Source organism: Mesorhizobium sp. B2-4-17 (genome assembly GCF_006441275.1).
GTDB lineage: Bacteria > Pseudomonadota > Alphaproteobacteria > Rhizobiales > Rhizobiaceae > Mesorhizobium.
Map to the genome: position 1 here is coordinate 1 of NZ_VFUX01000029.1, position 88,886 is coordinate 88,886.

Annotated in this window: 84 protein-coding genes, 1 tRNA gene, 3 pseudogenes and 1 riboswitch; of the genes and pseudogenes, 43 read left to right on the top strand and 45 right to left on the bottom strand. The window is 63.6% G+C overall.

Features of this window, described 5'->3' with window-relative positions; all coding sequences use genetic code 11:
• Nucleotides 1-452 precede the first annotated feature (452 nt).
• The gene (locus FJ548_RS22015; protein WP_181168870.1) at nt 453-2,423 is read left to right on the top strand and encodes a M23 family metallopeptidase; all 1,971 of its coding nucleotides are present in this window, start codon (nt 453-455) and stop codon (nt 2,421-2,423) included.
• Between the two features lie 12 nt (nt 2,424-2,435).
• Here FJ548_RS22015 and FJ548_RS22020 read toward each other — a convergent pair whose 3' ends face one another.
• Nucleotides 2,436-3,995, bottom strand: coding sequence for an MFS transporter (locus tag FJ548_RS22020; RefSeq protein WP_140778963.1), 1,560 nt, complete (start codon nt 3,993-3,995; stop codon nt 2,436-2,438).
• A gap of 151 nt (nt 3,996-4,146) precedes the next feature.
• Here FJ548_RS22020 and FJ548_RS22025 point away from each other — a divergent pair, with 151 nt between their 5' ends.
• Entirely contained in the window at nt 4,147-4,599 is a 453-nt protein-coding gene (locus tag FJ548_RS22025) for a TMEM175 family protein (RefSeq protein ID WP_246678735.1), read from the top strand.
• Nucleotides 4,523-4,768: a hypothetical protein gene (locus tag FJ548_RS30540; RefSeq protein WP_246678736.1), complete on the top strand. Its 246-nt coding sequence runs from the start codon at nt 4,523-4,525 to the stop codon at nt 4,766-4,768. Before FJ548_RS22025 ends, FJ548_RS30540 begins: the two co-directional genes overlap by 77 nt.
• Here FJ548_RS30540 and FJ548_RS22030 read toward each other — a convergent pair.
• The 8 genes from FJ548_RS22030 to FJ548_RS22065 all read right to left on the bottom strand — a co-directional run bounded on the left by FJ548_RS22030 (nt 4,742) and on the right by FJ548_RS22065 (nt 16,689).
• Nucleotides 4,742-6,268 carry a L,D-transpeptidase family protein gene (locus FJ548_RS22030; RefSeq protein WP_140778964.1) on the bottom strand — a complete coding sequence of 509 codons (1,527 nt, stop codon included), beginning with the start codon at nt 6,266-6,268 and terminating at the stop codon, nt 4,742-4,744. The genes FJ548_RS30540 and FJ548_RS22030 overlap by 27 nt on opposite strands.
• 261 nt (nt 6,269-6,529) lie before the next feature.
• On the bottom strand, nt 6,530-6,895 hold the full coding sequence (locus tag FJ548_RS22035; protein WP_140778965.1) for an MmcQ/YjbR family DNA-binding protein: 366 nt from the start codon (nt 6,893-6,895) through the stop codon (nt 6,530-6,532).
• 139 nt (nt 6,896-7,034) lie between these two features.
• Nucleotides 7,035-9,641: an ATP-dependent chaperone ClpB gene (gene clpB / locus FJ548_RS22040; RefSeq protein ID WP_140778966.1), complete on the bottom strand. Its 2,607-nt coding sequence runs from the start codon at nt 9,639-9,641 to the stop codon at nt 7,035-7,037.
• A 221-nt stretch (nt 9,642-9,862) separates the two neighbouring features.
• Entirely contained in the window at nt 9,863-10,822 is a 960-nt protein-coding gene (locus FJ548_RS22045) for a DUF4167 domain-containing protein (protein ID WP_140691831.1), read from the bottom strand.
• 302 nt (nt 10,823-11,124) lie between these two features.
• A complete protein-coding gene (gene prmC / locus FJ548_RS22050; protein WP_140610564.1) occupies nt 11,125-12,003 on the bottom strand; it encodes a peptide chain release factor N(5)-glutamine methyltransferase in 879 nt (292 codons plus the stop codon).
• On the bottom strand, nt 11,996-13,075 hold the full coding sequence (gene prfA, locus FJ548_RS22055; protein WP_140610563.1) for a peptide chain release factor 1: 1,080 nt from the start codon (nt 13,073-13,075) through the stop codon (nt 11,996-11,998). Before prfA ends, prmC begins: the two co-directional genes overlap by 8 nt.
• A gap of 8 nt (nt 13,076-13,083) precedes the next feature.
• Nucleotides 13,084-15,354, bottom strand: coding sequence for a phosphoenolpyruvate--protein phosphotransferase (ptsP, locus tag FJ548_RS22060; protein ID WP_140610562.1), 2,271 nt, complete (start codon nt 15,352-15,354; stop codon nt 13,084-13,086).
• 78 nt (nt 15,355-15,432) lie between these two features.
• Nucleotides 15,433-16,689 carry an aspartate kinase gene (locus FJ548_RS22065; protein ID WP_140610561.1) on the bottom strand — a complete coding sequence of 419 codons (1,257 nt, stop codon included), beginning with the start codon at nt 16,687-16,689 and terminating at the stop codon, nt 15,433-15,435.
• A 262-nt stretch (nt 16,690-16,951) separates the two neighbouring features.
• Here FJ548_RS22065 and FJ548_RS22070 point away from each other — a divergent pair, with 262 nt between their 5' ends.
• Together FJ548_RS22070 and ubiG are read left to right on the top strand one after the other, a co-directional pair.
• Entirely contained in the window at nt 16,952-18,790 is a 1,839-nt protein-coding gene (locus FJ548_RS22070) for a CHASE3 domain-containing protein (protein WP_140778967.1), read from the top strand.
• A gap of 184 nt (nt 18,791-18,974) precedes the next feature.
• A complete protein-coding gene (gene ubiG, locus FJ548_RS22075) occupies nt 18,975-19,724 on the top strand; it encodes a bifunctional 2-polyprenyl-6-hydroxyphenol methylase/3-demethylubiquinol 3-O-methyltransferase UbiG (protein ID WP_140610559.1) in 750 nt (249 codons plus the stop codon).
• A 70-nt stretch (nt 19,725-19,794) separates the two neighbouring features.
• Here ubiG and FJ548_RS22080 read toward each other — a convergent pair whose 3' ends face one another.
• Nucleotides 19,795-20,709: a DMT family transporter gene (locus FJ548_RS22080; protein WP_140778968.1), complete on the bottom strand. Its 915-nt coding sequence runs from the start codon at nt 20,707-20,709 to the stop codon at nt 19,795-19,797.
• Nucleotides 20,710-20,809: 100 nt separating this feature from the next.
• Between FJ548_RS22080 and FJ548_RS22085 the strand changes: the two genes are divergently transcribed.
• Nucleotides 20,810-21,295, top strand: a complete 486-nt coding sequence (locus FJ548_RS22085; RefSeq protein ID WP_140610557.1) for a MarR family transcriptional regulator — start codon at nt 20,810-20,812, stop codon at nt 21,293-21,295.
• A 4-nt stretch (nt 21,296-21,299) separates the two neighbouring features.
• On the opposite strand, the gene FJ548_RS22090 is transcribed toward FJ548_RS22085, so the two are convergent.
• The 4 genes from FJ548_RS22090 to FJ548_RS22105 are packed head-to-tail and all read right to left on the bottom strand — an operon-like array spanning nt 21,300 to nt 23,694.
• On the bottom strand, nt 21,300-21,725 hold the full coding sequence (locus FJ548_RS22090; RefSeq protein WP_140610556.1) for a DUF1178 family protein: 426 nt from the start codon (nt 21,723-21,725) through the stop codon (nt 21,300-21,302).
• Nucleotides 21,722-22,588, bottom strand: a complete 867-nt coding sequence (locus tag FJ548_RS22095; protein WP_140778969.1) for a carbon-nitrogen hydrolase family protein — start codon at nt 22,586-22,588, stop codon at nt 21,722-21,724. Before FJ548_RS22095 ends, FJ548_RS22090 begins: the two co-directional genes overlap by 4 nt.
• Before the next feature lie 10 nt (nt 22,589-22,598).
• A complete protein-coding gene (gene grxC / locus FJ548_RS22100) occupies nt 22,599-22,868 on the bottom strand; it encodes a glutaredoxin 3 (RefSeq protein ID WP_140691806.1) in 270 nt (89 codons plus the stop codon).
• A 25-nt stretch (nt 22,869-22,893) separates the two neighbouring features.
• Nucleotides 22,894-23,694, bottom strand: a complete 801-nt coding sequence (locus tag FJ548_RS22105; protein ID WP_140692074.1) for a ComF family protein — start codon at nt 23,692-23,694, stop codon at nt 22,894-22,896.
• Between the two features lie 89 nt (nt 23,695-23,783).
• On the opposite strand from FJ548_RS22105, the gene FJ548_RS22110 reads away from it, so the two are divergent.
• Nucleotides 23,784-24,656 carry a methyltransferase domain-containing protein gene (locus FJ548_RS22110; protein WP_140778970.1) on the top strand — a complete coding sequence of 291 codons (873 nt, stop codon included), beginning with the start codon at nt 23,784-23,786 and terminating at the stop codon, nt 24,654-24,656.
• Nucleotides 24,657-24,682: 26 nt separating this feature from the next.
• On the opposite strand, the gene FJ548_RS22115 is transcribed toward FJ548_RS22110, so the two are convergent.
• The 5 genes from FJ548_RS22115 to argJ form a co-directional block, all read right to left on the bottom strand.
• Nucleotides 24,683-24,862, bottom strand: coding sequence for a Flp family type IVb pilin (locus FJ548_RS22115; RefSeq protein ID WP_140691801.1), 180 nt, complete (start codon nt 24,860-24,862; stop codon nt 24,683-24,685).
• 110 nt (nt 24,863-24,972) lie between these two features.
• A complete protein-coding gene (locus FJ548_RS22120) occupies nt 24,973-25,287 on the bottom strand; it encodes a hypothetical protein (protein WP_140691799.1) in 315 nt (104 codons plus the stop codon).
• A 127-nt stretch (nt 25,288-25,414) separates the two neighbouring features.
• Entirely contained in the window at nt 25,415-25,837 is a 423-nt protein-coding gene (locus FJ548_RS22125) for a (deoxy)nucleoside triphosphate pyrophosphohydrolase (protein WP_140691797.1), read from the bottom strand.
• A complete protein-coding gene (locus tag FJ548_RS22130; RefSeq protein ID WP_140778971.1) occupies nt 25,830-26,582 on the bottom strand; it encodes a GNAT family N-acetyltransferase in 753 nt (250 codons plus the stop codon). The genes FJ548_RS22125 and FJ548_RS22130 overlap by 8 nt, the downstream gene beginning before the upstream one ends.
• Before the next feature lie 29 nt (nt 26,583-26,611).
• The gene (gene argJ / locus FJ548_RS22135) at nt 26,612-27,853 is read right to left on the bottom strand and encodes a bifunctional glutamate N-acetyltransferase/amino-acid acetyltransferase ArgJ (RefSeq protein ID WP_140778972.1); all 1,242 of its coding nucleotides are present in this window, start codon (nt 27,851-27,853) and stop codon (nt 26,612-26,614) included.
• A 267-nt stretch (nt 27,854-28,120) separates the two neighbouring features.
• On the opposite strand from argJ, the gene FJ548_RS22140 reads away from it, so the two are divergent.
• Nucleotides 28,121-28,717, top strand: coding sequence for a TetR/AcrR family transcriptional regulator (locus FJ548_RS22140; protein ID WP_140778973.1), 597 nt, complete (start codon nt 28,121-28,123; stop codon nt 28,715-28,717).
• 55 nt (nt 28,718-28,772) lie between these two features.
• Here FJ548_RS22140 and FJ548_RS22145 read toward each other — a convergent pair whose 3' ends face one another.
• The gene (locus FJ548_RS22145; RefSeq protein ID WP_140691790.1) at nt 28,773-29,693 is read right to left on the bottom strand and encodes a peptidylprolyl isomerase; all 921 of its coding nucleotides are present in this window, start codon (nt 29,691-29,693) and stop codon (nt 28,773-28,775) included.
• Nucleotides 29,694-29,954: 261 nt separating this feature from the next.
• On the opposite strand from FJ548_RS22145, the gene secA reads away from it, so the two are divergent.
• From secA to FJ548_RS22160, 3 genes are all read left to right on the top strand, one after another.
• Nucleotides 29,955-32,687, top strand: a complete 2,733-nt coding sequence (gene secA, locus FJ548_RS22150; protein WP_140778974.1) for a preprotein translocase subunit SecA — start codon at nt 29,955-29,957, stop codon at nt 32,685-32,687.
• A gap of 333 nt (nt 32,688-33,020) precedes the next feature.
• The gene (locus tag FJ548_RS22155; protein ID WP_140778975.1) at nt 33,021-34,421 is read left to right on the top strand and encodes a lipopolysaccharide biosynthesis protein; all 1,401 of its coding nucleotides are present in this window, start codon (nt 33,021-33,023) and stop codon (nt 34,419-34,421) included.
• Nucleotides 34,421-35,701 (top strand): GNAT family N-acetyltransferase, encoded by a 1,281-nt coding sequence (locus tag FJ548_RS22160; protein WP_140610543.1) that lies wholly within the window; start codon nt 34,421-34,423, stop codon nt 35,699-35,701. The genes FJ548_RS22155 and FJ548_RS22160 overlap by 1 nt, the downstream gene beginning before the upstream one ends.
• A gap of 35 nt (nt 35,702-35,736) precedes the next feature.
• On the opposite strand, the gene FJ548_RS22165 is transcribed toward FJ548_RS22160, so the two are convergent.
• Nucleotides 35,737-35,821 (bottom strand) — tRNA-Leu (locus FJ548_RS22165).
• Nucleotides 35,822-36,001: 180 nt separating this feature from the next.
• Between FJ548_RS22165 and FJ548_RS22170 the strand changes: the two genes are divergently transcribed.
• Both FJ548_RS22170 and FJ548_RS22175 read left to right on the top strand, forming a co-directional pair.
• Nucleotides 36,002-36,595 carry a YqaA family protein gene (locus tag FJ548_RS22170; RefSeq protein WP_140610542.1) on the top strand — a complete coding sequence of 198 codons (594 nt, stop codon included), beginning with the start codon at nt 36,002-36,004 and terminating at the stop codon, nt 36,593-36,595.
• A gap of 83 nt (nt 36,596-36,678) precedes the next feature.
• On the top strand, nt 36,679-37,197 hold the full coding sequence (locus FJ548_RS22175; protein ID WP_140779004.1) for a disulfide bond formation protein B: 519 nt from the start codon (nt 36,679-36,681) through the stop codon (nt 37,195-37,197).
• Nucleotides 37,198-37,361: 164 nt separating this feature from the next.
• Here the strand turns inward: FJ548_RS22175 and FJ548_RS22180 are convergent, their stop codons facing one another.
• Both FJ548_RS22180 and FJ548_RS22185 read right to left on the bottom strand, forming a co-directional pair.
• The gene (locus FJ548_RS22180) at nt 37,362-37,919 is read right to left on the bottom strand and encodes an HNH endonuclease (RefSeq protein ID WP_140691782.1); all 558 of its coding nucleotides are present in this window, start codon (nt 37,917-37,919) and stop codon (nt 37,362-37,364) included.
• A 188-nt stretch (nt 37,920-38,107) separates the two neighbouring features.
• Nucleotides 38,108-38,749 carry a DNA-3-methyladenine glycosylase gene (locus FJ548_RS22185; RefSeq protein WP_140610539.1) on the bottom strand — a complete coding sequence of 214 codons (642 nt, stop codon included), beginning with the start codon at nt 38,747-38,749 and terminating at the stop codon, nt 38,108-38,110.
• 75 nt (nt 38,750-38,824) lie between these two features.
• Here FJ548_RS22185 and gluQRS point away from each other — a divergent pair, with 75 nt between their 5' ends.
• Nucleotides 38,825-39,700: a tRNA glutamyl-Q(34) synthetase GluQRS gene (gluQRS, locus tag FJ548_RS22190; RefSeq protein ID WP_140778976.1), complete on the top strand. Its 876-nt coding sequence runs from the start codon at nt 38,825-38,827 to the stop codon at nt 39,698-39,700.
• 151 nt (nt 39,701-39,851) lie between these two features.
• Nucleotides 39,852-40,748, top strand: coding sequence for a DMT family transporter (locus tag FJ548_RS22195; protein WP_140778977.1), 897 nt, complete (start codon nt 39,852-39,854; stop codon nt 40,746-40,748).
• A 44-nt stretch (nt 40,749-40,792) separates the two neighbouring features.
• Here FJ548_RS22195 and FJ548_RS22200 read toward each other — a convergent pair whose 3' ends face one another.
• Nucleotides 40,793-41,644 (bottom strand): YihY/virulence factor BrkB family protein, encoded by an 852-nt coding sequence (locus FJ548_RS22200; RefSeq protein WP_140610536.1) that lies wholly within the window; start codon nt 41,642-41,644, stop codon nt 40,793-40,795.
• Nucleotides 41,645-41,702: 58 nt separating this feature from the next.
• Between FJ548_RS22200 and FJ548_RS22205 the strand changes: the two genes are divergently transcribed.
• From FJ548_RS22205 to FJ548_RS22235, 7 genes are all read left to right on the top strand, one after another.
• The gene (locus FJ548_RS22205) at nt 41,703-42,569 is read left to right on the top strand and encodes an SDR family oxidoreductase (RefSeq protein WP_140778978.1); all 867 of its coding nucleotides are present in this window, start codon (nt 41,703-41,705) and stop codon (nt 42,567-42,569) included.
• A gap of 26 nt (nt 42,570-42,595) precedes the next feature.
• The gene (locus FJ548_RS22210; protein WP_140610534.1) at nt 42,596-42,787 is read left to right on the top strand and encodes a twin transmembrane helix small protein; all 192 of its coding nucleotides are present in this window, start codon (nt 42,596-42,598) and stop codon (nt 42,785-42,787) included.
• Between the two features lie 19 nt (nt 42,788-42,806).
• Nucleotides 42,807-43,388, top strand: coding sequence for a cob(I)yrinic acid a,c-diamide adenosyltransferase (locus FJ548_RS22215; RefSeq protein WP_140610533.1), 582 nt, complete (start codon nt 42,807-42,809; stop codon nt 43,386-43,388).
• A gap of 33 nt (nt 43,389-43,421) precedes the next feature.
• Nucleotides 43,422-44,222, top strand: a complete 801-nt coding sequence (locus FJ548_RS22220; protein ID WP_140778979.1) for a rhomboid family intramembrane serine protease — start codon at nt 43,422-43,424, stop codon at nt 44,220-44,222.
• A gap of 181 nt (nt 44,223-44,403) precedes the next feature.
• Entirely contained in the window at nt 44,404-45,153 is a 750-nt protein-coding gene (locus tag FJ548_RS22225) for an electron transfer flavoprotein subunit beta/FixA family protein (protein ID WP_140691765.1), read from the top strand.
• A 24-nt stretch (nt 45,154-45,177) separates the two neighbouring features.
• Nucleotides 45,178-46,107 (top strand): electron transfer flavoprotein subunit alpha/FixB family protein, encoded by a 930-nt coding sequence (locus FJ548_RS22230; RefSeq protein WP_140778980.1) that lies wholly within the window; start codon nt 45,178-45,180, stop codon nt 46,105-46,107.
• Nucleotides 46,108-46,314: 207 nt separating this feature from the next.
• Nucleotides 46,315-47,193 carry a 3-hydroxybutyryl-CoA dehydrogenase gene (locus FJ548_RS22235; protein ID WP_140610529.1) on the top strand — a complete coding sequence of 293 codons (879 nt, stop codon included), beginning with the start codon at nt 46,315-46,317 and terminating at the stop codon, nt 47,191-47,193.
• Nucleotides 47,194-47,261: 68 nt separating this feature from the next.
• Here the strand turns inward: FJ548_RS22235 and FJ548_RS22240 are convergent, their stop codons facing one another.
• The 3 genes from FJ548_RS22240 to FJ548_RS22250 form a co-directional block, all read right to left on the bottom strand.
• On the bottom strand, nt 47,262-49,268 hold the full coding sequence (locus FJ548_RS22240) for a PAS domain S-box protein (protein ID WP_246678737.1): 2,007 nt from the start codon (nt 49,266-49,268) through the stop codon (nt 47,262-47,264).
• Nucleotides 49,269-49,407: 139 nt separating this feature from the next.
• Entirely contained in the window at nt 49,408-50,046 is a 639-nt protein-coding gene (locus FJ548_RS22245) for an NrsF family protein (RefSeq protein WP_140691758.1), read from the bottom strand.
• Between the two features lies 1 nt (nt 50,047).
• Complete coding sequence (locus tag FJ548_RS22250) at nt 50,048-50,599, bottom strand: sigma-70 family RNA polymerase sigma factor (RefSeq protein ID WP_140778982.1); 552 nt, start codon at nt 50,597-50,599, stop codon at nt 50,048-50,050.
• Nucleotides 50,600-50,927: 328 nt separating this feature from the next.
• Between FJ548_RS22250 and FJ548_RS22255 the strand changes: the two genes are divergently transcribed.
• From FJ548_RS22255 to FJ548_RS22265, 3 genes are all read left to right on the top strand, one after another.
• The gene (locus FJ548_RS22255) at nt 50,928-51,935 is read left to right on the top strand and encodes an iron ABC transporter substrate-binding protein (protein ID WP_140778983.1); all 1,008 of its coding nucleotides are present in this window, start codon (nt 50,928-50,930) and stop codon (nt 51,933-51,935) included.
• 174 nt (nt 51,936-52,109) lie between these two features.
• Complete coding sequence (locus FJ548_RS22260) at nt 52,110-53,690, top strand: iron ABC transporter permease (RefSeq protein WP_181168871.1); 1,581 nt, start codon at nt 52,110-52,112, stop codon at nt 53,688-53,690.
• A complete protein-coding gene (locus tag FJ548_RS22265; RefSeq protein ID WP_140778985.1) occupies nt 53,687-54,769 on the top strand; it encodes an ABC transporter ATP-binding protein in 1,083 nt (360 codons plus the stop codon). The genes FJ548_RS22260 and FJ548_RS22265 overlap by 4 nt, the downstream gene beginning before the upstream one ends.
• A gap of 67 nt (nt 54,770-54,836) precedes the next feature.
• On the opposite strand, the gene FJ548_RS22270 is transcribed toward FJ548_RS22265, so the two are convergent.
• The 4 genes from FJ548_RS22270 to FJ548_RS22285 all read right to left on the bottom strand — a co-directional run bounded on the left by FJ548_RS22270 (nt 54,837) and on the right by FJ548_RS22285 (nt 59,265).
• Entirely contained in the window at nt 54,837-55,937 is a 1,101-nt protein-coding gene (locus FJ548_RS22270) for a sn-glycerol-3-phosphate import ATP-binding protein UgpC (RefSeq protein WP_140778986.1), read from the bottom strand.
• 13 nt (nt 55,938-55,950) lie between these two features.
• Nucleotides 55,951-56,865 (bottom strand): ABC transporter permease subunit, encoded by a 915-nt coding sequence (locus FJ548_RS22275; protein ID WP_140691749.1) that lies wholly within the window; start codon nt 56,863-56,865, stop codon nt 55,951-55,953.
• A 7-nt stretch (nt 56,866-56,872) separates the two neighbouring features.
• On the bottom strand, nt 56,873-57,757 hold the full coding sequence (locus tag FJ548_RS22280; protein WP_140691747.1) for a sugar ABC transporter permease: 885 nt from the start codon (nt 57,755-57,757) through the stop codon (nt 56,873-56,875).
• A 155-nt stretch (nt 57,758-57,912) separates the two neighbouring features.
• A complete protein-coding gene (locus tag FJ548_RS22285) occupies nt 57,913-59,265 on the bottom strand; it encodes an extracellular solute-binding protein (RefSeq protein WP_140778987.1) in 1,353 nt (450 codons plus the stop codon).
• Between the two features lie 260 nt (nt 59,266-59,525).
• Between FJ548_RS22285 and FJ548_RS22290 the strand changes: the two are divergent.
• A pseudogene (locus FJ548_RS22290) lies at nt 59,526-59,798 on the top strand (bifunctional diguanylate cyclase/phosphodiesterase); the annotation flags it as partial.
• A gap of 8 nt (nt 59,799-59,806) precedes the next feature.
• On the opposite strand, the gene FJ548_RS22295 reads toward FJ548_RS22290, so the two are convergent.
• Nucleotides 59,807-60,487, bottom strand: coding sequence for a TlpA disulfide reductase family protein (locus tag FJ548_RS22295; RefSeq protein ID WP_140613077.1), 681 nt, complete (start codon nt 60,485-60,487; stop codon nt 59,807-59,809).
• 36 nt (nt 60,488-60,523) lie between these two features.
• Between FJ548_RS22295 and argH the strand changes: the two genes are divergently transcribed.
• The 5 genes from argH (at nt 60,524) to FJ548_RS22320 (ending at nt 67,362) form a co-directional block, all read left to right on the top strand.
• The gene (gene argH / locus FJ548_RS22300) at nt 60,524-61,924 is read left to right on the top strand and encodes an argininosuccinate lyase (protein ID WP_140613078.1); all 1,401 of its coding nucleotides are present in this window, start codon (nt 60,524-60,526) and stop codon (nt 61,922-61,924) included.
• A 115-nt stretch (nt 61,925-62,039) separates the two neighbouring features.
• On the top strand, nt 62,040-62,246 hold the full coding sequence (locus FJ548_RS22305; RefSeq protein WP_140613079.1) for a lipoprotein: 207 nt from the start codon (nt 62,040-62,042) through the stop codon (nt 62,244-62,246).
• A 69-nt stretch (nt 62,247-62,315) separates the two neighbouring features.
• On the top strand, nt 62,316-63,584 hold the full coding sequence (gene lysA, locus FJ548_RS22310) for a diaminopimelate decarboxylase (protein WP_140613080.1): 1,269 nt from the start codon (nt 62,316-62,318) through the stop codon (nt 63,582-63,584).
• 34 nt (nt 63,585-63,618) lie between these two features.
• Nucleotides 63,619-64,557, top strand: coding sequence for a threonine/serine dehydratase (locus tag FJ548_RS22315; RefSeq protein WP_140613081.1), 939 nt, complete (start codon nt 63,619-63,621; stop codon nt 64,555-64,557).
• A 210-nt stretch (nt 64,558-64,767) separates the two neighbouring features.
• A complete protein-coding gene (locus FJ548_RS22320) occupies nt 64,768-67,362 on the top strand; it encodes a TIGR02302 family protein (protein ID WP_140778988.1) in 2,595 nt (864 codons plus the stop codon).
• Nucleotides 67,363-67,488: 126 nt separating this feature from the next.
• On the opposite strand, the gene FJ548_RS22325 is transcribed toward FJ548_RS22320, so the two are convergent.
• Entirely contained in the window at nt 67,489-68,118 is a 630-nt protein-coding gene (locus tag FJ548_RS22325) for a glutathione S-transferase family protein (protein ID WP_140613083.1), read from the bottom strand.
• A 107-nt stretch (nt 68,119-68,225) separates the two neighbouring features.
• Nucleotides 68,226-69,086, bottom strand: coding sequence for a LysR substrate-binding domain-containing protein (locus FJ548_RS22330; protein WP_140778989.1), 861 nt, complete (start codon nt 69,084-69,086; stop codon nt 68,226-68,228).
• Nucleotides 69,087-69,310: 224 nt separating this feature from the next.
• Here FJ548_RS22330 and FJ548_RS22335 point away from each other — a divergent pair, with 224 nt between their 5' ends.
• Nucleotides 69,311-70,258 (top strand): DMT family transporter, encoded by a 948-nt coding sequence (locus FJ548_RS22335; protein WP_140778990.1) that lies wholly within the window; start codon nt 69,311-69,313, stop codon nt 70,256-70,258.
• On the opposite strand, the gene FJ548_RS22340 is transcribed toward FJ548_RS22335, so the two are convergent.
• The 3 genes from FJ548_RS22340 to FJ548_RS22350 form a co-directional block, all read right to left on the bottom strand.
• Nucleotides 70,259-70,630, bottom strand: a complete 372-nt coding sequence (locus tag FJ548_RS22340; protein ID WP_181168872.1) for a response regulator — start codon at nt 70,628-70,630, stop codon at nt 70,259-70,261.
• A gap of 142 nt (nt 70,631-70,772) precedes the next feature.
• Complete coding sequence (gene hpt / locus FJ548_RS22345) at nt 70,773-71,315, bottom strand: hypoxanthine phosphoribosyltransferase (protein ID WP_140613087.1); 543 nt, start codon at nt 71,313-71,315, stop codon at nt 70,773-70,775.
• Between the two features lie 22 nt (nt 71,316-71,337).
• A complete protein-coding gene (locus tag FJ548_RS22350; protein WP_140778992.1) occupies nt 71,338-71,982 on the bottom strand; it encodes a hypothetical protein in 645 nt (214 codons plus the stop codon).
• Nucleotides 71,983-72,284: 302 nt separating this feature from the next.
• Between FJ548_RS22350 and ftsE the strand changes: the two genes are divergently transcribed.
• The 3 genes from ftsE to FJ548_RS22365 all read left to right on the top strand — a co-directional run bounded on the left by ftsE (nt 72,285) and on the right by FJ548_RS22365 (nt 74,768).
• Nucleotides 72,285-72,944, top strand: a complete 660-nt coding sequence (gene ftsE / locus FJ548_RS22355) for a cell division ATP-binding protein FtsE (RefSeq protein ID WP_027041732.1) — start codon at nt 72,285-72,287, stop codon at nt 72,942-72,944.
• Complete coding sequence (locus FJ548_RS22360; protein WP_140691726.1) at nt 72,937-73,923, top strand: ABC transporter permease; 987 nt, start codon at nt 72,937-72,939, stop codon at nt 73,921-73,923. The genes ftsE and FJ548_RS22360 overlap by 8 nt, the downstream gene beginning before the upstream one ends.
• Before the next feature lie 122 nt (nt 73,924-74,045).
• The gene (locus FJ548_RS22365; RefSeq protein ID WP_140691723.1) at nt 74,046-74,768 is read left to right on the top strand and encodes a YdcF family protein; all 723 of its coding nucleotides are present in this window, start codon (nt 74,046-74,048) and stop codon (nt 74,766-74,768) included.
• Nucleotides 74,769-74,786: 18 nt separating this feature from the next.
• Here FJ548_RS22365 and FJ548_RS22370 read toward each other — a convergent pair whose 3' ends face one another.
• Nucleotides 74,787-75,416: a pyridoxamine 5'-phosphate oxidase family protein gene (locus FJ548_RS22370; RefSeq protein WP_140778993.1), complete on the bottom strand. Its 630-nt coding sequence runs from the start codon at nt 75,414-75,416 to the stop codon at nt 74,787-74,789.
• Between the two features lie 84 nt (nt 75,417-75,500).
• The gene (locus tag FJ548_RS22375; protein ID WP_140778994.1) at nt 75,501-75,971 is read right to left on the bottom strand and encodes a DUF1348 family protein; all 471 of its coding nucleotides are present in this window, start codon (nt 75,969-75,971) and stop codon (nt 75,501-75,503) included.
• A gap of 119 nt (nt 75,972-76,090) precedes the next feature.
• On the opposite strand from FJ548_RS22375, the gene FJ548_RS22380 reads away from it, so the two are divergent.
• Both FJ548_RS22380 and FJ548_RS22385 read left to right on the top strand, forming a co-directional pair.
• Nucleotides 76,091-76,993, top strand: a complete 903-nt coding sequence (locus FJ548_RS22380; RefSeq protein WP_140778995.1) for a LysR family transcriptional regulator — start codon at nt 76,091-76,093, stop codon at nt 76,991-76,993.
• Nucleotides 76,994-77,116: 123 nt separating this feature from the next.
• On the top strand, nt 77,117-77,905 hold the full coding sequence (locus FJ548_RS22385; RefSeq protein ID WP_140778996.1) for a 1-acyl-sn-glycerol-3-phosphate acyltransferase: 789 nt from the start codon (nt 77,117-77,119) through the stop codon (nt 77,903-77,905).
• A gap of 20 nt (nt 77,906-77,925) precedes the next feature.
• Here FJ548_RS22385 and FJ548_RS22390 read toward each other — a convergent pair whose 3' ends face one another.
• The 3 genes from FJ548_RS22390 to FJ548_RS22400 all read right to left on the bottom strand — a co-directional run bounded on the left by FJ548_RS22390 (nt 77,926) and on the right by FJ548_RS22400 (nt 80,234).
• On the bottom strand, nt 77,926-78,552 hold the full coding sequence (locus FJ548_RS22390) for a LysE family translocator (protein WP_140613095.1): 627 nt from the start codon (nt 78,550-78,552) through the stop codon (nt 77,926-77,928).
• Between the two features lie 89 nt (nt 78,553-78,641).
• The gene (locus FJ548_RS22395; RefSeq protein WP_140778997.1) at nt 78,642-79,589 is read right to left on the bottom strand and encodes an aldo/keto reductase; all 948 of its coding nucleotides are present in this window, start codon (nt 79,587-79,589) and stop codon (nt 78,642-78,644) included.
• 123 nt (nt 79,590-79,712) lie between these two features.
• Nucleotides 79,713-80,234 carry a gamma-glutamylcyclotransferase gene (locus FJ548_RS22400; RefSeq protein ID WP_140778998.1) on the bottom strand — a complete coding sequence of 174 codons (522 nt, stop codon included), beginning with the start codon at nt 80,232-80,234 and terminating at the stop codon, nt 79,713-79,715.
• A gap of 155 nt (nt 80,235-80,389) precedes the next feature.
• On the opposite strand from FJ548_RS22400, the gene FJ548_RS22405 reads away from it, so the two are divergent.
• Nucleotides 80,390-81,388 carry a DUF2125 domain-containing protein gene (locus tag FJ548_RS22405; RefSeq protein ID WP_140778999.1) on the top strand — a complete coding sequence of 333 codons (999 nt, stop codon included), beginning with the start codon at nt 80,390-80,392 and terminating at the stop codon, nt 81,386-81,388.
• A gap of 5 nt (nt 81,389-81,393) precedes the next feature.
• A complete protein-coding gene (locus FJ548_RS22410) occupies nt 81,394-82,323 on the top strand; it encodes a sugar kinase (protein WP_140779000.1) in 930 nt (309 codons plus the stop codon).
• 7 nt (nt 82,324-82,330) lie between these two features.
• Here FJ548_RS22410 and FJ548_RS22415 read toward each other — a convergent pair whose 3' ends face one another.
• Together FJ548_RS22415 and hisC are read right to left on the bottom strand one after the other, a co-directional pair.
• Nucleotides 82,331-83,266, bottom strand: a complete 936-nt coding sequence (locus FJ548_RS22415; RefSeq protein ID WP_181168873.1) for a prephenate/arogenate dehydrogenase family protein — start codon at nt 83,264-83,266, stop codon at nt 82,331-82,333.
• A gap of 6 nt (nt 83,267-83,272) precedes the next feature.
• Nucleotides 83,273-84,382 (bottom strand): histidinol-phosphate transaminase, encoded by a 1,110-nt coding sequence (hisC, locus tag FJ548_RS22420; RefSeq protein ID WP_140779002.1) that lies wholly within the window; start codon nt 84,380-84,382, stop codon nt 83,273-83,275.
• Nucleotides 84,383-84,517: 135 nt separating this feature from the next.
• Nucleotides 84,518-84,595, top strand: a riboswitch (SAM riboswitch).
• Between the two features lie 118 nt (nt 84,596-84,713).
• Between hisC and FJ548_RS22425 the strand changes: the two genes are divergently transcribed.
• The 3 genes from FJ548_RS22425 to FJ548_RS22435 all read left to right on the top strand — a co-directional run bounded on the left by FJ548_RS22425 (nt 84,714) and on the right by FJ548_RS22435 (nt 87,560).
• Nucleotides 84,714-85,883 carry a homoserine O-acetyltransferase gene (locus FJ548_RS22425; RefSeq protein ID WP_140691694.1) on the top strand — a complete coding sequence of 390 codons (1,170 nt, stop codon included), beginning with the start codon at nt 84,714-84,716 and terminating at the stop codon, nt 85,881-85,883.
• The gene (gene metW / locus FJ548_RS22430) at nt 85,880-86,494 is read left to right on the top strand and encodes a methionine biosynthesis protein MetW (RefSeq protein WP_140691692.1); all 615 of its coding nucleotides are present in this window, start codon (nt 85,880-85,882) and stop codon (nt 86,492-86,494) included. Before FJ548_RS22425 ends, metW begins: the two co-directional genes overlap by 4 nt.
• A 76-nt stretch (nt 86,495-86,570) precedes the next feature.
• Nucleotides 86,571-87,560 (top strand): glycosyltransferase, encoded by a 990-nt coding sequence (locus FJ548_RS22435; RefSeq protein ID WP_246678738.1) that lies wholly within the window; start codon nt 86,571-86,573, stop codon nt 87,558-87,560.
• 50 nt (nt 87,561-87,610) lie between these two features.
• On the opposite strand, the pseudogene FJ548_RS30545 reads toward FJ548_RS22435, so the two are convergent.
• A pseudogene (locus tag FJ548_RS30545) lies at nt 87,611-87,709 on the bottom strand (DUF1330 domain-containing protein); the annotation flags it as partial.
• A gap of 73 nt (nt 87,710-87,782) precedes the next feature.
• On the opposite strand from FJ548_RS30545, the pseudogene FJ548_RS22445 reads away from it, so the two are divergent.
• A pseudogene (locus FJ548_RS22445) lies at nt 87,783-88,539 on the top strand (IS5 family transposase).
• Nucleotides 88,540-88,886 lie beyond the last annotated feature (347 nt).

Sequence of the window (88,886 nt, forward strand, 5' to 3'; positions counted from 1 at the left end):
CGGCGCACCGCCCTCGTTCGTGAGGCGTATATAGTCGCCGCCAACCAGAACTGTCAACACCACTCGACCAAGTTTTTGAACTTTTTGCGACAGAAATTTCGGGCTCGCATTGTCGATAGCCGGCTGCCCCAAGGGAACTGGGGATAATGCGGGGAGGCAGCCCCGAAGGAGCCCTATTGCCGCCGCATTGCCGTTCGACACCAAGGTCAACAAAAGAGGGCGTAGCACAGCCGTGCATGGCCTCTTTAAGAGCCTCGCATGGGAGCGCGCGACGCGCCTTATATATAAGAAGGCATGCCGGCCTTTTTGCAGAGGGCTCTGCAAGAGAAGTGCGAGAGGGGAATTCGACAGGGCCTGAGGCTTCGTTGACTTAACCTGCCGTGACAGGCAAATGTCATGGCCACAACAAAAGCGACAAGCCGTTCCGCCCGGGGAAGAAGCAGCCTTTCTGGATGCCAGACACGGAAGATGTCATAGCCGAACTCGGCAACGAGCCACCGCTAATTGCGGACGGCCGCAGCGGCCCGCCCGATCGGCGTGAGGTTTCCGCACGCTGGCTGTCGGGCACGTTCCTTACCGGCGTGACATCGAGCGTGCTGATGGGCGTGGCGCTGTTCGCCGCCCTTGACGGGCGCCAGCAGTTGGCGACCCCACCCGAGATCGCGGAACTGATCGGCCTTGCCAGCAACGGCGATTCAGGTGAGGTGGCCAAGACGACCAGGCTGGTGGCGCCGCGTCAGATTGCCAAGGCCAAGGACCGCCGCCGCATGGAAGTGTCGATGGTCACCAAGGTCGGCGACCGCGACGTCATCCACACCATGCCATTCGTGCAGATCAAGATGGCGCTCGCCGCGGGCCACACCACAAGCCGCCCCTACCCGCCTTTCGACCCGATGCAGGTGTTCGGCGATGACGGCGACGACACTCCGGTGCAGCAGGCGACGGCCTCCGCCGCCTCCGGCCAGATCTACGGCGCCAAGGTCGAAAGCGAGATGAGCCTGAAGACCGTCGATTTCCCCATCGAGACGGCCTCGTTCGACGAAAAGAGCGACCTGTCGGCCGACGAGGTGGAAAAAGTCGTGCGCGAAGCCGGTACTGACCTCAGCGACGGCGCCGTGCAGGTCGCTTCACTCCACTATGTCGACCCGCAACGATTCGGCGAAGCCTTTGCTGAGAGCATGGCCGGTTCCTATGACGTGAAAATCGTGCCGGAAAACGTCTCCGTGGCGCCGCGCGCCAATGTCGACGATCAGGCACCGGCTTTTGCCGAGGAAATCATCCCCTTCACCAAGGATCTCGACATCGCCGAGGCCTTCGCCGATTCCGGCTATACGGGGGAAGATGCCACCGGCATGGCCCAGGCGATCGCCAAGCTCTTGAACGCGCCGGCGCTCAAAGCCGGAACCGTGTTGCGCGTTGGTCTCGAGGTCCATGGCGATGCCGCCAAAGTCGTGCGCACCAGCATCTATGACAAAACCACGCACATCGTCACCATCGCGCTCGACGATCGTGGCCAGTATGTGCCGGCGCAGGAGCCCGAACCCAATCCCGAATTGCTGACCGCCTTTGATGATTCGGAGGGTCCGGTAGTGGTGCGCGGCAATCTGCCCAATGTCTATGACGGCATCTACCGCGCCGCCTATTCCTACGGCATGTCCAAGGCGATGACGCAACGGCTGATCAAGCTCTTGGCATCCGACGTCGACTTCCAGTCCCGCCTCAATCCCTCCGACCGCCTCGAAGTGCTGTTCTCGCAGCCCGACGGCGACGACCAGACCTCTGACGATTCCGAACTTCTCTACGTCTCGGCGACATTTGGCGGCACGACGCGCAACTTCTACCGCTTCCAGATGCAGGACGGCAGCACCGACTATTTCGACGAGGACGGCGCGAGCGCCCAGCAGTTCCTGCTGCGCAATCCCCTGCCTGCCGGAAAATTCCGCTCCGGCTTCGGCGCCCGCAAGCATCCGATCCTCGGCTATGTCCGCATGCACACCGGTGTCGACTGGGCAGCCCCGATCGGCACGCCGATCATCGCCGCCGGCAACGGTGTCGTCGAGAAGGTCGGCTGGGCCGGCGGTTACGGCAAACAGATCATCATCCGTCACGCCAATGGCTACGAGACGTCGTACAACCACCAGAGCGCCTTTGCCAAAGGCATCGAGCCGGGTGTACGCGTGCGCCAGGGCCAGACCATTGGCTATCTCGGCCAGACCGGCCTCGCCACCGGCCCGCATCTTCACTACGAGCTGATCGTCAACGGCACCAAGGTCGATCCGATGCGCGTCCGCCTGCCGGTCGGCAAGGTGCTTAAAGGCGACGACCTTGTCGCCTTCAAGCGCGAGCGCGAGCGCATCGACGATCTCTTGAAGCAGGAAGATGGCAATTCGCTGAAGGTTGCCAGCGCCAAGATCGAAGGCTGAGCCCTTCGCCTTTCAGTCCTGCCTGGTTTCTGCGCGCCGCGACCACGGCAGCGCTTCGCCGGGAATCGTTGTCCATGCGATGGCGGCTGAAAGCAGGCAAAGCAGCGCCGTCACCGAGGAGACAGCCGAAAAGGCTGCGTCACTGGCGGCAAGCCTTGCCGCATCGAGCGCCGGCGCCAAGCCAGCCGGTGCCAGCTCACCGAAGCCAGGCACGCTTGAAATCGCATTCCCATCCAGTGCCTTGGCGTAGACCCAAGCCGCCAGCGACCCCATCGCCGCCACCGCGATCAGGCCGCCAATGCGCGAGACGGCATTGTTGATGCCGGAAGCGGCCCCCGTGTCCTTGTCTTCCACCGCCGTCATGATCGCGGTCGAGAGCGGCGATACAACCAGCGCCATGCCGAGCCCCATCAGCGCCATCAGTGGAAATGTTCCGGTCCAGAAATGGTGGATGCCGGCATGGGTGAGCAAGGCAAGTCCGGCGAAGGCGAAGGCTACGACCAGACTGCCGCAGGCGATCGGGAAACGCGGTCCGATCCGGTCCGACAATTGCCCGACCGGTCCCGACAGAAGCGCGATCGATGCCGACAGCGGCAGGAAGATGAAGCCAACTTCGGCCGTGCTCAGACGCCAGCCGGCGATTATGAGCATCGGCAGGTAGAAAAGATTGGCCGACAGCGCGAAATAGAGGAAGAAGGTCGCCACATTGGCGCCAGCGAAAGCGCCGATGCGAAACAGGCTGAGGTCGATCATCGGCTCGCGTTGCCGCTGCTCGAACAGGATGAAGACGGCAAGCAGCACAGCGCCGGCGGCAATGCTCGGTCCCGCCATGTGGCCCCCGCCGCTGGCGCTCATCGAGGTCAGCCCATAGGCGAGCGCGCCGAAGGCCAGTGTCGCAAGCCCGCCGCCGCCCAGATCAAGGCTGCGTTTCTCAGTCGGCTCATCGGCCGGAATTTTGGCAAGCAGGAGATAGATCGAGATCAGGCCAAGCGGCAGGTTGACGGCGAAAATCGCCCGCCAGATGCCACCGCCGAAAGCCGAGAGCACCAGGCCGCCGAGTACTGGGCCGAGCGCGGTGGTCAGCGCGGAGGCCGCCGCCCAGATGCCGATCGCGCGGCCCCGCTCTTTTTTCGGATAGGCCTTGGCGATGATGGCGAGGCTGCCCGGCACCATGATCGCCGCGCCAATACCCTGGAGGGCGCGAAACGCGATCAGCACGATCGCGTTCGGCGCCAGCGCACAGGCAAGCGAGGCCGCGACGAACAGCGCAATGCCGGCCACGAAGGCGCGGCGCAGCCCGAACCGGTCGCCGGCGGCTCCGCCGGCAAGGATCAGCGCCGAGAGCGTCAACGCATAGGCATTGGAAATCCACTGTGCCGCGGCAAGGCTGGCACCGAGATCGACGCGGATCGCCGGCATGGCGATGGCCAGGATCGAGCCGTCGATGAAGCCGAGCGCCGAAGCCAGGATCGCCGCAACCAGCACGTATCGCCGCAGCGAAGGCGGACAGAAAGTTCCGTTCGTGACCGGACTGGTCAGCGGGATTGCGGCGGCTTTATCTGGTGAATGCATGACACATTGCTTAGACCGTCGGTGTTTCGGCAACAACCGGCCAGCGGCTCGCAGTCACTGAGCCCAGCCAACTGGGCAGGGTCGCGCCGCACCGGATGCAAACGGCGGCAGTCATGCTAAGTTCCGGAGAGCCGCAAGCGAGGAGAAGTCTATGAAGCGTCCACTCGAAGCATCAGCGGAGGGACGCGGCCGCATTGTCGGCATCACCGACGGCGTCTTCGCCATCGCGCTCACCCTGATCGTGCTCGAGATCAGGGTGCCGGCGCATGAGACGATCCATTCCGAGCATGATCTGCTCGCTGCGATCGCGGCATTAGCGCCGCGCTTTCTGACCTATGCCTTGAGTTTCCTGACGCTGACGATCTTCTGGTTCGGCCAGCAGGCCCAGCATGGGCTGATCGCCAAGTCCGACAGGCGGCTTGCCACGCTGAACCTCTGCTTTCTCGCCTTTGTTGCCGTTCTCGACCGACCTTCTGGACTTCCTCGAATTCAGGACCGCGGTGCTGGTCTACTGGCTCAACCTGCTGATGCTCGGCGTCACGCTGTTCGCCAGCTGGCATTACGCGGAGAAGAACGGCTTTGTCGCGGAAGGCGTCGACGCTGAAGCGAAGCGCACGGTCTATCTGCGTATCGCCAAGGCGCAGATCCTGTGGGCAATCGGCGCCGCACTCTGCCTGGTCACCCCATTGCTCAGCGTCGGCTTCATTCTGGTGGTGCAGCTGATCTATGCCGCCGCACTGCGCGGCTCATTGCTGCGCAAAGTCATCGGCTGAAGATCCCCCGACGAATTCCACGGTGACGCCTGGCGACACCAACTTGGCGAGCTCGCGCGCGTCCCAGTTCGTCAGGCGCACACAGCCATGGCTTTCGGTCTTGCCGATCTTCGATGGGTCCGGCGTGCCGTGGATGCCGTAGGTCGGTTTGTCCAAGGCGATCCAGACCGACCCGACAGGTCCGTTGGGGCCTGGCGGAATGGTGAGAATCTTGTCGTTCTGGCCCTGCTTGAAATTGATGTTCGGGTTATAGGTGTAGTTCGGGTCGAGCGCGACACGCGACACCGCGTGTATCCCGGTGGGCGACGGCGTGTCGGCCGAGCCGATGGTCGCGGGATAGGCTGCGACCAGCTTGCCGTCCGCATCGTAGGCGTACACTTCCTTCTTGGCTTTGTCGGCGACGATACGCGCGACCGGCGTTGACACCAGCTTGCCGAAATTGGCGACCTTGATGATCGTCCCGGGGCGATTGAAGTCGAGGCCCTTGTTGATCGACTTCAGATAGGTCTCATCCATGTGGAAGCGCTCGGCGAGCGCCTCGGTGACGGAGGTGTAGCCCATGCGGTCGAGCTTGGCCTTCTGGCTGTAGTCCTCCGGGATCGAGGCTACATAGGGGCCAGCCGCGTCTTCGGGGGTGATCGTGTAGGAAGCGAAAGCGTCGCCGCCGGTCTGGGCAAGGGCCGCCTGGATGCCGACCGCGTCGGTCGATTTCAGATTGCTACCGGTGATCTGGTTGTAGGCGGCCAAGGCCTTGTCGACGTTAGAGCCGAAGCGCCCGTCGATCACCCCCGGCGAAGCGCCGCCGCGGTCGAGCAGCACCTGCAGCGCCGCCACGTCCTGCCGCGCGCCGAGCGACAGCGACGGATCGATGGTGGCCTTGCCGCCAGTGTCCGGCGGCAGGGACGTCTGCGTTTCCGGATTTGCCGGCTGCAGTTCGGGCTGGCCCGGCTGGGCCGGTTCTATCGAGGCCTCATTGAGTGGCTGGCGTTTGATGGTCTGCGGTTTTGCCGGCTGCGGCGCCTCGGGATAAGTGTTGTCGTAGCTGCCGTCATCCTGCTGCGAAGGCGGATAGGCCTCAACCGAATTGTCGCCATAGGGGTCGGCCTCGTCCGCCGGTGGGGGGATGACCCGGCCTTCTTCTTCCAACTGCTTGCGGCGGAACCGCGCCATGTCTTGCGGATCGTCGAGATAGTAGCGGTCATCGTCGGCTGGGGCACGGCCCAACTCGCGCAGTCTTGTATCGCGGCGCAGCGCGCGCCGGTCGAGCCTCGTCTGCGGCGGCTGGATGGCGATCACCTTGCCCGTATCGGCGTCAACGATGACGCGATTACCCCTGGCGTCGTAGTAAATATCGAGATTGCCGTCCTGGGCGACAAGGATGCCACCGCCGCTGGCAGTGCGGCTAACCCTGGGTGCATTGTCCTGCGTCGGCGCTGCGAGCGCGCCGCAAGAAAGCATCCCGGCTGCGAGGGCCGAAAAGACGAAGATCGTGCGGAACATGGTGGCCAAAACTCTCCGGTCCGTAGATTGCCGTCGCCCGGCGTTGTCCCTGTGAGGCGAACCCCTTCGCCAGCAAACCAGCTATCCACAATATGGTTCCAACATGAACCGGGCATGAAGATGGCGGTTTTCCGGCACCCCTGGGAATATCAGCTAATGCATGTCGCCCAAAAATGACCTCGGTTTTGGGAGAACGACATGCATCAAAACAAAGAACCTAGCTAATGCGCGTCGCATGAATCCGTTTTCATGAGAAGCGCTTTAGCCTGCGCCAAGCCCCAACTCCTTGCGCGCCTGCTTCGTCAGCTTGAGCGCAACAAGGCGGTGGCTCTCGCGCAGATAGTCCTGCAACGCGTCATCATCCATGCTCTGGCTTGTCTGACGCTGGATCCATTTCATGCCGCGCGAGGCAAGATACGGCGCGGGCCGCAAGCCCGGCTGTTCCTTCAGCACGTCATAAGCAATGTCGGAGCATTTGAAGGTGACGAAGAGCTGCGCGCCTTCGTTCCAGCCACCAATGGCAAAGACCTTGGTCCCGACCTTCCAGACATGGGCGCCACCCCACTGCACGACATGGTTCGTGGCAGGCAGAGAGCCGCAGAAGTCGTTGTAATCGTCCAGCGTCATCCGCCCCCCATGCTTGCTGTGAAAAACGCCACGCGCCCAACGGGACGCGCGGCACTCTCAAACGCGACGCGCTTCAGATCCTTGTTTTTCATGCATGTCGTTGTCCCAAACCAAGGCCGGTTTAGGCGACACGCATCGGTCAGGCCGCCGCCTCGGTCGCGACGACAGTCGGCTTCGAGCGGAAATTCAGCCGGTCGGAACCGGCGGTCACCTTCACCGTCGAGCCATCGAGGATCTCGCCGAGCAGGATCTTTTCCGCCAGCGGGTCCTGCAGTTCCTTCTGCATCACCCGCTTCAGCGGCCGCGCGCCATAGGCCGGATCGTAGCCCTTGGCCGCAAGCCACTCGACTGCCTCGTGATCCAGCGACAGCGCGATCTTGCGATCGACAAGCAGGTTCTCCAGCCGTTTGAGCTGGATCTCGACGATGCGGTCCATGTCCTGACGGCGCAGCCGATGGAACAGGATCACCTCGTCGACGCGGTTGAGGAATTCCGGCCGGAAATGCGCCCTCACCACGCCCATCACCTCGTCGCGCACGGCGTCGACATCCTGGTCTTCGCCGAGATTGACCAGATATTCGGCGCCGAGGTTCGACGTCATGATGATCAGCGTGTTGCGGAAGTCGACGGTGCGGCCCTGGCCATCGGTCAGCCGGCCGTCGTCGAGCACCTGCAGCAGCACGTTGAACACATCCGGGTGCGCCTTCTCGATCTCGTCGAAGAGCACGACCTGATAGGGCCGGCGCCGCACCGCCTCGGTCAGCGCGCCGCCTTCCTCATAGCCGACATAGCCGGGAGGCGCGCCGATCAGCCGGGCGACCGAGTGCTTTTCCATGAATTCCGACATGTCGATGCGCACCAGGGCGCTCTCATCGTCGAACAGGAAGCTGGCCAATGCTTTGGTCAGTTCGGTCTTGCCGACGCCCGTCGGTCCGAGGAACATGAACGAGCCGATCGGCCGATTCGGATCCTGCAGGCCGGCACGGGCACGCCGCACCGCCTTGGAAACGGCCTGCACCGCCTCGCCCTGGCCGACGACGCGCTTGCCGATCTCGTCTTCCATGCGCAGCAGCTTGTCGCGCTCGCCTTGCAGCATCTTGTCAACGGGAATGCCGGTCCAGCGCGACACGATATGGGCGACGTGGTCGGGGGTGACCACTTCCTCGACCATGCCGGCCTTGCCGTCCTGGGCCTCAGCCTCCTTCAGCTTCTTTTCCAGTTCCGGAATCTTGCCATAGGCAAGCTCGCCTGCGCGCTGGAATTCACCCTTGCGCTGGGCAATGGCCAGTTCGTTGCGCGCCTCGTCGAGCTGCTTCTTCAGGTCGGCGGCAAGCCCGAGCTTCTGCTTCTCGGCCTGCCATTTGGCGGTAATCTCGGTCGATTCCTCCTCGAGACCGGCGAGTTCCTTTTCCAGGCGGGCAAGCCGATCCTTCGAGGCCTCGTCCTTCTCGACCTTCAGCGCCTCGCGCTCGATCTTGAGCTGCATGATGCGGCGGTCGATCTCGTCCAGCGCCTCGGGCTTGGAATCGACCTGCATCCTGAGCCGCGAGGCAGCCTCGTCGACCAGGTCGATCGCCTTGTCCGGCAGGAAACGATCGGCGATGTAGCGGTTGGACAGCGTCGCCGCCGCCACCAGCGCCGAGTCGGAGATGCGCACCTTGTGGTGCTGCTCGTATTTTTCCTTCAGACCGCGCAGGATCGAGACGGTGTCCTCCACCGTCGGCTCGTCGACAAAGACGGGCTGAAAACGGCGGGCCAGCGCCGGGTCCTTCTCGACGTGTTTTCTGTATTCATCGAGCGTGGTCGCGCCGACGCAGTGCAGTTCACCGCGCGCCAGGGCCGGCTTCAGGAGGTTGGACGCATCCATCGCGCCATCCGCCTTGCCGGCACCGACCAGCGTGTGCATCTCGTCGATGAACAGGATGATGCTGCCGTTGGCCGAAGTGACTTCCGAGAGCACGGCCTTCAGCCGCTCCTCGAACTCGCCGCGATATTTGGCGCCAGCGATCAGCGCGCCCATGTCGAGCGCCATCAACTGCTTGTCCTTCAGCGATTCCGGCACGTCGCCATTGACGATGCGCAGCGCCAGGCCTTCGGCGATGGCCGTCTTGCCGACGCCGGGCTCGCCGATCAGCACCGGATTGTTCTTGGTGCGGCGCGACAGCACCTGAATGGTGCGGCGGATTTCGTCATCACGGCCGATGACCGGATCGAGCTTGCCGGCACGGGCATCGGCTGTGAGGTCACGCGCGTATTTCTTCAGCGCATCATAGCCCTGCTCGGCGCTCGCCGAATCGGCGGTGCGGCCCTTGCGGAGATCGTTGATGACCTGGTTCAGCGCCTGCGCGGTGACGCCGGCCTTGGCCAGGATTTCGGCTGATTTGGCCGATTTTTCCATGGCAAGCGCCTGCAGCAGCCGCTCGACGGTGACGAAGCTGTCGCCGGCCTTCTTGGCCAGTTCCTCGGCGGTCGAGAACACCTTGGCCAGAGGCTGCGCCAGATAGAGCTGGCCATTACCGCCTTCCACCTTCGGCATCGCCTCGAGTGCCGCCTCGACACCGAGCTTGACGTCGCGGACATTGCCGCCGGCGCGCTCGATCAGCGATGCGGCTAGGCCCTCATCATCGTCGACGAGTACCTTCAAGATGTGTTCGGGGGTGAATTGCTGGTGATTGCGGGAGAGCGCCATGGTTTGCGCGGACTGGATAAAGCCGCGCACGCGCTCGGAGTATTTCTCAAGATTCATATCTGTCTCCTTCCGTCACCGACCCGCTTTGCGGCACCGGATCAGATTGCGGTGACGGACCCGCCCATTCGAGCCGGATCCTGTTCAGCCGAGATATGGTGCATAGGCCATGCTGTCTCAAGACGCCTTGATGTCGGTCAACGCATAATATTCCACAGGCGCAAAAAACGAAAACGGCGGAGATTTCTCCCCGCCGTTCAACGTCTTCAAGTGCTGCTCGATCAGTTGTCGATGTCTGAGATCACGGGCTCTGCGCTGCCGCCCTCGGCAGGGGCCGCGGCCACCTCGCCGGCATCCGCATTGCGGCCGCCGCCGTCTGCCTGGTCGGCAGTGGCGCGCGGGCGGCGCGGTCGCCGCGGGCGGCGGGCAGCGCCGCTCTCGGCCGCCGCCTCATTGAGCTCGGCCTGGGCGGCCAGACCGGCTGGCGAAAAATTCTCGAACAGCGGAGCCGGTTCGGTCGCCGCGACGGTTTCGGCCGGCGAAGCGGACTCTGCCTGCACCTCAGCCTGTCCCGGGGCCTCGTTGCGCTGCTGCTGGCCGCCTTGCTCGGCGGACGAAGCATAATCGCGCTGGCCGTTCTGGCCATAGCCGCCATTGGGGCGGCGATCGCGATGGCGGCCGCCATGGTTGCGTCCACTATTGTCACGGCCAGCATTGTCACGATTGTCGCGGCCGCTTTCCCGGTTGAGCGCGACCTCGGCCGGCATACCTTCGATCACTGGCTGCGGACCGGCGCCATGGTTGATCACCGGAACTTGCGGATCGGAAATGGTGTTGCCGCCGCTGCTTGCTCCGCTGTTGCCGGCCCCGACGTTGCCCGCATTGTCGAACTCGTCGCGGTCCTCGTCGCCATCATCGTCGAAGTCGTCGCGGTTCTGCTGGACGTTCTGGATCGGCATCTGCGCTTGCGCGGCGGCAATGATTCGATTGTAGTGTTCGGCGTGCTGGAGATAGTTCTCCGCCATGACCCGGTCGCCGGAGCTTTGCGCATCACGGGCAAGGGTGGCATATTTTTCGGCGATCTGCTGAGCCGATCCACGGATCTTCACGTCCGGGCCGTTGCTCTCGTAATTGCGCGTCAGCGGATTCGGGCCTTTGCGGTTGTTGTTATTGTTGTTGCCACCGCCGCCGCCATTGTTGTTGCGACCGCGCATGCGCCTGTTCTGCTGTTGTGGCCTCATTCGACTCTCTTCATCTTGAAATTTTCGAAAACTCGTTACGAACGGAGGCGCTCATGCAGCCAGCCGTTTCGTTTCTTCACCGGCGTTCGCCCGCATCGATTGCGTTGGCGCCACGTGCCATCCCGTTCCGGTTACATCACTTGCCGGACGATTCCCGCACGAAGCTTGGGCGTCGTTTGCGCAAGAAGGCAGCTATTTCCAAGGAAACCGAATCGCTAAGAGCACTGCCTGCTTCGTCTCATCCGGTTGAGGCGACCCTAGCCGCATTCCCCGGCATTGCCAAGCGGTTTTTTCGCACTGCGTCAAGGCTTTCCCCGTTGAAAGACAAGAACCCTGTCGTTTCCGCCGAGATCGCCGAACACCTCACCGGCGGCATAGCCGGCTACGCTAAATATGTCGTTGACCTCGTTGCGTTGCGTGTGGCCGATCTCGACCGCTATCACGCCTTCGGCTTCCAGAAATCTTGCCGCCTCGGCGGCGATGATCCTGTAGGGGGTAAACCCATCCGCACCGCCGTCAAGTGCCAGGCGCGGATCGAAATCGCGAACTTCGTTCTGCAGATTTCCAATATCCTCCGACCGTATATAGGGAGGGTTTGCGGCAATTACATGGTATCGGCCGGAAACTTTTTCGAACCAGTCCGACTGCAGTGCCGTGAACCGGCCGCCGAGCCCCAATTGCCCGGCATTGCGGGTCGCTGTCGCCAGCGCGCCTGCGGAAATGTCGACGCCGATGGCGGTCGCGGCCGGCACCGTGCTCAGCAGCGCCAGGGCGATCGCGCCCGTCCCGGTGCCGAGGTCGAGGATGCGGCATGTGCCCTCCCGTGCGGCCGTTGCCTTGACGAAGGGCAGCACCGCCTCCACCAGCGTCTCGGTGTCCGGCCGCGGCTCCAGCGTTTCCGACGATAGCGATAGGCGCAGACCGTAGAATTCACGATAGCCGAGGATGCGATGCACCGGTTCGCCACCGGTTCGCCGTTTCAGCGCGGCCTCGATTTCGGCGATGGCGCCCCCGTCGACCTTGCGCCCGGGTTCGGCAATGGCCTGTGTACGCGTCGTGCCGGAATAATGTTCGACGATCAGCCGCGCATCGAGCGCCGGATCGTCGATCATGGCCGCCGCAAGCCTGGCCCGCGCCTCCCGCAGCAGCGGCCCCAGTGCCTCGGGCAGAGGGTCAGCCATCGAGGCCTATATCGGCCAGCAGCTTTGACTGGTGATCGGCGATCAGTGCGTCGACGATTTCATCGAGTTCGCCCATCATCACCCGGTCGAGCTTGTAAAGCGTCAGATTGATGCGGTGGTCGGTGACGCGGCCTTGCGGAAAATTGTAGGTGCGGATGCGCTCGGAGCGATCACCGGAGCCGACCTGCGACTTGCGCGATTCGGAACGCTCCTCGTCAGCCTTGCCGCGCTCCAGATCATAGAGCCTGGCCCGCAGGATCTGCATGGCCTTCGCCCGGTTCTGGTGCTGCGACTTCTCCGCCTGCACCACCATGATGCCAGTCGGCAAATGCGTGATGCGGACCGCCGAATCGGTGGTGTTGACGTGCTGCCCGCCGGAACCCGAGGCTCGCATCGTGTCGATACGGATGTCCTCGGCGCGGATCTCGATGTCGACCTCTTCCGCTTCCGGCAGCACGGCAACGGTGGCGGCCGAAGTGTGGATGCGGCCGCCAGCCTCGGTTGCCGGCACGCGCTGCACGCGATGCACACCGGATTCGAACTTCAGATGGGCAAACACGCCCTTGCCGGACACGGTGGCGATGATTTCCTTGAAACCGCCGGCATCGCCGTCGCTGGCCGACACTGTTTCGAACCGCCAGCCGCGTTCGGCGGCATAGCGCTCATACATGCGAAACAGGTCGCCCGCGAAGAGTGCCGCCTCGTCACCGCCGGTGCCGGCGCGAATTTCAAGGATCGCGTTCTTGTCGTCGGCGGCATCCTTGGGCAGGAGCAGGATCTGGATGTCCTTCTGCAGTCCTTCGATACGCTCCTCGACGCCGGGCAGGTCGGCTTCGGCGAGAGCCCGCATCTCGGCGTCGGTGCCTTTGTCGGCGAGCATCGCTTCGAGGTCGGCCTGCTCGTGCTCGGCCGAGCGCAGCGCCCGAACCTTGGCCACCATGTCCTGAAGCTCGGCATATTCCGACGCCATCTTCACATAGGCATCCGGCGCCGGGCCGGCCGACATCTGCGCTTCGAGCATCTCGAAACGCTTGACGACTTGATCCATGCGGTCGCGGGGCAGGTTGATCATGACAAATGCTACAGCGGAATGGAGCGGTCGTCGGCAAAGGCCTGCAGCAACGCCCGCATCGGCAGCCCCTGCGCCGGCGCCATCAGATTGTCATCGAAGAAGGCTTCCAGCTCATCCAGCGGCAGTTCCGTCAACATGGCTTTGACCGGGCCGATCGAGGCCGGCGACATCGAGATCGAACGGAAGCCGAGACCGATCAGCGCCATTGCCGAGATCGGCTTGCCGGCGAGTTCGCCGCACAGCGTCACCGGCGTGCGGTTGCGGGCGCCGGCGTCGGCGATCTGCTTGAGCACACGCAGGAACGGCGCCGACAGCGTATCGAAGCGGTTCGCCAATTGCGTGTTGCCACGGTCGACCGCCATGACGAACTGGAACAGATCGTTCGAACCGACCGAGACGAAGTCGACGGCTTTCATCAATTCGTCGAGCTGGAACAGGAGCGACGGCACTTCCAGCATGGCGCCCAGCTTGAGGCTGGTCGGGAGGTGGTGGGCGAAGCGTGAGAGATGCCGCACCTCGCGATCGATGATCTCGCGCGCCTGGGCGATCTCGCCAAGCTCGGTCACCATCGGCAGCATCAGCTTGAGTTCACGCCCACCGCTGGCCTTGAGCAGGGCGCGGATCTGGGTCCTAAGCAGACCCGGACGGTCGAGCGTCAGCCTAATCGCCCGCCAGCCGAGCGCCGGGTTCTCTTCCTGGATGGTGCCCTTGAAGTAGGGCAGCACCTTGTCGCCGCCGATATCGATGGTGCGGAAAGTTACCGGCTTGCCGCGCGCGGCCTCGAGCACGTCGCGATAGAGTTTCTCCTGCGCTTCGGCGCGCGGAAAGGTCGAGGCGACCATGAACTGCAATTCGGTGCGGAACAGGCCGATGCCGGCCGCGCCCGCCTCGGCCAGCTGCGGCAGATCGACGGCGAGCCCGGCATTCATCAGCAGGTCGACCTGGACGCCGTCCCTGGTCATCGACGGCTTCTTGCGCAGCTCGCGGTAGACTTCCTGCCGGCGTGCCCTGAACCGCACCTTTTCGGCATAGGCTGCCTCGAGATCGGACTGCGGCCGCAGATGGATCGCGCCTTCCTCGCCGTCGACGATGATGGCATCGCCGTTTTCCGCCATTGAAACCGCGCCCTTCATCTGGCCGGCGACCGGAATGCCCATGGCGCGCGCGACGATGACGACGTGGCTGGTGGCCGCGCCATCCTCGAGCACCAGTCCACGCAATTTGTCCCGGGGATAGTCGAGCAGCTCGGCGGCGCCCATGGAGCGGGCGACGATGATGGCATCCTTCGGCAGCGATGCCGCGACATCCTCCGGCCCGCGTCCCATCAGCTGGCGCAGCAGCCGGTTGGCAAGATCGTCGAAATCGCTCATCCGCTCGCGCAGATAGGGATCGGTCATGTGCAGCATGCGGGCGCGCATGTCGCTCTGCACCTTTTCCACCGCCGCTTCCGCCGTCAGGCCGTTGCGGATCGCCTCTTCCAGGCGCCGCACCCAGCCACGGTCGTTGGCGAACATGCGGTAGGCTTCCAGCACCTGACGATGCTCGCCCTCGAAAGCGACGTCGCGGCGCTCCAGCATGTCGTCGATGGATAGCCGCAGCGAGCCGAGCGAGCTTTCCAGCCGCCGGACCTCTTCCTCGCTGTCCTCGTTGAACAGGTTGGTGACGACGATGCGCGGCTCGTGCAGCACGACATGGCCAAGCCCGACGCCGTCGTTGAAGGACAGCCCGGTGAAGCTCACCGGGCGGCGCAGGTCGAGTTCGAGACCTGGCCGGGTCAGCCGCGCCAGATCACCGGTGGCGATCATCTCGGCGATCACCATGGCGGTCGTTTCCAGCGCCTCGACCTCGTCGTCGCGGTAGTGGCGCATGGTCTTGTTCTGGACAACCAGGACGCCCAGCGTGCGCCCTGCCCGCAGCACCGGCACACCAAGGAAGGAGTTGTAGATCTCTTCCCCGGTCTCTGGCAGGTAGGCGAAGGCCGGGTGCTCCTGCGCGTTGGAAAGGTTGAGCGGCCGCGCGCTGGCGGCGATCGTGCCGACCAGGCCCTGCCCCAGCCTCAGTTGCGCCAGGTGGACGGCGTTGGGATTCAGACCTTCGGTGGCATAGAGCTCGAGCACCGAATCGGCGCGCAGCACATAGAGCGAGCACACTTCGGCGACCATGTTGGAGGCGATATCGCGCACGATCCGGTCAAGCCGCTCCTGCGGCTCCAGCGGCTCTTGCATGAGCTCGCGGAGCCGTTTCAGCAGAACGCGCGGGCCAACGGCCGTCTCACGCATCGCGGCTTCTTCTCCAATGAAACACTTGCCGGCGCAGTTTCCGCCGCTGCCGGCACGCGCGCAACAACTGATTCAGTCTTACAACTGCTTATCCAGACCGTAGACGGAATGCAAAGTGCGAACAGCAAGTTCCGTGTACGGACCGTCGATCAGTATCGAAATCTTGATCTCGGAGGTGGTGATGGCGCGAATGTTGATCGCCTTGTCCGCCAGCGCCTTGAAGGCGGTGGCCGCGACGCCGGCGTGGCTCCTCATGCCGATGCCGATGACCGACACCTTCGACATGCCGGCTTCCGACTGCACGACATCGTAGCCGACCTCGGCTTTCATCCGATCGAGCACGGCAAGCGCCTTGTCGACGTCTCCGGACGGCACCGTGAAAGTCATGTCGGTGAACTTGCCGTCCTCGGAAATGTTCTGGACGATCATGTCGACATTGATGTTGGCCTCGGCCAGCGGCCCGAAGATGCCGGCGGCAACGCCGGGGCGGTCGCCGACGCGGCGCAGCGAAATCTGGGCCTCGTCCTTGGCGTAGGCAATTCCGGTGACGACCTGCTGTTCCACGATCTCTTCCTCGTCGCAAATGAGCGTTCCCGGAGGATTGAGCAAATCCCCCATTCCGGGCGCGTCGGGATCGTCGAAGGACGACCGCACGAAGGTACGCACCCTGTGCACCATGGCAAGTTCGACCGAACGCACCTGCAGCACCTTGGCGCCGAGCGAGGCCATTTCGAGCATTTCCTCGAACGATATCTTGCCCAGCCGCCGCGCCTTGGGCTCGATGCGCGGATCGGTGGTGTAGACCCCGTCGACATCGGTGTAGATGTCGCAGCGATCGGCCTTGACCGCCGCGGCTATGGCCACGGCACTGGTATCGGAACCGCCGCGGCCAAGCGTGGCGATGCGGTTGTCCGGCCCGATACCCTGGAAGCCGGCGATGACAGCAACCTGGCCCTCGCCGAAACGCTTGACCAGGAACGCGCCGTCGATGTCGAGGATGCGCGCCGCGCCATGCGCGTTGTCGGTTTTGATCGGGATCTGCCAGCCCTGCCAGGACCGCGCATGGATGCCCATGTTCTGCAGCGTGATCGCCAAAAGCCCGGCGGTGACCTGCTCGCCGGAAGCGACAACGGCATCGTATTCGCGTGCGTCGTGCATCGGCGAGGCCTCGCGCGTCCAGGCGACCAGTTCATTGGTCTTGCCGGCCATTGCCGAAACCACCACCGCCACCTCATGGCCGGCGTCGACCTCGCGTTTGACGTGACGCGCCACATTGCGGATGCGGGCGATGTCGGCGACGGAGGTTCCGCCGAATTTCATCACGATGCGCGCCATGGAAGCGAATTGCCTTTGACTGAAGCCGGACCCCAACCCAGAAAGCGGAATCCCGAAAAGCGGAAAGACACGTCCGGCTGCGCCGGCCGCTGAATGCGCGGCCTCCTTAGCCAAATGCTTTCGGTTTCGCAAGGCTGGACGCGGATTGCCGGCTTCAAGAAGACGGCATATTGCCTTGCAGGCTGCCGCCGCTTACCAAATGCTGCCCGCGGGAATTCCTTTTGGTTCGGCAGAACAGATGATTGCTCGTCTTCGACGTGCCATGCGATGGCAAACGTTTCCAATTGTCACCGGTTTCGCGGTGCTGGCGCTGATCGTCGGCTCCCGCGCCATGCTCGTCGAAAGCCAGAGGGCCAATCGTGCCGCCGCGCGCGCCACAATTGAGTATCAGCAATTGCTCTCCGGCCTGCTTTCGCTGGCGCAGGACGCCGAGAGCGGTCGGCGCGGCTATCTCTTGACCGGCGAGAGAGCCTATCTCGAACCCTACCGGAAGGCGGTCGATGCAATTCCGGGGCAGCTCTCCCGCATCGACGCCATGGCGGCTTCGGACAGCCCTTTCGTCCAGCAGATCAGTCATATCAAGGACGAGCTTTCGCGACAGCAGGCTGAACTGGCCGAAACCATCGCCCTGTACGACAAGGGCGACGCGGCCGGAGCGCTGCAAAGGTTCCGCAGCGGCCAGGGCAAGTCCGCCATGGACGAAATCCGGACCAACATGGATATGATCCGGCGCATCGACGCCGCCGACATCGCTGCGCGCGACGAGCACACGGACCGGGTCGAGGCGTGGCTGCGCATCGGTTCGCTGGCGGCGCTCACCGCGATCTTCCTGCTCGGCGCCTACACCATTCGCGAATCCCGCCGCCGCTTCCGCGAGGTCGCCACCGCTCAGGAAGAGCTCATGCGCAAGAACATCGAACTTGGCAACGAGATCCAGACGCGTGAAAAGGCCGAATCCCAAATACGCCAGATGCAGAAGATGGAGGCCGTGGGGCAGCTGACCGGCGGCATCGCCCATGATTTCAACAACATGCTGGCGGTGATCCTCAGTGCCATGAACCTTGCCCAGCGCAAGCTGAAGCGAGGCGAGAACGACATCGAGAAATTCATCGAGGCCGCGACGGATGCGGCCAGCCGCGCCGCCAACTTGACCTCGCGGCTGCTTGCCTTCTCCCGTCTGCAGCCGCTGGCGCCGCAGGTCGTCGATGCCAACCGGCTGGTGACTGGCATGTCCGACCTCCTGCGCCGGGCTCTGGGCGAGGGCATACGCATCGAAACGGTGCTGGCGGGTGGCCTGTGGAAAACTCACGCCGATCCCAGCCAGATCGAGAACGCGATCCTCAACCTGGCCGTCAACGCCCGCGATGCCATGGATAATGACGGCAAGTTGACCATAGAGACCGCCAACAGCTACCTCGACGAGGCCTATGCCTCGACGCATGCCGAAGTCGCTCCGGGCCAATATGTGATGATCGCGGTGACCGACACCGGTGCCGGCATGTCACCGGAGGTCATTGCCAAGGCCTTCGAACCCTTCTTCACCACCAAGCCAGTCAACAAAGGCACGGGACTGGGGCTGAGCCAGGTGTTCGGCTTCGTCAAACAGTCAGGCGGCCACGTCAATATCTACTCCGAACCGGGCGAAGGCACGACGATCACGATCTACCTGCCACGGTTCTTCGGCCCCGAGGAGCCGGCCGCGCCCGCTGAGCGTGGCAAGAGCGTCTCCAAGGTCACCGAGACAATCCTCGTGGTCGAGGATGACGCCCGCGTGCGAGCCGCCACAACGGACACCATGCGCGAACTCGGCTACACTGTCATCCAGGCCGGAAGCGGCCCGGAGGCTCTTCAGAAGCTGGCCGCGACGCCTGGCATCGCCCTGCTTTTCACGGATATCGTCATGCCGGTGATGAACGGTCGCAAGCTTGCCGAGGAAGCGGTCGCGCAACAGCCCGGGCTGAAAGTCATCTTCACCACCGGCTTCACCAGGAATGCCGTCGTCCACAACGGTGTGCTCGACCATGACGTGCATTTCCTGGCCAAGCCGTTCACCATCGAGCAACTGGCCGCGAAGCTGCGCGACGTGCTGGACACGAAGTAGGCGGGCCCTGACAGCAGGGAGAAAATGTTGCCTTGACATTCGAGGCCTCACGCCCGACTTCCTAGCGCATGACCCCGAAATCGACTTCGGTTTCGGAAAAGGATCATGCGCAGAATCAAAGTGCTACAGCGTCCTTTGCGCATCCGAAGGACGCGCGGCGCTGTAGTGTCGAGGAGACCAACCGATGCCAGAGCCCCGACGATCGACGATCGATGCCGGAGAAGTGGAACGCTTTTCCGCCCTTGCCGCCGAATGGTGGAACCCGAACGGCAAGTTTCGTCCGCTGCACAAATTCAATCCGGTCCGGCTGTCCTATATCCGCGACCAGATCGCGGCGCGCTTCGGCCGTGACCCGCGCGCGGCACGGCCGTTCGAAGGCCTGCGCATCCTCGACATCGGCTGCGGCGGCGGCCTTTTGTGCGAGCCGATGGCGCGGCTTGGCGCCGAAGTGGTGGGAGCGGATGCCTCGGAAACGAACATCGAAGTGGCAAAACTGCATGCCGCCGAAGGCAATGTGAGCGTCGACTATCGCGCCACGACGGCCGAGGACCTCGCCGACGCCGGCGAGACATTCGACGTCATCCTGAACATGGAAGTGGTTGAGCATGTCGCCGACATCGACCTGTTCGTCGCCAAATGCGGGCAGATGGTCCGGCCCGGCGGCATCATGTTCGTGGCCACCATCAACCGTACGCTGAAGGCGCTGGGGCTGGCCATCATCGGCGCTGAGTACGTGCTGCGCTGGCTGCCACGCGGCACCCACCAATTCGGCAAGCTGGTGCGCCCGGAAGAACTGGAAAAGGCGCTTGGCGGCGCCGGCCTGACTGTCATCGACCGCACCGGCGTCACCTACAACCCGCTTGCCGACCGCTGGTCGCGATCGAAGGACATGGACGTCAACTACATGGTGCTGGCGGAAAAGGGATCGGTCTGATCCTGTCTCTCGATTCGGCATCGAGCGGACGGGAGCCGCCTCGCCAGTATGGCGGCAAGGGTGAAGACGTTTAGGCGGCCTGGCCCTGCGCTCTCATGCTGGTCTGGCTCTGCGCCCTGGTGGTGATGAACACGCCGGCGGTGATGATGACGGCGCCGGCCCAGGTCAGCAGCTGGTAGTGCTCGCCAAGGAAGACCGTGCCGGCAAACAGCCCGACCGCGGCCGCCACATAGCCGATCTGGCTGAGATAGACCGGGCCGCCGACGGCCTGTAGCCGGAAGAAGAAGGCGAACATCGCCGATGCGGATGCGACTTGCGCGACGACCACCAGCGGCACACCGCCGAGCGGGGCGAAAGCCCTGAAGCCGAACAGAGCGAGAATGCCGGCGAGCAATAGCGTCGCCGACGCCAGATGGCTGCCGACGGCAAGCTCGATCGGGCCGGTGCCTTCCGGCCAGTCGACGGTGCGGTAGATGTTGCCGGCGGCGAGGCTGATCGGAATGAGCAGCCCGACGGCCACCCAGAAATAGTCGGCCGGCTGGCCGGCCTCGCCGCGCGTAAGAGCCACCATCACCGCACCGATGAAGCCGACGGCAATGCCTGATATGCCGAGCATATTGGGGCGCCGGACACCGAGCAGGATCGAGAACACCAGCGTGACGACGGGCGAAAGCGTGAACATGATGCCCGTATAGCCGGCGCCGAGATGCGGGATGGCTGAAAACATCAGGAGATTGGGAAACGCGTAGGACACCGCCGCAGTGACGAAGAAATAGCGCAGCTTGTGCGCCGTCAGCCGGATCTTTTGCCTGCTGAGCAGCAATGCGCACAAAAGCACGCCGCCGGCGCCGAGCGAAATGATGAAGGCCCAGACCATGGCCGGCACGCCGGCCGCCGTGGCGAGCTTGCCGAAGGGCAATGTCAGGCCAAGCAGGCCGCCGGTGACCACCAGCAGGCCGAGCGCCGAATCCCAGAGAAATTTCATCGGACGGTCCCGTCGTTGATGGCAGCGCTTGGCCGCCGGGATATCTTGCGATAAGATAATGAAAAGATTCTTAGCGTCAAGATATTTGATGGTGAGATATATGGATAGAGCAGCGAAGGCCATCGAACAGTGGCGGCGGGAACGGCCGGATCTCGACGTGTCGCCGATGGGTGTGATCGGCCGGCTGAACGAGGCGTCCTCGCTGATCGCGCGTGACCGCCTTGCGCCGGTTTTTGCCCGCTTCGGACTCCAATCGGGGGAATTTGATGTGCTCGCGACGCTGCGCCGCTCCGGCCAGCCTTATACGCTGACCCCAACCGAACTCTATGAGGCGACGATGGTGACCTCCGGTGCCATGACCGCCAGGCTCGACCGGCTGGAGAAGGCCGGACTGATCCAGCGCGCGCCGCACCCCAGCGACCGGCGCGGGGTTGTTGTTCAATTGACTGAAAAAGGTCTCGCGCTGATCGACGAGGCTGTCACCGCCCATGTGGCCAATGAACACGAGATTCTTTCGGGCCTGACGAAGGCCGAGCAGGAGACGCTTTCGAGCCTGCTCGAGAAGCTGATCGGCAACGTGAGTTGATCATTCAGTTGCGATCGTCCGGAAATACCGGGATCGGCATGAAATCGACGCCGTCCTCGGCCAGGCTCTTGGCCTCTTCCAGCGTCGCTTCACCATAGATGCCGCGCGGGTCGGTCTCGCCAAAGTGGATTTTTCGCGCTTCCTCGGCGAACTTGTCGCCGACATAGTCGGCATTCTCGCGCACCTTCTCGGCCATCGCCTTCAGTTGCGCCACGGCCTGCTTCTGCGCCTCGCCCATGGCCAGCGCAATGGTTTCCTGCTTGCGGGCGGTCGAGACGGCGGGCGCCATCAGGGCCTTCTGCACCTTGTGCGAGCCGCAGCTGGGACAATCGACAAAACCGCGCTTCTTCTGGGTGTCGAAATCGTTATTGCTGCGAAACCAGCCCTCGAACTCGTGCTCGTTTTCGCAGATGAGGGAAAAGCGGATCAAGAGGCGGCACCCCTGAGACGCGGCGCCTCCATTGCGCCGGCGTTGATGGTGAAATCCCGCGCATTTCTGAGGTTCGGGATCTTCTTGCGCGCCGCAAGCGACCGCGCCGGGTCGATCTCGGCGACGATCACATCAGGCTCGTCATGCGCGGCTTCCGCCAGGATGCGCCCCCACGGATCGACGATCAGCGAATGGCCATAAGTCTCGCGGCCGTCCTCGTGCAGGCCGCCTTGCGCGGCGGCGACGACAAAGGCGCCGTTCTCGATGGCGCGGGCCCTCAGCAGCACGTGCCAGTGTGCCTCGCCCGTCTGACGGGTAAAGGCCGCGGGCACGGTCAAAAGGTCGGCGCCCGCCATCGCCTCGGCACGGAACAGCTGCGGAAACCGCAGATCGTAGCAAACCGCAAAACCCAATTTCGCGCCCGCGATCTCGGTCACGACGGCCTCGGTGCCTGGTTCATAGGAGGCGGATTCGCGCCAGCTCTCGCCATTGTCGAGATCGACGTCGAACATGTGGATCTTGTCATAGGTGGCAAGCGTGGTGCCGTCCGGGCCAAACAACAGCGCCCGGTTGGCGAGCTTGCCGTCGGCGCGCAGGATGGCGGTCGAGCCGATATGCAGGTAGACGCCGAGTTCGCGCGCCAGTCCGCGCGCGGTCGCGACGACGATGTCTTTGTCCTCAGAGGTAAAGGAGGCGGCACGCGCTTCCTTGTCGCGGATCAGCGCCCCGGTCATTTCAGGCGTCTGGATGTAGGTGGCATTTTGCGCCGCCGCTTCACGCACCAACCGTTCGAGATCGACCGCATTGCGCTCAGGACTTTCGCCTGAGCGCATCTGGATCGCCGCGGCCTTGAAAACATCCATGATCATACCCTCAAATCGTCGTGCCGTTGGCGAGCAGTTTGTCCAGCCGGCCTTCGGCCTCCAGATCATGGAGGTCGTCGCAGCCGCCGACATGCCTGTCGCCGATGAAAATCTGCGGAAAGGTCGTACGCCCATGAGCGCGCGAAATCATCTCCTGGCGCAGTTCCGGCGAAAACGAGGCGTCATGCTCAGTATAGGCGACGCCCTTGCGCTCCAGCAGCCGCTTGGCTGCCGTGCAGTAGCCGCACATCATGCGGGTGTAGATGGTGACATCGGCCATGGCGTTTCCGTTCTCTGTTGCCGACTTATATAGTCACGGACTCATCCGCCCGGAAGTCCCCCGGCAGCACGCGGGCAAAGGTCAGCACGTCGACGGCGGCCGCACCTCCTCTTTTCAGCGCCTTGGTGGCGGCACGCACGGTGGCACCCGTGGTGTAGACATCATCGATCAGAAGCACCCTGCGGCCGGTAATCTCGATTTCCGCTTCCGCCGGCACACGAAACGCGGTCTGCACATTCTCCTCGCGTTCCTGTCGCTCCAGCCCGACCTGCTGGCGGGTGAGTTTCACGCGCCGCATGGCGGAGGGCGCGAAGGACAGCCCGCTGAGTTCGCAAACCGCGCGCCCCAATTCCGCCGACTGGTTGAAACGCCGCCTGAAAAAGCGCCGCCAGTGTAGCGGCACCGGAACAACCACATCGGCCTCGGCAATGAGATCGGCGCCCGCGCGCACCATCCAGCGCGCCATCCAAGGCGCGAGATCGGTACGGTCCTGGTATTTCAGGCCTTGCACCATCTGACGAGCCACGCCCGAATAGGCGACGGCCGCCCGTGCTCGCTCGAAGGGCGGTGGATCGGCGATCGCCTCGGCCGACAGAAAGCCCTCGCCCATATGGTGGATGAATGGCGTGCCCATCACCGGGCACCAGGGCCGTTCCAGCAGCCTGAGCTTCGGCCAGCAGGCGCCGCACAGTACGCCGGGCTGCGAGACATGCCGGCGGCAGCCGGCGCAGACGGGCGGAAACAGGATGCGCGACGGCCAGCCGAGAGCCGATCGGGCCAGGCTCCTGATGTCGATGGACTTGATCTTGGACATCGGATCGGCCACCTGCATGCCATTATACCAACTAGATCAGTGCATACCAACTAGATCAGTGCCCAACCATATCAGGGCAGGGACAAACAAGGATCCGCCCCTTGCAGCCTATAATGGATACCTCACTATGGCTGGCGCATAAGCGGCGCGCGCTTGCTCATCCTGTCGACGGCGCCGATTTCCTGATGAACCGTGCCGCCGAGGACCTTGCCGACCGGTTGGGTGCGGTCGAACGCCGGTTCGGCAAGGCGGCGGTGCTGTTTTGCCAGACGCCGGCGGCAGCCGACGTTCTAGCCGCGAGCGGCAAGGTTGGGGACATCGTCCGCGTCGAGACAGACGCCGCCTTCCTCATCGGCAGTGTCGGCTTGATCGCGCCCCTGGAGACCGTGCCGTTCGAACCGCAAAGTCTCGATCTGGCCGTGTCGCTTCTGTCCTTGCAGGCGATGAACGACATCCCCGGCATGCTGATCCAGATCCGCCGCGCGCTGCGGCCGGATGGGCTTTTCCTCGGTGCCTTTGCCGGTGCAGGTACGCTCGGCGAGCTGCGCGAAAGCCTGCTTGCGGCCGAGACCGAGCTTTACGGCGGTGCCAGCCCGCGCGTCATCCCGTTCACCGATGTGCGCGACGCCGGTGCGCTGCTGCAGCGCGCCGGTCTCGCCCTGCCGGTCGCCGACGTCGAGACGGTGACGGTGCGCTATGCCAACCTGTTTGCCCTGATGGCCGATCTGCGCGCCATGGGCGAAACCAGCGCACTGGCCGATCGCAGCCGGCGACCGGGCCTTCGCAGGCTGTTTGCCCGCGCCGCGGAAATCTACGCCGAGCGTTTTTCCGACCCCGACGGTCGGATCCGGGCAAGTTTCTCGATGGTCTGGATGTCCGGCTGGGCACCCGATGCGTCACAGCCAAAACCGCTGAAGCCTGGTTCAGCCAAGGTCTCGCTGAAGGCTGTGCTGGAAGGACCTGAAGGGCATTGATCTGTCCGCCGCGCGGACAGCCAGGGTCAAGGCGCGAAGGCGTTCGCAAGCCGGCTGGTGTTGTCGCTGAACAGCCAGGTAATCGAGTTGAAGACCTGGCCGATGCCGCCGATGATGGTCAGGGACAGCACGGTGACGATCAGGGCGTATTCGACGGCGGTGGCGCCGGTGTCGTCCTTCAGAAAACGCAGCAGCACTGTTTTCATGGCCTCGATCCCCGTTGCCAGGACCTTACCGCCGATCTGTTAAGAAAGGTTAATAGCAAAGGCTTAACAGGCGGTGAAACAGCCGCTCCCGTGAAAATGTCTTAACCATCTCAACAGTCGCCGCTGGTCTTGCCGTCCGACCCGATGATGCAGACCGAACCGGGCTCCGGCTGCAGCACGCTGCGGCGCACCGTATAGGTGCTGCGATGGCTGATCGAACCGGTGGCCGTCATGTCGAGACCGGGAAAACCGTCGCGAGCCGACTGCGAGCGCGTCTGACTGTCGAGGAAAGGCGTCGCGATCAGCGCCAGCGCCACCGCGGCCGATCCGAACAGCAACGTGACGCGCAAGATGCCCATCCCGGCATCGGCGGCACGGAAGCCGCGGTCGGGCCGGATCGAATCCCAATCCCTGTCCAGGCTCATGCTATCGCTCCCTGCGATTCGGCGGCGACCGCGACAAATACGGCCATGCATCAATTTTTCATGATGAGATAAATCTTCCATTAACGCCGGCTGACATGGACCGTGGTACCGATCAGTTCACCGATCCTCAGAGGAGATCGATGAGGAACGGAATCAGCGGCGCGTCGGCCGGCGGCATCGGGTAGTCGCGCATCTGCTTTGGCCGCACCCATTTCAGTGCCTGCCCTTCCCTGGGCTGGGCGATGCCGCGGAAGCGGCGGCAGACAAACAGCGGCATCAGGAGATGGAAGTCGTCATAGGAATGGCTGGCGAAGGTGAGCGGCGCCAGACACGGGATCTCGGTCTCGATGCCGATCTCCTCATGCAGTTCGCGGATGATGCATTGTTCCGGCGTCTCGCCGGGCTCGACCTTGCCGCCGGGAAACTCCCACAGGCCGGCAAGCTGCTTGCCTTGCGGCCGCTGCGCCAAAAGCACGCGACCGTCGGTGTCGACCAGAGCACAGGCAGCAACCAGGAGCAGGCGCTTGCCGGGATCGACCAGATCATTCATGGCCGGGCGGCCGGCGGTAGTGATAGCGATAGACTTCCTCGAAGCCGAGCGTGCGGTAGAGCGCCAGCGCCGGCGCATTGCCCGCCTCGACCTGCAGCCACGCTTCCCGCGCGCCGCGCAGCCGTGCCCATTTCAGCGCCGACAGGATCAAGTTGCGGCCGTGCCCCTTGTTGCGCGCCGACTTGTCGGTGGCGACCTCGAACAGTCCGGCGAGATCGCCATCATGCACGCAGATCAGCGTCGCCAGCGGCTCCGCTTCATCCTCGAGGGCGAACAGCCCGGCCTTCGGCTGGATGGCGCCGATGATCTCCGACAGGCCAGGCCGCAGCGAAACGTCGGAGCCGCTGACCTTGAGCGACGCGCCGATGAAGCGGCTGATGTCCTTGAGCGGAATCTGATCCATGGCGGCGTCGAGATGGGCATCAGCCAGCGACAGCCGCATGACCAGCGATTCGTCGAACCGGCTCCAGCCCTCCTTGTCGAGATGGCTGGCCAGATCGGGACCCGACAGTGGCGACATGCGGAACGTCAGCGGCCGGCCATAGGCATCGAAGCGGCGGCTGGCGCGGCCGATGCGGTCTGCGATGTGCTGGGTGTCGCCGGGATCGAGCGGATTGACCGAATTCAGCCGCTTGGCCGGGTGGCCGGCGGTCAGCCGCACCACCCAGGTGCCGTCATAGTGGACGGCGGCCGCCGGCCACGCGCGAAAGCCGGCCGCTTCGTAGCGGCGCACGGTTGCGAGCATGCTTGCCGGATGGCGCGAGACCAAGGCGATCAGCTCCGGTAGTCGCCGTTGATGGCGACATATTCCTTGGTGAGATCGCAGGTCCACACCGTCGCCTTGCCGCGGCCGATGCCGATGTCGGCGCGGATGCGGATATCGTCGCGCTTCATGTAGGCCGAGGTCTTTTCTTCCGAATAGGCCGGGTCGCGCTCGCCCTCATGGGCCAGCCGGTTGTCGCCGAACCAGATCGACAGCCGGTCGCGGTCGGCGGGCTCGCCGGCCTTGCCGACGGCCATGACGACGCGGCCCCAATTGGCATCCTCGCCGGCAACCGCGGTCTTGACCAGCGGCGAATTGGCGATCGACAGCGCGATCCGCTTGGCCGAGCGGGCCGATTTCGCGCCGGTGACGGTAACTTCGACCTGCTTGCGCGCGCCCTCGCCGTCGCGCACCACCTGCAGCGCCAGCGACTTCAGCACCTTGCCGAGCGCCCGACGGAACGCGCCGAGCCGGGCATCCCTAGGGTCGGTGATCTCTGGCGCGCCGCGCTTCGCGGCCTTGCCGGTGGCAAAGAGCAGCAGCGTGTCGCTGGTCGACGTATCGCTGTCGACGGTCACCGCATTGAAGGTCTTGGCCGTGCCGCGCGATAACAGATCCTGCAGCACCGGTGCGGCGATCGGCGCGTCGGTCGCGATGAAGGAAAGCATCGTCGCCATGTCAGGCGCGATCATGCCGGCCCCCTTGGAAATGCCGTTGATGATGACGTCGGTGTCGCCGAGCTTGACCGTCTGCGTCGCCACCTTCAGATAGGTGTCCGTGGTCATGATGGCCTTTGCCGCCTCGGTCCACAGGTCCGGCTTGCCGTCGCTGACCAACCCGGCGAGCAGATGACTGAACTTGGTTGTGTCGAGCGGCTCGCCGATAACACCGGTCGAGGCCAGGAAAACCTCGCCCGCCGTGCAGCCGGCCGCCTTGGCCGCCGCCTCGCCGGTCAGCGCGGTGGATTCGCGGCCCTTCTTGCCTGTGAAGGCGTTGGCATTGCCGGAATTGACGACCAGCACCCGGGCCTTGCCGGCGCCAAGGTTCTGCCGGCAGAAATCGACCGGTGCCGAGGGGCATTTCGACTTCGTGAACACGCCGGCGACCGTGGTGCCCGCGTCGAAGACCATCGCCAGAAGATCGGTGCGGTTCTTGTACTTTATCCCTGCTTCGGCGGTGGCGATGCGCACCCCTTCGACGACAGGCATCTTGGGGTATTTCTTCGGCGCAAGCGGTGAAATCGTGGTGGACATGGCAACCTCGGGCGGGAAAATCGCAAGGGGAAGGCCGGTTTGCCCGATACGGCGCGCCGGCGCAAGGGCGTTTTCGCCACGCCTGCGGGGCGGGAAACCCGCTCCATTCACGACCGATGAGGGATGGCGCATCGTGCCGGAGACATCGCAGGCGATGTGAGGACCGGCGTCCTGATCACGGACGCGCTCTCACGCTAAAAAACGGGTCGTTTCGTTTCATCGCCGGATCACTTATCATCGCCGGGAATTGAACCGAGGACGACAGGAATGGCCGAGGAGGCGGATACGGCGCGCAAATCGATCGGTGCGCGGCGCAATCCTGACAGTGCAGATGCCATTCTGGAGGCCGCCGAGGCAGTGCTTGTCGAGGCCGGCTATGCCGGCTTTTCGATCGAGGCGGTGGCGCGGCGCGCCCGCGCCGGCAAACCGACGATCTATCGCTGGTGGCCAAGCAAGGCCGCGCTGCTGCTCGAAGTCTATCAGCGCCAGAAGCGCGTCGACGTTCCCGATACCGGAAATCTGGAAGAGGATCTCGTCGGCTTCCTGCAGAACCTGTTCTTCCACTGGCGCGAGACATCGTCGGGCAGCGTGTTCAGGTCGCTGATTGCCGAGGCGCAGTCGGATGAAGCCGCGGCCGCGGCCCTTGCCGGCTATGCCGGCGGGCGCCGCGCCCACACCGGTCAGATCATCGAGCGCGCCAAGGCAAGAGGTGAGGTCGCGGGCGACATCGATCCGGCCGTGGTCGCCGACCTGCTGGCTTCCTATGCCTGGCGGCATCTCCTGACCAACCGGCTCGACGAGCCCGAGGCAACGATCCGCACGGTGGTCCGCTATCTCCTGAAAGGCATAGCGGCCGCCCAATAAACAAAGGGCGGGGCAAGCTTCGCTGCCGCGCCCCTTTTGAAAAAGCCTTTAAGGCTTACTTGCCGCTTTCCAGCGTATCGACGGCCTGCTTCAGCTTGGCGTCGGGGATCTCGACCTTGGCGCCCGCGCGCAGCGACTTGACCAGCGCGAAATACTTGTCGCGGATGACGGCCTGCTTTGCCTGGTCCTTGACGTCGTCAAAAGCCGGCGGCTGCTTGGCGCGCTTGTCCTCGAGCTTGATGACATGCCAGCCGAACTGCGACTGCACCGGCTGCTCGGTGTATTTGCCGACCTCGAGCGCAAAGGCCGCCTTGTCGAACTCCGGCACCATCTGGCCGGGTCCGAACCAGCCGAGGTCGCCGCCATTGGACTTGCCTGAAGGATCGCTGGTGTGCTCGTTGGCGAGCTTCTGGAAATCGGCGCCGCCATCGAGCTGCTTGATGATGGCCTCGGCCTCTTCCTTCGTCTTCACGAGGATGTGACGGGCATGCACCTCGTTGACCGGCGGCGTGTTGGCGATCTCCTGGTCGTAGCGGGCGCGAACCTCAGCGTCGGTGACCTTGTCGACAACACCCTTCTCGACCATCTCGCCATGCAGGGCGCGCTGCTGCAGGAAGGCCATGCGGCGCTGGAAGTCTGGATCCTTGTCAAGACCGTCGGTGACGGCCTTGGCGGCCATGACGCGGATCTCGATGGCAGCGGAGAGTGCGGCGGCGCGGCGCTGTTCGGGCGGCAGTTGCGCGAATTGCTGCGACAGCTCGCCTTCGGCAAGCACCAGATCGGCTTCAGTGAGCGATTGGCCATTGACGGTGGCGACGACGGCATTCGGATCGACCGGCTTCGCCGCGGGTGCCGCCGCGTCGGCCGGAGCAGCAGGAGCGGTCTCCTGGGCCATCAGCGGGGAGAGGCAAAGAGCCGACAGGCCGAAGGCCAGGCCAAGGCTGGCAAGCGACGCACGGCGGAACAACAAGGGCATTGGAATGACTCCGGTGAAGGATTGTAAGGAGGATGGGTTCCAGATCAGCCAGATTGTGGCGGAATTTGGCGCGACCGCCAGGGCCAGCGCGGCGTTGACATCAGTTGAGCCCCCTCTTATCTGTCCAACGACTTGGCGTCCAGAACCGTTTTCCGGGCGCTTTTTGTGTTTGCCCGTATTCAGGCGGCGCGTTCACGCGGATTTGATGGGGCCGGCCGGCGCCCATCTCAAGATTGAGAATTCTATCGAAAGGGCCATTGAATGGTCAGTCTCGGCGGTCTCGCCCGTAAGGTTTTCGGTTCCTCCAACGACCGTCGGGTCAAATCGACCCGGCCCCGTGTCGAGGCGATCAACGCCATGGAAAACGAGATGCGGGCGCTCTCCGACGCCGAGCTTGCCGGCCGCACGGAGAAATTCCGCCAGGACATCGCCAACGGCGCCAGCCTTGACGACCTTTTGGTACCGGCCTTCGCCACCGTCCGCGAGGCGGCGCGCCGTGTGCTGGGCATGCGTCCCTTCGACGTCCAGCTGATCGGCGGCATGGTGCTGCACAATGGCGGCATCGCCGAAATGCGGACCGGCGAAGGCAAGACCCTGGTCGCGACGTTGCCGGTCTATCTCAACGCGCTTGCCGGCAATGGCGTCCATGTCGTCACCGTCAACGACTATCTCGCCACGCGCGACTCCGAATGGATGGGCCGCGTCTACAAATTCCTCGGCCTCTCGGTCGGCGTCATCGTCCACGGCCTGTCCGACGAGGAGCGTCGCGTCGCCTACGCATCCGACGTCACCTACGCCACCAACAACGAGCTCGGCTTCGACTACCTGCGCGACAACATGAAATACGAGCGCGCCCAGATGGTGCAGCGCGGCCACAATTACGCGATCGTCGACGAAGTCGATTCCATCCTGGTCGACGAAGCGCGCACGCCGCTGATCATTTCCGGTCCGCTCGAGGATCGTTCGGAAATGTACAACACCATCGACACCTTCATCATCCAGCTGCAGCCGCAGGATTATGAGATCGACGAGAAGCAGAAGACCTCGATCTTCACCGAGGAAGGCACCGAGAAGCTGGAGAACCTGCTGCGCGATGCCGGCCTGCTGAAGGGCGAGTCGCTCTACGATGTCGAGAACGTCGCCATCGTCCACCATGTCAACAATGCGCTGAAGGCGCACCGGCTGTTCCAGCGCGACAAGGACTATATCGTGCGCAACGGCGAGATCGTCATCATCGACGAGTTCACCGGCCGCATGATGCCCGGTCGCCGCTATTCCGAAGGCCTGCACCAGGCGCTCGAAGCCAAGGAGCACGTGGCGATCCAGCCGGAGAACCAGACGCTCGCTTCCGTCACCTTCCAGAACTACTTCCGCCTTTACAAGAAGCTTTCCGGCATGACAGGCACGGCGCTGACCGAGGCCGAGGAATTCGGCAACATCTACGGCCTCGAGGTCACCGAAATCCCGACCAACCTGCCGGTCATCCGCAAGGACGAGGACGACGAGGTCTACCGGACGGTCGAGGAGAAATACAAGGCGATCGTCAAGGAGATCCGCGAAGCCAGCGCCAAGGGCCAGCCGACGCTGGTCGGCACGACATCGATTGAGAAGTCGGAGCAGCTCGCCGAGCGCCTGCGCAAGGAAGGTTTTAAGGATTTCGAGGTGCTGAACGCCCGCCACCACGAGCGTGAAGCGGCGATCGTCGCCCAGGCCGGCAAGCCCGGCGCCATCACCATCGCCACCAACATGGCCGGCCGCGGCACCGACATCAAGCTTGGCGGCAATGCCGAGATGCGCATCGCCGAGGAACTGGGCGACATGCCTGAGGGCCCCGAGCGCGAAGCACGCGAAAGGGAAATCAACGCCGACGTCGAGCGCCTGAAGGAAAAGGCGCTGGCCGCCGGCGGCCTCTACGTTCTCGCCACCGAGCGCCATGAATCGCGCCGTATCGACAACCAATTGCGCGGCCGCTCCGGCCGCCAGGGCGACCCTGGCCGCTCGAAATTCTTCCTGTCGCTGCAGGATGACCTGATGCGCATCTTCGGCTCCGAGCGCATGGACGGCATGCTGCAGAAGCTCGGCCTCAAGGAAGACGAGGCGATCATCCATCCCTGGATCAACAAGGCGCTGGAAAAGGCGCAGAAGAAGGTCGAGGCGCGCAACTTCGACATCCGCAAGAACCTCTTGAAATATGACGACGTCTCGAACGACCAGCGCAAGGTGGTGTTCGAACAGCGCATCGAGCTGATGGACGGCGAAGGCCTGTCGGAAACCATTACCGAGATGCGCGAAGGCGTCATCGAGGAGATCGTCGCCAAGGCCATCCCCGAAAATGCCTATGCCGAGCAGTGGGATGTCGCTGGCCTGAAGGCAGAGGTCGCCGAATTCCTCAATCTCGACTTGCCGGTCGAGGAGTGGGCCAAGGAAGAAGGCATCGCCGAGGACGACATCCGCGAGCGCATTTCCGCTGCCGCCGAAGCCGCCGCCAAGGAGCGCGCCGAGCGTTTCGGGCCCGAGGTGATGACCTATGTCGAACGTTCGGTCGTGTTGCAGACGCTCGACCATTTGTGGCGCGAGCACATCGTCAATCTCGACCATCTGCGCTCGGTTGTCGGCTTCCGCGGCTACGCCCAGCGCGATCCGCTGCAGGAATACAAGAGCGAGGCATTCGAGCTGTTCCAGGCGATGCTCGGCAATCTGCGCCAGGCCGTCACCGCGCAGCTGATGCGCGTCGAACTGGTCCGCCAGGCCGCCGAAGCCCCGCCTCCGGAAGCGCCCGACATGTTCGGCACGCATATCGACGGCAGCACCGGCGAGAATGATTTCGAAGGCGGTGAGACTGCCCTTCTGGTGCGCCAGGAGACCAGCGCCATCGTCGCCCCGGAAGACCGCGACCCGAAGAACCCCGCCACCTGGGGCAAGGTCGGCCGCAACGAGGCCTGCCCCTGCGGTTCCGGCAAGAAATACAAGCACTGCCACGGCGCCTTCGCATAACGGCGCAGCGCTTTCCTTCTCCCCGTCCCTGTACGGGGAGAAGGTGCCCGAAGGGCGGATGAGGGGCGGCGCGAAGTCCCGCGATTATCACATGTCCCCACCCGGGAGATGACATGCCGGACTGCGCCAGCCGCTTCGTCTATAGTTAATCTAATTCTCCTCACCCGGCCCATCAGCGCAATCTCCGTAGGCTTGCGCCGCCCCTCATCCGCCTGCCGGCATCTTCTCCCCGTGGAGTGACGGGGAGAAGGAAGGCTCTCCGCCCACGTTTTCTTAAGGTGTCTCCGCTACACCAAGGTCCGAAAAAGAGGCGGAAAACGGAGAGTAATCGGGGTGCGCTTTTCCGCGGCCACGACTGCCGGGCGGTTCTTGCCGCAGCGTTTGGCGCTGCGCGTGGGGCCGCTGCTTGACCGCATCGATGCCGTCCTGTTCACCGCCGACGAGCGCGGCGAGGCGGGCCGCATGTCGGTCATCGCCTTCTCGATCCGGATCGTCAGCGCCGTCATCGCCTTCGTCAGCCAGGTGCTGATGGCTCGCTGGATGGGCTCGTTCGAGTACGGCATCTTCGTGCTTGTCTGGGTGACGATGGTCATCGTCGGCAATCTCGCCTGCCTCGGCTTCCACACCTCGGTCATCCGCTTCATCCCCGAGTACCGCGAGCGCGGCCGGATGGACGAACTGCGCGGCATCGTCGTGGCCAGTCGCCTCTTCGTGCTGATTGCCTCGACGATGATCGCCGGGCTCGGCGCGCTCGGCGTCTGGCTGGCCGCGCCCTGGATCGAGAACTACTACGTGATACCGTTCATCCTTGGCGTCATCTGCCTGCCGATGATCGCGCTCTCGGATCTGCTGCAAGGCCAGGCAAGGGCGAACAGCTGGGCGCTGTTTGCCCTGTCGCCGACCTACCTGGTGCGGCCGGTGCTGATCCTGCTGTTCATGGCGCTGATGCTCTTCGCCGGCTACGCCCCTGATGCCAGAACCGCGATCTTCGCCTCGATCGCCGCCACCTACGTCACCACGCTCGCTCAGTTGATCGGCGTCACCCAGCGCATGGAAAGGCAGATCCCGGCCGGGCCGATGAAGGTGCATTTCGCGCAATGGTTCATCGTCTCGCTGCCGATCTTCCTGGTCGAAGGGTTCTTCTTCCTGCTCACCAACGCCGACGTGCTGATGGTCGGCGCCTATATGGATCCCAACGACGTTGCCGTCTATTTCGCCACCGTGAAGACGCTGGCGCTGGTGCATTTCGTCTATTTCGCCGTCAAGGCGGGTGTTGCCCAGCGCTATGCGCAGTTCACCCATGGCGAGCCGGAAAAGCTCGCCGCTTTCGCCCGCGAGACGGTGTCGTGGACCTTCTGGCCTTCGCTGCTGATGGCGCTCTTGGTGCTGGCGCTCGGCGAACCCATGCTGGTGCTGTTCGGCCCCGAATTCACGACAGGCTATCCGCTGCTGTTCCTGCTTGTCTTCGGCGTCGTGGCGCGGGCGGCCGTCGGCCCTTGTGAAAGCCTGCTCACCATGAGCGGCAACCAGAATATCTGCGCCGCCGTCTATGCCATGACGCTGGCCTTGAACATCGGCCTCAACGTGGTGCTGATCCCGCTTTTCGGCCTGTGGGGCGCGGCCATGGCCACCGCCTTTGCCATGATCTTCGAGGCCAGCGCGCTGTCCTTCACGGTCTGGCGCAAGCTCGGCATCGTCATGGCGATCTTCGTGCCAGCCGAAGGAGCCACCTGATGGCCGCCATCCCGTTGCTCGAGGAAACCAGCGGCGGCCCCGCCGGCGCCATGGTGTCGGGCCTTGCCGGGCTGGCGCGCGACCCCGACCCAGCCCATATCGAGATCCTTGCCAACAACCGGCCCGAGCGCAAGCTTGCCATCTATCCGGCGTCGGCCGGCTTCGACCTGGTGGAGGAACTGGATTACCTCTGTACCCGTACGATCGAGCCGAACGTCTTCTTCAACCCGCGTTTCCTGGCGCCGGCCATGCCCCGGCTGGAGGACCGCGAGGTGCGCCTGGCGGTGATCCGCGACGGCGACGAATACCGCAACCGGCTGCGCCTTCTGGTGCCGTTCTCGGTGGAACGGCCGGTGGTGCCGCTCGGCGTGCCGGCCATGCGCACCTGGTCGAGCCTGTTCGGCCCGCTTGGCACGCCGCTGATCGACCGCGACGATCCGGTCGGCGTCCTCGAGGATTTCTTCTCGATGCTGTCGCGCCCGCATCTCAAGCTGCCGAAAGTCTTCGTCCTGCCCGACATCAGGCTGGACGGTCCGGTGGCGAGCCTGCTTGGCACGGTGGCCGAGACGCGCGGCCTGACGCTGATCACTACCGGTGAGACCCCACGCCCCGTGCTGGAGAGCGAAGCCGACGGCGACGCCTATCTGAAGACCTCACTGCGCGCGCACCATTATCGCGAGCTCCGCCGCCTGAAGCGACGCCTTGCCGACCTCGGCAGGCTGGAGCACATCGTGGCGCGCGGTCCCGAAGAGATCCGCCACGCAATCGAAAGCTTCCTGACGCTGGAGGCGGCCGGCTGGAAGGGCCGCGAGCGCACCGCCATGGCGATCGACCGCTACCGCGCCGCGTTCGCCCGCGAGGCCGTGCACAGGCTCGCCGAACAGGACATGTGCCGCATTCATTCGCTGACGCTCGACGGCCGCACCATCGCCTGCCTGATCGTCTTCGTCGAGGCCGGCGTCGCCTATACCTGGAAGACGGCCTATGACGAGACGCTTGCCACCTATTCGCCCGGCACGCTGCTGATGATCGAGGTGACCAGGCAGCATCTCGACGACCCCAACATCATGATGACCGATTCCTGCGCCGTGCCCGACCATCCGGTGATGAGCAGGCTGTGGAGCGAGCGCAAGCCGATCGGCACACTGGTGATCGGGCTGACGCCGGACGCCGACCGCCTCGCCCGCCAGGCCGCCTCGCAGCTGCACCTCTACCGCGAGACTCGCAACATGGCGCGTCTGCTGCGCAACCGGATGAAGAGCCTGCTGAGGCGGCGCTGAGCCAATCGAATTCGCCGAAGGCGTGCGAAGGAATTTGGTGCCCCTAGCCGGGATCGAACCAGCACTCCTTGCGGAACTCGATTTTGAGTCGAGCGCGTCTACCAATTCCGCCATAGGGGCTCAGGCCGGGCAGCCTGGATGGGCGCGGACTATACGGTTGGAGGGCTGTTCGTCAACTGTCCAATTTGCAGACCAGCTCACAGCCGCGACCAGACGGCACCTTTCCAATTTGTAAGACCGCGGCCATTGTGCGGCGCGAAAAACCTTTCTAGACAGACGAGCCGTTCCATAGGAGAGCCGATGCTTCGCGGACTGTACGACTGGACGCTGTCACTGGCGGCGCGCAAATCCGCCGAATGGTGGCTGGCCTTCATCGCTTTCGTCGAGAGCTCGGTGTTCCTGGTGCCGGCGGACGTGCTCTATCTGCCGATGGCCCTGTCGCGGCCGGATCGCGCCTATCGCTATGCCTTCGTCGCCACCGTAGCCTCGGTGCTGGGCGGCATTGCCGGCTGGTTCATCGGCCACTACGCCTATGACGCCGTGGCGCGGCCCATCCTTGAATTTTATGGCAAATACGACGAATTCGAGCAGTTGCGGGCGTCGTCGGGCGTAAGCATTGAGTTCATCGCCCTGATGCTGGTCACCTCGGGTGCCGCCCATCTGCCGCCGATCAAGGTGGTGACGATCCTGTCCGGCGCTCTTGGCGTCAACCTGGCCCTGTTCATCGTGCTGGCCATCGTGGCCCGCGGCGGCCGTTTCCTGCTGCTGGCCTGGCTTTTGCGCCGCTATGGCGAACCGATCCGCGAATTCATCGAAAAGCGTCTCGGCCTCATCGCCAGCGCCGCCGCGGTCGCCCTGATTTTGCTTTATATCGTGATCAAGTACGCCCTCTGAACCCTCTCTCTCGAACCGGGCAATGCTTTTGGAAGAGCGGCAAGCGGACCTGGCGGGCGGCGAACACAATGGACGAAAGACCCATGACAGCGACGATGAATGCCGATACCGGACGCCAGCGCATGCGGACCGCCCTGTTTCTCGCCGTCGCCATGGCCGCCACGGTCGGTTCGGCGCTCTGCTTCCAGTATATTGGCGGCTACATCCCTTGCCACCTCTGCCTGGAGCAGCGCACCCCCTACTATATCGGCGCGCCTTTGATGGTGCTGGCGGTGATTGCATCGCTGCTGCGTGCGCCCGCACGGCTGACGCGCGGCCTGCTGGGCATTGCCGGCCTGCTGATGCTCTACGGCTTCTATCTCGGCGTCTACCACTCCGGCGTCGAATGGGCCTGGTGGCAAGGTCCGGCCGATTGCACGGCGGGCGCCGGTCCGGTCGACACTGGCGGCAAGGGCGTGCTCGACGCGCTCGACAAATTCGTGCCGCCTTCCTGCGACAAGGCCGCGCTGCGCATCCTCGGCCTGTCGCTCGCCGGCTGGAATGCCGTCGCCAGCCTGGTCCTGGCCGCCGTCGCCTTCCGCGGCGCGCTTGCCCGCGATTGAGCCACTTGATTGAGCTGCTCGACGCAGAGTTCGAGCAAAAATTCGGCAGGCTGAGTCGGATGGCTCGGCTTTCGAGAACCGGAGCGGAGCGTACTTGAATACGTGAGCACCGGAAGCGCAGAGAGCCGCGCCAGACGGCCGGCATGGCGGGTTTGTGTCGAACTCTATGGTTCGAGTTCGACATCCCAGTAGAGATAATCCATCCAGCTTTCATGCAGATGGTTCGGCGGGAACAGGCGGCCGTTATTGTGCAGATCGTGCACCGTCGGCTGATAGGGCTTCTGCAGCGGCCACATCTTGGCTTGCGACGGCATCATGCCGCCCTTCCTCAAATTGCAAGGCGAGCAGGCGGCGACGACATTCTCCCATGTCGTGGCACCGCCACGATGGCGCGGGATGACGTGGTCGAAGGTCAGATCCTCGGGCGTGCCGCAATACTGGCACTGAAAGCGGTCGCGCAGGAACACGTTGAAACGGGTGAAGGCCGGATGCCTGGAGGGCTTCACATAGGCCTTCAGGCTGACCACGCTCGGCAGCTTCATCGAGAAGGTCGGCGAGGAAACCGCATGCTCGTATTCGGCGACGATATTCACCCGGTCGAGGAACACTGCCTTGATGGCGTCTTGCCAGGACCAGAGCGACAAGGGGTAATAGCTGAGCGGACGGTAATCCGCATTCAGCACCAGCGCTGGAAGCCCATCCGGAGATACGGCAACCGTCACCTTGTTGACCTCCTTGGTTCGCACATGACCCCGAAAATCGAATTCGACTTTCGGAAAGGGTCACGTGCAGCTTCAAAAGACCCACCGTTCGGCGCGGATACTGTAAGCCCGACATGACAGGGATGTGAAGCGGATTGTCGTTTGCCCGAAGTGCCAAAAATGCGTGATTTTCACGCCCTTTTGCGGATTCAGGCAGGCGGCGCGGCGTCGCGCCCTCTGGTTTCGCGATAATAGGACCAGAAAAGCCGCGATGCGACACCCCGCCACGGGCTCCATGATTCGGCCAGTGCGATCAGTCTTTTCTCCGGCGGACGCGGGTCGATGCCGAGCGCATGGCCGACAGCAGCTTGCAGGGCGACGTCGCGCGCCGGGAAGATGTCGGGGTGCCCCGCGGCAAACAAAAGGTACACTTCGGCTGTCCAGGGACCGATGCCGGCCACTGCGGTCATCGTGGTGATCGCCTCGGTTGCGTCGAGCGAACACAGGTGATGGAGGTCGAGACCGTCGGCCACCGCCTGGGCGACCGCGATCAGGCCGCGCTGCTTGGGCCGCGACAGGCCGGCCTCGCGAAACATGTCCTCGTCGGCGGCCAGGATCGCCTGCGGCGTCAGCGGATCGACAAGCCTTGTCAGTCGGCCGAAAATCGCATCGGCGCTTGCGCGGGAGACCTGCTGCGAGACGATGATCGAGGCCAGGCTCCTGAACCCCGGCTCGGAAAGCCTGAGCGGTACCTCGCCGGCCATGCCGCGCACCTTTTCCAGGCGCGGGTCGATGACGCAAAGCGCATCCAGCCCGCGCGCAATGTCGTCCAGTGTCGTGATGCGTTGCATGGTATCCTTGTCCGCGAATGTGCCGCAAAGTAGCAATTGCCAAAACCGCCGCACAACCCGATCGCCGCCTGAGACATGACGCTCCTGACATTCCGCTTCGCGCCCAGCCCCAACGGCGACCTGCATCTCGGCCACGCCTATTCGGCGCTGCTCAACCAGAGGCTGGCAAATACCTCTGGCGGCCGCCTGCTGCTGCGCATCGAGGACATCGACACGACGCGCTGCACGCCGCGATTCGAGGCTGGCGTGCTCGCCGATCTGAAGTGGCTGGGCCTTGGCTGGGAGGAGCCGGTGCGCCGCCAGTCCGAACATTTCGCCGAGTACGAGGCGGTGCTCGACCGGCTGATCCGCGAGGAGCTTGTCTATCCCGCCTTCATGAGCCGTGGTGAGATCCGCGCCTTTATCATCGGCTGCGAAAAGCGCGGGCGCGACTGGCCGCGCGATCCCGACGGCGTCCCACTCTACCCTCCGACCGACAAGGCGCTGCCGATGACAGAGCGCAAGCGGCGCATCGCCGATAACGTCCCTTTCGCCTGGCGGCTGGATATCGGCGCCGCCTTGGCGCATGTCGGCAAGGACCTCGCATGGGCCGAATTCAGCGACGAGACGCTGTCGGCGACGCACTCGGTCGAGGCCCGCCCGCAAGAGTGGGGCGACGTGATCGTGGCGCGCCGCGACATCCCGACCAGCTACCACCTTGCCGTCGTCATGGACGACGCCCTGCAAGGCGTCAGCCATATCGTGCGCGGACAGGACCTGTTCTCCGCGACAGGAGTGCAGCGCCTGCTCCAGGAATTGCTTGGGTTGCCGCAGCCGGCCTATTTCCATCATCGGCTTATCCTCGGGCCGGACGGGCGGAAGCTGTCGAAGAGTCTCGGCGATACCGGCCTTGCCGCGTTGCGCGATGCCGGAGCATCGCCGGACGATATCAGGCGGATGGTTGGTCTCTGAGCCTGCGAAGTACTGGAAAGCCGCATATCGCACGCACCAGCCGTTGAATTCCGGTGATGCATGGATCAATCGTTTCGTTTTGCGCGACGGCCTGAACCGGACTAGAGCATCGCCACGGTTCAAGTCTCACCAGCGTGGCGGTCCCCGGAACATGCACAGCATCAAGCGGTTCATCCCCGCCACCTTCGTCGTCCTGTGGGCGACCGGCTTCATCGGCGCCCGCTACGCCATGCCGTGGGCGGAACCCTTCACCTTTCTCGCCGTGCGCTTCGTCCTGGCGGCGGCCCTATTCGCTGTCCTGACGGTCGTTCTGGGTTCGAAAAGAGCCACCCGCGAAGAGGCGCTGCATGCGGCCGGCGCCGGCATCCTCATGCATGGCGTCTATCTCGGCGCCGTGTTCTGGGCCATCCACAGGGGTATGCCTGCAGGGCTTTCGGCGCTGATTGTCGGACTGCAGCCGCTTATCACGGCGGTGCTCGCGGGCAAATTCTTGGGCGAGGCCATTCTGCCGCGCCATTGGGCCGGCCTCGCCGTTGGTCTGATCGGCGTCGTCATCGTGCTGTGGCCAAAACTTGGCGCGCTCGGCGGCGGCGTGACATCGGCGACACTGACCGCCTCGCTCATCTCCGTGCTCGGCATGGCCGCCGGCACCATCTGGCAGAAGCGTTTTGCCTCTGGCGGCAACCTCGTGGCGGCGACGATGTGGCAATATGTCGGCGGCGCGGCGCTGATGATCCTGGCCGCGCTTGCCTTCGAAACGCACACCGTGGTCATCAATGGCGAGTTGATCTTCGCGATGGCCTGGCTGGTGCTGGTGCTGTCGGTCGGCGCCATCTTCCTGTTGATGGTGATGATCCGCGACGGCGAGATGTCGAAAGTGGCCTCGCTGTTCTATCTGGTGCCCGCGGTGACCGCTGTCATCGCCTGGGCCCTGTTTAACGAGCAGCTCAACACGCTGCAGATTGCCGGCATGGCGATCACCACCTTCGGCGTTGCCCTGGCAACGGCTCGGCAGACCAAGACACAGGCTGAGCCGACCAAGGCATGATCCCGAAAAGTGGGAACCGGTTTTCGGAAGAGATCATGCTTGGCTCAGCCGACTCTTGCCCGTGCCTCGAGATAGCGGCTGATGGCGGCATTGAGTTCGCCGCCAAGAATGAAGATCGCCGAGACGATGTAGAGGAAAACCACCGCGATCATGATCGAGGCCAGGCCGGCATAGGTCGTCACATAGGATGAGAAATGATCGAGATAAGTGGCGAACATCGTCGAGCCGATAAGCCACGCGGCCAGCGTGAAGATGATGCCCGGCACCAGCGACACGAAGCGGCGCTTGCCGGCCGGCAGCCAGTAATGCACGGCAAACAGCCCACCGATGATGACGGTCGAGGCAATGACGTAGCGCCATAGCGTGATCGTCCCCGTATAAGGCTTTATCCATTCGAAATGGGCTTCCGCCAGCCGCGCCAGTAAGGGCGCGAACACCAGCAGCACGCTGATCGCAAGAAAACCGGCGGTAGCGATCAGCACGAAGAAGATGCTCTGCACCCGGCGATGGATGATGCCGCGCGTTTCCGTCACGCGATAGGCCCGGTTGAGCGACGTGCGCAGCGCCTCGATGCCGTTCGAAGCAAAGTAGGCGGCAAGCAGCACGCCATAGGTCAACAAATCGCTGCGCCTGACGGTCAGCACATTCAGCACCTCACGCGCGATCGGCTTGGCGATCTGCTCCGGCCAGGTGTCGAAGACCAGATGCACGGCCGTGTCGGCGAAGGCCTGGGCGCCGAGGAAACTGGCCAGCGTCGTGGCGAAGATCAGGAACGGAAACAGCGCCATCAGCGAGGTGATCGCCAGATGGCTGGCCATCGCCCAGCCATCATCGGTGGTGAAATGGCCGATCGCGTCGTAGAGCACGCGGCGCAGGGCGACAATATTCCGCAGCAAGAACGCGCGCTCCCTTCGATTGTCTCGACGCCGCGAATATGGGAAGTGAATGCGGCAAATGGCAACCCTTCGTCAAACCACGAATCCTGCTCCGGCACAGTTGCGCACCGTCATCGTCACCGGTGCGTCTTCAGGCATGGGCGCCTATTGCGCCCGGGCATTGAAGGCCGAGGGCTGGCGGGTATTTGCCACGGCGCGCAAACCTGAAGACATTGCCGCACTCGAGGCTGACGGCATCGAGGCCTTCTATCTCGACTACAGCGAGCCGGACTCGATCGCCGCCCTGGTGCCAGCGGTGCTCGGCCGTACCGGCGGCCGGCTCGACGCGCTGTTCAACAACGGCGCCTATGCTCAGGCCGGCGCGGTCGAGGACTTGACCGTCGCGGCGCTCAAGGCGCAGTTCGAGGCCAATTTCTTCGGCTGGCACGACCTGACCCGCCGCATCGTGCCGGTGATGCGCCGCCAGGGCCACGGCCGCCTCATTCATTGCTCATCGATTCTCGGTCTGGTGCCGGTGCGCTTTCGTGGCGCCTATTCGGCATCGAAACATGCGCTTGAGGCACTGATGCTTTGCCAGCGTCAGGAACTGACAGGCAGCGGCGTCCATGTCTCGCTGATCGAGCCGGGGCCGGTGAGATCGAAGATCGCCAGCAATGGCCTGCCCTGGTTCCTGAGGAATATCGACCACGAGAATTCCGTGCATCGGCTGGACTATGAGGCGCAGCTGAAGCGGCTGCGCGCCGGCGGCAGCCAATCGGCGCTGAAGCCCGGGCCGGAGATGGTTCACAAGGCTCTGCGCCATGCACTTCTGTCACGGAGCCCGCGCCCGCACTATGTGGTAACGGTGCCGGCCAGGATCGGCGCTGCGCTCAAACGCATCCTGCCGGCATCGATACTCTACCGCCTGATGGCCAAACGCGCCTGAACAACAAGAGAACTGGAAACGCAACAATGGCATCCGTCTTCAACATCCTCGCCATTCTGGTCATGGCCGCCGTGGTGATCGTTCTGATCCGGGGGCTCATCAACATGATGCGCGGCGGTTCCGGCGTCACTTCGAACAAGCTGATGCAGGCACGCGTCATGCTGCAGGCCGTGGCGCTGGCGCTCATTCTGCTGGCCGTCTATTTCACCCGCAAGTGACGGCCTTTCGGGAGGCGACGTGGTCAAGCTCAACAAGATCTACACCCGCACCGGCGACGACGGCACCACGGGGCTCGGCACCGGTGAAAGGCGGCTGAAATCCGATCTGCGGGTGGATGCCTACGGCACGGTCGACGAGGCCAATGCCTGCATCGGCATGGCGCGCGTCCACACCGCCCAGACCCATCCGGCGATCGACGCCATGCTCTCGCGCATCCAGAACGATCTCTTCGACCTCGGCGCGGATCTAGCGGTGCCCGACGACGGCAAACCGCTCGGCTATGAGGCGTTGCGGATCACCCCCGCGCAGACCGATCGCGTCGAGAAGGACATCGACCTTCTCAACAAGGATCTCCAGCCGCTCAAATCCTTCGTGCTGAACGGCGGCACGCCGGCCGCCGCCGCCCTGCATCTCGCCCGCACGGTGGCGCGACGGGCCGAGCGGCTGATGGTCGCGCTCGCCCAGGATCCGGGGGAACATGTCAACCGCGACGGGCTGAAATACGTCAACCGCGTCTCGGATTTCCTGTTTGTCGCCGCCCGGGCGGTCAATGACAATGGAAATGCCGACGTGCTATGGATTCCCGGCAAGAACCGCTAAAATATCCGAAAGGCGGAAGGGGACCGGGGACCGATGTTCATCCCGCTTTACGACACCAACAGGCTGCGCCACATCCGCCTGCAATATGTCACGATCGGGCTGATCGTGACCAATGCGCTGGTCTATTGCGCCACCGCGCTTGGCGGCGAGAACTTCACCAATGCCGCCGTGCTCGGACTCGGCTTCATCCCCGCCGTGGTTCACGACACGGCCGAACTCGATCCCCGCTTTGTGGTCATTCCGGAAAGCCTGAGCTACCTCACCTATTCCTTCCTGCATGCCGACATTTTCCACCTCGGTGGTAACATGCTGTTTTTGTGGGTGTTCGGCGACAATGTCGAGGATGCGCTCGGTCACATCCGCTACCTCATCTTCTATCTCCTCTGCGCAGTTGCCGGAGCAGCCTTCCAAAGCCTCGTCGCCTGGGACTCGCAGGTGCCGCTGATCGGTGCCTCGGGCGCCATCGCCGGCGTGGTCGTCGCCTACCTGATCCTCTATCCCAGGGTGAAGGTCTGGGTGCTTGCCTTTGCCCGCATCCCACTGCGCATTCCGGCCTTTATCCCGCTCATCCTGTGGGTGCTGTTTCAGATCGTCATGTTCGCCGCCGGCGGCGAGGACCAGATTTCCTGGGCCTGCCACATCGGCGGCATCATCGCCGGGGCGATTCTGGTGCTGGTCTTGCGCAGCCGAGGCGTGCCGCTGTTTGCCGCCGCCGACGAGGATACCGTGGCTCCCCTAGCCGACCAGCCGTCGGTTCCCGCTGAGCCAGTGGCGGCCGAACCGCCGGCCACCACGGTGCGCTGGGGCCGGGGAAACCCTTCTGGCCCGAACTGAACCGATTTGAGCCGCCTTCAGCGTATTGACGCGCAGGATTACCACAACTACGGAAACGTCTCCGTCGCAGCCCAAGGCGGTCGGAGACCAGAATTTCCATCCGGAATGTCGGCTTTCGACAACTCAGAAAGGGCGCAGGCTGCTATAGCGCGCCCAACTAGCGTGAAGAGGTGACAGGCAAATGAAGATCCTTGTGCCCGTGAAGCGGGTTGTCGATGCGAATGTGAAGGTTCGCGTCAAGGCTGATGGTTCAGCGGTGGAACTCGCCAACGTCAAGATGGCGATGAACCCGTTCGACGAGATCGCGGTTGAAGAAGCGATCCGGCTGAAGGAAGCCGGCAAGGCCGAAGAAATCATCGTTGTTTCGATCGGCCCGCAGCAGGCGCAGGAGACGCTCCGGACCGCGCTTGCCATGGGCGCCGACCGCGCCATCCTGGTGAAGACCGACGAGCAGACCGAGCCGCTCGGCGTCGCCAAGGTGCTGAAGGGCGTGGTCGAGGCGGAGAAGCCAGGCCTCGTCATCCTCGGCAAGCAGGCGATCGACGACGACTCCAACCAGACCGGCCAGATGCTGGCGGCCCTGCTCGGTTGGGCGCAGGGCACCTTCGCCTCCAAAGTGGTGCTTGAAGGCGACAAGGCCAAGGTGACCCGCGAGGTCGATGGCGGCCTGCAGACCGTGGAACTGAAGATGCCGGCGATCGTCACCGCCGACCTTCGCCTCAATCAGCCGCGCTATGCCTCGCTGCCCAACATCATGAAGGCCAAGAAGAAGCCGCTCGACGAGAAGAGCCCGGCCGACTACGGCGCCGACGTCAAGCCGCGCCTCAAGGTCATCAAGACCGAGGAGCCGGGCGGCCGCAAGGCGGGCGTCAAGGTCAAGAGCGTCGCCGAACTGGTCGACAAGCTGAAGAACGAAGCCGGCGTGTTGTAAGCGATCGGGAAAGGAACAGATAAAATGGCAATTCTCCTCATCGCCGAACACGACAACGCCACCCTTTCGGACCAGACCGCCAAGGCGCTCTCGGCTGCATTGCAGATCGGCTCGGACGTGCATGTGCTGGTGGCCGGCAAGGGCGCCAATGGCGCGGCGGATGCAGCCGCCAAGCTCAAGGGAGTCAGCAAGGTGCTGCTCGCCGAGGCCGACGAACTCGCCGAGCGCCTCGCCGAACCGACGGCGGCTCTCGTTGTGTCGCTCGCCGGCGGCTACGACACCATCATCGCGCCTGCGACTTCCACCGGCAAGAATGTCGCCCCGCGTGTCGCGGCGCTGCTCGACGTCGCGCAGGTGTCCGAGATCATTGAGGTCGTTTCGCCTGATACCTTCAAGCGGCCGATCTATGCCGGCAACGCCATCCAGACCGTGCAGTCGACCGACGCCAAGAAGGTCATCACCGTGCGCACCGCCTCCTTCCAGGCGGCTCCCGAGGGTGGCTCGGCCGCGATCGAGCCCGTCAAGGCCGCGGCCAATCCCGGCCTGTCCACCTTCGTCGAGAACAAGCTGTCGGAGACCGACCGTCCGGAACTGACCTCGGCCAAGATCATCATCTCGGGCGGCCGTGCGCTCGGCTCCTCGGAGAAGTTCAAAGAGGTCATCCTGCCGGTCGCCGACAAGCTCGGCGCTGCCGTCGGCGCATCCCGCGCGGCCGTCGATGCCGGCTACGCCCCGAACGACTGGCAGGTCGGCCAGACCGGCAAGGTCGTGGCTCCCGATCTCTACATCGCTGTTGGCATTTCCGGCGCCATCCAGCACCTCGCCGGCATGAAGGACTCCAAGGTCATCGTCGCCATCAACAAGGACGAGGAGGCACCGATCTTCCAGGTTGCCGATTATGGCCTCGTCGGCGATCTCTTCGTTGTCCTGCCGGAGTTGCAGAAGGCGCTTTGACGCTCTCTGCCAAAGCGTATTAAATTGTCAGGGGCGGGGTAGACTAAGTCGCCCCGCCCTTTTAGTTTGCACTGCACAAAAAGCGGGCCAGAAGGGCTTAGTGCAATTCCAGCAAACCCGCAGCGGTTTTGCGTCCGGAATTGCGGAAAAACAAAAGATGGAGCATTTTCGCGATTCAAGCGGAAAGCTCCGGACGGGATCGGGGTCATGAGCAAGATCGAGACGATCGGCATCATTGGCGCGGGCCAGATGGGCGGCGGCATCGCCCACGTCTCCGCGCTTTCGGGCTACAAGGTGCTGATCTACGATATATCGCCTGACCGTATCGAGAAGGGCATCGCCACCATCAGCGGCAACATGGCTCGTCAGGTGGGGTCTGGCAAACTCGACGAAAAGCTGCGCAACCAGGCGATGGCGCGCATTGCGTCGGCACCGGCCATGGCCGATCTTGCCGGCGCCGATCTGGTGATCGAGGCGGCGACCGAGGACGAGACCGTCAAGCGCAAGATCTACGCGCAGCTCTGTCCGCAGCTCAATCCCGAGGCCATCCTGGCTACCAACACCTCGTCGATCTCGATCACGCGGCTTGCCGCGCAGACCGACCGGCCGGAGCGTTTCATCGGCATACATTTCATGAACCCGGTGCCGGTGATGAAACTGGTCGAGCTGGTGCGCGGTATCGCCACCGAGGACCAGACCTTCGAGGCCGCCAAGACCTATGTGAAGCAGCTCGACAAGACGATCACCGTCTCGGAGGATTTCCCGGCCTTCATCGTCAACCGCATCCTGCTGCCGATGATCAACGAGGCGATCTACACGCTCTATGAAGGCGTCGGCACGGTCGATGCCATCGACACCGCCATGCGGCTCGGCGCCAACCATCCGATGGGGCCGCTGCAGCTCGCCGATTTCATCGGCCTCGACACCTGCCTGTCGATCATGCAGGTGCTCCATGACGGCCTGTCGGATTCGAAATACCGCCCTTGCCCGCTGCTGGTCAAATATGTCGAGGCCGGCTGGCTCGGCCGCAAGACCGGGCGCGGCTTCTACGACTATCGCGGCGAGCACCCCGTTCCGACGCGCTAGTCAAAGTCGAGAAATGGAAGGGTTCGGCGTTTCGGTGAAACGATGAACCGCTTCGACGCGTCCGCGGCCTACGATGCCACGGCGAGTGGCTTGGGCGGTTCCGACCTGTCGTTCATGAGGTTGCCATCCGGCGCCACGGAAAGGCATCCGCGGCCGGCCGCCTTGGCCGCATAGCAAGCGGCGTCGGCCCTCGCGATGATCTCATCGACCTCGCCGCAATTGGCGCGGATCGCCGCCAGCCCGATACTGGCGCCGATCGCATGCGGCCGACCATCCCAGGTGAAGTTCAGGCCGGCTATCGCATCGATTATGGAGCGCGCCGCGATCCTGGCGCCCGCGATCGAGCCCGATTTCAGGATGACGGCGAATTCGTCGCCGCCCAGGCGTGCGACGATGTCTTCAGGGCCAAGCACGCCGCGCATGGCCTCGGCGACCCGCTTCAGCAGTGCGTCTCCGGCGGCGTGGCCGCCAGTGTCGTTGACCAGCTTGAAATGGTCGAGGTCGATGAACATGAACTGGTGGATGCCCCCAGCCATCGTGCCGTCCTCCTTGCGCGCCTGCTCGACCAGCCCCTCCATGGTGCGGATGAAGCTCGATCGATTGGCAAGGCCGGTCAGCGCGTCATGCGCGGCGGCATGGGCAAGCTGCCGCTGCAACGCACGCGCATCGGTGAAGTCCTGGAAGACAATGACCAGGCCGCAGAATTCATTGCGCTCGTTCATGATCGGCGACACGACCTGACGGATGCTGCAGCGTGTGTCGTCGCGGCGGATCAGCACGGCCCGGCTGTTCTGGTCGGAGGGCGCCTCCGCGCCGATCGCGGGCCGCGTCGCACCAATCCTGTGGCCCGTCTCCTCGTCAACCGCCCGATAGACATGGCCGAGCGTCTTGCCGAGAGCGGCCTCGCCGGAAATACCGGTCAGCTTCTCGGCAACCGGGTTCATGAAGGTCACACGGTTCGTCGCATCGGTGCAGATGACGGCATCGCCGATCGACTGCAGCGTCACCCTGAGCCGCTCCTTCTCGTCGGCCAGCATTGCCGCCGACACCGTCAGGCGCTCTTCGGCCTCCTTGCGCCGGGTGATGTCGGTCAGGCTGCCAATCGCCCGGATCGGCCGCCCGTCCTCGTCGCGCTCGATGGCTTTGCCGCGGTCGAGGATCCAGATCCAGTGACCGTCCTTGTGGCGCATCCTGAACTCGGCTTCGAAGAACGGCGTCTGGCCATCAAGATGCGCGCGGTCCGCTTCGGCGACGGCCTGGCGGTCGTCGGGATGGATCATCGTCAGCCAGCGGTCCGGATCGCCGTCGAGTTCGCCTTCCTCGAAACCGAGCATCTTGACCCAGGTCGAGGAATAGGTCGTGCCGCCCTTGCGCTTATCGAAGTCCCAGACACCCTGACCCGCGCCGGCGAGCGCGAAATTCCAGCGCGTTTCGGCTTCGGCAATGCGCGCCTCGGCCTGCTTGCGCGCGTCGATGTCCTCGATCTGCGAGACGAGATAGAGCGGATGCCCGCTTCTCTCATCGCGGATGACGGAGCCGGCAAGACGCGCCCAGACGGGTGTGCCGTCCTTGCGCAGATAACGCTTTTCGAAGTGGAAGGCGTCGACGTTGCCCGCCCTCATGGAGTCCATCGTTTCCCGCCCGATATGCAGATCGTCGGGATGCGTGATCTGGAAAAAGGTCAGCGCCTCGATCTCCTGGCGGCTGTAGCCAAGCATGGCGGCAAAGGCTGGATTGGTCTGAAGGATGCGCCCGTCAAGCGCCACGATGGCGATGCCGATCGCCGAGTCCTCCATGGCCCGGCGGAAGCGCTGTTCGCTCTCCGCGATCTGGCGCCAGTCGTCGGAGATGCGAACGATAAACAGGTAAGCGAAGAACAGTGCGCATACTGTCAACGCGACCGATATTTGAAGGCAAACTCTCAGTGCTTCCGCGCCAAGGTTCAGCCTCGACACCACGAACGGCGCCCCCACCACGGCAAGAGCGGCCACAAGCAACGCCAGCGCTGCACGCTTGTGGAGCCTCAGCCCGATCAATCCCCGCAATATCACGACCCGTGCCACCCCCGTGGGCAATCGCTTTTTCCCGTCAAAACCCTGAAGGATCGATTTTAAGGAATGGTTGCGCCGGGATGTTGACGAGATCGGGAACCGGCAAACAATTGCCGGCATGATTAAGGATCAGTGTGCACGGCTTGCGGTTGCTTGGAGTATGCTACCAGCGCACGAAAAAACGCCCGCCAAGCGCACCAAGCAAAGCGAGAGCCGAGATCGCGATCGTGTACCAGGTGGCGACAAAGAGCGGCGAGTCGTCGAAACAGTGTGCGGCATAGAAGGTCGCCGCCAGCCCGCCGGCAAGCAGCCCCGCCACCGCGCCGGCAAGCACCGGCCGTGTCGGCGCGCCATAGCGCAGCATTCCCAGGAAGATGGCCAGCGGGCCAATGCCGATCAGCGGGATGAAGCTCATGCAGATCATCATGTTGGAGCCGATCATCCTGGTACTCCAATCGGCCTCGGGCACTGCGAACAGTTCCAGAACCACCGCCACCGCGACCAGCAGCGGCGCGGCGATCATCCCCGCCATTGCCCGGCCCGTTGCCGCACCCGGCGTCGACAGGGCGCGGATCGAGGCGAAGGCGCTGATGGCAAGCACGGTGGTGAAAACAAACTTGGACAGGAAGCGCATAGTATGCGCGGCCGCCATGAAATCGGGGCGCGGACCGATCGTCGACAGGAAAACGATCGCGGCGATCACGACGGCCGCGCCGGCGGCCAGCCACCAGGCCGAGCGCAATGGCATCGCCTTGCTGCGGGCATCGGCATCGAGCGCCTTGATGAGATCGTCCGTCCTCATGTCATTCCCGCCCGGATCGCCCCTGACCGAATCGCTTGGCGATCGCGGCGAGCCCACGATGCAGCGACACGCGCACCGCCGTCTCGCTGATGCCGAACTTCGCCGCCGTCTCGCCGATCGAGCGGCCATCCACCGATATGGAAGACACCACGGACCGTTGGGCTGGCGGCAGCCCGTCCAGCGCCCGATTGATATCGCGCTCGCTGACGGTCTCGGTCTCCGGTTCGGCGAATGTCTCGGCGATTTCGTCGACATCGATCTCGATGCGCCGTCCGCGGCGCCGGAATGCATCGATCAGCTTGAAGCGGGCGATCGCGTAGACCCAGGGCAGCACCGGCGCGTCCTGGCGCCAGGTGTGCCGTTTAACATGAATGGCCAGCAAGGTTTCCTGCACGACATCCTCGGGATCGACCCCGCCCTGCACGATCTTGCGCCTGACAAAGCCGCGCACCAGCGCGGCAATTCGGTGGAGAAAGCCGGCATAGGCCTTTTCATCTCCCGCGATGGCGGCTCGCAACAGCCGGGAAAGCTCGGCCTCGTCCTTGCCGCTCACAAGAGTTCACTCCCCGGTTTTCGCGCCTCGGCGTTGATTTGTTACGTGGCCGGCGAAATAATGTCCAAGCCAAACTACGGGCAAGTCACGAAAGTGTGCGGGATGGCCCACCGGAATGCCATGCCGATTTGTCAAACTCCCCCATCGCCACGGCCCGTTGAAGCGTGTAGTCCAGAGGCCCGCCATCGCCCCCCGGTATCGGGTGATACCCGTCACTGACGTCTTGACATGCGAAACCGATCAGCCGGACGCCTTTCAATCTTGACTAGCGCATTCATGATTTGATACTCGGGCGCATCCGCAATGTGGGAAACCCGAGGAGCACCTTATGAAATCCCCCCTTCTTGCCCTTGCCGGCGCCACGGCACTTGCAATCGGCCTGATCGCCGGTCCGGCGATGGCCGAAGATGCCGGCATCGTCGTGTACAACGCCCAGCATGAAAGCCTCGCCAAGGAATGGGCCGAAGGGTTCACCAGGGAAACCGGCATCAAGGTCACCTTGCGCAATGGCGGCGACAGCGACTTCTCCAACCAGATCGTCGCCGAAGGTGCTGCTTCGCCCGCCGACATCTTCCTGACGGAGAATTCGCCGGCCATGGCGCTGGTCGAGAATGCAGGCCTGTTCGCCCCGGTCGATGCCGACACGCTGGCTCAGGTTCCGCAGGACTTCCATCCGGCAAGCGGCAAGTGGGTCGGCGTTGCGGCGCGCAGCACCGTTTTTGCCTACAACAAGACCAAGCTGACCGCCGACCAGCTGCCGAAGTCGATGCTTGATCTCGCCGATCCTAGCTGGAAGAGCCGTTGGGCCGCCTCGCCGTCGGGCGCCGATTTCCAGGCGATCGTCAGCGCGCTTCTGCAGCTCAAGGGTGAGGCCGCTACGGCCGATTGGCTGAAGGCGATGAAGACGAACTTCACGGCCTACAAGGGCAACAGCACGGTAATGAAGGCGGTCAACGCCGGCGAGATCGAAGGCGGCGTGATCTATCACTACTACTACTTTGGCGATCAGGCCAAGACCGGTGAAAACAGCAAGAATGTCCAGCTGCACTATTTCAAGAACCAGGATCCGGGCGCGTTCGTCTCGATTTCCGGTGGTGGCGTGCTCGCCTCGAGCAAGCATCCGAAGGAAGCACAGGCCTTCCTGAGGTGGGTCACCGGCAAGGGCGGCCAGGACGTTCTCAAGAACGGTGACTCCTTCGAATACGCGGTCGGCAAAGGTGCCGAATCCAATCCGAAGCTGGTGCCGCTGGCCGATCTGCAGGCGCCCAAGGTCGATCCGACAACCTTGAACTCGAAGAAGGTCACCGACCTGATGACGGCAGCCGGCTTGCTTTAGTTATCGTTCGTCCTAAAAGGACAACCGACCATGCTCCCGCCGGAATTCATTTTCGGCGGGAGTGCTTTTGTTTTTCGAGATGGCATTCGTCGATGACGACACGCTGTATTCCCGACCGCGATTGCGGTCCTTCGATTGCTGCCACCGGGCGGCAACGGCGCGGTGCCTGACCTGATGCAGTCCGCGATCGATCTCGAACACCCGGACCTGCCTGCGCGCATGGGCCGAAAGGCTCGGCGGCGGACGGCGCCGTGGCTCGTCACCGCCGCCATCTTCGTCTCGCTGCTGTCGCTGCTGCCGCTTGCCTTCATCATGGGGGTCGCGGTGCGGACCGGCTGGGACACGGTCTCGGCATTGGTTTTCCGGCCCCGTGTCGGCGAACTGCTGGTCAACACCGGCCTGCTGGTGCTGCTGGCCGTCCCGATCGCCATCATCCTGTCGGTGGCGCTGGCCTGGCTGACCGAACGCAGCGACCTGCCCGGCGCCCGGTTCTGGGCCTGGCTATGCGTGGCGCCCCTCGCCATTCCCGCTTTCGTCCACTCCTATGCCTGGATCACCATGGTGCCCGGGCTGCACGGTCTGTGGGCCGGCGTGCTGGTATCCGTGATCGCCTATTTCCCCTTCCTCTATTTGCCGGTGTCGGCGGCGCTGCGCCGCCTCGATCCCGCCCTGGAGGACGCGGCCGCGGCGCTTGGCCTTGGACCCTGGCGCGTGTTCTGGCGTGTCGTGTTGCCGCAGCTCAGGGTCGCCATCTGCGGCGGCTCGCTGCTGGTCGCATTGCACCTGCTGGCCGAATACGGCCTCTACGTCTTCATCCGCTTCGATACCTTCACCACGGCGATCGTCGACCAGTTCCAGTCGACCTTCAACGGACCGGCCGCCAACATGCTGGCCGGCGTGCTGGTGTGTTGCTGCTTTGTGCTCCTGGGCATCGAAGTGCTGGTGCGCGGCGAGGAGCGTTATGCCCGTGTCGGCTCCGGCGCGGCGCGCTACCAGCAACGCAAGGGCCTCGGCCGCGCCACCATTCCGAGCCTCGCCTTGCTTATGGTCATCACGCTGCTGGCGCTTGGCGTACCTTTCATCACCATCGGCCGCTGGCTCGTCGCCGGCGGCGCCGATGTCTGGCGTCTCGATGAAATTGGCCTGGCGCTTGGCCAGACGCTGTTCCTGTCGCTTGCCGGCGCGTTGCTTGCAACGGTCGCCGCCATGCCGATGGCCTGGATCTCGATCCGCGCGCCGGGACCGTTGCAGCGCCTGCTGGAAGGTTGCAACTACATCGTCGGCTCGCTACCGGGTATCGTCATCGCGCTGGCGCTGGTCACCATCACCGTGCGCATCGCCCTGCCGCTCTACCAGACCCTGTTCACCATCCTGGTGGCCTATGCCCTCATGTTCCTGCCGCGTGCCCTGGTCAGCCTGCGCGCATCGATCGCCCAGGCACCGGTCGAGCTCGAACGCGCCGCGTCCAGCCTTGGCCGGCGTCCGCTCAACGCACTCTGGTCGACGACGATCCGCCTGTCGGCGCCCGGCGCCGCGGCCGGCATGGCGCTGGTGGCGCTCGGCATCATGAACGAACTGACCGCGACCCAAATGTTGGCGCCAAACGGCACCCGCACGCTGGCAATGGCATTCTGGTCCTACAGCGGCGAGATCGACTATGCCTCGGCGGCGCCTTATGCCTTCATCATGGTGGCGATGTCGTTGCCCTTGACCTGGCTGCTCTATGTCCAGTCGAAACGGATGGCCGGACGATGAGCTTTCTCGAAATCAGCGGCCTGAAAAAGCACTACGGCCCGGTCGCGGCCGTTGACGGCGTCGACCTCCATGTCGCCAGCGGCAGCCGCACGGCGATTGTCGGCCCGTCCGGCTGCGGCAAGACCACCCTGCTGCGGCTTATCGCCGGCTTCGAGGCGCCGGACCAGGGCCGCATCGTGCTCGACGGCGAGGTGCTGGCCAATGGTGGTGCGGCTGTCCCGGCGCATCGCCGCGGCATCGGCGTGGTGGCGCAGGACGGCGCCCTCTTCCCGCATCTGACCATATCGGACAATATCGGTTTCGGTATGGACCGCGGCGCGGACAAGCGCGCCGAGCGCATCGTTGAACTCGCTTACATCGTCGGGCTGGACAAGGCCGTGCTCAAGCGCCGCCCGCACGAGCTCTCCGGCGGCCAGCAGCAGCGAGTGGCGCTTGCCCGCGCCATGGCGATGAAGCCGCGGCTGATGCTGCTCGACGAGCCGTTCTCGGCGCTCGACACCGGTCTGCGCGCTTCGATGCGCAAGGCGGTGGCCGAGCTTCTGGAAGCGGCCGGCATCACCACCATCCTGGTCACGCACGACCAGGCCGAGGCGCTGTCCTTCGCTGCCCAAGTGGCGGTGATGCGCGAAGGCAAGTTTTCGCAGGTCGGCACGCCGCGCGAGCTCTATTTCAAGCCGAAGGACAGGATGATCGCCGAGTTCCTCGGCGACGCCATCATCCTGCCGGCAAAGGTGGCAGGCGGTTTCGCCAACTCACCGCTAGGCCGCATCGCCGTCGACACATCAGATAGACGCGATGTCGCCCGCATCATGCTGCGGCCGGAGCAGATCGGATTGAAGAGGACATCGCGCGAGGGCATGTCGGGCACCCCGGAGATGCTCTTTGGCGAGGTGGTGGAATCCGAATTCGCAGGCTCTATGTGCACCATCGCGGTGCGCCTGATGAACAATCCCGATCCGCCGGACGCCGCCGCCATCGGCAACACGCCGCTGATCCTGCGCAAGCCGGGCATGGATGCACCCGCGGTGGGAGAGATCGTGCGGCTCACCGTGTCGGGAAAGGCGCATGTGCTGGCCTGAACGGCTGAGTGCCTGATGCGCTTGGGCCCCGGCAGGTTCAGTCACCGCTCGCGCGAAGGTTTGGAAATCAGAGTGCCGGCTCGGGAACGGAAGCCTTGAAGACATCGAGGCGGCTTCCCGTCTCCGGCGAGAAGAAATGCATGTCCTCTGGCGCAAGCTTCAGGCCGACGGCGCTGCCGGGCTCGGGGTGGACAGCCTCCGATGTCATGACCGAAAACGGTGCGCCGTCGAGATCGACGTAGATGACCCGCCCCGCGCCGAGTTCCTCGACCAGGTCGACGGTGGCCTTGAGCGCGCCGGCGGTGTCTGGCGCCACCAGCCGAACGGCTTCCGGCCGGATGCCCATCGCGACCTTCGTGCCGACCGGCAGACCTGCGCGCGGAACAACGATACGCCGGCTGCCGCCGAGCAGCGACAGCCCATCGAGTTCGACCGTGCCTTCCAGAATGTTCATCGCCGGCGCGCCGACGAAGGTGGCGACGAAGCGGCTGGCGGGCCGGCTGTAGATTTCGCCCGGCGTGCCGACCTGTTCGACACGTCCGGCATTCATCACCACCAACCGGTCGGCAAGCGTCATCGCCTCGACCTGGTCGTGGGTGACGAAGACGGAGGTGGCGTTGAGCCGGCGGTGCAGTTTGCGGATTTCCGAGCGCATCTGGACGCGCAACTTGGCGTCGAGATTGGACAGCGGTTCGTCGAATAGGAACACTTTCGGTTCGCGGATCATGGCGCGGCCCATGGCGACCCGCTGCCTCTGGCCACCCGAAAGCGCCATAGGTTTGCGGTCGAGCAGATGTTCGAGTTCCAGCGTGCGCGCAACCGCCTGGATGCGCTGGTTGCGTTGCGCGGAAGGAACGCCTGAGACCTTCAGCGAATAGCCGATATTCTGGGCGACGCTCATATGCGGATAGAGCGCGTAGTTCTGGAACACCATGGCGCAGCCGCGCTCACGCGGCTCGAGCTTGTTGACCACGGTGCCGTCGATGGCGATCTCGCCGCCGGAAATCTCCTCCAATCCGGCGATCATCCGCAGAAGCGTGGACTTGCCGCAACCGGACGGCCCCAGGATGACGACGAATTCGCCCGAGGCGAAATCGAGGTCGACCCCGTGCACGACCTGCGTCCTGGCGTAGTTCTTCGTGACGCCGCGTATGGCGATGGAGGCCATCTTCTGTCTCCCGTTATTTCTCGGTGGCGATAAGGCCACGCACGAACCAGCGCTGCATCAGCACCACGACGATCAGCGGCGGCAGCATGACGATCAGCGTGCCCGCCATGGCGATGTGCCATTCCGGCGCGCCGCCGACATTAGGAATGAGCTGCTTCAGCTCGGTAACCGCAGTCGCATGCGACTGATCGGTGGTAATAAGCAGCGGCCATAGATACTGGTTCCAGGCCCACAGGAACATGATGGTGCCCAAAGCGGCCATGTTGTTGCGCGACAGCGGCAGCAGGACATCAATGAAGAAGCGCAGGGCGCCGGCGCCGTCCATGCGCGCGGCCTCGGTCAGTTCATCGGGCACCGTCAGGAAGAACTGGCGGTAGAGGAACGTGCCGGTGGCCGTGGCGACCAATGGCATGATCAGACCGGTATAGGAATTGAGCAGTCCGAGGCTGAGCGAGACCTGCACGCCCGACACTTTTTCGATCAGCCAGCTCAGGCCCGTCACGTCGAGGATGGCCTGGTAGGGTGACAGCACATTGGCGACGACCGCGTAGGTCGGCACGATGCGGACTTCGAGCGGCAGCATCAGTGTGACGAAGATCAGCCAAAAGATGAACGTGCGCCCGGGGTAGCGGAAATAGACGATCGAAAAGGCGGTGAGCGCCGAGATGATCACTTTGCCCGCCGCCACGCCGGCAGCCATGACGAAACTGTTAAACAGCTTGGGACCGAGATCGGCGGTCGTCCAGGCCGTCTTCATGTTGATCCAGAAATCGCTGCCCGGCAGCAACGACATCGGCACATCGTTGACGTCCTTGAGGTTGTGCGACGCGGCGATCGCCACGACCGCGAACGGCGCGATGCAAAAGATGAACCCGACGAAAAGGATCAGGTGCGTGAGGAAATTGAGGAACGGGGTGCGCTCGACCATGTCTATCTCACCTGTAATGCACGCGCCGCTCGATGAAGCGGAACTGGAAGATGGTGAGTACGATGATGAGCAGCATCAGGATGATGCTCTGCGCGGCGGCGCCTGAATAATCCAGGCCTTTGAAGCCATCGGAATAGATCTTGTAGACCATCAGATTGGTCGCGTTCGCCGGGCCGCCGGAGGTCATGATGTCGACGATGCCGAAGGAATCCTGAAAGCTTTCCGTGATGTTGATGACCAGCAGAAAGAAGATCGTCGGCGTGATGAGCGGGAACTGGATGTCCCAGAAGCGCCTGACGACACCGGATCCGTCCATCGCCGCCGCCTCGATCAGCGAACGCGGGATGGCCTGGAAGGCGGCGAGGAAGAAGATGAAGTTATAGCCGACATATTTCCAGGAGAAGGCGACGATGATCGAAGCCATGGCATCGGCGCCGTCGAGACCAGGGTCCCAGAAGCCGGGCCAGACTTGGTTGAGGACGGCCATGAAGCCGGCCTCCGGCGCCAGGATGAAGCGGAACGCCATCGCCAGCGCGGGCGCGGCAATACCGTAGGGCCAGATCAGCACCACGCGATAGAGGCGTGAGCCGGCGAGCTGGCGGTCGGTCAAGGCGGCGAGCACCAACGCGATGAACATCGCAAGGCCGGTGCTGATCCCCGCAAAGACAAGGCTGGCGGTGATCGAGTTCCAATAATCGGCGTTGGCCAGGATCGAGCGGAAATTGTCGAGCCCGACCCAGATATTGCCGCCGCCCCAGGGCTGTTGCAGCGTCAGCGACCAGTACACGGCCTGGCCTGCCGGCCAGTAGAAGAACGTGAAGATCAGAAGGAGCTGCGGCACCGCGAACAGGATGCCGATCGTCGATCTGCTGAAGGTAACGCGTTTTTCCATCGGTCCGCCGATGCCGCTTCACAGCTGGCCTGGAGCAAGGGTGAGATTAATATGCGAAACGGCCGCCCGTCGACCCAAGCATGATCCCGAAACATGGAAACCGTTTTCGGAAGTGATCACGCTTGGAACACGGGCGGCCTTTGGCAATTCGGCTATCAGGGCAGGGTCTTGCCCGGATAGGTCTGCTGGAAGCGGTCGAGGATGGCGTCGCCGTTCTTGACCAGCGTGTCGAGGCCTTCCTGGACGCTGACCTTGTTGGCGAAGATCGCCTGCATCTGCGTGCCAAACTCGGCGCGGATCTGGGTGAAGTTGCCCAGGCGCACGCCGCGGGTGATTTCGGTCGGCTCCGAGGCGGTCAGGCTGGCGATCGCGACTTCACGGCCCTTGTAGGGCGCCTTGTCGTAGAAACCGTCGGCCTTCATGTAGTCAAATCCCGACTTGGTCACCGGGATGTAGCCGGTGTTGGTCGACCAGAACAAAGCGGTCTTGGGGTTGTGGATGAAGTTGAGGAAGGCGGCCGCACCCTTGTATTCGGCGTCCGACTTGCCGGAGAGCACCCATAGTGAAGCGCCGCCGACGAGCGAATTCTTGCGCTCGGTGCCGGCATAGACCGGCAGTTCGGCGACGTCCCACTTCATGCCTTCCTTCTGGGTCCTGCCGACGGTGCCGTGGTCGCCGACGGAGGTCAGGATCATCTGGCAGGTGCCGGAGGCGAAGGACTGGACCATGTCCTGGCCGAGATCCTTCGACTTGATCTTGATCAGGCCGGCATCATACCACTTCTTGAGGTCGGTGACGTACTGGACGAACTTGGTCTTGTTGACCTCCAGGCGGGCATCGAGCCCGTCATAGCCATTGTTCTTGGTAGCGATCGGCTGATTGTGGATCGCGGAGAACTGCTCCATCAACTGCCAGCTTTCGTTGGCCGAGATGTTGATCGCCATCGGGCATTCGTAGCCGGCGTCCTTCATCGCCTTGAGGTCGGCGCCGACGTCTTCCCAGGTCTTGGGCGCTTCGGTCTTGCCGATTTTTGCGAAGGCGTCCTTGTTCCAGTACATCAAGGCAGTCGAGGAGTTGAACGGGAAGGACAGCATCTCGCCCTTCGAGGTCGCATAGTAGCGCGCAATGCCGGGGAAATAGTCGGCGTAGTCGATCTTGTAGCCGTTTTCCTCCATCAGCTTGTCGGCGGGCTTGTAGGCGCCCGACAGCATCATGGTGGCGGTGCCGACGTCATAGACCTGGACGATGGTCGGCTGCTTGCCGGCACGGAAGGCGGCGATGGTGTTCTGCAGCGTGGCATCGTAATTGCCCTGGCTGGTGCAGACGACTTCGTAGTCCTTCTGCGACTCGTTGAAGTTCTTGCACATCGTGTCGACGACGCGGGCGAGGTCGCCCGAAAGGCCGAACCAGAAATCGAATTTTACCGGTTCTGCAAAGGCAGGCATTGCCAGCGCGCTACCGAGCGCACCGACGGCAAGGGCAGCGAGGCCCCGCTTGATCATGGTCATGGTTTTTCCCTCTTGAGTGGCTGATGACAAGGGTCTTGCGCAAGTCCTTGCCCGCTCTCTTAGAGAAGGTATGTGACAGTTCTGTTGTGGCTCCCAGGCCTTTGCACAGCTGTTCGTTCCTCCTCACGGCGGTTGCGCCGGCATGAAAATGTCGTACCGGCGCCTTAGGGAGCCAGGGTGATCGTCGCCGGCGTAAAGCCCGAGACGGATCGCCATGATTAGCCGGCTAAATTGATGAATGCTGCTGGTGCCGACGCACGAACGACCAGCTCGCGGCAATCGTGCGCGCTGTGCTGGGGACGGGATGTGGGCTCGGCCTGCCTGTGCTGGCGAAGGGCTTAGAAACGCCTGGCGAGTTGAAGTTCCCGGACGCGGAGGCCTGTGAGATCGGCCAGAGCTACTATCTCGGCAAGCCGACGCCGATCGAGACGTTCGACGAACTGAAGGGCAACGGCAAGCGTACTCCGGTGCGCGTCGCTGACCACCACGACGACAACCCTATATTGCTCAAGCCAAGCGTGCGCTCAGCCTAGCCTCTTGCTCACGATCCCAGCGCCGTCTCGACGAGCCGCTTGGCGTCAGGCCCCGACCATTCGGCCGGACCGTTCATGTGGGCGATCAGGCAGCCTTCGCCGTCGATCAGCATGGTGACCGGAAGGCCGAGCGCCAGGCCGCGCGCCTTGAGGTCGTTGAAAAGCGTCATGGTCGAATCCCGATAGTAGCCGAGCGTCTCGACACCGGTTTCCTTGAGGAACTTCTTCGGCTTCACATCGTCGCCGGCATCGACATTGACGGCGACGACCTGAAAGGCGTCGCTGCCTTTCTCCTTCTGCAACGCGTCGAGCGCGGGCATTTCTGCACGGCACGGCGCGCACCACGTGGCCCAGAGGTTGAGCAGCACCGTCTTGCCGGCGTGGTCGGCGATGGTCATCGGCTTGCCGTCCGGGCCGTTGAAGGCCAGGCGCCTCATCGATTGCGGCGGATCGGCGGGCAACAGGGCGGCGACCTCGCCGGTGGCCGCAGCCGCGACCTTCTTGGCGCGGTCACTCTTGGCGGCGCAGGCGACGTCGTCGCTGCTGCCGGCGACCGCCGCTTGCGGCGCGGCGTTGTTGCCAGACCGGCTCTCGCTGACATATACCGCGACCGCGCCGGCCAGCACTCCCGCCACCAGGGCGGCGAGGATCAGGCGCGGGGCCGGGAAAAATCTGTTTCCGTCTGCCATTTTTCTCAAACTGCTCCGAAGCACGGGTTTATAGCGATGAGCGACAAGAAGACCAGCAACCAGATGTGGGGCGGACGATTTGCCTCGGGTCCGGCCGCGATCATGGAAGCGATCAACGCGTCGATCTCGTTCGACCGCAAGCTCTACGCGCAGGACATCAGAGGCTCGATCGCTCATAGCGAGATGCTGGCGCAGACGGGCATTATTTCGGCGGCCGATCAAGAAAAAATCGCTCACGGGCTGAACACGATTCTGAAAGAGATCGAGGCTGGCAGCTTCGAGTTCTCGACCAAGCTGGAAGACATCCACATGAATGTCGAGGCTCGCCTCGCCGACCTGATCGGTCCGGCTGCCGGCCGGCTGCACACCGCGCGCTCGCGCAACGATCAGGTGGCCGTGGATCTGAGGCTCTGGGTCAAGGACGAGTGTTTTCGCGTCGCCGAAGCGCTGAAAGGATTGATCAGGGCATTGCTGGAGCGGGCCGAGGAGCATGCGGCGACCGTGATGCCGGGCTTCACCCACATGCAGGCGGCCCAGCCGGTGACGTTCGGGCATCACTGCATGGCCTATGTCGAGATGTTTTCGCGCGATCTGTCGCGCGTACGCGACGCCATCGAACGGATGGATGAAAGCCCGCTGGGTGCCGCCGCCCTTGCCGGCACCAGCTTCCCGATCGACCGCCACCAGACCGCCAGGGCGCTTGGCTTCCGCGAGCCGATGCGCAATTCGCTGGACAGCGTTTCCGACCGCGATTTCGCGCTGGAATTCTTAAGCCTGGCGGCGATCTGCGCCACGCATCTGTCGCGGCTGGCCGAAGAGATCATCATCTGGTCGACGCCGCAGTTCGGCTTCATCAGGCTGTCGGATAGTTTCTCCACCGGCTCCTCGATCATGCCGCAGAAGAAGAATCCCGACGCCGCCGAACTGGTGCGCGGCAAGACCGGACGTGTCAACGGCCATCTGGTCGGCCTGCTGACGGTGATGAAGGGCATGCCTTTGACCTATGGCAAGGACATGCAGGAAGACAAGGAATCGGTGTTCGACGCAGCCGAGACGCTCGACCTGATGCTGGCGGCCATGACCGGCATGGTCTCGGACATGACGGTCAACGCAGCGGCGATGAAGAAGGCCGCCGGCTCCGGCCACGCGACCGCCACCGACCTTGCCGACTGGCTGGTGCGCACGCTCGGCCTGCCCTTCCGCGAGGCGCATCATGTCACCGGCCGCGCCGTGGCGCTCGCCGAAGAGAAGAAGGTGAGCTTGGAGAAGCTGTCGCTGGAGGACCTGCGGTCGATCAACTCCGGCATCACATCCGACATTTTCTCGGTGCTGGCAGTGCAGAACTCGGTCAAGAGCCGCACCAGTTTCGGCGGCACGGCGCCGTCGGAGGTGAGGAAGCAGATCCGCGCCTGGAAAAAGCGCATCGCCAAGGCGTGATGCCGGATATTGCGACGAGCAATATCCCGATATTGCGATCGCAATATCCGGGGTGCAATGCGCTGAGAACTCGGCTAAAAGCGGCGGCTGGCAAACGTTTCGGACGGATGGATCGATGACCGGAAGCAGGATTTTGGTGACGCTGACGCTTCTGGCGGCTCTTGCCTCCGTGACCGCCTGCGGCCGCAAGGCCGGTCTCGACACGCCTTACGAGGCGGCCGTCCAGGCGCGCAAGGATGCCGAGAGAGCCAAACAGCCCCTGCCGCCGGAGCCGGAAAAACCGGTCCGGGACAAGAAGTTCATTCTCGATCCGCTGATCTAGAGCCGACGGGATCGGGTCAGGTCTTCCAAACCCGATGTCGTCGTGCCCCAACTTTCCGGAACCACTCTCGTGAACCATTTCGACTACCGCGACGGCGTGCTCCATGCCGAGGACGTGGCAATCCCTGACATCGCCGCCCAGGTCGGCACGCCATTCTACTGCTATTCCACGGCCACTTTGACCAGGCACTACCGGGTGTTCGCCCAGGCCTTTGCCGGGCTCGACGCGCTTGTCTGCTACGCCATGAAAGCCAACTCCAACCAGGCCGTGCTGCGGACCCTGGCCAAGCTCGGCGCGGGCGCCGACGTGGTCTCGGAAGGCGAGTTGCGCCGGGCGCTGGCCGCGGGCATTCCGGCTGGCAAGATCCTGTTCTCGGGCGTCGGCAAGACCGCGCGCGAAATGGATCTCGCCCTCGAAGCCGGTATCCTTTGCTTCAACGTCGAGTCGGAACCCGAGCTCGAATTGCTGTCGGCCCGCGCTACGGCACTCGGAAAGGTGGCGCCGGTTTCGCTGCGCATCAATCCCGATGTCGACGCCAGGACCCACAAGAAGATCTCCACCGGCAAGGCCGAGAACAAGTTCGGCATTGCGTGGCAGCGGGCGCGGCAGGTCTATGCGCGCGCGGCAACGCTTCCGGGCATCAAGGTCACCGGCATCGACACCCATATCGGCAGCCAGATCACCGAATTGCAGCCCTTCGACGACGCCTTCGCACTGCTGGTCGACCTGGTCGGCGCGTTGCGCGCCGATGGCCATGCCATCGAGCATGTCGACCTCGGTGGCGGCCTCGGCATTCCCTATCGCGTCGACAACAGCCCGCCGCCTTTGCCCGACGCTTATGCCCAGATCGTCAGGAAGCACGTCACCAAGCTCGGATTGAAGATGATGTTCGAGCCGGGCCGGCTGATCGTTGGCAATGCCGGCATCCTCGTCTCGGAAGTGATCTTCGTGAAGGAAGGCGACGCGAAGAACTTCCTCGTCGTCGACGCCGCCATGAACGACCTGATCCGGCCGACGCTCTACGATGCCTTCCACGACATCAGGCCGGTCGTACAGCCGCCGGCCGACACGCCCCGCATGATGGTCGACGTGGTCGGTCAGGTCTGCGAGACCGGTGACTATCTCGGCCTCGACCGCGACCTGCCCAGGCTGAAGGCCGGCGATCTCGTCGCCGTGTCCACCGCGGGCGCTTACGGCGCCGTGCAGGCCGGCACTTACAACACCCGCCTGCTGGTACCGGAGGTGCTGGTCGACGGCGACCGTTTCCACGTCGTACGCCCGCGCCTGACCTATGACGACCTGATCGGGCTGGATTCGGTCCCCGACTGGCTGAAGTAGCCGGCCCGCCAAGGGAAACGTCAAGGGAGAACCCATGCCAGACAGCACCGTCACACGCGAGCGCATTGCCGCGATGGAACCGCGCATCCGTCCCTATATCAGGCACACGCCGGTGCTGCGCGTCGACATGGCCGATTTCGATCGCCCGCCCTTGGCGATCGACCTCAAGCTGGAATGCCTGCAGCATTCCGGTTCGTTCAAGGCGCGCGGCGCCTTCACCAACCTGCTGGAAAGACCCGTTCCCAAGGCCGGCGTCGTCGCCGCATCGGGCGGCAACCATGGCGCGGCGGTCGCCTACGCCGCCATGCGGCTCGGACACAAGGCGACCATCTTCATTCCCGAAGTGAGCCCGCAAGCCAAGCTGGAGCGTATTCGCGGCTATGGCGCCGACCTGGTGGTTGGCGGCGCCCGCTATGCCGAGGCGCTGGCCGCCAGCGAACGCTTCGCCGAGGACACCGGCGCCTTGCAGATCCATGCCTTCAACCAGGAGGAAACGCTGATCGGTCAGGGCACGCTCGGGCTCGAGATCGAGGATGACCTGCCTGAGATCGACACGTTGCTGGTCGCCGTCGGCGGTGGCGGCCTGATCGGCGGCATCGCCGCCTGGTATGCCGGCCGCATCCGCATCGTCGCCGTCGAGCCCGAGGGCGCGCCGACGCTTCATCGCGCCTTCGAGGCTGGCCATCCCGTCGACGCGCCCGCGGAAGGCATCGCCGCCGATTCCCTGGCGCCCAAGCGCGTCGGCGAAATGATGTTCCCGATCGCCGAAGCCTTCGTCGAGCGCTCCATCCTGGTCAGCGACGACGACATCATCGCCGCGCAGAAGGCGCTGTGGAACCGGGCGCGCATCATTTCCGAACCGGGAGGTGCCGCCGCCTTCGCCGCGATCCTGTCCGGCCGCTACAAGCCCGCGTCAGGCGAACGCATCGCCGTTCTGGTCTGTGGCGCCAACGCAAACCCCGCCAATTTCTGATTGCAACCATTTCGGCCGGGTTCACGTTTTTTCAAACTGCCTCGCCTTTGCCGTGTTTGCTGGTATTCTTCGACTCGTGAGGCTTGGGCTATCGTGCCCGTTCCCACGGCATGATCCCGAAAAGAGGACTCCGGTTCGACAACAGATCATGTTTAATGAGATAGAGCCCCATTCCGGTTCATTCGGAAGGGAACGCTCTTGGAAGGGCCGATGACGGAACGACCCATCTTCAGCAGCGATCGCGGACTGGCCGGACGCCTGGCCTTGAGCCGGCTGGCGACGCGGATCTCGATGGTGGTCGAGCGCGGTTGGCCACTGCTGCTTCCGCTGGTCATTGTCGCCTGCCTGTTCCTCACTGCCTCCTGGTTCGGCATTTTCTCCCGGCTGCCGGATGCGGTACGCATCGGCCTTGTCGCCGCATTCGGCCTGGCAGTGCTTGCCGCACTCTATCCGCTGCGTTTCTTCCGCATGCCCGCCGCGACCGAGATCGACCGCCGCATCGAGGCGGCCAACAAGCTGCTGCACAGCCCCGTTCTGACGCAGGCCGACCGGCCAAGCGGCCGGGAAAGCAGCTTCTCGCAGGCGCTGTGGCGCGAGCACCAGAAGCGCATGGCCGCAAGGCTCGACAGCCTCGGCGCCGACGTGCCGCGCACGCGGGTGCCGGAGCGCGACCCCTGGGCGCTGCGCGCTGTAGTCGCACTTTTGCTCGTCACCGCCTTTGCCTTCTCCTTCGGGCCGACGGGTGGCCGAATAGGCGACGGGTTCAGCGCCCGTGGCATGCACGACGCCGTGCCGCCGCGCATCGACGCCTGGGTGACGCCGCCGGCCTATACAGGCAAGCCGCCGATCTTCCTGACCGCCGACGCCAACCAGGCGACGCCGACCTTTCATGTCCCCGAGGGTAGCGACGTCTCCTTGCGCGTCACCGGTGGCTCGGGCGAGGAAACGCTTGCCTATGCCGACAAGGATGGCAGCGCGCGCAGCATCGATCCGGCCAGCCCTCAGGCCACCTCGGCCAAGCCGGCCGCGGGCCCGGCGGTGCCGTCAAAGGTGCGCCAATTCACAGGCAAGCTGACGAGCGACGGCACGCTCACGCTGAAATCGGGCGAGGACGAACTCGGCCGCTGGGCCTTCGCCGTGATCCCTGACAAGCCACCGCAGATCCGCTTCGTCGGCGAGCCCAAGCGCGCCGCCAATGGCGCTTTCGAGCTCAACTATCAGATCGACGACGACTATGGCGCCGCCACCGCCAAGGCGGTCTTCGCGCTGGCCGATCCGCAAGCGCCGGGTGCGCATCCGCTCTATGGCCCACCCGATATGCCGCTGACGCTGCCGCGCCGCGGCGGCAAGTCGAATGCCGCCAAGACCACGAAGGACCTGACCGAGCATGTCTGGGCCGGCAGCAGCATCAAGCTGACGCTGGTCGCCACGGACGACGCCGGACACACCGCGTCCAGCGAGACCAAGACGCTGGTGATGCCCGAGCGGCCGTTCACCAACCCGTTGGCGCGGGCGGTGATCGAACAGCGCCGCCTGCTGGCGCTTGACACCAATGCCAAGCCACACGTGCTCGACTTGATCGACGCCATCACGCTGCGGCCTGAAGACACGTTCGACACCATGTCCCACTACCTCGCCATAATGAGCGCGCGCAGCCGGCTGAAGCTGGCCGGGAACGACGATCAGCTGCGCAGCGAGGTCGCCTATCTCTGGGAAATCGCGCTTGGCATCGAGGAGGGCAACCTCTCGGCCGCCGAAAAGCGGCTGCGCCAGGCGCAACAGGCGCTGCAGGACGCCATCAAGAACGGCGCCAGCGACCAGGAAATCGAGAAGGCGATGAAGGAACTGCGCGAGGCGATGAACCAGTTCCTGCAGGAATTCGCCGAACGCGCCAAGCAGAACCCGAACGCACCGCAAATGCAGCAGAACGGCCAGGAACTGCGCCAGAGCGACATCGACCGCATGATGGACCAGATCGAGAACCTGGCGAAGTCGGGTGATCGCGACAAGGCGCAGCAATTGCTGTCGCAGTTGCAGGACATGATGAACAATCTCCAGGCCGGCCGTCAGCAACAGGGCGGCGAGCAGGACAGCCAGATGCGCCAGCAGATGGACAAGCTTGGCGAGATCCTGCGGAGCCAGCAGGAGATGATGAACGATACTTTCCGCATGGACCAGATGCAGCGCGGCGAGCGCCAGCGCGGGCAGAACCCCGACGAGCAGCTTGGACAAGGCAGTGGCGAGAATCAGGACAGGCAGGGTCTGGGCCAAGACCAGGATCCGCGCGCCAGGCAAAAGCCGATGACGCCGCAGGAATTCGCCGATGCGCTGAAGCAGCTGCAGGAGGGCCAGGGGCAGCTGAAAAGCGATCTCGAGCAGTTGAAGAAGGGCCTCGAAGGCATGGGCATGGAGCCCAATGAAGGATTTGGCGAGGCCGGTAAATCCATGGGCAGCGCCGAGCAGGCGCTCGGCGAAGGGCAGGGCGATGAGGCCGTCGGTCATCAGGGCCGGGCGCTCGAGGCGCTGCGCAAGGGCGCCAAGGACATGATGAAGCAGATGCAGGCCATGCAGGGCGACCAGGGCGGCAGCCAGGAAGGCGGCCGCCAGCAGAATGCCGACCGCGATCCGCTCGGCCGGCCACGCGCCAGCCAAGGCCCCGATTTCGGCGATTCGGTGAAAGTGCCCGACGAGATCGACGTCCAGCGCGCGCGCCAGATCCTGGAAGCGATCCGCAAGCGGCTCGGCAATGCGCTGAGCCCCGATATCGAGCGCAGCTATCTCGAACGGCTACTGGAGCTGAAATAGGGCGATACCAGAAAAAGTGTGAGCCGTTTTCCGTCCGGAATTGCGTCAGAAGCGCGAAGTGGTCGCCGGTCCATTCGGCAACCGGCTGCATTTCCATCAAGACGTATCCTGAAGCGGAAGAAGCCGTCAGCGGCTGTCGAGCATTCCGGCCGCCTGCGCCATCTCATATTCCCTTCGCGAATAGCGCTGGAATGCCGGACGGGCGGCAAGACGATCCATATAGGCTCGGAAGACCCGATGCTCGGGCAGCACGCGCAGCACGTTTGTCGCAAAATAGACGCCACTGCCGATTTGCGTGTCTGCCGCCGTAAATTTGTCGCCGGCGATATACGGCCGCGACGAAAGCGTCTTCTCCAGATTGGCAACCATCTCGGAGAAGGACCCGTAGGAATAGCGGCTGCCCATGAATTCTTTGCCATGTGCCTTGGCGGCCACCACTGGATCTAAGACGGAATCCGAATAGACCAGCCAGGTCAGATAAGTGGCCCGCGCACGATCGCCGATGGCGGGCGCGAGGCCGGCTTCGGCGAAGGTATCGGCGAGATAGATGGTTATCGCGGCGCGTTCGGTGATGATGGTGCCGTCGTGGTCGATGGCCGGCACCTTCTTGTTCGGCTGGATTGCCCGGTAGGATTCAGGAACGCCCTCTTTCGCACGGATGTCGACGCGCGAGAATTCGAACGGCACACCGAGTTCCTCGAGCAGCCAATGGACGCCGGAGGCACGTGACCAGGGATTGTGGTAGAAGATGATCATTCATCATTCTCCAGTTGGCGACGGGCCTTTCTATCATGCGGCTCCTGACAGCTTTCCGTCAGGACGGACAACAGAGGACGCGAAGCGGCGGCGATCAGCCGAAGCATTCAGACACCTTGCCTGAACGCTTCCCGGATCGCCTCTTGCATGCCGTCGATCGCCTCGCCGGATGCGTTCGGGTTGCGATGCATCACCACATTCGAGGAATCGATGGCGCCGAACCCATCGACGGATGACAACTCACGGCAGCCGTCCGGAATGTTGCTGCGCGAAATCGGCGCGATCGCCAACCCCGAGGTGACGGCAAGCTTCAGCCCGCCATTGGTGTCGCTCGTATAGGCGACGCGGTAGGCAAGGCCGCGCTGCTCCAGCGATTTGATGGCGAAATCCTTGCACCAGCCTGCCCGGTTGTAGAGGGCGATCGGCACCGGACGTTCTTCATGCATGTGATGCAGGTTCGAGGTCACCCAGACGGTCGGATCGTGCATCAGCACCTCGCCGCCGGACGGATCCTGCCATTCGAACACCACGCACAGATCGAGTTCGCCGGCGGCGAGCGCCGCGATCTGTGCCCCCGAATGCGCGTAGCGAACGGTAACCTCGACCTGGGCGTGGCGTTTCGAAAACGCGCCGAGCGCGCGTGACAAGATGGCGAGGCCATATTCCTCGGGAATGCCGATGCGCACCGGCCCGCCCAGCGGCGCCGCGGTGATCGACGCCGCTGTCTCGTCGAGCAGCGAGACGATACGGCGGGCATTGACGATGAGTTCGCCGCCCCGCCGCGTCAGTACGACACCACGTGAACCGCGCTCGAACAGGCTGTCGCCGACCAGTCCTTCAAGTTTTTTCATCTGCATCGACACGGCCGACTGGGTGCGGCCCGCCTGCTCCGCCGCCTTGGTGAAATTGCCGGTCTCGGCAATGGCCACGAAGGTGCGCAGGAGATCGCTGTCGAGGGTCGGCCGCATGGAATCCGCCATAAGAGAATTTGATTGCTGGCATCATTCCAATTCGTTTGCAACATGTCAAACGCCGGACGATAGTCGCCTCACCCATTGGATATGCGGCTGCGAAACCAGCTGCGGACCAACCTAAAGAGTCCTCACTCGTACCCGCTACCCGAAACGGTGGCGGGTTCTTTTTGATCCGGAGTCGGACGCTTCGGATCATACGCGCAGGAGCCTGAACGCAGATGCACAATAGGATGGTGCGCGGCATCCTGAGCCTGTGTCTGGGTGTGCTGGTCTTCTCGCTGCAGGACCCGCTGGTCAAATCCGTGTCGAGCGGTTACCCGGTGACCGAGGTGATGGCGATCCGTTCGGTCGTCGCCTTGCCGATCCTGATCGTTCTTGTCCACGCCGATGTCGGCCTGCGGGCGATCCTGTCGAAACGGTTCGGCCTGCTGACGGTGCGTGCCTTCATCCAGTTCACCTCCTACACGGTGTACTATCTGGCCATCGCCGCCCTGCCGCTGGCCGACGCCATTGCGCTCTATTTCATGGCGCCGCTTTTCATCATGGCGCTGGCCGGACCCTATCTTGGCGAGCGCGTCTCCTGGCAGACGCTGGCGACCGTACTGATCGGGCTGCTCGGCGTTGTCGTGATGATGCGGCCCGGCGCCGGGCTGTTCGACGGGGCAGCGCTGTTGTCGTTGGGCTCGGCGGCACTATACGGCTTCTCGCAGCTGATGACCCGAAAGATCGGCGACACCGAATCGTCCACCGTCATGGCCTTCTATCAGAACGGCGCTTATCTGATCGGCGCCGCCGCGGTCGCCACCACGTTTCACCTTGCCGGCGTAACCCACGCCGTTCACCCGAGCCTGGAGTTTCTGGTGCGGCCGTGGATATGGCCGACGCTGCCGGATTTCCTCAAGATGGCCGCCTGCGGTTTCGTCGCCTCGGCCGGCATGATCTTCTTGTCACAGGGCTACCGGCTGGCGCCGGCCAACCGCGTCGCCACCTTCGAATATACCGGCATCCTGTGGTCGCCGCTCTGGGGTTTTCTGTTCTTCGCCGAAGTGCCGCGGCCGACCACCGTGATCGGTGCCGCCCTCATCATCGGCGCCGGCCTGCTGGCCCTCAACGCGGGGCGACGCCAGAGCACGGCACCCGCGCTCGCCGCCACCGATCCAGCCTGATCAGGCGAAGCAGATCAGCGCCTTATCCACGCGTGAACGGATCTCGGCCAGTGTGAACGGCTTCTGCACGACATCGAGGATGATGCCGTTCAGTTCCTCGGCGCGCTCGCGCTGGTCGGCATAGCCGGTCATCAGCATGATCTTCATCGCCGGAAAAAGGGCGGCCGCCGCGATCGCCATCTCGATACCGTCCATCTCCGGCATACGGATATCGGAAACGACGAGGTCGTAACCGCCATTCGCGGCCCGGATCAGCGAAAGGCCTTGCGCGCCATCCGCGGCGATATCGATTGCATGGCCGGCGCGTTCGAGCGCGCGGGCTGCGAGGGTACGGACGGACTCATCGTCCTCGACGATCAGAAGCTTTGCCATGGCCGGCATATTTGGCGGGCAAAAGTTGACTTTTCCTGAACCGGAAACGCAGCAGCAGCGAAATCCATCACCGCCGCATCGAACAATTACCACGACGATTTTTGAGCACGCCTACAGGTTCGCGATAATGCTCCCACAAATCCTAAGCATCGCCTTTCACAACACCGACGAACGGCAGTTCGCGAAAGGCGTGGGCGACGTCCATGCCGTAGCCGACGACGAAATAATCGGGGCAGTCGAAGCCGACATAATCGGCATTGAGCGCGGTCTGGCGGCGCATGCGCTTGTCGAGCAGCACCGCTATGGAACAACTCCTGGCGCCACGCGACAGCATCAGGTCGCGCGTGAAGGTCAGCGTCTTGCCCGATTCCAGAATGTCATCGATCAACAGCACGTCGCGGCCGGCAACCTCGTTGTCGATGTCGCGCAGCACTCTCACCTCGCCACTGGTGGTGCCGGCGCCGTAACTGGAAATGAAGATGAATTCGACCTCCGGCGACAGGCCGACATCGTGCATGGCGCGGATCAGGTCGGCCGCGAAGACGAACGAGCCTTTCAGCACCGAGATCACCAGCAGATCATGGTAATCGTGCTCGGCGATCTCCTTGGCGAGCTCGAGATTGCGCCGCGCGATCGCCGATGCCGAAAACAGGACTTCGATGTCCTTGTTGCGTACGATGGGCATTGATGGCCTTCCCGATGATCGCCTACTCGGCGAAAGTGACCAAAACGGTTCTTACGCCGTTCTTAGGCACGTCGAGCCGACTGGCAAAGCCGAATCTTTCGCCCGAGGCCAGCGCGTGGCCGGATGTCCCCAACGTATAGCGGGTTGTGCGCCCGTCATTGCCCGTCACCCGGATTTCGAGCGGCGGCAGGGTCGCCGGACCCGTCCCGTCATTGGCGGCCTCGCCATCGACGAACAGCACAGGGTTCGCGCCGGAGGCGTCGACGCGCGAGGTGACGCCTGAAATGGTCAGTGCCGAAGCTTGCGCGCCGGTCAGGAGCGGTGCTTGGCGCACCAGCACATGCCCGCCGGAGATCCAGAAGGCGGCAAGGGCGGCGCCGATGCCGGCGATCCAGAAGACCGGCCCGCCGCGCGAGGCCGGCGGCCGCTCCGCCGGCGCCTCTGGCTTACGCAGCATATCCATGCCCTCTACGGGCGGCGTGACAATCGGGCGCGGCTGCGGTGGTTTGGCTTGTGTGGCCGCAGCTGTCCGCGGCATCACGACATAATCGGCATCGACGATATCGGGCGCCGGACCGCGCACGATCCGATGCGCCACGGCAATTGCCAGCGGATCGGTCATGATTTCGCCGGAAACCGGGCGCGCGGTTCGCTCGTCAGCCGTCATGGCCCAGTATTGCACCTGTTCGCTTTTCGTTTCTTTTGCGTAAACACAAATGGTTAACGTTTCACCACCGGAGCCCTCGTGACGCGCCGAAAGAGCATAGAAATTAACCGCCGGTTAACCATGCCGGCCGATGGTCTTTTCCCAGAACGGGCCGGCTCGCCGCCGGCAGAGCCGGATGATTTCAGGTCGAATCGACGTGAAATTCGAATCCGGCTCTAAATCAAAGAGGTGGAGCATGATGTCGTCCGAAAGCCGCTTCACACTTTTCGGCATCATGCTCTAGGAATTTCAGGTCGCCGAAATTGATTCGCTTCGAAAATGTCGGCCTCCGCTATGGCATGGGTCCGGAGATACTCCGCGACATTTCCCTGCACATACCGGAGCGCTCCTTCCAGTTCCTGAGCGGCCCTTCGGGCGCCGGCAAGACGACATTGCTGCGCCTGCTCTTCATGTCGTTGAAACCGACGCGCGGCCTGATCACCATCTTCGGCAAGGACCGCTCGCGCATCTCTCGCACCGAATTGCCGCATCTCAGGCGCCGCATCGGCGTGGTGTTCCAGGATTTTCGCCTGCTCGACCACATGACCACCTATGAAAATGTCGCGCTGCCGCTGCGCGTGCGCGGGCGCGAGGAAGCGAGCTACCGCACCGATGTCACCGAGCTGTTGAAATGGGTTGGGCTGGGCGAGCGCATGCATGTGCTGCCGCCGGTCCTGTCGGGCGGCGAGAAGCAGCGCGCCGCGATCGCCCGCGCCCTGATCGAACAGCCCGAGATCCTGCTGGCGGACGAGCCGACCGGCAATGTCGATCCGCCCCTGGCGCGGCGCCTGCTGCGGCTGTTCATCGAGCTCAACCGGCTCGGCACCGCCGTGGTCATCGCCACCCACGATCTTGGCCTGATGGAACAGGTCGACGCACGCCGCATGATCCTGGCTGGCGGAAGGCTGGATGTCTATGACTGAGCTGTCCGCAGAACACCTGGAAGACCGTGACGCCGAGTTGGCCGAGGCAAGGCCGCGCGCCCAGCGCCGGATGGCGCCGATCGTGCCGGCGCAAAACATCGCCGGCCGTGCGCTGGTCCTGGTCATCGCCATCATGACCTTCCTGTCCTGCCTCACCTTCGGCGCGGTGACGCTGGTGCGCGACACCGCCTCGGTCTGGGAGAACCAGATCTCGCGCGAGGCGACGATCCAGATCAAACCGGTCGATGGTCTCGACATGGAAGCAGCGCTTGCCCAGGCTTCGCGGATCGCCGGCGAATTCCCCGGCGTGCAGTCGACAAAGATCATCGACCGTGAAGCCACGGCAAGGCTTCTCGAACCGTGGCTGGGTTCGGGCCTCAACATCGACGACCTGCCGGTGCCGCGCCTGATCATCGTCACCATTGACGAGAACAGTCCACCCGACTTCGCCGCCATGCGCGCCGCGATCGCCCCGAAGCTGCCGAGCGCATCACTCGACGATCACCGCACCTGGGTCGACCGGCTGGTGGCTATGGCCCGCACCACGGTGACCATCGGCATCGCCGTGCTGGTCTTGATGCTGTCGGCGACCGTGCTGACCGTGGTGTTCGCAACCCGCGGCGCCATGGCCGGCAATGGTCACATCATCGAGGTGCTGCATTTCGTCGGTGCCGAGGCGCGGTTCATCGCGCGCGAATTCCGCCGGCATTTCCTGGTCACCGGCATGAGGGGCGCGGCCGCCGGCGGCGCGGCGGCGGTGCTGGTCTTCGTCGTCTTTTCCTGGTGGTCGTCGCGCAACATGGCGACGCCCCAAGCCGATCAGGCAACCGCCCTGTTCGGCAATTTCGCCATCGGCTCGGCAGGCTATCTCGGGGTGCTCATGATGGTGCTGGTGATCGGCGCGCTGACGGCGGCGACCTCGCATGCCACGGTCGTAGCCTATCTCAGTGACATCGACGTTCGCCAACCCGATGCATGAAAAAAGGGGACGCGCTTTTGGGTCGACGGCCGGGATGAACGCAGAACGATCACGGATGGAGAATTTGCGTAACGCAAAGTGCGACTTTTACCTACCAAAGGCCCCATTTCGGGATTAACCATATGGCTATGGACGTGCGGGATTCGACCGGGACGGTTGGACAGATGCCGTTGGTGGCTCGTTCGCGCGCCCACGGCAGGGTCAGCCGTTTACGGAGCGCCCTGCGTTTCTCCGCCCTCTCCCTCCTAATCCTCGCAACATTGTTTGCCGGCGGCTTCGGCTGGTTTGCCAACAAGGTCAGCCACTTGACCACGCCAGCCAACCCGGCCAAGGCCGATGCCATCATCGTGCTGACCGGCGGCCAGTCCCGCCTCGACGCCGCGATGGACCTGCTGGCGTCCGGCAAGGGCGAGCGTCTCCTGATCAGTGGCGTGCACCCGTCCGCCAGCCGTCGCCAGCTGCAGGCCGCGACCGGTGGCGACAAGAAGCTGTTTTCCTGCTGCGTCGACATCGACCGCGCCGCGCTCGACACGATCGGCAATGCCGAGGAAAGCGCCAAATGGGTCGAAAGCCATGCCTACAACACGGTGATCCTCGTCACCAACAACTACCATATGCCGCGCAGCCTCCTGGAAATGGGCCGTCTGCTGCATGGCGCCAAGCTGGAACCCTACCCGGTGGTCAATTCCAATCTCGACAATGGTGGCTGGCTGACCAAGCCGCAGGCCCTGCGCGTGCTGTTCACCGAGTACAACAAATATCTGCTGGCGCTGGCACGCGGCATCGTGCCGGTGAAGCAGACGCCCGACGGCCTCGCACTGGCCGAGACCGCGGCTGGCGGCTAAGCCCTCGGCGCTGCATCATCACGCTTCGTCTCTCCCTTTCGACGCCTTCAGGCGCATGATCTCCTGCTCGAGCTGTTGAATACGCCTGTCCCGTTCGCCGAGGGCCGCCGTCACATCCGCTGCCTCGAAACGCTGCGGAATATGTTGCGGGCAATTGGCGTCCCAGGCCGAAACCGTGAACAGGATGACCTGCTCGGGACGCGCCCTGTAATCCTGCGGCATCAGTCTCGCCGTCAGCTCCGCATCGTTTTCGACGACGCGCGCCGTGCCCCAAACCTTGATACGCTGGCGCAGCATGTAGTCGATCAGGAACAGGAAGGCGCGCGGGTTATCGGCCAGGTTGCCCTGCGTGATGAACTGCCTGTTGCCCGAAAAATCCGCGAAGCCGATCGTCTTCTCGTCCAGCACCTTGAGAAAACTGGCCGGCCCGCCGCGATGCTGGATGTAGGGCTGGCCATCGCCGTTGGCCGTCGACAGAAACACGCTGGTCTGCGCTTCGATGAAGGCGGCAAGGTCCGGCGTGATATCAGCCTGCCAGCTGCCGCGCTCCTCGACTCGGGCGTAAGACTGGCGCGAACCTTTGCGCGCCTGGATCGCCTTGACGGTCGGCGTAAAGGCGACGTCGCTGGTGAATGCATGCGCGTTCATCGAAAGCCTCCTTGCCCGGAACGGGACCTATGGCAGTTGACGCGACTCCGGACCGAAACCGTTTCACACTTTCCTGGAGTTGCTCTAAAGCCCGAGCTCCGACAGTGATGGATGGTCGTCCGGGCGGCGCCCGAGCGGCCAGTCATATTTGCGGTCGGCCTCGCTGATCGGCAGGTCGTTGATGCTGGCGATGCGCAGGCGCATCAGCCCGTGTTCGTCGAACTCCCAGTTCTCATTGCCATAGCTGCGGAACCAGGAGCCGCTGTCGTCGTGCCATTCATAGGCGAAGCGCACGGCGATGCGGTTGCCGTGGAACGCCCAGACCTCCTTGATCAGCCGGTAGTCGAGTTCACGTGTCCATTTGCGTGTCAGGAAAGCCTGGATCGCATCGCGCCCCTGCAGGAACTCGGAGCGGTTGCGCCAGCGGCTGTCGGTCGTATAGGCGAGCGCGACACGTGCCGGATCGCGCGAGTTCCACGCATCCTCCGCCATGCGCGCTTTCTGCGCTGATGTCTCGGCGGTGAAAGGGGGAAGCGGAGGACGGCTCTCGGACATCGCGGTTCCTTCATTGACAGGCCGCCATATGCGAGCCGTTTCATCAGATGTAAGGCCTTCCACCATTTAAATGCAGATGGCATATTCGCAACCCATCCTTCCATTTTCTGGGAGCATCAATGGATCGTCTCGAAGCCATGTCCCTTTTTGTCGCCGTGGTGGAGGCCGGCAGCCTTTCCGCCGCGGCGCGCCGCTTCGGCATTCCGCTGGCGACCGTCAGCCGCAAGGTTTCCGATCTGGAGCGCCATCTGAACACCCGTCTCCTGAACCGCTCGCCCCGCCGGCTGACACCGACCAATGCCGGCGAGGCCTATCTTGCCGCCTGCCGGCGCATACTCGACGATGTCGATGAGGCGGAACGCACGGCGGCGGGCGAGTACAGCGCCCCGACCGGTGAGCTTGCCATCACCGCCCCGGTCGTCTTCGGCCGCCTTCATGTGCTGCCGGTCGTCACCGGCTTTCTGGCCGCCTATCCTGACGTCAACATCCGCCTCACCCTGGTCGACCGCATAACCCAGTTGGTCGAGGACCATTTCGATCTGGCGCTTCGCATCGGACAATTACCCGACTCGAGCCTTGTTGCCCTTGGCGTCGGCGCGATCCGCCGCGTCGTCTGTGCCAGCCCGGCCTATCTGGCCGAGCACGGCACGCCCATGAGCTTGGATGACCTGAACGCGCACGGTTGCGTCACCTTCGAGGGGCTTGCCTCCGCCGCCCAATGGATCTTCGCCAGCGGCAAGAGGGAAGTCACGGTTCCGGTCCGCTCGCGGCTTCAGGTCAACACCGCCGAAGCGGCGATCGACGCCGCGATTGCCGGCGTCGGCCCGACGAAGGTGCTCTCCTATCAGGTCGATGCCGCGGTGCGGTCAGGCATGTTGCGTATCCTGCTGCGGGAATTCGAGCCGGAACCGTGGCCCGTCAGCCTAGTGCATGCGGGCCACGGCCTGCTGCCGGTCAAGCTGCGTGCCTTTCTCGACTTCGCCGCCCCGCGTCTGAAGGAGCGACTGGCCCGATTGGGATAGCGTGACCGGATCAAGGCCGCGTTTGCGGACCTTGCTTCAGCATCGGTCGGGACAGGCCTGGGCCATTTCCTTTTTCCCCGCGCTTGGTGTAACCAACGCACACTTCCTCACCGGACCTCCCCGATGCTCTATGTCAGATCGCTGGCGTTCAACTTCGTCTTCTACGTCAATCTGATCGTCCAGATGATCCTCTGGACGCCCTACTATTTCCTGTCTCCCCGTCACCGCGCCTGGTTCGTGCCGAAATTCTGGTCGCGCAGCTGCATGTGGCTCTATGACAAGATCGCCGGCACCAAAAACGACATCACCGGGCAGGAGAACCTGCCTGAGGGCTCTTTCATCTTGGCACCCAAGCACCAGTCGTTCTGGGACGCGATCGCTTTCTTTCCTTTTCTCCAGGACCCGCTCTACATCCTCAAGCGCGAGTTGACCTGGATCCCTTTCTTCGGCTGGTACATCATGAAGATGCGCATGATCCCGGTTGATCGCGGCAGCCGCTCCAAAGCCTTGAAGGCCGTGGTCGCGGCGACCAAGGAAGAGATGGCGCGCAACCCACGCCAGCTGATCATCTATCCCGAGGGCACGCGCCGGGCGCCGGGCGACGAGCCGGCCTACAAATACGGCATCGTCGAAATCTATACGCAGCTTGGCGTTCCGGTTGTACCGGTCGCCCATGTAGCCGGCCTCTATTGGCCGCGCCGCAAGTTCCTGCGCTATCCCGGCACCATCAAGGCGCGTTTCCTGCCGCCCATACCGCCCGGCCTGAGCAAGGACGAGTTCATGGCGCGGCTGATCGGCGAGACCGAAGCCGCCTGCGACCAGCTTCTTGCCGACGCATCGCGCACTCCAAACCCTCCGGCCCTGCCGCCTACGGCGATCAAGCGGCTGGGGGAACTTGGCGTCAAGGCTTAAGCGAACGCCCCGGCTGGCAATCAGCCGTAAACCGCCAACACCGTGGTCAGCACCAGCGTTGCGGCAAAGAACAGATTGATGACCCGCGACGCCGCCGGCCTGCGCAACATGCCGGCGAACGCCGCCCCGGCGACAAGCCAGAGGGCGTGGATGGCAACGATCATCAGGGTGAGAACACCAAGCTTCGTCCATGGGCCGAGCCCGGCGCCGGCCTCGCTCGAAGTAGCACCGGCGAACACGGCGGCGATCGCCACATAGGCCTTCGGGTTGGCGACCGCCAGCAGGAATCCAGCCGGCCCGGTCGGGCGCGAAGCCTCGGCAGTGCGTGCCGCGAGCGGCGGCGCCGTGGCGATTCTGAAGGCGAGATAGAGAATGTAGGCCGCCGACGCGGCAGCCAGCAACGGCGCCAGCCCCGGCATCGAAGCAAGCGCCGCCATGAACCCGGTCGCCACGACCAGCAGCACGGCGATCGTGCCAAGCACGATCCCACAGGTGTAGCGCAGCGAGTGGCGCAGGCCGAAGGCGGCGCCAGCGGCGGTGACGCTTATCGTTGCCGGTCCCGGGCTGCCCATGACGACGGTCGATGCAAGCACAAGCGCCAGAAGCTGGCGCCAAGGGGCCGGCTGCGAAAGAAGCGGTTCGAACATTTGCACCTCATCCTGCCCTGTGTGCGAAAGACGGTATGGCAAGACTTGAGGGTGGTCTTGGACGTTCGTGTGCGGCGGCGCGGGAAGCTTCAGCCGCTGGCCTTGTCGAGTTCGGCGATATCGTCGGCGGTCAGTTTCAGCGACGCAGCCTTGATCAGACTGTCCATCTGGCTCGGCTTGGTGGCGCTGGCGATCGGCGCGGTGACGCCTGGCCGCGCGATAACCCAGGCAAGCGCGATTTCCGCTTGCTTGGCCGAATGCCTGGCCGATACCGCGTCGAGTGCCGCAAGGATGCGCATGCCGCGCGGGTTGAGATAGTCCTTCACTCCGCCGCCACGGGGGCTTTGGCCAAGATCGGCCTCGCTGCGGTACTTGCCGCTCAGGAAACCCTTGGCGAGGCTGAAATAGGTGATAACGCCGATATCCTCGGCCACGCACAAATCGCGCAGCGGCCCATCGAAGGACGAGCGATCGTAGAGATTGTATTCCGGCTGCAGCACCTCATAGCGCGGCAGGCCGCGCAGGCTCGCCACATCGAGTGCCGCCCGCAACTGGCCGGCATCGAGATTGGAACAGCCGATATTGCGGACCTTGCCCTTGGCGAGCAGCTTCTCGTAGGCACCGAGGGTTTCCTCATAGGGCGTGGTCGGATCCGGCCAGTGCGACAGATAAAGGTCGATGACATCGGTCTGCAGGCGTTCCAGCGACGCCTCGACGGCCTTTTCGATGTAGGCGGCGGAGAGGTCCTTGTGGCCCTGGCCCATATCCGATCCGACCTTGGTGACCACCAAGACCTTGTCACGGTTGCCGCGGTCCTTCATCCAATTGCCGATGATGGTTTCGGACTCGCCGCCCTTGTGGCCCGGAACCCAGCGCGAATAGGCGTCCGCCGTATCGATGGCATTGAGTCCGGCCCCGACGAAGCGGTCGAGCAGGTCGAAAGAGGTTTTCTCGTCAGCGGTCCAGCCGAAGACATTGCCGCCCAGGACAAGCGGCGCGATGGAAAGGTCGGTGCGACCGAGACGGCGTTTCTGCAAGGCGGATCTCCGTGATGGTTGAAACCGGGCGGACGCTGCCCGCTGGCTGGGATTCGGAGCCTAACCTAGGTGTCGCCGCGTCGAGGTCAAAGGCCTGGCTGCTTTTTTCCGCAGAGCCAACGCTCACAAAGGCGCTATCCGGTGCGCAACATCCTCCAGCCAATGGTCACGGATGCCCAGCGCTTCCAGATGCTTCAGCGTACTGAAGACATAATCCTCGTTGTTGCCGGATTGGCCGACCGCGCCGCGCACCACGGCCGCCGCATCGGCGGCTGCCAGCGCACCGGCATATTGCTCGTGCTTGCGGTCGACGATGTAGGTAACCGCTTCGACCATATCGCCGCCGTCGAGCCGAATCTTGAGCGTGCGCTCGAGATAGACGCTGGTGACGAGTTCGCGCTCGCGCAGATAGGCAATGACCTCGTCGCGCAAATCGCCGGGCACACGGTATGCAAGGCCGACGCAGGAACCGCCATGGTCGAGACCGAGCACCAGTCCGGGCCGCTGGCGCGTGCCGCGATGGACGAAGGAGTAGACACAGAGCGAGCGGCGATAGCCATGCAGCTGCGCGCGCCGCGTCTCGACATGCGCGAAACCCGGTCGCCAGATCAGCGAACCGTAGCCAAACACCCAAAAATCGCCCATATCGCCGCGCCTGATCGCAAAAAGAATGGCAATGCCGCACCGGAACACGGTGTTTTTTCCGACCGTCTCCGTCTACCTATTCGTCTCTGTCTACCTGGTGTTGTCGGAATCGAAGGTCCGTCCACCCATACCCATGCGTTAACGAGAGCCAAAGCATGACGTCAAGTGACGACCGCCGACCAAAGTCCCGCCGCGGCCTGTTCTGGCTCGTGGCGCTCATCGTTGTGCTGTTCGCCATCTACAGCGCCGGCTGGTTCTATTTGGCCAACAGGGTCAGGACCGAGGCCGACAAGGCGGTCGCCACGCTCAACAAGAGCGGCATCCAGGCCGGCTGCGCCAACCTCCAGGTCAGTGGCTATCCGCTGAGCTTTGCCGTCTCTTGCGACAATCTGGCCTATGAGGACGACGCCAAGAACATCGCGGCCTCGTCTGGCTCCTTCAATGCGGCCGCGCAGATCATCCAGCCCCTGTCGCCGACCGCCGATCTGCGCGGTCCGCTCAGGACCTCTGTCCCCGGCATGGTGCCGCTGTGGATCGACTGGGACAATCTGCAGGCCAACGTCAAACTGTCATGGCCGCTGCCACGGCGCATCGCATTGCAGGCGGAGGGCCTGTCCGGTCAAACCGATCCGGCCGACGACACCGATCCGGTGGAACTGTTCAGCGCCGGCAAGGCGTCAGGCCAGCTGCAGCCGAACGGTCAGGACGTCGACTATGTCGGCAGCTTCACTGATCTCGAGATCGACCCCGACGCGATTGGCGGGCGCGTGGTGCCGGCGCTCGATGCCAGCGGCGACGCCACGCTGAAGAATGGTGTCGCGCTGATCGGAACGCAGGTGAAGAGCCTGCGCGGCCAGAGGGTCGAGATCCGCAACCTCGATCTGTCGTCAGGCACGGCGCGGGTTACCGTGTCGGGGCCGCTGTCGGTGGATGCCGAAGGCCTGGTCGACGCCGATCTGATGATCAGGATCAAGGATCCGAAAGCCGTGGCGACAATTCTTGCCGGCGCGATACCCGAACAGAAGAACGCCATCGAACAGGGCTTTGCCGCTCTCGCTCTGCTCGGCAAGGAACCGTCGATGCCGCTGAAGGTGGTCAAGGGCAAGGCAGCACTCGGCTTCATCCCGCTGGGCAAGATCAAGCCGGTGCAATAGCTTCGATGGCAAGACCCGTGAAGCTCCTGAGTGTCGGCGCTCTGACGCTGGACACGATCCTGCGTGTCGAGGCGCTGCCCGTGCATCAGGGAAAGTTCATCGCTTCGGATGGCGTCCAGATCGCCTCCGGCATGGCCACGAGCGCTGCCTGTGCCGCACAGCGCCTCGGCGCCGAGGTGTCGTTGTGGGCGAGCACCGGCGACGATCCGATCGGCGATCAGCTGATTGCGGGGATCGAGGCGGAAGGGGTCGATTGCAGCCATGTGCGCCGCGTCAAGGGCGCCCGCTCGGCGCTGGCGTCGATCCTGGTCGACGCGCATGGCGAACGCATCATCGTGCCGTTCTATGACAGCAAGGCGCAGGCCGATCCGGTGGCCTTGCCGTTCGCGGACGCCACGGCATTCGATGCCGTGCTGGTCGACGTACGCTGGCCGGGTGCGGCGGCACTTGCCCTTGCGGCGGCGCGCGCTGCCGGCCTCCCGGCAATTCTCGACGCCGATACAGCACCGCTGGCGGTGCTGGAGCAGATGCTGCCGCTGGCCTCGCATATCGTCGCCTCCGAGCCGGCGGCGCGCATCGTCTGCGGGCACGCGCTCGACCCTGAGACCGCCTGCGCCGACTTGGCCTCGCGTACCGATGCTTTTGTCGCCGTCACCGGCGGCGCGGCAGGCACCTGGTGGTTCGACCGCTCGACCCGAACTGTTCGCCATGTCGCGACGCTAAAGGTCAAAGTGGTGGACACGCTGGCAGCTGGTGACGTTTTTTACGGTGCCTTTGCGGTGGGACTGGCGGAAGCCATGCCGATAGAGAACGCCCTGCGCTTTGCCAGCGCGGCCGCCGCGCTCAAATGCCAGCGCTTCGGCGGCAGGCTGGGCGCACCGGAGCGAACCGAGACGCTGGCAATGATGGCGGCCCACTGGCCCGCCCAAGCCTGAGAACCTGCTAGGTTTTCGCCGGGTGCTCGACCGCCTGACGCCCGAAGTCGGGCGCGTCGATATCCTGGCCGGCCTCGATGATCGAGCGGCGCACGGCACGGGTACGGGTAAACAGGTCGAACAGCTTGTCGCCGTCGCCCCAGCGGATCGCCCGCTGCAGGAACGCCAGATCTTCCGAGAACCGCGCCAGCATTTCGAGGATGGCATCCTTGTTGTGAAGGCACACGTCCCGCCACATGGTCGGGTCGGAGGCGGCCAGACGCGTGAAATCGCGAAAGCCGGAGGCGGAATATTTGATCACTTCCGTCTTGGTCACCGATTCCAGATCGTCGGCAGTGCCGACGATGTTGTAGGCGATGATGTGCGGCAAATGCGAGACGATGGCCAGCGTCATGTCATGATGCTGCGGGTCCATCGTATCGATGTTGGCGCCGCAACGGCGCCAGAATTCCGACAGCCGTTCCAGCGCACCCGGATCGGTGCCCGGCAGGGGCGTGAAGATGCACCAGCGATTGTCGAACAGGTCGGCAAAACCGGCATCCGGCCCGGATTTTTCGGTACCCGCCAACGGATGGCCGGGGATGAAATGGACGCCGTCAGGGATATGCGGCTGCATCTGCGCGATGACGGAGGCCTTGGTCGAGCCGACATCGGTGAGGATCGCACCCGCCTTCAGGGCCGGTGCGATTTCCTGCGCCACCGCGCCGGATGAGCCGACCGGCACCGAGACGATGACCAGATCGGCGTCGCGGACCGCTTCCTTCGCGTCGGTGGTGTAGGAATCGCCGAGGCCCAGTTCCTCGGCCCTCTTGAGTGTGGCCACGCTGCGCGTCGAGATGGCGACATGGCGAGCCAGCCCCTCGCGGCGGATGACGCGGGCCAGCGACGAGCCGATCAGGCCGATGCCGACCAGCGCGATCTTCTCAAACATCGGTGATGTCATGGTGCTCTAGCTTTTCAGAAATGTCGTGAGCGCGGCGACGACGCCGCGATTGGCCTCTTCGGTGCCGACAGTCATGCGCAGCGCGTTGGGGAAGCCGTAGCCGGAAACGCGCCGCAATATATAGCCGCGCGCGGTCAGGTAATCGTCCGCCGCCGCCGCAGAATGCTTCTGGTCGTCCGGGAAATGAATGAGGAGGAAATTGCCGACGCTGGGCGTCACCCGCAGCCCAAGCGCGGTCATCTCTTCGGTCAACCAGGCGAGCCAGGTCTCGTTGTGCGCAACGCTGCGCTCGATATGGGCGCGGTCGCGGATCGCGGCGATGCCGGCCTCGATCGCGGTGGTGTTGACATTGAAGGGACCGCGCACGAGATTGATGGCGTCGACGATGTGCATGGGGCCATACATCCAGCCGATCCGTGCTCCACCCAGGCCGATCTTGGAGAAGGTGCGGGTCATCACCACGTTCTCGGCGCTGCCGACCAGCTCGATGCCGGCTTCATAATCGTTGCGGCGGACATATTCGGCATAGGCCGCGTCGAGCACCAGCAGCACATGCTTTGGCAGGCCGGCATGCAAGCGGCGCACCTCCTGGAACGGCACATAGGTACCGGTCGGGTTGTTGGGATTGGCGAGGAACACGATTTTGGTATGCGGCGTGACCGCGGCCAGCATCGCATCGATGTCGGCGCGCTCGTCGGTTTCCTTGACCACGACCGGCGTGGCGCCGGCCGATTGGATGTAGATCTTGTAGACCATGAACGCGTGTTCGGTGAAAATGGCCTCGTCGCCTGGCGCCAGATAGGTCTGCGCCAGCAGGCCGAGGATCTCGTCGGAGCCGTTGGAACAGATGATGTTCTGGGGGTTGAGCCCATGCACCTCGGCGATCGCCTCGCGCAGCCGCCTCGCGGTGCCGTCCGGATAAATATCGAGCCTGGCGGCCACCTCGCGCGCGGCCTCGATCGCCTTCGGCGACGGACCGAGCGGGTTCTCGTTCGACGACAGCTTGTGGACCTTGGCGACACCGGCGGGTGCGGTACTCTTGCCGGGCACATAGGCATCGATATCCATGATGCCCGCGCGCGGGGTTGGACGTGCCTGATCCGGTGTCTGGTTCATTTTTTGCAAAATCCGTCGAAATGCCTCCACCCGGAAGCCGCAGCGGAAATACAAGCCATGGGCCGCAATGTCGAGAGGTGGCAGTGGGGCCAGCGGCCGGCATTGACGGCAAGGCGGGCGAGTTCTAGAAGAGCAGCGAACTTCCGTGGTGATTTGGCCGGTCGGCTTGCAGCCACGTTAAACAATTCGCTAAAGGGCCGTTTGCGTGATGTAACCGGCTTGCGAAGGCAATGCCGGTTTTTTGTTGTCCGTGACCGGCCGGACGAACGTATCGGCGGCGGGCGGATCGGCAGCGATTTCCGCAAACGCACGATGCAGCAAGAGAGACGTGATGGCCGCTCAGCGCGCAGGAAAGACCAACAACGAGGCCGACCAGCCGTCGAGCCCGGTGTTGCGTTTCGGGCCCGACAAGCCGCTCAAGCTCGACGCCGGCACGCTGCTGTCGCCGTTCCAGATCGCCTATCAGACCTATGGCAAGCTGAACGATGCCCGCTCCAATGCCATCCTCGTCTGCCACGCGCTGACCGGCGACCAGCATGTCGCCAACACCAATCCGGTGACCGGCAAGCCTGGCTGGTGGGAAGTGCTGATCGGCCCCGGCAAGATCATCGACACCAACCGTTTCTTCGTCATCTGCTCCAACGTCATCGGCGGCTGCCTGGGCTCCACCGGCCCGGCTTCGACCAATCCCGCCACCGGGAAACCCTATGGGCTCGACCTGCCGGTCATCACCATTCGCGACATGGTGCGTGCGCAGCAGATGCTGATCGACCATTTCGGCATCGAGAAACTGTTCTGCGTGCTCGGCGGCTCTATGGGCGGCATGCAGGTGCTGGAATGGGCGTCGAGCTATCCCGAGCGCGTCTTTGCAGCGCTGCCGATCGCCACCGGCGCCCGCCATTCCTCGCAGAACATCGCCTTTCACGAGGTTGGCCGCCAGGCCGTCATGGCCGATCCGGAGTGGCATGGCGGCAAGTATTTCGACTATGGCAAACGCCCGGAAAAGGGGCTGGCGGTGGCGCGCATGGCCGCCCACATCACCTATCTCTCGAAAGCCGCCCTGCACCGAAAATTCGGCCGCAACCTGCAGGACCGCGAAGCGTTGACCTTCGGCTTCGATGCCGACTTCCAGATCGAAAGCTATCTGCGCCACCAGGGCATGACCTTCGTCGATCGCTTCGATGCCAATTCCTATCTCTACATGACCCGGTCGATGGATTATTTCGATATCGCCGCCGATCATGGCGGTAGGCTGGCGGACGCCTTCGCCGGCACCAAGACCCGCTTCTGCCTGGTGTCCTTCACGTCTGACTGGCTGTTTCCGACCGAGGAAAGCCGCTCCATCGTGCACGCGCTCAACGCCGCCGGCGCCTCGGTGTCCTTCGTCGAGATCGAGACCGATCGCGGCCATGACGCCTTCCTGCTCGACGAGCCGGAACTGTTCGCGGCCATCAACGGCTTTATCGGCTCGGCGGCGCGCGCCAGGGGGCTCAATCCATGACTGTCAACGGTACGCAGCGCGTTGACCTCGAGGTCGTCGCAAATCTCATTCCCCCGCAATCGCGGGTGCTCGATGTTGGCTCCGGCGACGGCTCGCTGCTCGAACTCCTGCAGGACACCAAACAGATAGACGGCCGCGGGCTGGAACTGTCGCAGCGTGGTGTCAACGAATGCGTGGCGCGAGGCCTCTCCGTCATCCAGGGCGATGCCGACAAGGATCTCGAATTCTACCCGGACAAGGGTTTTGATTTCGTTGTCCTGTCGCAGACGTTGCAGGCCACCCGTAACCCGAAGCTGGTGCTCGACGAACTGCTCAGGATCGGCAACCGGGCGATCGTCTCCTTCCCTAATTTCGGCCACTGGCGCGTGCGCCTGTCGCTGTTCGTCAAGGGCCGCATGCCGGTGACCAAGGATCTGCCCTATTCCTGGTACGACACGCCCAACATCCATTTCTGCACCATCCGCGACTTCGTCAATCTATGCGAGGAACTCGGCGCGACGGTGGAAAAGGCAACCGCGCTCGACGCCAACGGCCAGAGGATCGGCCTGTCGATGCCCTGGTGGTTCTGGAATTTCTTCGGCCAGCAGGCAATATTTTTGCTGAAACGATAATGGTTGATATCTGGATTTCTTCGTGCTCCTAAGAGGTTGCTTGAATTCTTGATGCTGTAATGGGATCTCTTGGAACGTGCCGCTAAATTCCCTGAGCTATTGCCTGGTCCTGGAAATGGAGAACGCCAGGTCGGTCGATCTCGAAGAGGTCAGCGTCGGGCTGACTGCCTTGGCGCGCGAAATCGGCGCTGTTTCTTCGCTGGGTTTTGCTAGGCCACAGGTCGTTTTCTCCCATGGCGGAGACGATGCGGACACACTTTTGCTGAGAAGCAACATCGCATCCGCGGCATCGCAGCTGGAGCAGGTTGCCGACTTGATCTTCGCCGCATGCCCAGGCGGACGGTACTACGATCTTAAGAACAACGGCATTCCAGCAACCGACGGCGATGTCGTCATTTTTACAGACTCCGATACGGTCGTGGAATCTGGATGGCTCTCGGCCATGCTCGGTCCATTTCAAGATCCAGCGACCGTCGCCGTAAACGGTTACACCTACCTTTACTACGACGACTTCATGTCGCGAACGTTTGCGCTGATCTGGTTTTTCCCAATGGCGCAAAAGGACACGCGTTTTGCTTCGAAACGGGCGATAAACGCCAACAACGTGGCTTTTCGCCGTGACTGGATTGTCAATCACCCCTTTCCCGAAAACAATGGTTTCAAGGTTTCCTGTACGCTCCTGATGCGTGCGCTTGAGCGCGACGGCCACAAACTCGTCGGCGCCAATGCACGCGTCTATCATCACCCGCCGCGCGGCTGGCGATTCTTCCGCTGGCGCGCATTGGTGACCGGCCGCGATGCCGACCGGAAATTTAGAGAACTGGGGAGTCCCCATCGTGGCCGCCGGATCGCAAAGTCGCTCAGCCGGTGGCTGACCATGTCGTGGCGTACAACACGGCGCGTCGTACGGCATGCCCGGCAGACGGGAATGCCGGTCTGGCAAATTCCAATGTCTCTGCTTGTCGGCCTGGCATTCTACAGTTTGGCATTTTGGGGCCAGTTCAGCTTGGCCGTGGGTCTCGTCCATGACGAGATTGAAGTTCTGCCCGACTTTGCGGGTGAATGAATGCATTCACGCCCAAAACCGACGGCACCAAACAGCAACCGCAATCGTTCCTATCCCAGGACATCCGTAGCCCCGTGCGGATGTTCGACGCCGTTGGCGAACACCACGTCGGATTGAGAATTGTTGGTGCGCAGCGACAGTATCGCCTGCTAGGGTCCGGACCCATAAATCGCTTTCATTGATGCGGCTGACGTGATTCAAGGTCACCAACTGGAGGCTTCGATGGATCGGGACTATTTCTGGCTGACGGGCGAACAATTCTCGAAGCTCAAGCCGCATCTCCCGACTGACACGCGGGGCAAGGCTCGCGTGGATGACCGGCGGGTTATCAGCGGCATCATCCACGTCATCAAGAGCGGTGGACGCTGGGTGGACGCACCTGCCGCCTACGGTCCGAGGAAGACGCTCTACAATCGCTTCCATCGCTGGGCTAACAAGGCATTTGGACCGGGATATTCCAAGCCTTGGCCAGTGCTGGTGGGCCACCGGCACAACTGCTTATCGATTCCTCGGCTGTTCGTGCCCATCGCAGTGCGGCGGGCGGAAAAAGGGGGAACTCAACCAGGCCATTGGCAGATCACGCGGCGGGCGCACCACCAAGATCCACGCCCTGACTGATGGAATGTGCAGGCCTGTCGCCTTCCTTTTGACCGGCGGCAACGTCGCCGACTGCAAGGCGGGCGAAGTGCTGATCGATCAGATGCCGACGACAACCCTGCTGAACGCCGACAAGGGCTACGATAGCGACGCAATTCGTCGCCAGGTCAAGCAGCGCGGCGCTTTCGCCAATATTCCACCGAAGGCAAACAGGAAGTGGAAGAACTGCTTCTCGCCCTACCTCTACCGCGACCGCAACGCCATCGAGCGCATGTTCTGCAGGCTCAAGGACTTCCGCCGCATCGCCACTCGATACGATCGATTGGCTACCAACTTCCTCGCTGCGGTCTGCATCGCAGCGACAGTCAGCTATTGGCTCTAACGCCGAACCCGAACTACTTGCAAAATTGTGGGATCAAGGGCAAACAGTAGTCTGGCGTGATGTCGACGCTCAGTGCGGAAGGACAGGTCGCTCCTGTAGGGCCCGCAGCGGCATTTCGGGCTTAGATAGTCGGGGTAACCCGTTTCGGTGCGAATCCGAACCCGGTCAGGGTCGCCCCCTGATCGCCTCACAACCATTCAAGCGCAATGTTGCAGAGACTGATGACAGCGCTGCAGCGCTCGCGCCACAATTATGAGTCTTGGCCCTAGTCCCCTGGAACAAAAGTAAGCTTCATTTTGTTTGGCTTCTGTCACAAGAGCAGGAGTTTGATTCATGGCTGGCAGGCA

Excerpts from the sequence above, each read along its gene's own strand:
- FJ548_RS22015 (WP_181168870.1), top strand. The coding sequence starts at position 453 with ATGCCAGACACGGAAGATGTCATAGCCGAACTCGGCAACGAGCCACCG.
- FJ548_RS22020 (WP_140778963.1), bottom strand. The coding sequence starts at position 3,995 with ATGCATTCACCAGATAAAGCCGCCGCAATCCCGCTGACCAGTCCGGTC.
- FJ548_RS22025 (WP_246678735.1), top strand. The coding sequence starts at position 4,147 with ATGAAGCGTCCACTCGAAGCATCAGCGGAGGGACGCGGCCGCATTGTC.
- FJ548_RS30540 (WP_246678736.1), top strand. The coding sequence starts at position 4,523 with ATGCTCGGCGTCACGCTGTTCGCCAGCTGGCATTACGCGGAGAAGAAC.
- FJ548_RS22030 (WP_140778964.1), bottom strand. The coding sequence starts at position 6,268 with ATGTTCCGCACGATCTTCGTCTTTTCGGCCCTCGCAGCCGGGATGCTT.
- FJ548_RS22035 (WP_140778965.1), bottom strand. The coding sequence starts at position 6,895 with ATGACGCTGGACGATTACAACGACTTCTGCGGCTCTCTGCCTGCCACG.
- clpB (WP_140778966.1), bottom strand. The coding sequence starts at position 9,641 with ATGAATCTTGAGAAATACTCCGAGCGCGTGCGCGGCTTTATCCAGTCC.
- FJ548_RS22045 (WP_140691831.1), bottom strand. The coding sequence starts at position 10,822 with ATGAGGCCACAACAGCAGAACAGGCGCATGCGCGGTCGCAACAACAAT.
- prmC (WP_140610564.1), bottom strand. The coding sequence starts at position 12,003 with ATGGCTGACCCTCTGCCCGAGGCACTGGGGCCGCTGCTGCGGGAGGCG.
- prfA (WP_140610563.1), bottom strand. The coding sequence starts at position 13,075 with ATGATCAACCTGCCCCGCGACCGCATGGATCAAGTCGTCAAGCGTTTC.
- ptsP (WP_140610562.1), bottom strand. The coding sequence starts at position 15,354 with ATGCGTGAGACGGCCGTTGGCCCGCGCGTTCTGCTGAAACGGCTCCGC.
- FJ548_RS22065 (WP_140610561.1), bottom strand. The coding sequence starts at position 16,689 with ATGGCGCGCATCGTGATGAAATTCGGCGGAACCTCCGTCGCCGACATC.
- FJ548_RS22070 (WP_140778967.1), top strand. The coding sequence starts at position 16,952 with ATGCGATGGCAAACGTTTCCAATTGTCACCGGTTTCGCGGTGCTGGCG.
- ubiG (WP_140610559.1), top strand. The coding sequence starts at position 18,975 with ATGCCAGAGCCCCGACGATCGACGATCGATGCCGGAGAAGTGGAACGC.
- FJ548_RS22080 (WP_140778968.1), bottom strand. The coding sequence starts at position 20,709 with ATGAAATTTCTCTGGGATTCGGCGCTCGGCCTGCTGGTGGTCACCGGC.
- FJ548_RS22085 (WP_140610557.1), top strand. The coding sequence starts at position 20,810 with ATGGATAGAGCAGCGAAGGCCATCGAACAGTGGCGGCGGGAACGGCCG.
- FJ548_RS22095 (WP_140778969.1), bottom strand. The coding sequence starts at position 22,588 with ATGGATGTTTTCAAGGCCGCGGCGATCCAGATGCGCTCAGGCGAAAGT.
- grxC (WP_140691806.1), bottom strand. The coding sequence starts at position 22,868 with ATGGCCGATGTCACCATCTACACCCGCATGATGTGCGGCTACTGCACG.
- FJ548_RS22115 (WP_140691801.1), bottom strand. The coding sequence starts at position 24,862 with ATGAAAACAGTGCTGCTGCGTTTTCTGAAGGACGACACCGGCGCCACC.
- FJ548_RS22120 (WP_140691799.1), bottom strand. The coding sequence starts at position 25,287 with ATGAGCCTGGACAGGGATTGGGATTCGATCCGGCCCGACCGCGGCTTC.
- FJ548_RS22125 (WP_140691797.1), bottom strand. The coding sequence starts at position 25,837 with ATGAATGATCTGGTCGATCCCGGCAAGCGCCTGCTCCTGGTTGCTGCC.
- FJ548_RS22130 (WP_140778971.1), bottom strand. The coding sequence starts at position 26,582 with ATGCTCGCAACCGTGCGCCGCTACGAAGCGGCCGGCTTTCGCGCGTGG.
- argJ (WP_140778972.1), bottom strand. The coding sequence starts at position 27,853 with ATGTCCACCACGATTTCACCGCTTGCGCCGAAGAAATACCCCAAGATG.
- FJ548_RS22140 (WP_140778973.1), top strand. The coding sequence starts at position 28,121 with ATGGCCGAGGAGGCGGATACGGCGCGCAAATCGATCGGTGCGCGGCGC.
- FJ548_RS22145 (WP_140691790.1), bottom strand. The coding sequence starts at position 29,693 with ATGCCCTTGTTGTTCCGCCGTGCGTCGCTTGCCAGCCTTGGCCTGGCC.
- secA (WP_140778974.1), top strand. The coding sequence starts at position 29,955 with ATGGTCAGTCTCGGCGGTCTCGCCCGTAAGGTTTTCGGTTCCTCCAAC.
- FJ548_RS22160 (WP_140610543.1), top strand. The coding sequence starts at position 34,421 with ATGGCCGCCATCCCGTTGCTCGAGGAAACCAGCGGCGGCCCCGCCGGC.
- FJ548_RS22170 (WP_140610542.1), top strand. The coding sequence starts at position 36,002 with ATGCTTCGCGGACTGTACGACTGGACGCTGTCACTGGCGGCGCGCAAA.
- FJ548_RS22175 (WP_140779004.1), top strand. The coding sequence starts at position 36,679 with ATGACAGCGACGATGAATGCCGATACCGGACGCCAGCGCATGCGGACC.
- FJ548_RS22185 (WP_140610539.1), bottom strand. The coding sequence starts at position 38,749 with ATGCAACGCATCACGACACTGGACGACATTGCGCGCGGGCTGGATGCG.
- gluQRS (WP_140778976.1), top strand. The coding sequence starts at position 38,825 with ATGACGCTCCTGACATTCCGCTTCGCGCCCAGCCCCAACGGCGACCTG.
- FJ548_RS22195 (WP_140778977.1), top strand. The coding sequence starts at position 39,852 with ATGCACAGCATCAAGCGGTTCATCCCCGCCACCTTCGTCGTCCTGTGG.
- FJ548_RS22205 (WP_140778978.1), top strand. The coding sequence starts at position 41,703 with ATGGCAACCCTTCGTCAAACCACGAATCCTGCTCCGGCACAGTTGCGC.
- FJ548_RS22210 (WP_140610534.1), top strand. The coding sequence starts at position 42,596 with ATGGCATCCGTCTTCAACATCCTCGCCATTCTGGTCATGGCCGCCGTG.
- FJ548_RS22220 (WP_140778979.1), top strand. The coding sequence starts at position 43,422 with ATGTTCATCCCGCTTTACGACACCAACAGGCTGCGCCACATCCGCCTG.
- FJ548_RS22225 (WP_140691765.1), top strand. The coding sequence starts at position 44,404 with ATGAAGATCCTTGTGCCCGTGAAGCGGGTTGTCGATGCGAATGTGAAG.
- FJ548_RS22230 (WP_140778980.1), top strand. The coding sequence starts at position 45,178 with ATGGCAATTCTCCTCATCGCCGAACACGACAACGCCACCCTTTCGGAC.
- FJ548_RS22235 (WP_140610529.1), top strand. The coding sequence starts at position 46,315 with ATGAGCAAGATCGAGACGATCGGCATCATTGGCGCGGGCCAGATGGGC.
- FJ548_RS22245 (WP_140691758.1), bottom strand. The coding sequence starts at position 50,046 with ATGAGGACGGACGATCTCATCAAGGCGCTCGATGCCGATGCCCGCAGC.
- FJ548_RS22255 (WP_140778983.1), top strand. The coding sequence starts at position 50,928 with ATGAAATCCCCCCTTCTTGCCCTTGCCGGCGCCACGGCACTTGCAATC.
- FJ548_RS22260 (WP_181168871.1), top strand. The coding sequence starts at position 52,110 with ATGCAGTCCGCGATCGATCTCGAACACCCGGACCTGCCTGCGCGCATG.
- FJ548_RS22265 (WP_140778985.1), top strand. The coding sequence starts at position 53,687 with ATGAGCTTTCTCGAAATCAGCGGCCTGAAAAAGCACTACGGCCCGGTC.
- FJ548_RS22270 (WP_140778986.1), bottom strand. The coding sequence starts at position 55,937 with ATGGCCTCCATCGCCATACGCGGCGTCACGAAGAACTACGCCAGGACG.
- FJ548_RS22275 (WP_140691749.1), bottom strand. The coding sequence starts at position 56,865 with ATGGTCGAGCGCACCCCGTTCCTCAATTTCCTCACGCACCTGATCCTT.
- FJ548_RS22280 (WP_140691747.1), bottom strand. The coding sequence starts at position 57,757 with ATGGAAAAACGCGTTACCTTCAGCAGATCGACGATCGGCATCCTGTTC.
- FJ548_RS22285 (WP_140778987.1), bottom strand. The coding sequence starts at position 59,265 with ATGACCATGATCAAGCGGGGCCTCGCTGCCCTTGCCGTCGGTGCGCTC.
- FJ548_RS22295 (WP_140613077.1), bottom strand. The coding sequence starts at position 60,487 with ATGGCAGACGGAAACAGATTTTTCCCGGCCCCGCGCCTGATCCTCGCC.
- argH (WP_140613078.1), top strand. The coding sequence starts at position 60,524 with ATGAGCGACAAGAAGACCAGCAACCAGATGTGGGGCGGACGATTTGCC.
- FJ548_RS22305 (WP_140613079.1), top strand. The coding sequence starts at position 62,040 with ATGACCGGAAGCAGGATTTTGGTGACGCTGACGCTTCTGGCGGCTCTT.
- FJ548_RS22315 (WP_140613081.1), top strand. The coding sequence starts at position 63,619 with ATGCCAGACAGCACCGTCACACGCGAGCGCATTGCCGCGATGGAACCG.
- FJ548_RS22320 (WP_140778988.1), top strand. The coding sequence starts at position 64,768 with ATGACGGAACGACCCATCTTCAGCAGCGATCGCGGACTGGCCGGACGC.
- FJ548_RS22325 (WP_140613083.1), bottom strand. The coding sequence starts at position 68,118 with ATGATCATCTTCTACCACAATCCCTGGTCACGTGCCTCCGGCGTCCAT.
- FJ548_RS22330 (WP_140778989.1), bottom strand. The coding sequence starts at position 69,086 with ATGCGGCCGACCCTCGACAGCGATCTCCTGCGCACCTTCGTGGCCATT.
- FJ548_RS22335 (WP_140778990.1), top strand. The coding sequence starts at position 69,311 with ATGCACAATAGGATGGTGCGCGGCATCCTGAGCCTGTGTCTGGGTGTG.
- FJ548_RS22340 (WP_181168872.1), bottom strand. The coding sequence starts at position 70,630 with ATGGCAAAGCTTCTGATCGTCGAGGACGATGAGTCCGTCCGTACCCTC.
- hpt (WP_140613087.1), bottom strand. The coding sequence starts at position 71,315 with ATGCCCATCGTACGCAACAAGGACATCGAAGTCCTGTTTTCGGCATCG.
- FJ548_RS22350 (WP_140778992.1), bottom strand. The coding sequence starts at position 71,982 with ATGACGGCTGACGAGCGAACCGCGCGCCCGGTTTCCGGCGAAATCATG.
- FJ548_RS22360 (WP_140691726.1), top strand. The coding sequence starts at position 72,937 with ATGACTGAGCTGTCCGCAGAACACCTGGAAGACCGTGACGCCGAGTTG.
- FJ548_RS22365 (WP_140691723.1), top strand. The coding sequence starts at position 74,046 with ATGGCTATGGACGTGCGGGATTCGACCGGGACGGTTGGACAGATGCCG.
- FJ548_RS22370 (WP_140778993.1), bottom strand. The coding sequence starts at position 75,416 with ATGAACGCGCATGCATTCACCAGCGACGTCGCCTTTACGCCGACCGTC.
- FJ548_RS22375 (WP_140778994.1), bottom strand. The coding sequence starts at position 75,971 with ATGTCCGAGAGCCGTCCTCCGCTTCCCCCTTTCACCGCCGAGACATCA.
- FJ548_RS22380 (WP_140778995.1), top strand. The coding sequence starts at position 76,091 with ATGGATCGTCTCGAAGCCATGTCCCTTTTTGTCGCCGTGGTGGAGGCC.
- FJ548_RS22385 (WP_140778996.1), top strand. The coding sequence starts at position 77,117 with ATGCTCTATGTCAGATCGCTGGCGTTCAACTTCGTCTTCTACGTCAAT.
- FJ548_RS22390 (WP_140613095.1), bottom strand. The coding sequence starts at position 78,552 with ATGTTCGAACCGCTTCTTTCGCAGCCGGCCCCTTGGCGCCAGCTTCTG.
- FJ548_RS22400 (WP_140778998.1), bottom strand. The coding sequence starts at position 80,234 with ATGGGCGATTTTTGGGTGTTTGGCTACGGTTCGCTGATCTGGCGACCG.
- FJ548_RS22405 (WP_140778999.1), top strand. The coding sequence starts at position 80,390 with ATGACGTCAAGTGACGACCGCCGACCAAAGTCCCGCCGCGGCCTGTTC.
- FJ548_RS22410 (WP_140779000.1), top strand. The coding sequence starts at position 81,394 with ATGGCAAGACCCGTGAAGCTCCTGAGTGTCGGCGCTCTGACGCTGGAC.
- FJ548_RS22415 (WP_181168873.1), bottom strand. The coding sequence starts at position 83,266 with ATGACATCACCGATGTTTGAGAAGATCGCGCTGGTCGGCATCGGCCTG.
- hisC (WP_140779002.1), bottom strand. The coding sequence starts at position 84,382 with ATGAACCAGACACCGGATCAGGCACGTCCAACCCCGCGCGCGGGCATC.
- FJ548_RS22425 (WP_140691694.1), top strand. The coding sequence starts at position 84,714 with ATGGCCGCTCAGCGCGCAGGAAAGACCAACAACGAGGCCGACCAGCCG.
- metW (WP_140691692.1), top strand. The coding sequence starts at position 85,880 with ATGACTGTCAACGGTACGCAGCGCGTTGACCTCGAGGTCGTCGCAAAT.